The organism is Shewanella sp. FJAT-51649, assembly GCF_019457435.1.
Classification (GTDB): domain Bacteria; phylum Pseudomonadota; class Gammaproteobacteria; order Enterobacterales; family Shewanellaceae; genus Shewanella; species Shewanella mangrovisoli.
Genome location: NZ_CP080411.1, coordinates 3171936 through 3287278, shown reverse-complemented (window position 1 = coordinate 3287278; position 115343 = coordinate 3171936). Strand labels below are relative to the sequence as shown.

The window sequence follows — 115343 nt, the reverse complement described above, 5'->3', positions numbered from 1 at the left end:
CTAGCTTAACCCCACGTTCACGTTGCAACACATTGATATCGAAGCTCTGGTATTGCTCGAAAAGTGCTTTAGAGTTGTCGGTCTTAAGGCCTGCGGCGAGTACGGCGAGTGAGCAGTTACGATACAGTTGATATAGGGCGCTCTTGGCGCTTTTTTTGAGGCGATCAACTTCGAGTTGTGAAAGCTGATCCATGCTGCCCTTTGGGCTGACTTTTACTATCATTTATCACTCCTTCGTCTCGACAGGAGTGATAAGAGGCGACGTATAGGCTGACTTTGTTATACGTCAATCACAACCCTGTCTCTGCTTTCATGTTTTGCTTTGTAGAGTGCTGCATCGGCGCGCTCGAAGGTTTCATGTATGAGCTCATTCCCCATAACCTGCGCAGCCCCTATAGATACTGTAACTGTAATTCGCTGATTTTTAAATTTAAATGGAATATTTTTTACTTTTTCACGGACTCTGTTTAAAAGTTGAGCAATATCACCGCCGTCAATTTCAGGCAGGATGAGCACAAACTCTTCGCCGCCGTAACGAGCAACAAACTCGGTATCCCGTAGGGAATTCTTTAATGCCATGGCGATAACCTGCAGGGTTTTATCGCCCGTGCTGTGACCAAAGCTGTCGTTGATGCTCTTGAAATGGTCGATGTCTGCTACTGCAATCCACAGCGGTGTTCTGTGGCGTTGGTAATTGCGATACTCAAGCTCCATGCGCTCTTCGAGGGCGGCACGGTTAGGCAGTTGAGTTAAGCTATCCAATAGATTGAGTTTTTGTTGCTCGAATAACCGTTCTTTATAGGTATTCGCTTCGCTACTGAGCTCATTCAGTTCTTTGCGCATGGTCTCCATTGATTTGCGCAGCAGGGCCTGCTCACGCTGCTCTAATGCTTCTTTACGGGCGAGGGCGGAGCGAATCGAGCTAAGCTGTTCGGTTAATTGCGCTTTAAGGTCGACAATATCGTCGGTGTCGATAATGGCTTCACCTACGTTATCCACGCGCGAGTTAATTTCCCGATTTAACTGAGTCTTCAGTTGGAAGCTGCGCTGATTGTGATTGTAGGATTCACTCACCACTTCACGCACCGCGGCTAAGGCATCGTTTAGCGCGTATAAAAATTCTTGCGAGGCCGATTTTTCGCGGGCGATATTATCGAGCAGCAGGGATAAAATCGTTTGATAGGCTTCGAGCAGGGTGTCGATTTCGACTTCCGAAGCCAGTAGCTCTTTAATGACCAGCACTTGGTCGCGTTGATCTTTACGGAACTCAATCTCCGAGATCATCTGCGCCAATTCGTGGGCGAGCTGCCTGTGTTTAGGCAACACATCGAGTTTTTCGGCTTCTTCAAATTGCTGCTGCAAAATGGTGTCATAGAAACCAATGATTTGTTTTACTTTAGGAATATATTCCCACACCGTGTGGAAAGGTTTGGCGAGATCCTGCTTAAAGTAATTAACTTCTTTTTTGAGTTTATCTGGCGCTGAGTTTACCCGTTGGATTTGGCGAATGACTTGCGCAAGCCCAGTACGGCTCTCTTCAAGTTGTACCATCACATGGTGGTATTGACCCTTTAATAGGCGTTCAACATCGACTAATTCCGGCAACGCTTCATCGACTCGCTCAAAGGTATTCAAGTTATGGCGAAGTTTAGCGAGTTTATTATCCAGTTCTAAATTCTGACCTTTGCAGGCAAGACTTAAATGGCCAATAAATTGGAGTAAGGTTTGTAACTTAGCATTTCTATCTTCATTGACTTCATCGAGTGCCAACTTGGCAGAGTGAAGTTTCTGTTGGAGTAATGCCAGTTGTGAAACTGTCGTGTTGGAATCCTTCATCCGGAGTATTTTCCTAACTCAGCAGGGCTAAAAAGCATGACGTCCTCTGTCTAGATTAGCAGTTAACTCTTATGCTACTAATGTTATAACAACGGCAGTGGAGTGCAAATCGGTTTGCCCATGTCCTTGTGATTAATAGTCGATATTGATCAAATATTTTCCAATAAATGTCTATCTTGGTTGTTTTCCCAGCAGGGCCAGGCAATCTGCTCCTTCGGAGCATCGGTGTCGACTCGAATAAGGCCGCGCTCAATCCCTTTCTCCAAGTGTAAGAATAGCGGGTTTGCAAAGAGTGTTGGCGGTACAAAATCCAAGGCCCTTAGGCACACATAATGGCTGGCATCATTCGGTAAACTTCGGGCACCCGCCAATGCCATTTGCACTGTTTCGAACAGTAATTTGGGGGCGATTTTAATTTCTGCTTTGGCTAGCAGTGGCAAATTAATCAAGCCAAGGTTAAAGCTATGGCTTAAGCCTTTGCCATCAAGGTATCGACGCAGCGTGTGTAATACTTGCTGCGGTTCTACTGCCTCAGTAAATCTTACGGCAAATAGCCCTTGGCGGATCACATAGACGGGCATCAATAGACTATTGCCTATATGGTGAGTCAATTGTTGGGTAATAGCGTTAGCAAAGTATTGGCCGTGATTCAGATCGGTACAGACCTGTTCGCCAAATTCAATCAAGGCGAGGGCGGTAGTGGACGCATTCGCAGGAGGCTTAGCCAGATCCTTTAAGAGTGCGGCATAGCCTTGATGCTGAGTAAAAGGCTCCTGCAAACTTACTGCGAGTAAGGCTGCGTTTTGGCGCCTCGTTTTACGGCGCTGATTTAATAGGATAACTATCCCCACTAAGAGTAGCGTGGCGATAAGGCCACTCAAGGCGAGTAACTTGTTGGTATTTTTAGTGGTTTCAACCGCATCGTTCAGTTTGCCCTGTAGCATGCTGAGCTCAAGTTTGAGTTGCTGTTCGGCCAGTACCGAGGAAGATACTGACGAGTCCTGCGCGGTATTTTCGGATGCTTGGCTTAATTCGATAATACGTTTTTGTGTGCTTATCACCTTGGCTTGATCGTTAAGTTTTTCCGCCGACAGGGCGATTTGCGTCAAAGCTGATTTTTGTTCATCTTGCAATTTTAAATCGGTCGCTAGGGCCAGGGCGTTTTCGGCATGGCTCATCATCAGCGGCCAATCTTCCTTCGCTTGGGCTATCTCGCCAATTAGCAGCTCGTTATACACTAAATAGTGATGACTTTGTTTTTCAACAAAGATTTGGTTCGCCATCAGTAAATATTTGAGGGCGTTTGCCTCGTCATCTAAGTGCGAATAGGCTTGGCCGAGATTATGGAAGTTCAACCCTTGAGCGATGTAGTTACCGCGTTTAGCATCGAGCTGCTGGGCATTGAGATAGTAATCGATGGCGCGGTTCCAATCTCCTTGCTCGCCATACACCATGGCGATCACTGTCATGCAACTTGACAGATAAGTGTCGTTGCCCAGTTTTTTAAAGCCTGCGGCGGCCTCATGGGCATTCTTTAAGGCTTCATCCCATTGTTTTAAATCCCGATAGACCTTCGCCAGTTGTAGCTGCAGATGGGTCTTCATCGAAGGATAATTGGAGCGATTGGACAGGCGAATCGCTTCGCTATAGTGCTGTAATGACTTAGTGAGTTGCTGATTTTTATTGTAATAATGCCCGAGCTTTGACTCGGCCGCTGCGATCAAATAATCGTTCCTGAGTTTGTAGGCGATATCGCGATAGGTGTGAAAATGCATTAAGGCAGGCACATCCTGACGGATAACGAGGTGCAAACCGCCTAAGTGTTCATGAATGGTGTGCTTGAGCAGCATGGACTCGACATCGTAGCTGTCGTTAATCCGTGTCAGCGCCTCATTATAAAAGGCGATGGCTTCTTGGTATTTTTGTTCGGTACGGCCGATATAGCGGCCCTTTAACATGGCGACCGTGGCTTGCTCGAACGGCGTCTGCGCTATGCTTGCAAGCAATTCGATAAGGGTATTAGCGTCTTGAAACCCGACCTTAGACTTTACATTCGGCTCCATATTCAATCGCGCCAGTAGCTGCAAAATATGCTCGAATTCGTCGCTGCTGTAGCCCTGCTCTTGGGCGGCACGTTCAAACTGTTCGCGGGTCTTAAAGGCGATAGGAAAAGAAAGGGATTGATTGAGCCTGTCGTACATCTTCTGTGGCGTTTCACGCAATTCTATTTCTTCGGCTTCGAGATCGGCAGCCAGTGTTTGAAACGAAATAGACATCAACAAGGTCACGAAAATAACAATGAATTTACGCATGTGTAGGTGGCCCTATATTCCCTAAGTCAAGGAACTTATTTTGTTAGCTTTTGTTAGCGCCTAATGAGGATGCTACATCGACTTGTTATACTTGGAAAAAATATAAGAAGCATAATAACAGAAGACGGAAGGAAGTCAGAGTGAAACCCAGTAGATTATCTGTTTTGATATTAAGTGCATTAGGTTCGACAACTGTTTTAGCCGATGTAGATTATAAAATTGATTTAAGCCAACCAGAACATCACCTTGCGCAGGTGAGTGTGACTTTTCCCGAAGCTAAAGCGGGTGAGTTGACGGTTAATCTTCCCGTGTGGCGTACGGGTAAATATCAAGTGTTACCCCTATCCGATGGTGTGCGTTTATTTACTGCGAAAGACAGTCAAGGTAACAGTCTTCCATGGAAACGTAGCGCCAGTGGCGAATGGCAAATTGCCCTCGATAAATCCGCCAGTGTGACTGTAAGTTATCAACTCTACGCCAATGAATTAGGTCAACGAGTACGCCATATCGATGCGAGCCACGCTTATCTCGATGCCAGTGGCGTATTTATGTATAGCCCGCAATTTCGGACAGACCCAGTGGCCGTGCAGTTAACGGTTCCCGAGAACTGGCAAAGTTATTCCGGCATGTCGTCAGGTAATGCGTCGCATTCCTTCGTTGCCCCCAATTATGATGTGCTGATTGATTCCCCCATCGAAACGGGAGTGAGTCTCCACAAGCAATTCAGCGCCAACGACAAAGACTATGAACTCGTGTTTTGGGGCGAAGGTAACTACGATGCCGATAAAGTGGTGAAAGACTTAACCGCATTGAGTGGCCAAGCCAAGGCGATTTGGGATGGTTATCCCTTTGAGCGTTATGTGTATATGGTGCACGCCACCAGTGGTGCGGGCGGCGCGACCGAGCACTTAAACTCAACGGTTATTCAACTGCCGCGCTTTAGTTTTCGTGAGCGTAAGGATTATCTACGCTTTATTAGCACGGCGTCCCATGAGTTTATTCATACCTGGAACGTTAAAGCCTATCGTCCGGCTGGTCTGGTCCCCTACGATTATCAGCATGAAAACATGACCGAACTGTTGTGGATTGCCGAGGGCTCGACCAGTTATTTCCAAGGTCAGTTATTGCTGCGTGCAGGTGTGATGACACCTAAGGAATTTTTAGAAGATCTCGCCAAACGCATCGAGAAGAGTGAGCTAACACCGGGGCGTGAAATTCAATCCGTTGCCGAGGCCAGTTTAGGCGAGTGGAGTAGCACGGGCGGCGATTATGCCATTAACCACAGTGTGAATATTTACTCCGAAGGTTATTTAGCCTCACTGGCGCTGGATTTCTCCCTGCTGACGGATTCGAAGCTCGCCTACTCGTACCGCGACGTGCACCGTAAACTCTATCAGGATTACCGCGTGCCCAAGGGCTACACTGTGAGTGATGTAAAGCAGATCCTGAAGGACTTATCGGGTAAGGATTATGGCCCGTGGTGGCAGAGCCATGTGAATAGTCCGCTGAGCCTTGAGTTTTCAAGCCTGTTGTCTCAGGCAGGATTAGTGATGTCCTACGGTAAAGACTCCAAAGCTGAGCCTTTTACGGGCATGACCTTAAGCAGCGAACATGGCTCTTTAGTGCTTTCTCAAGTCTTGCGTAATGGCCCTGCTTGGCAGGCTGGTATCGTCGCAGGGGATGAGATCCTCGCGATTAATGGCTTAAAGGTCACGGCACAAGGTTTTGATAAACGCATTAAAGACTTTAAAGTGGGTGATAAAGTTGAAATCACTTTATTTAACAACGATAAAATCAAGCAAGTGGCGTTAACCTTAGGTGAGAAACAAAGCGGTAAGCTAGTGCTAAAAGGCGATGCAAAGGCGACTAAGCAGCAAAAAGCCTTCTTCAAAGCTTGGCTGGGCATTGATTGGCCGTTCGATAATAAGGGTGAACTGCTGACGAAAAGCTAATTCGTTTGCGTTTTGAGTGGTAGCCATAGAGGTTGGCGCACTCGAATCGCTGCCAATGTGTTATTTCTGTCATAGAGACTAAAAAGGCGCCGCAGTGAACTGAGTCCACATCGGCGCCTTTTTACATTATTTCGCTTAGTTTCACTTAAGCTCGTTTGGAGCCTTAGCTAAATGTAGCTGCGCTTGATGAGCTTGCCTAAGACTTAAGCTTGAGTCTCTTCAAGGCCGCCTAATGCCGAAACCAGTGCGTGCATCAGCGCTACTAACTCACTGCCCATTAAGGCAAAGTCGGCATCGAGACGCGCCATTGGATCTTCATTCCCTAGCTCATCATTACCCGCTCTAAATTCTTCGGAGAATTTTAAGCGTTTTACGCTGGCATCGGATTGCAGCAGTAGCGCAATTGATTGGCCAAAGTGCAGGGCGAGCTTATGTACTTCTTTACCGGTTTCAAGGTGGGCAAGTACTTCATCTTCTTTTAGATCTTGCTGCTTAAAGCGTACGATACCGCCTTCATCGGCGGCCGATTTCAACTCGGCTTCATCTTGCATTTCAAAGGGTAAGGGCGCGCTGCCGTCCTTTAACCATTGAGTGAGGTTGGATTCAACTGGCGCTTTAAAGCTTAATGGGATCACAGGCAAGCTGCCTAAGGCTTTACGTAATAAAGCTAATAATTCTTCGGCCTTAGTGGCGCTAGAGCTGTCGACGAGGATCATTTCCAACTCAGGTAAAATCAGCGCGCGAGTTTGGCTACGACGTGAAAAGGCGCGTGGCAATAGGCTAGTGATGATTTCATCTTTCAGCGCATCTTTTTCTTTTTTGGCGAGCTTACGATTTTCTTCGTCTTCAATTTGCGCCACTTTTTCTTCTAATGACTCTTTAATCACTTGGCCTGGCAGAATTTTTTCTTCTTTGGTCACACAGATAAGGTGACGATTGTTGGCGCTGTGCACTAAGGTGCTGCCCTGTTTACCTAAGGCATTGGAAAAACCAAATTTGCTGACGTCTTGGCTGCCGCACGGAGAGAATGTGAAATCGGCGAGTGCGGTTTCAAGTGCTTCTGTTTCGATGGAAAAAGGTTTATTGAAACGGTAAAGAGTAAGATTTTTAAACCACATAAGATGCGCTCATTGGAAAAATAAAGTCGCAGTTTACGGCATAGTTGCAACGGGGTAAACCTACCATAAATCGTTAAATTTTGCCTCGGTTGCAGAATTCATTAAAATGTAACATTGAAAAAAGTCCGGCCGTAACCCTTGGTATATCTCGGTTTTATCTTTGAGGAGGAAGGCGGTTTCGTGGCGACTGACCCAAGTTGTCACAATTGAAATAAAACTGAAACAGATTCATTGCAAACTTTCGGTCGTTCCAAACCAATAACCAAGACGAACATAACGTCGAAAGGATTAAATGATGAACGTTTTTTGTAAAACTCTACTTGCTTCTGCGCTAGCTTCTGCAACTCTGGCTTCTGCTTATGCCGCTGAGCCACTGACTGTTTATGGTAAGTTGAACGTTACCGCTCAATCAAATGATGAGAAAGGTGATTCTACAACAACTATTCAAAGTAATGCTTCTCGTTTTGGTGTGAAGGGTGATTTCGAACTGTCTAGCTCGCTGGAAGCGTTCTACACAGTTGAATACGAAGTTGATACTGGCGCTGCAACAAGCGACAACTTCAAAGCCCGTAACCAATTCGTTGGTTTAAAAGGTGCATTTGGTTCTTTCTCTGTTGGTCGTAACGACACTCTGTTAAAGATCTCTCAAGGTAACGTTGACCAGTTCAACGATTTATCAGGTGACTTAAAGAGCCTGTTCAAAGGTGAAAACCGTTTAGGCCAAACTGCAACTTACCTGTCACCTTCAATCGGTGGTTTCGTATTCGGTGCAACTTATGCTGCTGAAGGCGATGCTGACCAACAAGCTCAAGACGGTTTCAGCTTAGCCGCTATGTACGGTGACGCTAAACTGAAAAAATCACCTTTCTACGCCGCTATCGCTTACGATTCTGACGTAAAAGGTTACGAAATCCTGCGTGCATCGGTACAAGGTAAAATCGCTGATTTAACCTTAGGTGGTATGTACCAACAACAGGAACAAACTTACAAAAACGCTTTACCTGTTAACACTGACAGCGTGAACGGTTACCTGTTAAGCGCCGCTTACGATATCAACGCAGTGACCTTAAAAGCTCAATACCAAGACATGGAAGACTTAGGTGATTCATGGTCAGTGGGTGCGGACTACAGCTTAGGTAAGCCAACGAAAGTGTTTGCTTTCTATACTAACCGCTCTATGGAAGCGTCTAACGATGATGACAAATACATCGGTGTTGGTTTAGAACACAAGTTCTAATCTCAGCATTAAGGTTGAATTAAGGAGGCTTAGGCCTCCTTTTTTATTGCGATAAACAAACAGTTATATAAACTTAATATGACAATTATCGCGACAATATCGCTTTTGCGGCATGCTTATTCATAAATCTGTAATAAAAATGACTAATAATAGCCGTGTTGACATTCACTGACAGAAAATCACTTATGACTGCAAGGATATTGATAGTAGAAGACGAGTTAGCCATCCGCGAGATGCTGACTTTTGTAATGGAACAGCATGGGTTTACAACCTCTGCGGCGGAAGATTTTGATTCGGCCATTGCGCTGCTAAAGGAGCCTTACCCCGATCTGATTTTGTTGGATTGGATGTTTCCTGGTGGAAGTGGTATTCAATTGGCCAAACGCCTCAAGCAGGATGAGTTTACCCGTCAGATCCCCATTATTATGTTAACCGCTCGCGGTGAAGAAGAAGATAAGGTTAAGGGCCTTGAAGTGGGCGCCGATGACTATATCACTAAACCTTTTTCACCCAAGGAGCTGGTGGCGCGTATTAAGGCTGTGTTGCGCCGTAGCGCGCCGACCCGCCTTGAAGAAACCATCGATGTACAAGGATTGTTACTCGACCCCGTGAGCCACAGGGTGAGTGTTGGCGATACCGTACTCGATATGGGACCAACGGAATTCCGTTTATTACACTTCTTTATGACACACCCTGAACGTGTTTACAGCCGCGAACAGCTGCTCGATAACGTTTGGGGAACCAATGTGTATGTAGAAGACAGAACCGTGGATGTGCACATCCGTCGCCTGCGTAAAGCGGTTGAAGAATCGGGCCATGATCGCCTCATTCAAACGGTTCGTGGTGCAGGTTATCGTTTCTCTACACGCATTTAGTGCCAAATAAGAGATAGGCACAGGTTAGCTTTTAAGCTATCTTGTGCTCCTCCTATTTAGCCTGATGTCTGGGTTTATTTATGTTCGACTCTTATTCAGGGTACCGGCTGTTTTCGCGCTTAGCGGTGTTTTTACTGCTTTGTTTGCTGATTGGTTTATTGGTAGGGAAACCCCTCTGGATACTTATCATTGGATTGCTAGGACTGGTGTTCTGGCACTACCGTCAGTTAGCGCGTCTCAATTTTTGGTTATGGCGAGATAGAAAATTAACGCCTCCCCAGGGCAGTGGCAGTTGGGAAGGGGTGTTTAACGGCATATACCGTCTACAGGGGAAAAATCGTCGTCGAGTGGGTCAATTAGCCGCCTTGCTAGGACGTTTTCGCCAAGGGGCCGAGGCCTTGCCCGATGCGGCAGTCGTGCTCGACTCTGAGCACAATATCTTATGGTGTAACAAGTTAGCTCAGCTGATATTAGGCTTTGTCTGGCCACAGGATAATGGTCAACGCATCGATAACTTGATCCGCCATCCTGATTTTTCGGCCTATATCAAAGCCGGAAAATATAAAGATCCCTTAGAGCTGGCCTCGCCCGTGTCCGATAGACGGTTGCTCGAAATCCGTATTATGGCCTATGGCGATAGGCAGTTATTGCTCATTGCCCGCGATATTACACGGATAAGACAACTCGAAGGCATGCGTAAAGAATTTGTCGCCAATGTGTCACACGAACTAAAAACCCCGCTCACAGTATTGCAGGGTTATTTAGAGATGATGCAAAGCATGGCGGAACCCGGTTCGATGAACGCTAAGCCCTTAGCCTTAATGCAGCAGCAGACGCGGCGCATGCAGTCGATGGTGGAGCAATTATTGGTATTATCACGCATCGAAGATGCGGCGGATATTAACCTTGAGAACACCGTAAACATGGCGCAGTTGATGGAAGTCTTAAAGGAAGAGGCCAAGGCGCTGGCGCAGGACAAGTACGAGCTAAGCTTCCACTGTGAGGCGGGACTTAATTCCCATGGCAATGAGCTACAGCTTAGAAGTGCTTGTTCTAATTTGATTTCGAATGCGATTCGCTACACAGAGCCCGGCGGCAAAATTACCGTGCAATGGCGTAGTGTGGCAACCGGTGGCCTCTTTAGTGTGACGGATACCGGTGAGGGGATCGCGCCGCAGCATATTAGTCGCTTGACCGAGCGTTTTTATCGCGTCGACAGTGCGCGCTCAAGGCAAACCGGTGGCAGTGGCCTTGGCTTAGCCATTGTGAAACACGCTTTGAGTCATCACCACAGCGAGCTCAATATCAGCAGCGAATTGGGTAAAGGCAGTACCTTTAGTTTTGTGATCCCATCCCATTTGATTGAACGCAAAAAATAATTGCCAAAGAAACGCATATTATTTTTACATATAAAACAGGCCATTATGGCCTGTTTTGCTTTTGACACTTTAACAATGCGAGGTTTTTTTCAAAAAAATGCGAAAAATGTGTTTTGTCATCTAAGTGTCACATCTTGGACATAGAATTGTCATTGTAGCGATTGATACTGGCTGCGTCTGAAGAAACTTAAGTTAGAAATTAGTTAGCTTATTACTGGAGCACATAATGAAACTGAAAAAGCTTGTCGGCGCGATGACCCTCACAGCCGCTGGTGTATTCTCTGCCACTGCAATGGCATCTGTTGATCAATCTCTGCCAACTTACGAGAAAGCAAGTGGTGTATCAGGCAACCTTTCGTCTGTAGGTTCAGATACTTTAGCCAACATGATGACTCTGTGGGCTGAAGAATTTAAACAGATGTACCCTAACGTAAACATCCAAATTCAAGCTGCTGGTTCTTCTACTGCGCCACCAGCCTTAACCGAAGGTACTTCACAATTCGGCCCTATGAGCCGCAAAATGAAGCCTAACGAAGAAGAAGCCTTCGAAAAACACTATGGTTACAAGCCAACTGCAGTTCGTGTTGCGATTGACGCTTTAGCGGTATTCGTACACAAAGATAACCCAATCAAAGGCTTAACTGTTGAACAAGTTGACGGTATTTTCTCTTCTACTCACAAGTGTGGTAGCAGCGATATCCAACGTTGGGGCGACTTAGGTCTTGACGGTAACTGGTCAGCAAAAGACGTACAATTGTACGGTCGTAACTCAGTATCAGGCACTTACGGTTACTTCAAAGAGCACGCTCTGTGTAAAGGTGACTTCAAGGCCAACGTAAACGAGCAACCAGGTTCTGCTTCTGTGGTTCAGTCAGTGTCTCAATCACTGAACGCTATCGGTTACTCAGGTATCGGTTATAAAACTGCTGGCGTGAAAGCTGTTGCCATCGCGAAGAAAGGTAACGAGTTTATCGAAGCGACTGCAGAAAACGCAGCGAATGGTACTTACCCATTATCACGTTACTTATATGTATACGTGAACAAGCAACCAAACAAAGACTTAGCACCAATGGAAAAAGAATTCATCCGTTACGTGCTGTCTAAGCAAGGTCAGCAAGTGGTAGAAAAAGACGGTTATGTGACTCTACCTAAGAGCGTAGTTGCTAAAGATTTAGAACAGTTAGGTATCCGCCTGTAATTCTAAATCGCTAAACCTTAAGGGTCTCTTCGGAGGCCCTTTTTGTTTTTGGGCCCTAAATCACGAACTTGAGTAGGGGGTTATCATTTTGGGGTGATTGGTATAAATGGACATAAAAAAAGCAACCTAATAAGGTTGCTGTAAATTCCAATTCGGAATCCGGGGACGGTCGCGCTAGAAACCATCTAAAGGAGAATGATGATGAACGAAGAAACTCTTGCAAAGATTCGGTTCATAATATCTGACTCAAGGGCGTGAAATTAGTTCAGCAAAAATAGAAAATATTTGAAAATATTTTTTATGTTTTTCTTTATGCATTGAAAAGTATGTGAATTTTAATCTTGCAGCTTAACTCAAATAGATTATGACAAGAGTTGAACTCAAGCATTGTTACAAAATGCGGATGCGGGGAAGGTTTATTCGATTGCGCGTTGGTAAATCAGCGGCTGATAATATGGTCAGATAATTTTCCGTCCATAGGTTAGCTAAGTGATGCCGTTAGAAAATCAGCAAATGCCAATCGCACCTGCAGCATGGGATTTAACCCGAGATTACCATTCCTTTGCCAACAGTGACCAAGTGCAGGTCACGCACTTGTCCCTCGCGCTAAAAGTCGATTTTGCGACTCGTACTCTGCTCGGGGAAGCAACGCTGTCACTGTTCTATCTTGAGCCAGAGGTTGGTGAGCTATGGCTCGATAGTCGCGATTTAAGCATTTTATCGGTCACGACTGATAAAGCCGCGCTGGCATTTCATCTAGAAGCGGCCGATGAGATTCTCGGGCAGAAATTAGTCATCCAGTTACCCCAAGCGCAGTGCGAACGAATCTATATTCGTTACCAAACCTCACCGGAGGCTGAAGGGTTACAGTGGCTTACGCCTGAACAAACGGCGGGCAAAGCATTATCTTATCTCTTTAGCCAGTCTCAGCCCATTAATGCCCGCAGTTGGATTCCCTTGCAGGATTCGCCAAAGGTGCGGATCACCTTCGATGCGAACGTCGACGTGCCAAAGGGCATGCGCGCCGTGATGAGTGCAATGAACGACCCTGATACGCCGCTCGAGGGGCAATTCCTATTCGAGATGGAAAAGCCCATTCCGACCCATTTGCTGGCCTTAGCTGTGGGCGACTTAGCCTTTCAAGCCATAGGTCCGCGTAGCGGCGTGTATACCGAGCCTTGCATGTTGGCAGCCGCAGCGACTGAGTTTGCCGATACCGAACATATGCTGGACGTGGCGCAATCCCTCTTAGGCCCCTATGCTTGGGGACGTTATGACATGATCATCTTGCCACCGAGTTTTCCTTTCGGTGGCATGGAAAACCCGCGTTTAGCCTTTTTAACCCCAACTCTGATAGCGGGGGATAAAAGTCTAGTGTCGACGGTCGCACACGAGTTGGCACATTCGTGGACGGGCAATCTGGTCAGTAACGCGACTTGGCGCGATCTCTGGCTAAATGAAGGTTTTACGACCTACTTTACCAATCGGATTGTCGAAGAAGTCTATGGCAAGGAGCAGGCCGAGCTGGAATGGGTCATTGAATTTGGCCGACTACAAGAAGAAATGGCGGCTTTACCGCTTCACAGGCAAACGCTGCCCGCCAATGTGCAGCAGGCCGATCCAAATCTTGCTTTTAACCGTTTTACCTACGATAAGGCATCGATGTTCGTCCATGAGTTAGAGCATCGCCTCGGCCGCGTCGAATTCGATAAGTTTCTGTTTGCCTATGTGCAGCACTTTGCCTTTGAGGCGATCACCACCGAAGTGTTTGTCGAATACACGAAAGTGGCTTTAGTCGAAACCTATCCCGATAAAATCAGCGAAGCCGAGCTGTTGGAGTGGATTTATGGCGAAGGTTTGCCTCAAGGTTATGTGGGGCCCACATCGCGAAGTTTGGATAAGGTTGATTGCGCCTTGGATGATTTCTTACAGGGCAAAGCGGCCTGCGAGCTAAAGGCAAAAGGTTGGCGAGTTCACCATTGGCAGTACTTTTTGACCCAATTGCCCGAAGTGTTGTCTCAGGTGCAATTAATGGATTTGGACGATACCTTTAAGTTGACCGAGTCTAGCAATGCTGAAATTGCCTGCGATTGGTTTAGGGTCGCTATCCGTAATCATTATGATCCTGTGTTACCCGCCTTAAGTGCTTATTTGCAGCGCATTGGCCGCGGCAAGTTTGTTCGTCCACTTTATGCGGAATTGCAAGTTGCTGGCTATCACACTGAGTTACAACAAATCTATGCCAGTGCGAGGGCGGGTTACCATCCTTCGATTCAAGTGCAACTGGATAGAATGCTGAAGGGGTAAAATACAGATAAAAAAATGGCAACCTAAGGTTGCCATAAAAGAATCAAAGTAGGAGACAAAGGAATGCAGTGCGCTAGCGTGTATTCGATTGCTTCCCAAAAGGGAGATGATGAACGACCAACCAATTCGACTCTATGCAATAACTTGAAACTGTTTCATTGAATTAAACGGCGCGTTTTATCCATTTAATCCTTTGCTAAAGTTTTCATTTAGCAATCTATTCTGCATTAAAGCGGATTTGTTAATCCTTACATATAGTCAGACTAAGACCTTTTGATAAAGTTCAGTTGGCGGCTAAAAATTTTTAAATTTATTTTTGGCCTTGCTAGCATCAGCATATTGAGCTGTTGGTGCGCAGCTACATTTATTTTACATATAAAACATAGGCATAAAAAAAGGCAACCAATCGGTTGCCTAGTGACCTATTCCTAGGTCAAGGGGGCTGCGCTAGAAGCCCCAGGGAGAATGATGAACATGAAAAAGACATTCGCTGTTCAATATGTTTGAGGGGCTTATAGAATTAAAGTTCCATCGAAAATAAAAAATAACTTAAATTTTTTATTTAATAATAAAATTTCAATAGGATAGCGTGCGGATTATTTTAAAAGCGCTTCTATCTTGTCACTAATGGCCTCTGGTTTTGTGGTTGGCGCAAAGCGAGCGACCACTTCGCCCTGACGATTAATTAAGAATTTAGTGAAATTCCACTTAATGCGTTCTGTGCCTAATACGCCCGGCGCGGCTTTTTTGAGGTACTGATATAAAGGGTGAGTGTGCTCACCGTTTACTTCTATTTTCGAAAACAGCGGAAAACTCACGCCAAAGTTGAGTTCACAAAAACTTTGGATGCCTTTCTCATCGGCTTTTTCTTGGGCACCAAACTGATTGCATGGGAAGCCTAAAACCACCAATCCCTGTGATTTATATTTTTGATAGAGCGCTTCTAAGCCCTTGTACTGTGGTGTAAAACCGCACTCACTGGCGGTATTCACAATTAAGATCACTTTGCCTTGATATTGTGCTAGTGCAGTTGGATTGCCTTGAATGTCGTTTGCGCTATGGCTATAGATAGTCGATGTCATCATTACCTCCTAAGGTGTGGTGATTAGCATAAATAATAGTTTGGTTGCTATCAATTGATTTGTGTGCAATTTATTTTGCAGATTTGCTAATCTTCTTCAATATCAATATAGTTACGCTAATTTTTATCTCAGCAGAAGGGCGTTTATGTGACTGAACATGAAGCCGAATACGAAACAAACACACAGGCCGATGTTGGGCAGGTTGTTCAGCAACTCACTGAAGTTGAAGGTGAAGAACAGGCAGAAGTGTTCAGTGAAATCTTAAATGAAGCTGAGCCTGGCACGGTTGCCTTAGTGCTAGAGTCTTTACCCTTAGACGAGCGTTACGAACGTTGGCAACAGGTTGAGTTTAGTGACCGTGTGACAGTGCTGAGTTTAATGCGCGCCGATCCGCGTATGGGGATCCTAAAGCAGATGCCCGACAATGAGGTGGATCTGCTATTCGCGCAGCTTAGTCCTGAGGATTTGATTGAGTGGAGTGATTATCTCCCCGAAAGTTTTACCGACCGCGCCTTGGCGCAAATGGGCGAACGTCAGCGGCAGCGCTTCGAGCTGTACGACCAATACTCTGAAAATGAGATTGGTCGTTATACCGATCATCAAATGTTAGTGCTCAGCGATAAGGCGACTGTGGCTCAGGCGCAGCGTTTTTTCAGAAGAATCGAACTCGACTGTAACGACAACTTATTTATCGTCGATGAGGCGGATAAATACCTAGGTACGGTAAGACGTTATGATATTTTCAAGCATGATCCCTCTGAGCCGCTGATTTCACTGTTATCGGAAGACAGTCGCGCCTTAACCGCGGATACCACGCTACTCGATGCCGCCGAGGCGATAGAACATAGCCGCGAAATTGAGTTACCCGTTATCGATGAGGCTGGGGAGCTGATTGGCCGTGTCACCCTAAGGGCCGCCACCGCCTTAGTGCGTGAGCATTACGAAGCGCAATTAATGGCGACCGCGGGTATGGATGAGTCTGACGACTTATTCGCCCCGATCATCAAAGGTGCGCAGCGCCGCGCCGTATGGTTAGGGATTAACTTACTCACGGCATTTTTGGCCTCGGCAACCATTGGACTATTTGAGAACGTCTTATCTCAAGTGGTGGCACTTGCGGTGCTGATGCCGATAGTGGCATCCATGGGCGGGATTGCGGGGAGTCAGTCGCTCACCTTGATGATCCGCGGTATGGCGATGGGGCAGATTTCTGCGGGTAACTTATTCTCTTTAATGAAGAACGAGTTAGGCATTGGCTTAGTCAATGGCACCCTGTGGGCGATTGTGATTGGACTGGTGGCGGGCTGGTGGTTTGCCGACAGCACCATAGGCATAGTGATAGGTTGCGCGATTTTGATCAATATGGCGGTCGCGGCGTTGGCCGGGGTGTTTGTCCCAATGGTCTTGCAGCGATTTAACCAAGATGCAGCGCTCTCTGGCTCGGTGATTTTAACCACAGTGACCGATGTAGTGGGCTTTTTCACTTTCCTCGGTATGGCGACGATACTGTATCTCTAAGTGGCTTTTGGTTGTTTAACTCATTTGTATGAATCAAAAAGATATTCAATTTGTCCTTTGCCAAAGCGCAGCCGAATTAGCGGCTGCGGCGGCATTAATCGATCGGCGGGATGACAATGCGCATCCCCTCGACCATCAGTCCTTTACTCAGTCCCGCGCTGTCATATTGGCGAAAACCCTCGAGGGTGAGATGGTTGGCTGCGCGGCGATTAAGGCAGGTTCTGGCCCCGTGGGGGAACTCGGTTATTTGGTGGTCTCGCCTTTGTACCGTCGCCGTGGCATAGCCCAAGGGCTTACTCTTAAGCGGATTGAAGTGGCTAAAGCACAGGGGATTGCCCTGTTATTTGCCACCATTCGAGATGAGAACAATGCCAGTCGAGTGAATTTACTCAAAGCTGGATTTCACTTTTGGCGGAACTATTTAAGTATTAGAGGCACGGGGAATACCGTAGGTTGGTATTACTTAGCTTTGCAGGAAAGTGTCGATATCGACGGCATAATGCAATCTTTAGTTGGAGATCGGGTGCCAGCACCCTAAATGTTTTCGAGTTGTTTAATTTAGGTTTTATTGGTGTTTTTTACCGGTTTTCGTTTGGTTTCAAATTCAAAAATCTTCGCGACTCTCGACTAAATATGCAGATTTTCTTTTTTTATTCGGTATGATCCGCGCCATTACCCACAGTCATTATTGAGGTGTTTTTATGGCTAAGTTCAGAGTAGCAAGTGTCTTATTATTGAGTGCAGCCGCACTGCAGGTGAATGCGTCAGAATTTAATCTTGGGTTAAACAACGATGTGGTTTCTACCGAGTTAGAGCTGCAAGTGAATAAAGATGTCAATGCAGTATTAGGATATATTTATTCAGACGACAGTGGTCATATTGCCCAAGGTGCAATGCACATGACCCATGATGTTGGCGTACACCACTTCGAAGTCGGTGCTAAGTTAAGCCAATTATGGGCAGATGATGCGCCGAACGGTAGTGCCGTATCAGTGGGCGGTCGTTATGCCTTAGCGTTAGGGCCAAATATCTCTTTGCATGCCGCCGCTTACTATGCGCCATCGGTATTGTCTTTCGGTAATGTCGATGGTCAATACGAGTTAGATTCAAAGGTGCAGTACCGCGTGAACCCTAATATGGCGTTCTATGTGGGTTACCGTAAGATTGCCTTCGAATATGATCACGCCCGTGATTTTACCTTCGAAGATGGCGTTTACATCGGCGGTAAATTCCGCTTCTAATCTCGCCTTTATTGAGTGGCCAACACTACGGCCACTTCGATGTCAAAGCCGACCAAGGTTAACTTCGCCGGCTTTTCCATTTGGCTTTGAGCTCGCTGTAGCTTGGCAGGATGGAGGAAAAAATCACCAGTCCTATGCCAATATACACCACAATGCTTAAGTGCTCATCCAAGAACCACCAACCAAACAATGCGGCAAAAATAAGGCCTGTGTATTCCACTGGGGCCATTTGACTGGCATCGGCGCGCCGATAGGCGTGGATGATGAGGTAGGTCATACCAATATAAAACAGCCCTAAGGTTAAGCCAACTTGGGCGACGGGCAGGCTAAAGTCGGCACCCTCGTACCAAGTTGCCGGTATCAGAAAAACCATCGCAAAGGCATTAGACCAAAAGAGTGTTGAAAAGGGATGCTCATGGGTTGAATATGCCTTCAAAATCAGGCTGTTGGTTGCCGAAGTCATGGCACCAAAAAAGGCTAGACCGATATAGAGGTTAAATTCTGTCGGTTGGCTTATCAGCAAAATGCCCGTAAAACCAATAATCCCCGCAACGGTGCGACGATAACCAATACGCTCATTTAAAAAGAAGGCGGACATCAGCAACAGTAACAATGGGGAGGTATAAATCACTGCCGTCACGGTTGCGAGAGGCAAGTGTAATACGGCCAGCATAAAGATGGCATTGCCTAGCCCAATCAACAGCGCTCGGCTTAAGTGCACCTTGTAGAAGGGGCTTAACTTAAGGTTCCCCTGTAGGCGCCAGACAAAGGGAAGCACCAAAAGCGTGGCAAATAATTGGCGATAAAGCACAAGTTGAAATACGGGCGCATTGGTTTCAAGCAACTTAACCAATAGGTTGCCGCTGGCAATCAATAATTGTGCAGCTAAAATCATCAATAATGGTGCCATAGGTATCCAAGTGAACGTCTGATATTGAGGCTAAGGTGTTGTCCCTTAAGTTAACGACTAAAATATCATCATAAGGCACCCAATTGCCGACTAATTTAGTCTAATCAATTGTAAAAAATAAAATGTAGTCATAAAGTTAACACTTTAAATTGATTTTCTGCGTGGAACGAGACGCTGGTATATAAACTTAGATACCTATGAGTAAACCTAACTTGCAACATTTTTGGTGCTTTTTGCTGCTTCTTTGGACATTTAGTCCGTTTGCCCATAGCGCTGAAATTGCGTTGGATTCCCCCTATTTATTCCATGCCGATGCGAAACAGCTCCCTCCCGAGCATTTTAATGACGTGACCCAGTGGATGGGGCAACTTGAGGAGGCTCGGTCAGTCAGCCTTGCGGGCGGTGACTATTGGATGGTATCACCCGTGATGGTCAATAGTCGTCAAAGCCATTGGGTGGTGGATGCCAGTAATTCGATTGTGGAATCCGTTGATTATTGGTTACTTGGCAGTGATGGCTCAGTGCAAACGGCCCATAGTGGTTACTATGCGCCCTATGAATTTTTATTCGATTACGGCCGTAAAGTGCGGCTGAATATGGGGACCGATTATTGGTTAGTGACTCGGCTCAGTAGCCGCTATTATTCCTCCGCGCCTGAATTGGCGATAGAGTCGGAAGAAGTGCACCAGTTAACCAACGACCGTGTGGCCATGGCGATACTGATTTGTTTAGGGGGATTGCTCTTTATCGCTCTATACAATCTACTGATTTACATCTCTATTTTTGATAAAGCCTTCTTATACTATGGTCTTTATGTATTGACCTATTTTGGTGGCTGGGCACTGACCTTCCATTTACCGGCGCATCTATTTAACTTCCATCAGCTTGAATTACATCATCTGTTTTTTATCAGCTTGCCGATATTTAACATCATGTTCTACAAGCACTTCTTACAGTTACCTAGCTATTCGCCTAGATTATGGCGGCTTAGCCAATATTTATTAGTCGCGTGTATTTTAGCCTTGCCGACCAGTATTTGGTTATTGCCCTATACCGCGATTATTGCCTCTGTCTTAATCATGCTGTGGATTGCGTTAGCGATCACCTGTGGCAATGTGTGCTTGATGAAAGGCTTTGCCCCCGCGCGCTATTTCATCATGGCCTTTAGTTGTTTGCTGTTGCCTGCGGTGATTATCTTACCGGGCAATATGGGGATCACCCCTGATTTTATTGAACATGCCGAGTTTGCGACACTACTGGGTGGCACTGTGGATGCTTTGCTGTTATCTCTTGCGTTAGCGAATAAGCTCAAACTGTTGGCCGAAGAGCGCAAGGCCCACATTGAAGAACTCGGTATCGCTTGGGAGAAGGCCAGACTCGATGGTTTAACTCGAGTCGGTAATCGTTATGCCTTTGATGAATATATGAATTCGCAATTAACCTTTGCCGATAAGGTTGTACAACCAACGGCCTTGGTGCTGCTTAATGTCGACAGCCTTAAAATGGTGAACGATACCTTAGGGCATCAGGAAGGAGACCGTTTACTGCAAAATCTAGTGCAGTTTTTGCAGGCGACCAATATTGCTCACCTTAAGATTTACCGGATCAGCGGCGATGAGTTTGTGCTTATTCTGCCTGCAAATGGCATGGGGACCTTAACCAGCAGCTTAAAAGGATTAACGGCGCAATTTGCCGCCGAAGGCTTAAAGGATTGTCAGTTTAGTTTTGGCTTTGCCATCAATAGCGATGTGGCCGAACCCCACGAGTGGCTACGCTGCGCCGACAGCAATTTGTATCAGTCGCGAATGGAAAAGCGCCGCCAGGAATATGCCGATACCCGCGCGGGTGAGATAGTCTCCATTTAAAAGAGTGTCTATTTAAAAAAGAGTCTCGATTTAAAAGACGGCCTATTTAAATTTGAATACACAATATCTAGATAAAAAAGGGGCTGCATAACGCAGCCCCTTATCATTTAGGCGAAGTCTTTTTCGCCTTTGATAATCGCCGGATGGCCGCTGATGGCTTTAGCGGTATGCATACCCGCCATAGTCGCAGCCTCCACACAACCGGCGTTGAGCCCGGTTTTAATCCAATCTCCCGTCATATACAGATTGTCGATACCCGTACCATCCGTGGTGATCCGATATTGAGAGCTGCCTTTCACAGACAGGACGTAACGCTCGGAAGGATCCACATTGGCGCGCCAATATTGGCTATCGAATCGCGCCTCGCCTTGGCGCTGCTGTTCATCGTGCAACCATTCCCAAGGGAAGCTGTCGCCAACCTGTTGCCACAGCTTATGAATTTCTGTATTGAGTTGATTGATGGCGCCGGCCTTGGCTTCGGCGGTTTTGCGCTGCTGGAAACCGATATCGGTGCGTGGTGGATACGCATCCACAGGCAACGCCGAGCAGAAATAACTGGCATTTTTTGGCTCTAGGCCGCGCCAGTCTTCTTTATCGAGCAATTGATCCATTGATGCCCACGTATCGAAGGGTTCGGTAAAGCCTGATAGGACAGGCTGCTCGCCATCCTCAGAATAGTTTGGCCAACCAATACCATTAAGATCTTGATTCATCCACAGTTGATAGGCTTGGGTCGCGACTGTTTGTACTTTGTCGACACAGGTTTTGAACGCCGGACTCTGCGCCATCACCTCGCTCGCCACATGGGGGACTGATCCTAATGACAGACCAAAAATCACTTTGTCGAAGTCCACGCCTTTTTGCAGACGTTTTTTCGGTAGCGCTTGACCAAATTGCGCCTCGTACAGGTTGTCCCAATCGCTCCAGAAGTGCTCCAGATTAATATCATGGGCTTTTAGCAATGCGGCTTGCTCAGGCTCGAGCTGATCGTAATTTGGGGTACTGGGCCAGCAGGCTAAGCCTTTAACATCCACGAGTGGATTGTAGTCTTTAACCGAAGGTGCCAGTGCGACTTGCTCCGTGATTTCAATCGCTTGAATGCTGTTGTTGCGACATTCTAAATTATCGACCCGATTGAAGAAGTGGAAATTAACCCCGCGCCGTTTCAGCACTTCATAGTAGGGGGTAAAGACCACATCGCCCATACCCGCCTGCATTTTCCACATGACGCCGCCTTGATAACACAGGGCGATACGCAGCATGGAGCGAATAATGGTCCCCGCTTCGACATTCGGTTTGTCGAAGTTGCCTTTTTCGTAGGCAAACACCAGATCATAAAAACCGCGTACTGGCGCGCTGTCGACCGTGTATTTTTGGCTGGCGCCATGTTTGGTTAACCATTCGCGGTAATCATAATCGTTGATGGCATCGAAACCCTTTTCAAACACATCATCGGCAAACATCCCTTTTAAGATGGTTAAGCCTAAGTCGACGGCGATATACAGATGGCGTAACTCGTCGTTAGTGTCTAAATGGTCGCTAAAGCGTTTAACTAGCCTTTGGTGCAGGGCATCGACGGCAGACTCGACCAAACCATCGTCACTCTCGCTGTGGACATGCTCATCGCATTCACGGCCAATCATTTGATTAAAATGACATTCGAGCTTGTCACCTAGGGCGTCGAGGGATTCCATCGCATCTTCAACCGAATCCTCTAACTTATCCTTCAGTCGTTCAAACCAGCTGATATCGAGCCAGTTTTTCGGTGTCGCCATGGCTTTTTCATCGGCTTCCAACAGGGAGTCCATGTCCTTTAGCCATTCTTTTATCCAAGCAAAGGCGGCCTTAACTACCTTCCAGAAGGTTAAGGTTTCGGTACCATCTCCAGGGATCCCTGGGAGTGTTGGAAAGGTGATTGGCCAGCTAACGGAGCGGCCATTAATTTCTTCCTGCAGCACAATAAAATTATGGGGTTTGAAGGCATCGAAGAAGGTGGCCAGCGGCGCTTCGGGCGGGCGGTCTAGTTCTTCATAGGCTTTACGCATCAAGGCGCAGGCATTTTGGTAAAAACCAAACCAAATATGCAGGCCATGCTCTTCAATCCGTTGCCCCATCGCGGCATTACGGCCACTTGCGCCCTTGCCGCCGATACGCCAGCCTAATTGATAGACATCAATCTCATATTGATTCTGCCAGCCGGGCCTGTCGGTGAGATAACAGGCGGCGGTCATGGCGGCGACGCCACCGCCAAGAATGGCAATTTTTTGTTTTTTGATTTCCGAGTTATCGACCAGCACTTCGCCCGGTGGCACTTCAAAGTCAAAGTTCACATGGTAGGGCAGTAATACATGCTGCTCGCCGACCTCGACGCCTAGGGTCTCTTTGAGTGGGAAGCTGGCGTTATCAAAAATGGTGGCGACAAAGTCATTTTCCAATAGGGCGACACTGTGCACTTTATTGACTTGTGCGGGCGCCGCGATAATCGCCTGATAAACCGCTTTTTGCCCTGAAGCATCCGGAAACTGTTTTAAAAATACTTGGTCGATGGCAGGCTTAAACAACAAATGAAACAGTTGTTCCTCACCGAGCTTATCCAGCTCTGGAATAAAATCCGTTTGTTCTTTAAAGAGTTGCCAAGTTTGGGCTATGGCTTCTAACGTGGTGAGCTGCGCCTCGGGCTTAGCATTGCAATTCACCTCAATCAGTGGGTGCATGGCAAGTTCAGTGTCAGGGCTAAAGTGTAAGAAGCTCTTTGTTGCCAAGGAGAGGCGAGTTAATGGCTCACCGACCGCGGGCATAGTGTATTCACACAAATACTTGGGATAACCGAATAACTCGCGGCCATTGATCAGGGCCATCGAATCATTTACCCAAATATGCAGCGGCTGAAAATACACATGGCTGATGGCTGTGCTGTTGCTATTGTCTTGGCGACCGACCATGACCCAAGTGATGATGTCGGTTTCTTGGATCCAACCCTTGGCCCTGTCAGTTGGGTCTTCTGAATAGGCTTTCTCGATTTGAGTAAAGGTTGTCAGTACGTAGGGCGACAGTACTTTAAAGTACATGGCGCTTCCGGCCACTTGGTTGAGGGTTTTATCGATGGATCGCTGCAGGTTGGCGAGTTTTCCCTTGAGAAAAAAGCCGTACATATCGGCTTTATTCAACACTAAGGGCGAGTGCATTAACATACTGCCAGGGGGATAGATAAAATCGGGGCGTTGTTTTTCCATGGGATCATCCTTTAAACCCGTTAAGATGTGTCAGGTGGTTTGGTAAACAAAAGGCGTTAATAAACCCTAAAGAGCATAGGGTAAATCAACTCATTAGCCTATTGATTTTACAATTGAATCAAAACGGGAAGGATGAAGGAGAACTTGGACTAACTAGCAAGTTGGAGGTTATCCAACTTGCTGGGATTTGACTGGCTTATTAAAGCTCGAATTTGCTAAGGCAAACGGGTGTTTATCGGTTACTTCGATTTATGCTGATAGAAATCCACCTCTGCATCATCTGAATAACGGCGCTTAGTATCCCTGCGACGTTGTTTTACGCGTTTGTTTTTTTGCTTACCTTTGACGTTATCGCCCCATGGCGCATCATCGTCGTCAAATTCATAGGAGTGTGACATGGTCAAAATTCCAAAAATACCTGTGCCATTCTCAGCACTCGATCTTTTTACCCAAAGGCGAGATTAAGCTAAAGCGAAATATTTAATCACTGATGGTGAAAAGTTTTGTCCAAGAAGGGGCGATACGACTCGATGGAGTTGCGTTAGCGATTTTACCCCGCGGCATAGGGTTTATCTTGATGATTATTAAATGAATAAGTGAAAAAGCACATTCATATAGTATGGAAGCAAAAAGAATGGCACTCAGGGGATGAGTGCCAAGTTCTGATAAAAAATAAGGAGTTAGTGCTAGTGATTACGCTGCATGCGAGCCACAAACATTCCATCTGTGTTGGCCTCGAAGGGCCACACGGTCAACATTTCTGTTTGTTCGCCGGTAAAGGGGTGGCGGATCGGCACTAGGCTGAACTCGGGATGTTGTTGTAAAAAGGCGCAAACCACTTGCTCATTTTCTACAGGCGACAATGAGCAAGTGGCATAGACTAAGCTTCCGCCCTGCTTTACCGCCTTGCTGCTGCGGCTTAAAATATCCAGCTGGAGAGTGGCTTTATCAGTTACGGCATCGAGGCTATCGAGCCAGCGCATATCGGGATTGCGGCGCCATGTGCCCGTGCAGCTACAGGGGGCGTCGACTAATACCCCATCAAAATGGTTGGCGTCGACCGGCAGTGCATCACTGCGCCAGCGTGCAATACTGATACCATCAAACTTTGCCCGCTGGGCACGTTTGCTGAGTTCTTCTAAGGCGTGGGCGCGAATATCCGATGAGACTATGCTGCCCACGAATGGATTGTGCTTAGCCGCGGCCGTTTGCATCAGTGATCGCAATTGCAGGGTTTTTCCGCCTGCGCCACTGCAGGTATCCCACCAGTGTTGCCAAGGCTCTGGTGCACAAATTTGACCTATCACTTGCGAGGCTAAATCCTGGATCTCAATTTTGCCCTCTTTATAGAGTGATATTTCATTGAGATTCATACTCTTAGTGCCAAGGTTTATGGCATCTTCAAAATAGAGGCTGAGGCTCGCATCTATCTCTAGCGCTTGCAGTTGTTTAACAGCCGATTGGCTGTCTATTCCCTGCGCACGTCCCCAAATCGGTGGGCGGCTAGACATGGCTTCGATGAGATGTGGGCGCAGCTCTGCGGCAATCGGGCAGACCTGCCAAAACCATTCGGGTAATAAATCTGTGAGTTCGAAGGACACTTCGGGAAATTGCTGCCGAACCAGTGCTAACTTATCCGTTAAGCTGTTAACGCTAAGGGATTGAAGTTGCTGATAATCAACCGACGATTGGGCGAGCTCATGCCAGGCTTGGGCGATATCCTGCCATGGATGCGCTTCGATTAAGGCGCTCGTACTGAGCATGGCAAACAATTGTGGCGCCTGTTGATGATCGCCCGTGGCTTTAAACCAGCCCCACCAACGGAACAGGCTAAATAAGGATTCGCGGATGACTTTGCGGTCCTTAGAACCGTGCTTTTTATGTTCCCTAAAGTAGTTCGCGAGCACTCGGTCGGCGGGTTGCTTGGTATTTAAAATCTCATCGAACAATAACTTAATGGTATTGGCATAACTTAATCCGCGTTTTTGCGCGAGGGTTTGCGGTTCGATATTCACTGTTGATGCCATGATTGCTGATGATAAGCCGTTTGGATTGCCCATAAAGTTAGCCTGAAAAGGGGCCCGGCCAAGTGACATTCATCCGATGGGATGAATATGGCCAAGCAAATCAATAAGTGGCGCAGAGTGTAGCAGTTTTACGCATCACTAGCAGTAAAAAAGCCCCAATGCTAAGTTGGGGCTTGATGGGAAAAAACGAATGCGGGCGTGAGGAGATGATGACCTACTTAGTCACCATTTTCTGGATTTGCTTAGCACGCTCTTCATCACTCAAAACCGAAGGCGGAGGTGTCACTATGCCTTTTTGGCAAGCGGGACGCAGGGCTAGCTCGTCTAACCAACGTTGTAAGTGAGTGAGTCCTTCCATATTGATGCCGCTCCATTCATGGATGCGCACCCAAGGCCAAGTCGCGATATCGGCAATGGTGTATTCATCACCGGCCAGATACTGATGCTTGGCTAACTGGGTATTCATTACCTCAAACAAACGTCGACCTTCTTTTTGATAACGTTCAATGGCCGCGGGGATTTTTTCGGGGAAGTAACGGTAAAACACGTTAGCTTGACCCATCATAGGGCCGACACCGCTCATTTGGAACATGAGCCATTGAATGACCTGTGAGCGTTTTTTAGGATCGGCAGGCAAAAACTTACCGGTTTTTTCCGCCAGATACAGAAGAATTGCGCCGGACTCGAACACCACAAAGTCCTGGTTATCTCGGTCGATAATGGCTGGAATACGACCATTGGGGTTAATGGCGAGAAACTCAGGTTGTTTCTGTTCGTTAGTGTTGAAATCTAGCTTATGCACTCGATAGTCGAGACCCATTTCTTCGAGCGCGATGGAAATTTTAAAACCGTTCGGGGTCGCGGCGGTATATAAATCAATCATAATTATCCCTTAAGTCTTAACTGGTTAATGCTTAACTTAGGTACCCAATAGGGCATAGCTGCTAGTTTTTTGGGGTGAGCGACACTATCGCAGGGCGCTGGGCCACTGTCGCAAACCATGCCTGAATGTGGGGCAAGGTGTCATCCACTAGAATATCTAAGTTTTTAATAAAGCTAATAAAAACGTATGCAGAAATATCGGCAATCGTAAAGTTATCGCTCGCCACATAGCTTGATTTGGCTAATTGTTGGTCTAAGGTCGGCAGGAAGTCAATGACCCGTTGGCGTGATTCTGCGCCCCAGGCTTCGACACAATTTTCCCTGTCTTTGTAAATACCTGTCAGGTTTCTAAAGGCTTGAAAGCCGACCATCAACCCTTGTAGCTCGATGATGCGCTGCCACATTTCGACTCTGGCACGCTCTAGTGGACTGTTGCCAAAGAGTGATGTTTCACTCGGATGGATTTCTTCTAAGTAGCGGCAAATAGCCACGGATTCACATAGATAGCTACCATCGTCGAGTTCAAGCAGGGGAATACGGCCGTTTAAGCTTTTGGCTTTAAATTCAGGGCTGAGGTTTTCACCGCCGCGAATGTCCACACTCACACGTGGAATGTCGATGCCTTTCTCGGCGAGGAAAATACTCACGCGTCTTGCGCTTGGCGTAGGGGCTAATTCATAAAGCTTCATGCTCTTTCCTTCTGTGAATCTGTAAGTTTGGCCAAACAGGGCTTTAACGGAACGATCGGTTAGTATAGAATTTACGCCATATCTAAACGGTCAGTCAAGAATGTTTTTACCCCGTGATATTCCGTTTAATGCAGGCATCAATCTAGGTTTGGACCATGGCACGCAGTTGTAATTTTGATAGACAAGAAAAGCTTATTCAGGCGATGGAGCTGTTTTGGCGAAAGGGATTTGCCGAGACCTCGATTGCCGATCTGGTCGAACACTTAGGGATTAATCGCTTCAGCTTGTATAACAGTTTTGGCGATAAACAGAGTTTGTATCGCGAATCCCTGCGCTTTTATCTCGACCATTATTCCTTCGGCGCGAAGGAGCAAATTCTGCACGCACAGGCTGGGCTGAGTGAAATCTTGACCTATTTAGCGCGATTTGTGGCCTTGCAGCGTGAGCAAGAGTACGGCTGCTTTATGCAGAATGCGGTGATGGAAAAATGCCTCGACGATGACTGCGTGCAGCAGGAGTGCCAGCGTTTATTCACCCAGTTGCAGACTAATTTCACCGATGTTTTACGCTACAGTCAGCTGCAGGGCGAGTTGCCTCAATCGGTTCAACCTGAGTCGCTCGCGGCTTTTTTAGTGCTTCAATTACAAGGGATTAGAGTGCTAGGCAAGGCGAAGGAGTACGCCCTGTTGGATAATGCATTTAAGGTTTTAAGCGAATACCTTAAGAGTCTCGCATTAACGCCACTTAAGCCCGTCGATGGGAAATAGCGCTTAAGCAAAACCGATAAGCATGAGACCAAGTGAATGCTTGGCCTCGTCAACTGCAAAAACTTACGCAACCACTTATACAGAAACCTAAAAGTCCAACTCGAGGGCGAAGCACAAGTAGGCCATCAATTGACTACAGTGGGCGAATTGTTCGGCGCAGTAGTGGGCGGCATCGGCTTGGCAGAGTCGCTCGAAGGGGATTGGTTTTAGCGCGATAAAGTCCTTACGTTTGAGCTCGTCTAGCATTGGGTGATGCTTATCGAATCCCTTAGGCGGGCGCGTCAAACTATCACCATCCATTACAAATCCATGACTGGTTAATGTCTGTAGCGCCTTTTTATAGCCGTTGGGGTTTTCATCGATACAAGTCCGAATGGCATTCAGCACCTTGGATTCGGGATGCCAAATACCGGCGGCAATAAAACATCCATCCTCGGCAATGTGTAAATACAGCCCAGGTGCATGCACATCCTTACCCTGAAAATGCCGAAACTGGATCCCCACATTGGTCTTGTAGGGCGTTTTGTCGTTGCTAAAACGGCTATCGCGCTGTGGGCGCATTAAGCTGCCACCGACTTTTTTGGCAACCGCCGTTAATCTTGGGGAAATAGCCACAATATCAGGCTGAATTTGCTCGATAAAACGCAGCGCAGGGGTTCTGACCTTACTTTCATATTCTTCCTGATGGGCTTTAAACCAGTCGCGGGAGTTGTTGAGCGCCAGCAGTTTGAGAAAATCTAAGCTGGCGGCCGTAAATGCCAACTCGGTTTGGGGTTGTGCGGTTAGCTTAGTCATGTCCATAAAACCTTTGAGGTGCTTGAGACTGGGATTCCGACCGTTAATCAAAACAGGCTAGTGCGAGTTGAACAAATGCGCGTGGATATTGCAAATTCTTCGAGCATTTCTCAGCAGTTACCATCAGTATGTGATTTACATGTAAAGCTAGGTGAGAATTATTCTCATCTTTGGCTTTGATGCCTATAATGCCGCCCTATTTTTTACACTATGTAACAGGGGATGGGGAGATGGGATATCAACCTAAGAGCAGGATATCAAAAGCAATCATGGGCTGTTTGGGCTTAAGCGTATTACCTGCGTTGCCACTCAATGCCAAGGAAGTATTGGGAGCGCCTAAGGTCGAGCCAATCGAGATATTACAAGTACATGGCCAGCAATACCGCCGAGCGACCACTATGACTAAGCCGGGTGAGGCGATCATCTCGATGGAGCAAATTGAAGAGATGCAAGCGACCACATTTGCTGAGGTCATCGATGATATGGCTGGTGCCCATATTGATGGCGGGACTCGCAGTGGCGGTGAGCGCATCAACCTGTGGGGATTTGGTGAAACCGAAGATTTTAATATTTATGTCGATAACGCCCCCGTGGGATTTGAGCAGTATCGCTATGGGTCGTTCTTCTTAGATCCCGATTTAATCAAGCGAGTCGAAGTGATTAAAGGGGCTCACGATGTCCGTTCGGGTAATGGCGGCTTTGGCGGCTCCATGTATGTTGTGACTAAATCTGCCGATGATTTTTTAACTTACAATCAAAACGTTGGTGCCCGAGTCAAAGCCAGTTACGCCAGTAATAACGACGCCCAAAGCTACACGGGAACGGTTTATGGACGAGCGAATAAACAACTTTCAGGTTTATTGCATGTCACCCGTCGTGATGCGGGGGATGTGACGCTTGCCAATGGTGATGAATTTGAATACTCAGGTTATGAGCAAAATAATTACCTCGGCAAACTGGATTACGAGCAGGGCGACCATCAACTCATGTTGAGCCTGACCCATTATCTTGACGAAGGCCGTAAGCCATGGGCCAATCGTCGCGGACCTATGCCCGCAATTTCTGACTACAACATCCGTAAATATGGCTCCTATGAACAGGCGCTCTATGCCACCACGGCCTACAACACCTATGAAGACAATACTTGGTCGGCGAATTATCGCTATTCACCGAGTAATCCTTTAATTGATACCCAGATAGTGATTTCTCATTCGGCGAATGCGCGTCACTGGATCAGGCCGCCAATCGCGTGGGAAAAGATGACAGTCTCCGTCGGCAATTTCGGTCATGAATCTTGGTTAGATTACAAGCGTGACTACATTGACATCAACAACTTAAGTATTGTTGGGGATCATGAGATCACAACCGGGTTGCAGTTCCGCAGTCTCGATAGGGATTCAATAGTCTTTAACAAAAGTTATGAGAAAAATCCTGAGAAAAACTACGGTTGGTACACCCCTTACTATCAGCCAGAAGGGCGTCAGGATACCTATGCAGTGTATTTGCGCGATGCGATTAGTGTGACAGATGAGCTGACCATCACCCCTTCGCTACGCTATGACTTTATCTACAGCATTGGCCGCCCCAACATTGCCCCCGATTACAACGATATCGAGGCTGGGCACGACTACAGTTCGACCCACCATTCGGGCTTTTCACCGCGATTGGGAATCGACTACCAGTTAACAGCGAATACTCGAGTGAATTTCGATTACGCCTACAGCTTACAAGCGCCAGTGGTCGATGAAATCTATGCGGTGCAATACGCCAAGGCGAGTATTACCGGTACGAGTCGAGATATCGATGTGGAGCGTCTACACGCCTTTAAACTGGGCTTGATGACGCAGCAAACCAGTCTTTTTGCCGCCCAAGATACGCTTTCAACCCAAGTGACTCTATTTGCCAACTTGGGTCGGGACGATATTGCCCAGCGCCGCGGGGCAAAGTCCGACCCAAATCAAGCGATTCAAAGCGGTTACACCAATCTTGACGGCTATGATATCTACGGCGCCGATCTCGAGTCCCAATATCGTTATCAGGATTTCTTCAGTGACTTAGCCGTTTCTTGGTTACAGGGCGAGCACAGGGGAGCGCTCAGAGACAGCCAAGGCGAGGACGAATACCTTGCCAACATTGCGCCGCTGGATATTCGCCTGCGTGTGGGCATGTACATTACGGATGACATCTCAGTCGCTTGGCAGGGTACTTGGTACGATGCGCAGGATAATGTGCCTCAGGGTGATATCTTCAATGCTGAGTCCCCAAGTGAGAATTACTTCTTACAAAATATATATTTAGCCTACGAGCCCCAAGAAACACTGAAAGGGCTCAGCGTGCGGTTAATGGCAAAAAACCTGACTAACCAGCAAGTGACGCCGTTTCTGTCGGATGGTATCCCCGCGCCGGGACGAGATATTAGACTCAGTTTAGCTTATGAATTTTAAGGATTAAATGGCGATTTAAAGGATGGGAAAACAGATAACTCATATTAAAAATAGGGTTATCTTGCCTTCCCCCCTGCCGTGAAAAGCCAATTTATGGCATAATCCGCGTTTTATTACGCATGTAGACAGAAAAAATGACTGAAAATGAATTGCTAACTCGCTGTGGCGGCAAATGTGAACTCTGCGGAAGTGACGTCGAACTCTCTATTTATGACTTACCAGCTTCCGATGGTCATGAAAACGAGATCATGATTTGTGAAAATTGCAGCAGCCAAATCGCCGCACCGGATACCATGGACATGAACCACTGGCGTTGTCTGAACGACAGCATGTGGAGCCAAGTCCCGGCGGTTCAAGTGATGTCATATCGCATGCTGAAGCGCCTAAGCAGCGAAAGCTGGGCGCAGGATTTACTGGATATGCTGTATCTGGAAGAGGATTTACGCGCTTGGGGTGATGCCGAAGCGGCTGCCGCGAGCGATGATACACCTCCGACCTTAGACAGCAACGGTGCGGTACTGAACGCTGGCGATACCGTTGTTATCATTAAAGATCTCAACGTTAAAGGCACCAGCTTTGTGGCAAAACGCGGCACCGCGGTTCGCAATATCTCGTTGACCAACAATCCAGAGCATATCGAAGGCCGTGTGAATGGCACTCGCATCGTGATCCTGACCTGCTTTGTGAAGAAGTCTTAATCGACTCGAGTTGAAGCTGTTAGCTTGATACCTGAGCCGCCCAATTTGTATTAATTGGGCGGTTTTTTTATGTGCTTAAATCCTAGGCCATCACTTGTCGATAGTGCTGGGCATAGCCGCTCGGATTAAATTGCCGCGACAGCAGATAAGCGATGACACTCAGCGCCGCAAGTAATAACCAAGCCATATTAAAGCTTTGGAAATTATCGCGAATAAGTCCCGCTATCCAAGGTGAGATAGCGGCAATACTGTAGCCAATACCCTGCACAAAGGCGGTTAACTTACCCGCTAAAAGCGGATTATGTTGATGATCCATAGTCACAATCAAACTCAGCGGGAAAATACCACCAATCCCGAGTCCCGCCAGTGCGGCCCAGAGGAATATCGGTACCTGTGGTGCGAGGGCGAACCCCATAAAACCAATGAGTTGCAACAGACACAGCAAGGCAATAATCGCCCGTCTATCCGTCGATTTGCTGGCAAGCCAAGGAAAGACTAAGCCTGCGATCACTTCCATACTGGTGAGGAAGCCTAAGGCTAATCCTGCCTGGGTTTGGCTATAACCTAACTCGATGGCATAAGGCGCTAACCAGGCGAGCACGCAGACATAACAACTTGTCCCTAAAGCAAAAAACAGCGCCAATAACCAACTGCGGCGATAGCGCCAAAATGAGTATTCCGCCTGTTTGTCGGTGTGACTCGGCAGGGCAAGATGTTTTCGGCTGACAATCCATAGCAAGATGGCAGCGAGGGCTAACCAAGTCCAATGGCCTAAGCCTGCTCGCCAGCCTAAATCGGCCGCTATAAAAGGTGCGCTGCTGGCGGCCATTGCCGCCCCGCCCATAATTGCGGTGACATATAAGCCCATCATCAACGGTGTTTTGTCGGCAAAGTTTTGTTTAATCAGAGTAGGCATTAAGGTTTGGATGAGGGCGATACCCATGCCCGCTAAAAGCGCAGAACAGATTAGCGCATTCGCCGTCTCGACCCAAAAACGCATCGCAGTTGCAATCAGCAGAAATAGCAGCGATACCGTCACTGTGTTTGCAAACCCCAAGCCTTTAGCAATCTTAAAACCAACGAAACATCCCATTCCCATGGCGAGGACTGGCAGCAGGGTGAGCATTGAGGCGAGGGCAAAACTTAAGGAAATATCCTGTTGAATACTCGGCAGCAAAGGGCCGACAGAGGCAAGGATGGGGCGCAGATTAAGCCCGATAAGTAACAGACTGACACCTATCATCAGTTGATTGCCCCTAGGGGATAAAATATGAGACATCGCATACTCCTATGCAGGGTCGAATAAAAATGGCTAACACAATTCGTTGAACAGTTTGCACTGTGAAACTGACTTAAACTTTATTGAAAGTATCTTTATATAAAGATATGTAAATTCTGCGGTAAAATGGTTAGCATGTAAAGAATCTTTATGTAGAGATAAAACCATGGCAGAAAATCAACCAGCACTCGATACTCAGCAGGCACTCGTAACGTCTGAAGACGGATTGGATATCATCCTTGGGCAGTGGCAGGCTCAAGGGGTGACAGAGGATTTGGTCCCGATGGCGGTGTTAGGGCGCATCGCGCGCCTGACCAAATATATGGAAAACGCCATCGCCCTGTGTCACGGCGAATTTGGCCTAGGTCAGGGGGAATTTGATGTGCTCGCGACGCTCAGACGTTCGGGCGAGCCTTATATGCTATCGCCTTCGCAGCTGTATCAGAGCATGATGTTAAGCTCGGGCGCCATGACCAGTCGCTTAGACCGGCTTGAAAATAAAGGGCTGATTGCCCGTGAGCACAGTAAGGAAGACCGCCGCGCCGTGCATGTGTCGCTCACCGCAGAAGGCAAGTCATTGATTGACGCGGCGCTGCCCAAACATATTCAATGCCAGAGCGCGTTATTGGCAGGGGTGCCTAGCGCCGAGCGCGAAATATTGCAGCAGATTTTAAAGACTTGGCTTGCTCACTTTGAACGGTAATCGGCCCAGTTTTTGGGGCGAGAGACTAAGTGCCGTATGGCGTTTTAGGGATAACATCAGGGAGTGACTATGGTAAAAAAACGCGAAGCGTTTGAAATTGAAGGCAAGCGAGTCGTTGCGGGCACGCAGATGGGGATAAAACTTCCCGCCGCTAAGCTTTATACTGATACCCAACTCGATATTCACGTGGAAGTGTTTCATGGCCTCAAACCTGGCCCGACACTGTTAGTCTGCGCCGCCATCCATGGCGATGAGCTCAATGGCATTGAGATCTGCCGGCGCTTGCTTGGGCGCGTCAATCCTAAAAATCTAGCAGGCACTTTGATAGTGGTGCCTATAGTCAATGTGTTTGGTTTTATTCAACAATCCCGTTATCTCCCCGATAGGCGCGATCTCAATCGTTGTTTCCCCGGCTCGAGTAAAGGTGCGCTGGCGAGCCGTTTAGCCAACCTTTTTGCGACCCAATTACTGGTGCATGCAACCCATGTGATTGATTTACATACGGGTGCAATTCATAGGGACAACTTGCCGCAGATCCGTTGTGATACTGGTGATGAAACCATGTTAGCCATGGCGAATGCCTTCGGCGCGCCACTTATCATGCACTCCAAGGCGCGCAGCGTGTCGATGCGTGGCTATGCGAACCAGCAAGGCATTCCCTGTATTTTGTATGAGGCAGGCGAGGCGCTGCGCTTTAGTGAATTGGCGATTAAGTCGGGACTTAAGGGCGTACTCAATGTGATGCGAAGCCTTGGTATGCTCAAGGGGCGAGTCAGCAACAAGGTTGCCAGTGTCAGCGCAATACGCAGTTATTGGGTTCGCAGTGAGTCCGATGGTTTAGTGAATATGAAGCTTAAACTCGGGCAGCGGGTCAACAAGGGGTATATCATCGCTCATATTGTGAGTCCGCATGGGGGCGATAGTGTGGCCATTCGCGCGCCCACCGATGGCATTATCATAGGGATCAGTAATATACCTGTGACCAATGAAGGTGAGGGCATGTTTCATATTGCGCAGTTCGAAGGGGATGAAATTGAAATCGCCAACGAACAACTCGATGAATTTTTAATGGAATACGCCTGATATTTACTGTGCATTAGCTTTAAAGCCAATAGCGTACTGAGGAGTCAAATGAAGACTGTTAACGTCGGTGATAAACAGATTTGCCCGAGTAAGATTCTGTGTATTGGGCGAAATTATGTCGACCATATCCACGAGCTGGGTAATGATATTCCCGAAGACATGGTGGTGTTTTTCAAGCCAAACTCGGCGATTAGCACAGTGCTACATGCTGAGCATTTAGGCGAAGCGCTGCACTATGAAACTGAGCTGTGTTTTATCTATCAGCAGGGGCATTTTAGCCATGTTGGGGTAGGGCTGGATCTCACTAAGCGAGAGCTGCAAAGCAAACTGAAAACCAAGGGATTACCCTGGGAAAAGGCTAAAGCCTTCGATGGCGCGGCGCTCTTTAGCCCTTTTGTTGCTATCGATGATGCCAGCGCGGCATTTGAATTTAGCTTAACTATCGACGGGGCGTTAACCCAAGCGGGCCATATTGAGTTAATGATCTATAACCCGCAGACGATTCTAGAAGAATTACAAAGCTTTACCACCTTAGAAGACGGCGACATTGTGATGACAGGTACCCCAAAAGGCGTCGGCATCATTCCACCGAATCGGGTATTTAAGGTGGCCTTAGGCCTTAAGGATGCGCCACACCAAGCGCCCTTGGTCGAATGTGAATGGCAAAGCCGGTAATGCAATGACGGCGCACTCTGCATCGGCTCATCAGGCGGCAACTGAGCAGGCAATCCAACCCCTTTGGCAATATCTGCTCGCCTTAGGAGCCGAGCCTGAGCATTTAGCGCCGCTACTCACACAAGCAAGGGCGCTTTCATATCAGTCCGGCGAGTGCTTGTTACCCCAAGGCGAGCGTCAAATCTTTGCCTATTTTGTGGTGGATGGCATAGTGCGCGCTTGCCACTATACCCAAGAGGGCAGTGAACGCTGTAAGGAATTTTACTTCGAAGGTGAGCTTTGTTTCTTATATAGCAGTTGGTTAAAGCAGGATATTGCGCCCTATCAGTTAGAAACAGTCACTGCTTGCAGGCTAGTGCAAATGCCACTTGCCGTGCTAAACGAGCCATCGATGCAGCGAGTGCAACTTGCGCTACTCAAACAGCAATTATTGTATAAAGAACAAAAAGAAGCCTTTTTGCTGCTTAATACACCAGAGCAACGTTACTTACATTCACTCGAGCATTTTCCCCTCTGGGTTGAGCGTTTAACTCATGCCCAACTGGCTAATTATATTGGCATTACCGCGATTAGCCTGTCGCGGATCCGTAGACGTTTGCAAGATTCAGTATAAACAGCCATCCAATTAACTTAAGTTAATGCGCTTTTAGGTCATCCCCTGCATGCTACTCGGCTATCAGTCTGAGTCACAGTGGAATGTATTGGCTTATTTCATAGGCCGATATCGAACCCTAAAGGAGCCTATATTGAGTGCTTTTACCCTGTCGCAACTATTGGTGGCAATCGCCATCGTTTTCGATTTGATCTCGTTTCAATTTAAGGCGCGTGAGCGCATCGTCGCCTGCTTATTCGTCTCGGGCATCCTAATCTCCATCCATTTTTGTTTATTGGCACAATGGACGGCCGCAGGCCTGATGGGGATTGCCACTGTGCGTTACCTCACCAGCATTTTTACTACGTCTAAAAAGGCCATGTGGGGTTTTAGCGGGGCGGCGGTGCTGATGAGCGGCTTGACCTACAGCGGGCTTGTGAGCGTGATAAGTTGTATTGGAACGCTGTTTCAAACCCGCGCCGCCTTTTGTCAGGCGGATAAAAATCTGCGCTTATTGATGATAGTCGGCACCAGTTTTTGGTTGTGCCACAATATCTTAGTTGGCTCGCCCGTGGCGGTGTTGATGGAGGTGCTGTTTATTGGCAGTAATCTGGTGGGATATTACCGCTATTATTTTCGAGGACAATTACGCTAATCCTAATAGAGGCTTAGATACCTGCCACGGCTTCCATATCCAGCTCGATATCGGTACAGCCCTTAGGGCAGAAAATGCCTGCGGCTTGGTCGGCTTTAGCCGTCTCCGGCAAGATGACTTTGAGGGTTTGATTGCAGCTTGGACATTGCACTGGCTTGCCTTTAAAGACCCGTTTAATCAGGTTTTTCTGTTCATTAAACGAGTTTGCAGTGCTTTGGTTTAACACCGCAAAAGGGCTAGTCGATGCATTGGTCATAGGCAATCAGATCCTTAAAGGTACGGTTATATGTTGGCTATGTATTTAGCGGAAAGAATTATAGCCTGATTGGGAACGGGAATGAAAAGTCTAAATCATATATATCAGCATGTGTCCACTTGCTGAACTTAGGCTGACTAAAAGCAAAAATAAGCGGTTTTGACCTTGTCGGAAGGGGGATTTTTTGATGCTATCAGCAAGGCGGATTTTATCATAAGAGTGAAATATGCCGCGACTAGGATATTGGGGGAGATAATGAGTATGTTTGTTAAATTAACGATAGCGGCGACTGTCCTTGTGCTCAGTATTCTTGCCGCGGGCATTTATCGTTTTAACATGACCAATGATGATATTTACATGGTCATGGAAGATGGCCAAGTGCTGCAATACGATGAGGCCATGGCACAGGCCGATGCTAAGGCAAAAGCCAAAGAGGCGGCATTATCTTCCAGTGAAGATGCCATCGAATCTGTGGTGCCAAGCGAGGTCCAACCGGTGGCGAACGCCTCCGAGGTGATGCTGAAACTCTTCAGCTTAAATACGGCCAATCACTTTGAAGTGAAGCTGCCCGATAGCCAACTACCCGTGGTATTGACGCACTTTATTAAAATCAAGCAAACGGAATTTGCGTTGGGGGATTATCAACAAGGTGATGAAAAGGGCAGGGTATTGCTAGATTATATGCGGATCACACCGCTTAATTTTGACCCCGCATTAGAGCCTGATACCCAAAGCGATGCACCATTGCAGGACGATCCTAAGCAGCAAACCATGCCCTTTGTGGCGCCTTATATCGTCACGAACCAAGGTTCGGGGGTATTTTGGTACCTTGGCTTGTTTAGCTTAGATTATGCTCAAAATCGATTAGTGCACTTAGGCAGTGTGTTTATTGGTGATCGCATCGAAGTCGATAGTATTGAACCCGTGTATCCCTTTGAAGCGCCGTTTAAAGTCGCCATTACCTACCGCGATAGGGTGGCTGACCAACCTATGGTCGAGGAGCCTAACGTGGCTAAAACCCTTGAGGTCGGTGTGAGTGAAACGGAAATTAAAGCACTGAATTAGGTTTATATCTGGGCTTATGCTAAGTTAATTTTACCTCAGCTACGGCTGAGGTATTTATTTCACCTAGCGGCTGGGAAAGCTAAGGTTTTGACATAAAGCATAAAATTAAAACAAGGAGCGTGTCATGGAAATGACCAAAGTCACGGGCAAATTTGATGTTAAGCTCAATCCCGAGAGTGCCTATGCCACAGGTGTGGGGGGCGTGAACTTGGGCAGAATGACCTTAGATAAAAGCTTTTATGGTGAGCTAGAAGCTCGCAGCCAAGGCGAAATGCTCAGTGCCATGACAGCGGTAAAAGGCTCGGCAGGTTACGTGGCGATAGAGCAAGTCGTGGGAAAACTGTGCGGCAGACAGGGCAGTTTTGTGCTGCAACATTTTGGCATTATGACCGATGGGCAAAATCGCTTGCACCTTGAGGTTGTCCCCCATTCTGGCGCGGGTGAGCTCACAGGGCTATATGGCACTATGGCGATAAGCATCGAAAATGGTCAACATTTTTATGAATTTAGCTTCTGCATCGAACAGGAAGCCGAAGCCTAAGGCATGATTAACATGACATCGTGCCGATAAAACAAAACCAGCCGAAGCTGGTTTTGTGGTTTTTGCCCGAGTGACTAATACCAACCGCTGAGTTATCAAGCGCTGAATTAGCAAGGGCTGCATGTCAGGACCATTATGAGGTTTTGACTTTGATTTTATCGACGACCTTTTTCACATCATCGGTATTTTTAGCAATGGTCAGGGCTAATTGACGTTCGGCATCGCTAGCCACTTCACCCTGTAAGGTCACAACGCCATCGGCAACGTCGACGTTAATTTGGGTGCCCGATACGTCGGTCGAGAACAACAGACGGGTTTTCACGACCGTTGCGACCTTAGAGTCGGTTAGGGTCTTCACCATCTCACTGGTGCCTTCGTCTTCATTCATCACGGTTAATTTGTTATCGACCCCTTTTACCCCATCTAAGCTTTTGATGAGTTCAGCGGCGAGCGCCTTATCGACACTGCTCTCCACTTGACCCGTTAAAGTGACATGGCCGTTTTTCACGTCGGTCATAATGTCAAAGGAGTTGAGATTAGTATTGAGCAACAAAGTCGTTTCGGCCTTGCCATCGATCCAAGCATCTTTGGCATCGTCTTTCCAATCCTGTGCGGCGGCCACATTTAAACTGATAGAACCGACAAGTAAGGTGGTTAAAGCTAAAGTTGTCGTGTTTTTCATAATGATATCCTCCGTTGTTATCTCGAAGATACTAAAGCGTGAATCGTGCCAATGTTTTTATATTGCTGATTTTAAATGGAATAAATTTGATTTGTGACGTATTTTAGGAGTTTAGCTTAATCGCCAAATCGGCGCTTTTTACCGACAAAATGTAAATATTACCGAGGGTGATTCAGCGATTGGGCTTAAGTGGGATAAGCACTAAAAACAGCCAGATCACAAGCAACAAAAACGCGGCTCAGTTGGCCGCGTTATTTGGAGGTGTAGGCGCATTTACAGGGCTTGGCAGCGCAGGTGCAAAGTATCCAAATGGATTTGTAGCCAGGCAATATCCTCGGCCAATTGGCTGATTAACCTCGGGTGATTGGCTTTTTTAATTAACTGTTTGAGGTGGCTAAGGCGCTGACGCTCAAGCTCACAGAGCACGACGAGGGCATCGGCAAGTTGTTGTTTGATAAGTAAAGCATCGACATCGGCATAGGGCCGAGTCTGCGATGGCGGCACTGAGTGCGGGCCTAGGTGCGGGCCCATTTGTTGCAATGTTTGGGCGAGCAGTTGCCTAAATCGTGCCTGCATTCCTTGGTACGTCTTGATTTGGGCGATAAAAATGCGTTTTAGGCTGTAGTCATCGACTGAAGTATTGGCCCGAGTATAAAAATCCACGCCGGTTTGCGTCAGCTCGATTAACTCATTAACCAGCTTAATATCGGCGCTCAGCTCGGTCTGATGTTGCGCAACATTAGACGTCATAACGACCTCCTGTGGTAGTTTGGGCTGCTCCGCCGACACGGATTGCCCAAGTTTTTTATGGAAATATCAACTTCATTCAGCTTCTATGCATATTTCGTTCACTTTTTAATGATAAGTTAATGACTTGATTTAACTGATGATATTTATCCATTGTCGCCAGTGGGCTGCTTATTATCGGCAACTCTTACCGTTGAGATTGTTAAAATTTCACGGCTGGCATACAGTGGTGCTTCATTCACAGGGAGTGGCACAAGATGATCCGACCAACGCTTTTCTATCATCTACAGGACTTCGAAACTGAGCAGGCATTAGTGCAGCTCGAGGGCGCGCAGACCTACAACAAGCTACGCAGTACCGATGATTTATCTTGGATTAGTCAGCTGGAGGCCAATCGTATCGATGTGGCGATCATTGAGCTGCCCCTTCTAAGTCGTGAAGATTACTTAGCCTTACTCGAGTCCAGCGCCATTGCGGATGTGGAGTTTATTTTCCTCTCCGACGGCCTGCCGAATCCTCACCTCGATAAACTCTTGTCCAAATACGCGGGCTACCATTTCCGTAAGCCCATCGATATGTCATTGCTGTGCGAAACCTTAGCGGATTTTGCCCAGCATCTGGTTGCCAACACTTCGACGCGCATTCGCCCCTTTGCCAGCGAATTAGACCAATATGGTCTGCTGGTGGGCTCCTCGTTACCTATGCACCGCTTGTATCGCACTATCCGCCGCGTGTCGGCCGCCGAGAGCAATGTGTTGATTATCGGTGAGAGTGGCGCGGGTAAAGAACTGGTCGCCAATACCATTCACTTAGCCAGCCCACGGGTGAATAAGCCCTATATTGCGATTAACTGCGGCGCCTTGAGCCCAGAATTGGTCGATAGTGAACTCTTCGGTCATGTAAAAGGCTCTTTCACTGGCGCGAATCGTGATCATCAAGGGGTATTTGAGCAGGCCGAAGGCGGCACCTTATTCCTCGATGAAGTCACCGAGATGCCGCTCGAGCATCAAGTTAAGCTATTAAGGGTGCTCGAAAATAATGAATATCGCCCCGTCGGTAGCCCTAAGGTGCTCAAGGCGAATGTGCGTATTGTGGCGGCGACAAACCGCGATCCTCTAGTGGCGATTGAGCAAGGGCAGCTGCGGGAAGATTTGTACTTTCGTTTAGCGCATTTTCCCATTCAAGTGCCGCCATTGCGGGAACGCGGGGAAGATATAGTGGGTCTTGCAAAGCATTTTCTGGCCTATCGCAATGCGGCGGAAAAACAGAGCAAAGTGTTCTCGAACACAAGTTTAGAGGCGATTGCAGCCCACACTTGGCCGGGGAATGTGCGCGAGTTAAAGCATGCTATCGAGCGCGCTTATATTCTGGCGGACCATGAGATTACTCCTGAGCATTTACAGCTTACGCCCAGTTTGGAAAAAGAGGCGTCTGCGGAGGAAAATGTGGTGATCCCCCAAGGTATGCGCCTTGAGGATCTGGAAAAAATCGCCATTTACCAAGCGCTTGAAACGAGTCAGGGCAATAAAACCGACACCGCCGAGCAGCTTGGGATCAGCGTTAAAACCCTCTATAACAAGCTCAGTAAATATGAGCAGGAGTCAGACGTTCAAACCGCTGATGCAGATTCCGTTAGCGAAGATCCCGTTAGCAATAGTGTCGCCAAGTAGCCATCTACCTTTAAATGCCTAAAATAAGCTAATGCATTGATTCCGCATTTGATTCAGCTTTGATTCAGAGTTGATTCTAAAAGTGTTAGCTTATTTGGGACTCTGACTGCGGTTCATCATTTTGCGCTTGATAGGGCACAAACACCTTCAAAGAGGCGGGCAGGATATCGATATTGAGTTCCTCCGGCTCACAAATTTCGCCATCAATCACATACTTGCATGGGGGCTGACTGCTGATCTTCACCTTTTTTGCGTGGGCGTGTTTTACTTTGCCAGTGTTGCTCGAGGGCGCAGAGTCGCTATTGGCGGCCTCTTTAATCCAGCCGGTAAAAGCCAGTTCAGCCAGGCTGATAAGCTGTTCATTCGGCTCATTATTTGAATCCAACCAAGTGATATCCAACAAGCCGTCAGTCATATTGGGTTCGCCCTTACCTTGGGCGAGTAAGCTGGTAAAAGGCGCGGCATTGGCAACCACTAGGCTGTGGGTTTGCACTGTCATTGGGGCTTGGTCATCTAAAGTCAGCTGCAACTCGAGGTTGGTGTCGGTGTTCACCGCGCGCCACAAACCATCGAGATAGGCGAGTTGGCCGAGGGCATTTTTACGCTCGCGGCTTGCCGACTCAATCATTTGTTGCTCAAACCCAATGCCGACCAGCAGTAACACCAGTCGCTCATTGCAACGCGCTGTGTCTATGGTCTGTGTCTGGCCTTGGATAATATTATCAAGGGCTTGGGAGACAGCATTGAGCTTACTGCTTAAACCAAAGAGGGCGTGTGACAGGGCATTGGTGGTGCCTAGAGGGATAATGCCTAAGGTGATATCGGTGTCGATAATCTCCGCTGCGACCTCTGTGACTGTGCCATCGCCACCGCAAGCGATAATGATATCGGCGCCCTGAAGCCGTGCTTTTTTCGCTTGGGTTTGGGCGCTAATCTCTGGCGTGGTGAGCGCTAACTGCACCTCAAAATAGTGTTTCAGTTCAGTGCAAATTTGTTCGCCATGGCTTTGCCATTTACCCGCGCCAGAGACGGGATTGGCGATAATCCAGGCGCGTTTATGCAGTTTGATTTCCCCTTTAGTGTACATCTGCTCCAGCGCTTTAAGTTGCCAGCGATTTAACCCTGCGGTTTTACGAATGCTTTTAATCTGTTGCAGCACCTCGGCGAAGCTGAGTTCGGGGCGGCGGCATACAAGATAAGCGGCCAGCACCATTACGGAACGCCCGCGGCCGAGCGCACAGTGGATTAATACCCGCTTTTGGGCACGTACTTGGCGATGTAACCAGTTAATCGCCTGATTTAATTGGGCGCTAGTCGGTACACTGTGGTCAAGAATAGGGATATTCAGATAGTCGATATGCTCTTCATACAGGGACACATCGAGGCCGTCGAATTCGGCGGTGACATCTAAAATAGCGGTAATGCCATAACGATTCAGTTTAGGTAAATCGGCAGCGCTTAAGCGGCTACCCAAGTACAGATATTTATCAATGGCTTGCATTGAGGGCACGCTATCGCGGCGCCGTGCCCAGAGATTATAGAGTCGGCACCCTAATAAAAATGGAATAAAGCCCCAGCGAATATACCAAGGGATGGATCCATCCTGACGTTTTCTAAAAATACTGGCGAGATTAAACCAATAGGCCGAGCCGACAAGGGCGAGGGATAGGCTGCTCCATGCCCAAATAAAGGTGAGGATGGGAGAGTGTCCTGCTACGGCGAAATAGCCAAATAACAGCGCTCCGAACAGGTAGAAATACTTAATGTGGATCCTACTCAGCATTGGCATCTCCTCCATCAATAAACGGCGAGCCTCAGGGAAACCCACTTTATCGTGACCAATGACTGTCGCGATAAAGTGGTTCGGTGGTACTCAATTGAACTGTGGTTCCCCTGATAGGCTCGTTTGCGGGACTCTCTACTCGCCGTCATCCGTCCTAGCAGCGGGTATCTTTCGCTTTAACGCCTTCTTTCAGTTCTTCACAGGCATCTTCAATCGCATTGCCTGTATCTGTGATGGCTTCATCGATTTTTTCGCCTGCGTCCTCGGCGTGATTGTCGCTACAGGCTGACAGCCCAAAGGTTAATAATAAGGCTAAAAATGCAGTGGTAATCATGGTGATAGGTTTCATATCGATTCTCCTTTTATCCAATTTAAGCGCGTGGTGCCTTGCCCTTAAGGGCGTTGACCAGCAGGGAAATCACAAGTAATACAATAAATAGGAAGAAAATAATCTTTGCGATCCCCGCTGCGGCGCCAGCGATCCCCGTAAATCCAAACAGTCCGGCGATAATGGCCACAACCAGAAACATTAAGGTCCAACCTAACATAGCCACCTCCTTTGTCTTATTTCGGTTTTTCTGTCTTCTTTCACTCTGTACTATTATGTCGAGCGAGCTAGTTGAGTTCGTTGTTGAGAGCTAGTTGAGTAAGCTAGGTTACGTCTTACATCCCGTTATCACTCAATCCCGCAATAAACTCACAAAGGAGATATTGCGAGCTTAATGCCAACTTTGAAATTGTTGATTAATTTACTGATTATTAATGTTATTTTTAAATTCTGTATTGGCGAGAGTATTGGCTGATATAAGCGAGATAGGCAATTTTTACCTGCGATTCGGTAAGAGTTGCAGTGGGGAAATCGAGGGGGAATCTCGTCCATCAAAGTTCGTTTCTGTAATCCATTTTAAAATCAGGCCGTATGTATTTGATAGTTTGCAGGCGAGCATTGTCACGGCAGTGGACATCGGAAAAAGGGATTTTTCCGTTGAGCCCCCAAGGATGGGTTTACGGCGTGCCACTGAAGTGACAATGCAGAGCGGAAACGGAACTCCAATCGGCTTTTGGCATTATGTATTCGATTGATTGCACCATGCCGAGCGGAAGTTGACCCATAAATGAATCAAAAATTGAAGTCAAAAAAAGCGGGTTAAGTTTTCACTTAACCCGCTCAATAAAGTTTACCAAAGCGAATTAGCAGCGTTGCAGTGGTTTCCAGCGTTGCAAGCTGACCGGAATACTTACCCCTTGGGATAACAACAGGTTAATCCGTGCTTGGTAGGCTGCGCCTTGCATTAAATGTTTAGCTAAATCGACCGCATTGCGCTCGCGGTAATCATCTAAATAACTGCCTTTAGCCCAGGCATTAAAGGCGCCGAGGGCTGGGCCTGCCCAAATCTGATAATCCATTTCGCGGCCAACTTCACCCGTGTTTGACCAGCGGCTCGAAAGACCTAAATACCAACGGAAAATCAGTGCCATTTTGCGTTTAGGATTGTCCAGTGCGCGCTCAATTTGCTTAGGATCGCGCTCATTAAAGTGCGCCACAGTGCCTGCCCAAATCTCATCTAACGAGGCGCGAAACACTTGCTCTTCCAGCTTTTGTCTTTCCTCTGTCGGGATCGCCTCAATCGAGTCATAGCGGGTGTAAATCTCATAGAGTTTATTGGCACGCATCGGGAATAGGGTACCGCGCTTAACCACTTGTAACTTAACGCCCATTTCGAACATATCGGCGGCGGGCGCCATAGTCACATCGGCCATTTCGGTGGTGGCGAGTAACTTACGGGTATGTTCGCTGGCTCCCGCCTCAACACAGGCTTGGTTGATTGAGCCGGTGACAATATAGGCCGCGCCCATATTGAAGGTCGCCAGCGCCGCATCTGGCGTGCCGATACCCCCACCTGCGCCCACACGGATCGGCGTCTTGTACTGGTACTTGGCTTGAATGGTATCTTTGAGCGCCAAAATGGTCGGCAATAACGTGACCAGAGGACGATTGTCGGTGTGACCGCCTGAGTCGGCTTCGGCGGTAATGTCATCGGCCATAGGGACAGATTGCGCCATTAGCATTTGGTCTTCGCTGATAAGCCCTTCGTTCACTAATTGCTGCAGCATCTTAGTGGGGGCTGGCTCCATAAACTTGGTTGCCACCTCGGTACGGCTGATTTTAGCAATCACTTTATTGCCAATCACAATCTCGCCGTTGGCGTCGCGACTCAGGCCTGCGGCGCGGTAATAGACGATTTGCGGCGTTAAGCCCAAGAAAGCCGAGGCCTCAACCGTACGCACTTGATGCTTGAGGAAGAGTTCGACACTGCCACGCTCAAGCGCTGGCTCGCTCGGGCTGTGGATCAAGTTAAAGGCGTAGGGGCCATTGGGCAATGCCGTTTGAATGCGTTTAATCGCGGCTTCAACGCGAGATGGAATTAACCCTGCCGCGCCAAAGGAGCACAAAATGCCCGCCTGACCTAAGGCGATAACTAACTCTTCCGAGGCAATGCCGTTGGCCATGGCGCCCGCGTAATAGGCGTATTTCACCCCATGCACGCGGCGAAAATTACTGTCGCCCAAGCTTTGGGTGCCAAGGGCGGGGGCGAAGGCACTCACAGGATGCAAACCATTGCTTTTGTGTAAGCTATTGCTGGGTTCTACAAGACCCACCACCTCGGCGCTTTGGGCTATGCCTAGGCCTTTCTCGGCATGATTGACTAAGTAACAGGCTTGATTGAGATCTTTAAGTTTTTTGCCAAGGGAATCGATATCGAAACTGATGGCGGCTTCATCAACCTGCCATGGCCAAGGACTGAGCTTATTATTATCGAGTGTGGTATTCGTCATTTGGGCTGTTCACTTTTAGGTGTTTGGGGCCTGAATTTGTTTGCCGCAGTGGGGTTATTCCCTTGCACTGCGGCTGTTGTGTACTGTTTAAGCTAACTGTTGTTAATGCCGCAAGTTAGGCGCTAGCGCTATGCCTCTTCGATGCAGATTGCGATATCGGTTACCTCATAAATGCGCAGGCCATCCTTACTCAGGTTGGCATCGCCCTTGATGATGCGTTTACCGTCTTTATCTTCAATGCTGGTGATATGCACATCCAGCGACATCTGTTTGTTTAATGGATTAATTTGACCGCGATACTTCCATTTAATTTCTGACAGAATTTGGCCAAATTTCGGATTATTGAAACCTGCACCTAGGTCTTGGTTTATGGCATAGGTTTGCAGTAATTCGATAATCGCCTCGACACCTAGGGAGCCTGGCATTACAGGATCCTGATGGAAATGGAACTGGAAGAACCAATCGCTCGGGTCAATAGTGCGCTCGGCGTACAAGTATCCCAGACCCTTCTTACCGCCAGTTTTGACAATCTCGGCCTTATCGATAAAGTTCAGCTGACCACCCGCGAGGCGGTAGTGTGGCTTGCCCTGAGGCGCCACAAAACTGCGGCCATTTTTATCTAACAGATTGATTTGGCTGTCGGCTTTAATACCGCGCTCAATATGCCAGGCTTGGGTAATTTTACCATTGTCGATACCCAACTGGTTTTTAAGCGCATTGGCCTTAAAGTAACCGAAAACCGCATTACCACGGTAGAAAGGCTCGCCATCGCAGCTCAGTTCGAAACTAAAGTTTTGAATGATATTGCTGCCAGCAATCACGGTGGATAGCAGGCGCGAATCGTTGACTATGGTCTTACCGCGTAAATCCACTTCGCGCAGTAACTTGCCACTGCCGTCGAGGTTGCGGAAGAATAATTCCTGCCCCGGGAAGCCTAAGGTCGTGCCCATATAACCCGAGATAAAGCCATTGGGCTGCAATGAGATTTCCATCAGCACAGAGTAAGGCATCACACTTGGGTGGCTGTTTTTAGCGTAATACCACGCGTTGCAGGGCACTTCATACTCGGCAATACAGGAGGATGGCTTTTTCAGCTCGCCACGTTTGCCCTCAATGGCCACCACTCGGGTGGTGAGTTGCAGATCGCCGCAGGGCGTGCGCGGCGGGATTAAACCACGGTAAATACTAAAATCGGGGCCGAAGCAGTTTTCAATATCGCCGGTGGCAAACTCAAACAAATGGTAAGGCGTAAACGGCAGGGTGTCGGGCACGCGGTTGGCGTACTTAGAGCCTGCTGGCGCAATCGGCGCGCTCACATGCTTAAGCGGCACAACGCCTTTATTCTCGGGAGCTGAAACATCTGGGATTTGCGCCATCAGTGGCGCTTGTTCCGCTTGGTTGTCGATATTTGCTGCTTGGGCATCATTACTCTGTAAAGAACTGCTTTGCGAAGAGCAGCCCTGTGAAGAATGGCTTTGCGAATAGCGGGTGCAATCTGCTTCTTCTTTAATCATCACCCCGAGGTTTTGGAAATCCACCACCACTTTGCCATTGAGCAGGATATCGATATTCGCCTTGGCATAGGGGCGAGGGCTCATGCCAATTTCGGTGACTTCCATGCGATAGGTGAGCGTGCCAGATTGTGGCAATACCTGACCGCGGCAGCGTACTTTTTGCGATGCGTTTTCAAGGGGTTGGAAACGACCGTTCGTGACGCCACCTGCTTGTGTATTTGCGTGCATACCAATATGCAACATAAAGAATTGCAGTAACTGGCCACAACCTTCGGCCATGAGGGAGCCGGCCATCACTTGGTCGCCCTTGAAATGGCAAGGGAAATACCAATGGTCGGGGGCTAATTGCTTGTGACCTTCAATCACGCCTAAGCCCCAGGCGCCGCCATGCACTTCGAGCTTGCTGACTTGCTCGATCATCAGGAATTTTTCCGAGGCGAAGCACAGTGATGGCTGGAGGCCAAACTTCGCCTGATGGGCCGCATGTTCACCACCAAAACAGCCGCCAATGTCGGCGCTCAGCAGGCGATGGATTTGGCCGTAGCTAAAGGCCGTTTGCGCGCAGTTAAGTAGCGGCGTGAAGCGTGGCTGATTGCCGTTTCGGGCATATTCATTGGCCAGTGCAATTTGTGCCTGCTCGCGCAGCTTAATTTCGGCCTCGGTGCGGATCACCCCTTTGCCATCGGCCAGTTCTTTATCGGTAAAGAATCCCGCGCAGCCACCGTCCATCTTGAGGATCAGCTTATCGCCCACGAAACATTCGTAGGAGAAGAAAAACAGCAAGGTATCGCCATTGCGGGCAAAGTGGTTGATGGAGATATCGTAGCGCAGGGTATCACCGCCGCGGGGCAGATCCCCAAGGAAGGTCAGGGTGCAGTCGAGCAAGCGATAGACGCGCTCGCCTTTGTTTTCAAAATCGATACCTAAGTAGCTGATCAGCATTAAGTCGCACTGACCCGATTCGACCGCCACCGCCCAAGGAATTTGGCCATCGACCAAGAAGGGCGCATCCACGGGAATGTCGTACTCTGTGGTCATAGTGCTCGGCTGATAGCGGTTCATTTGCGCGTTGAGCTTAGTCACCCGCGAGACCAGCAGATAATCCGAGGTCGGCAGACGTACGCGGCGTGTGTAGCTGTCGATAATGGCGTAATCGGCGCCAAAGACCTTGGCAATGTCGCCCTCGGCGTATTCCACCAGATCCTGATAGTTCCAAATGCAGGGCTTAGCCGCAGGAATGGGGGGCGTATAGGGAGCGACATTCGCGTGATCAGGTTTTAACTCTGGTTTTAATTCTGATTTTAGTTCTGGGACTGATACTGCTTGCTGCGCCGCAGCGGGAGCGACATTGGCGCTGGGGGCAACATGGGGTGTAACAGCCCCCATTTGTGTCGTCTGGGATAATTGCGCTTTTAACAGCGCATCGGCCAATTTGAGCCCTTGCTCACGGCTCTGTAAAAAGGCTAAGTGCGCCTCGCGGGCCAATTGCTGGTTTTGCAACAGTTGCTGGTTTTGTAACAGTGCCGCGCTATCCTGCGACGCCCTATCCTGCGCCAAGGGAGCCGCCGGATATTGGTGTGGTGCGTTAGATGACATACCGCTCTCTACTGCTAATGGTGTGGCAAATGGGGTGAAGTTTTCTGCCCTGATATCAAGTGCTGCTTGTTCTGCGGGCTTAGTTTGTGTCGCATGCGGTGCGACAGGCTGCAACTGGCGCATCTTGCCTTGGATGGCGGCAAGTGCGGGCAGTGGCGTATCCACAATATGTTGATAGATATCGCGGCCACCGAGCGTCACTGGTTTGATTAAATGCTTTTGCTCACTTAGGGTTAAGTCCTGCTCAAGGCGCTGTTCTAGCTGTGCCGCCTGCGCTGCAGTTTGGCTTAACAGCAGCAGCGAGTTCACGCCTTGGCTTTGGGTAGAGACTAATGCCTGTTTATCGGCGTTTTTATCCGTACCCGCCGACCCGTTTTTTAGGTTTAACAGGGCACTCAAAAGACTGGCCATACCCGCAGCGGCAAAGTTATGTCCAAGGGTATAGGCGACTCGGCTGCATGGCGTCCCCATAAGATTAAGCTGCGCTAATAGCTGCTCTGCGGGCAGTCGCTCTTCTGGGGCAATACATTGCTCAACCATATGAATGGCAGAGGGCTCTGAAGGATTGGCGATAGCCGTTTCGGTTATCAGCGAATCAAGCAGCTTGGGTAGCTGATGATTGGTGCCAAATGCTTGACTTAGAATGTGGCCGTAACCCGCTTGAGTACTCTTGCTCGCTTGTTGACTATTGCTCGCTTGCTGGCTGGTCAGCACGATAGCGCCCGCACCTTCACCTACCTTCCACTGTGGATTCGCGGAGTTTGCATCGAGATCAACGGCGACTTGAGCATTTTTCAATATGACCTGTTCAACACTGCCGCTTAAATCCACGGCGGCAATCACTACGCCATCGAGGGCCTCTTGGGACAGTAGATTTTGCGCCACATCAATACAGCGGGCGACCGATTGCTCGGCGGCTGAAATGGTAAACGCCGGGCCGTTAAAGTCCCACAGTGAGGCGATGCGCGACGCCATAATATTGCCAATAAAGCTGGTGTATTGATTGAGCTTGGCGGCATCGAGCACGCTGTCCATGGCGATGGCTTCGAGGGCGAGGTATTCATCATTGGAGAGGTGAATGCCTAGTTTCTTTAAGCTATCCGCAAGTTGGGTATGCAAATTCACGCGGCCACGGAATTGGTGCAGCTCAAGCTCGGTTTCCATCGCCACTAACACGGCGACCTTGCTGCCAGCGGTTAACTTAGCATCGCGAATGGCTTCATCGGCGACTTTGATCAGCAAAAGCTGCTGGGAGATAAGCCTGTCATCCTCATTGGGCGGCACTTTAAAGCGCAAAAAGTCGAAGTCAAACTGCTCGATATAGGCGCCTTTGGGCGCGCGATTTAGGCCAAATTGGTTAAGGATATCGGGATGTTTATCTAAGCCTTTCCAGCGGTTAGGTGGCAGCGGGATAAAGGCGTCCGTTTGCGCTAATAGCGCCTTATCCAGCGCATTGATGGAGGCCAAAGGCCCAAAGTGCGACGCCATACCGATAACGGTTAATGCTTGCTGCTGATAAACAGGTTTGTTGGCTTGCTTCTCGGCGCTGTGCGCTGTTGGTTGATAGGATTCCAACAACAGATGGGCGTTACAGCCGCCAAAACCAAATACAGACACCCCCGCATAGCGACGATCGTTGCCTGTTTTATCGGGCCAAGTCTGTAGCTGAGTGGGGATATTATTACCACTAAACAATCCCTTAGGCGATGAAATCGGCGCCTTGAGGTTGATACTCGCCGGCAGCAGCCCTGAGCGCATAGCGAAGATCATTTTCATGATCCCAGGCATACCCGCTGCGGTCAGTAAGTGGCCAAGGTTGGATTTAGCCGAACCAATCAGCGGCGCCTGAGTGCCTTGGAGTTTGTCCTCGAAAAAACGCTCCATCGAGGTGAGCTCAACCTTATCCCCCAGCGGCGTGCCAGTGGCGTGGCATTCAATCACTTCGATATTGCTCGGATGCGTATTGGCAGCGGCATAGGCACGCTCGAAGGCTTGCACTTGGCCCTTACTGTTGGGGCTTAAGACAAATTGGCCTTTGCCATCGTTCGATAAGCCAATACCACTGACCACGGCATAGATATTATCGCCATCGCGCTCGGCATCCTCTAAACGCTTAAGCACTAATACGCCAGCGCCTTCGCCCGCGAATAAGCCTTTGCTATTGCTATCGAAAGGTGCCGAAATCCCATGGTCTGGATAGGCGTGGAAAATCGAGAATCCCATATTGATAAAGAAGGGATCGGCGCCCGATACGGCGCCCGCGAGCATCATATCGGCCTTGCCCGTGGTTAAATAATCGCAGGCTAATTTGAGGGCATACACTGAGCTGGCGCAGGCGGCATCGAGGCTGAGCTGCGCGCCGCCAAGGCCGAGGGCATCGCTTAACAACTTAGACGCTGTGTGGGCGATGGCGCCATTGGCGGCCTGTTGCGTGCCCGCAATAGAACCAGTGGCGAAGGGCGCGAGGGCAAATTCGGGTTGATTAAGCTTGGTTTTTAATGCCTTTTCAACCGCTTGATGGTAAATCGGTAAAAACAGCTCATTGGAGCTTGCGGTCGGGAACGACAGCGTGCCCATCACTATCCCTGTGCGCTCAAGCAATGGCGCCGTTAAATCCACACCCGCATCCAGCAGGGCCTTTTTACTGCAATCTAATGCCCATAAAAAGCTTTCATCGAGTCCCTCAAAGGCCGTCGGCGGCAACTGATAACCCTGTGAGTCAAAACGAAAATTGCGGATATAGCCGCCCTTATCGCAATAAAAACGGTCGGCTTGGCCTTGAACACCTTGGTAATCTGCTGGATTGGCCTTGAGTTTGGCCGCATCGATTTGGCTGCGGGAATCTTTTTTATCCAGCAGATTTTGCCAAAACTGTTCCGGTGTGTCGGCATCGGGATACTGAACGGCAAGGCCGACGATGGCAATCTTTGGCATTGCCTGTGAGTTTTGGCTCTGGTCATTTGGCACAGCAGTGCTGTTCTGCAGAGTCGGGTGAGCATGCATTTGAGAACTCAAAGGGGTTCTCCTTCTTGGAATACGTTTGAATAATGGCCTAATGCGCTGGGGCTGGCAGAATGTGGCGCTATCGTTTTCGCTGTAGCCTTATCTGCCGATTGAGGCATAAGTGGCGCAAGGGAGAGTGGCACTCTATGGCTGATAAGTTGAGCTAAGCATTTGAGTAAGCTAGTGATCGTATCGCTGCCCTTGGCATTACATGCCATGGCAAATATCGGTTGCCCCTGTGTTTGAGTGCCATCGGCGCCCAACTCAAGTTGGCGGCCGATTTTATCGATAAGGGTGCTGGTTTGACGATCGGCGCCCACCTCAACAAATAAACGCGCACCTTGGTGATATGCGGTGTTAATCTGCGCGGTAAAATTAAGCGGCGCGCAAAAAGTATCGGCGATACTCTTGGCAATGCTTTGGCTATCAATATTGACGGCGCTTTGCTGCGCCGCGCTAATAAAACGCACCTGAGTCTCGCAGGCATTCGTCTTTAAGCCTAAGGTATAAAACCCTTGGATTGCACTGTGCTGTGACTGCGAGGGCGCGGTATGCATGGCGGTGACTTTATTGCTGGCAATGCCACGCTTACCCAGCCTTGCAAGGAGTTGTAAGCAGCTTGCTTCGCAGCCCGCCAGAATACAGGTATCGCCCTGTTCGATAGCCAGATAAACCCGCGGAAAATCAGGGAGCATGGCATTAATTTCGGCGCGAGAGGCGCGCACTAAAAAGCTATTCCACACTAGCGGAGCATCTTCACTCAACTGCCAATCGCGGCGCACCGCAAGCAGTGGGCCTGAAATCTCCTGATTGAAGATAGCGCTGTTTTGGGTGGCGTTAATCAGGGCATGTGGCGTTTGCCAGATATCCAAACTTGCCCACATGGCCGCTTCACCCATGGAATAGCCCAGAGCCAGTTGTGGTTGGATATTAAAGACTCGAGTCAACAGCCGACTAAAAAGGTAACTGGCGCCAACGCCGCTAATCGCAAGCTGGCTTAAGCTCGTGTCTGCCGCGTCTTTTACATCAACAGCACTTTTTACATCAACGGCACTTTTGGCATAAGCAGCGCTTTGGTAAATCGCCTCGGCCTGCAACATGGCGGCTAAATCCCCTTCACGTTCAAGCTCGCGATAAAGCTCAGGGAAATAGCCATGCAAGTCACTGAACATATTTGGGTAAACCGTGCCTACGCCGGGGTAGACAAAGGTTAAGCCCGTATCGCCGAGGGGCGTTGGCGTAAAATAACTGCCCGAAGGAGTTTTAAAGGCTAGATTGGCCGATGGCGTTGACGCAGGCGTTTGGGTTGGCGCTGGAGCTGGAGACTGTTGCGTCTTTTCAATATAAACGCGCATCGCCTTGGCTTCTTGCATAAGCTCTTCAAGGGAGCCTGCCATCAGCACTAAGGCCAATTCATCCCTTGCTTGATAGTGCACAAACCAATCATAGCCTTGGCTGCTCAGCCAATCCGTATCGGGAAAGCTTGCTGATAAATCTAATGAATCAATGAGTTGCGATAGTTTTGCCGTTAACGACTCAAGCGTATTGCCGCTAATGGGAATAAAAAGCCTATTGGCATTGAGCAATGACTGAGCGATAAGCTGAGTGCCTTGGGTCAAGATAAGGCTTTGGGCTGTGCTCGCTTGAGGGGGCTTACCCAAGAGATTTAGGCTTAATACCCTTGCCTGATGGGGCTTGGTAAACCAATAGCCTAGCTCGGTTTTTTCTGTATTGAGGTGGGCAAGCATTGGTGTAATACCTGCTAGCGTTCGATGACTTAACGCCTCAACCGCTTGAGATAATACATTCAACTGACGGGCAAGATTACTTGCCTGCGCGTAGCAATTAACCGCCTGAGTACAATCGCGTTTCGCCAAGGTAAAAGCGCTGTTTAAGCAGCGCTCGATTGTATTGGTATTGATAGTAATTGTATTTTTTTCTGCAGCTGTTTCAGCTTGGATTTGCGCTAATGCTGAAATATAAGCCTCGGCATGCAGATGTAACTGCGCGGCAAGCAGCCCATCGAGCAGATACAGGCTACGGACTTGCTGCTGATATTCAAAGCGAATTTCAACAAGTTGTTTTTGCGCAATATGGGCGAGTTGCTCTGTGACCAATGCGACCAGTGTTGGCTCATCATATGGCTCATCAATTAGTGGCTTATCTTCAACATTGAGCTGAATTCGACAAGCCATCAACTGCTGCAGCTTACTGATATCGGTTTGTGCATGGCTAGGCGCGCTCTGCATCCACCCATCACCAAGCCATACGGCTATTCGCAGTGGCTTGGCATTGGGATGCGGACTGTTTAATGCCGCATGTGCGCTTGGGTCGAGTGTCACTTAACACTTACCTCGGCCGTGCTTTGGGCTGTTGCCTGCACTTGCATTGGTTGCTGAGGTTTATTGGCCATAAACGCTTGGTTGAGCGTCTTACTGACCGTGACCTTGGCCCGTTTCATCTCGCAGCTTAATCGGCCATCTTGATGATAAAGCGCAATATTGGCTTCAAGTGTTCGGGACGAATGCTTGATAACATCCAGCACTAATACCGCCTTCTCGCCAAAACCTAAGGGCGAATAGGATACGAACTCACCAATGGCACTGGGTAAGCTTGCCGCTTGATATTTAAGGCGCGCCCACACGAGCATGGCCTGCAATAACAGATCTTCGGCAAAGGGTTGTGTGCCTTTATCCTCAAGATTTGGCGCAAACTCACCGCAGTCATCTAAGGCCACCGCTGGCAGTGCTACCTTAGCGATAAGCTGCTGATCATCAAAGGCGAGCACTTCGCTTATGCCTTGCAGTCTTGGGCCATGGAACAGTGTGCCATCGTTGTAGAGCGACTCGCGGTTCGCGATAGCGGGTTGCTGCGTTATCTCCTCCATCAGAGAATGCAACTCGCCAACCTCGAAACGCTGTGCGTCTGGCGTGTTATCCGTCTGCGCAACTAATACCGCCTGATACTGCGGGCGACCTTCAAAGCTAATCAGCGCGGCTAACGCCTCAGTCGATTGTTGTGTAGCGTCAGCAAGCGGCGTCAGCATCAATTCGAGCTCAATAGGCGCATTGCGTGCAAGCAGCGCCTCATCGAAGATAATTCCCTTGAGCAGTCGATAATCGCTGACACTCACCGCCTTACCTAAATGCGTCTTGGCGGCCTCACGCATCCAATCGATGGCGCACACCGTCGGCAATACCGCATGACCATTAATGCAATGGTCCTCAATAAAGCTCATGCGTTTAGGGTCGAGGCTGCGCATGACACGAATACTCTGTGGCACAGTTTGGGCCATAGGCTGCGGATCTAACGCCGTGGTTAGATCCGCTTCAGGCTTTTTTGCTGATGCAGCTTCAACGGCATTGGCGGTATTGCCCTGCATATCGGTTCCGACCAACAGCTGCGCCCCTGTATCACTCAATAATTGGCTAGCAAATAACTCGGCACCCGCTTTGAGCGGAATGACATAAACCCCGCGGTCGATAAACATTTTTTTCAGCGCAGGATTGACCATGCCGCCATCCCAAGGCCCCCAGTCGAAGCTCATCACCTTGGCTTGTGGCAATTGCTGCGCGAGTTGTAGCGCGGCCTTATTGAGAATGTCGTTAGACATGGCGTAGTCGCTCTGGCCGGTATTACCGTAAAAACCCGCCGCCGAAGAGAACAGGGCGATGAGCGTTAACTGGCTAAGATCCAGTGCCGACAGCAGATTGTTAAGTCCGGTCACCTTAGTGCCATAAACGCGCTCAAGTTCGCTTAAGGTTTTGTCTTGAATATGTTTATCGGCAAGTACACCCGCGCCGTGGATAATCCCCGTGATGGGCGATAGGGCGCTGATAGGTGCAATCGTGCTGGCAATAGCTGCCGGGTCATTCACATCCAAGCTTAAGTATTCGGCGCTGGCGCCAACAGCTTCAAAGGCCTGCAAGGCATGGCTGATTTCAAGGCTGCTTTGTACTGGCCAAACTAAGGCATCCACTTGTTTTGGCGTGGGTTTATCACCCAGGCTTTGCAGATGTGCAATGGCAGCGGCTTTCAGCTCGTTGCGATTTTTACCCTGAGCCCAAGCGGGGATCCCCTGATGGGCGCTGCGACCAGCTAGGATAAAATGTGCCTTGCAGCGTTTCGCTAAACTTAAGGCGCACTCGAAGGTGACGCCCTTAGCGCCGCCTGTGACGAGGATTTTGTCCGCAGACGAGAGAGACGCGCTACTGCGGCGAAGTACTGCATTACCCGCGACTAAGGTCGCGCGCTCAAGCTCGCTATCAATACCGACTTCGACCGGTGCATCTTGGAGGTAGTATTCCTGCACCACCGCATTGGCGACCGTTTTAGCGTCCAAGTTTGGCGCGATATCCAGTGCGCGGCAGACCACTCCCGGCCACTCGTGATTTAAGGTTTTAGTGAGTCCAGAGAGCGCCGCTTGGTTGAGTTCACTCTGGCTAATAACAGCGCCTGCCGACTCGTTCATACCAATATAGCCAAAGCCGCCGTCGATACGGCTGACGGTGACAAAGCGGCAGTGGTCGCGCTCAGTTAACAGCGGTTGTAAGTGTTTGGCGAACAAGAAGGCTTGCTCGACCGAGGCTTTGGCGTCGTCTGCCAGCACTAAGCCAGCACCTTTATCGGCAACGGACTTATGCTGTGGCTGCAGATGAACAAAACCGGCGATTTGCCCAAGCGCTTCAATCTGATTGATGACTTCACAGATGCTTTCATCATCAATCGCCTCCAGCGTGAAGCTGGCAATATGGCTATCGAGTGGCGATGCACTGGTCACAACTGTTTTGGGTGAGCGTACAACCGCGACCTTTACCCCTTGGGCGTGAAGCTTTTCGGCAATCACCCCCGCGTTGTGGCCATCGTCGCCGATAAGGACGTAACTGTTTGCCGTCAGTTGAACATCGCTAGTTGCTATGATGCGCGCTAACTCAGCCGCCGCTGGCAACTTTTTTAGCATCACCTCACTATGGGGCGGCAGGTCGATGGTTTCCTCGGTTTCTACAACAGTTTCTTGAATTGGCACAGCATGGTTTGGCTGTAGCGCCTCACTTGACGATTGCGAACCAGCATAGAGGGCGACAATTTCACCCAAGGTGCGGCACTCGGCTAAATCCTCAGGGCTCAGTTCTGGCAGGTTTGGCAGTTGGTCTTGTACTGTACCTAAAATTTCCACGCGCTTAATGGAGTCGATACCAAGGTCGGCCTCCATATCCATGCTCAGTTCCAGCATTTCCACGGGATAGCCAGTTTTGTCGGCCACCACTGCCATCATAGTGCGCTCAATTTCATCATTGGAAATCGCTGCGTTTGCGGCTACTGCAGTTTGTGCCGCATGGCTAACAGTTGATGCTGGTGTTACAGGAGTCACTTGGCTAAATAGCGCCACAATTTCCCCTAGGGTGCGGCACTCGGCGAGATCCTCTGGGCTCAGTTCTGGTAGCTTGGGTAATTCGTCTTGTACTGTGCCTAGAATTTCCACGCGCTTAATAGAATCGATACCAAGGTCGGCCTCCATATCCATGCTCAGTTCCAGCATTTCCACGGGATAACCAGTCTTGTCGGCGACGACCGCCATCATAGTGCGCTCAATTTCATCATTAGAAACCGCCGCATTGGTGGCTACTGCGGTTTGTGTTATTGACTGCGGGCTTGCTGTAACGGCTGTTACAGGAGTCGCTTGGCTAAACAGCGCCACAATTTCCCCTAGGGTGCGACACTCGGCTAAATCCTCTGGGCTCAGTTCTGGCAGGTTCGGTAACTCGTCTTGCACTGTGCCTAGAATTTCCACGCGTTTAATCGAATCGATCCCAAGGTCGGCTTCCATATCCATGCTCAGTTCCAGCATTTCAACCGGATAACCTGTTTTATCGGCGACCACTGCCAGCATGGCGGTCTCAATTTGCTGCACGACTGGCTTCTCGGAAAGCGCGCGAGTTGCTGCAGCCACAGTTTGCACTTGCGGCTGTGCTACTTGAGGTTGAACTGATTGCAGCTGTACTGATTGAGGTTGGCTCACAGGTACAACAGTCGCCTTTGGCTCTGCAACTAACGCTTGAACCACGGGAGCCTGAGTTGGAGCGACTGGCGTTGCCACCGCTACCGCCACTGGTGCAGCCGCTTGAATGGGGGCTTGAACCTGAGGCGCTGGCATTTGGCCTAGCAGGGCTAATGCCGCTTGGCTGCTGCTGGTCTGCAATTGCATAAATTCAGCATGGCTCTTTAGGGTTTGTGCCTGATGCTGGTGGAACAGCTCCATCGAGCGTTGCAGACTCTCTGGAATGGCGATGCCAAGACTTGCCATTTTGGCTTGCTCTGCCATCAGGGCACTGACGGTATGGCCGTATTGCTGCGGGATCGCTAAAAACTGTTGATGTAATTGCGCGGCCTGGGTTTGGGCGGCAAAAAAGGCGCTCAGGGCATCTTGATTCGCCTGTCCAGCGGTAAAGCAGGCTGGTTGTGCAGGCGTTTGCTGTTGAATAGTATTGCTATTTTGTGCCACTGGCTTTTCCACTTCGACAACCTTTTCTAGAATTTTTTCGACAATCACGGGTTTTTCAACGACTTTTTCAACCACTTTTTCAACGAGGCGATCCACATACTGCACTTGGCTGGTAATTTTGCCCGATTGCAGCGAATCGACCATTTTGTTGCGGGTCGCTGGGCTGATGTAGTTGGTCGCGTTGAGCTTGATATTCATCGCCGAAGGCGTTGCGGGCGCAATCAATTCGGCTTGATAAGGGTCGATTTCACCCAGTTTTACCCCAGCAACCGCTAGTTGCACTGCAGCGCTGCGCAGTTGGCTGTCGGAATCGGCTTTAGGATTCGGGTTAATGCTGATAAGGCAAAGCTCGTTTAACTGCGCGGCTAGGGTATTTTCTGCCAACTTTTGCAGAATGTTTTTCGGGCCGAACTCGACAAACACCCGTGCGCCAGCGGCATACATGGCCTCTAGCTGCTCGCTAAAGTGCACCGATTGCAGCATATGATCTTTAAAGGCCGTTTTGATGGCATTAGCATCGGTGGGATGTAGCTCGCCTGTGCCATTGGCATACAGGGCGATCTTTGGCGTGTTGAACTGAGCCTTGTCGATGGCTTCGCTAAAGGGCTTTTGCGCATGGGCAACCAATGGCGTGTGGAAGGCGCCAGAAACGGGCAGGGCAATCGCCTTAAAGCCTAACTCGCCAATGGCCTTAGCGGCCTGTTGTGTCGCTGTGGTAGCACCTGCAATCACCAACTGAGTGGGTGAGTTGTAGTTGGCAATCTTGACGTTGTCATACTGCGCAAGGCAATCGTTGATAGCCTCAATATCCTGTTTTTGCTTAAGAATAACGGCATACATGACGCCAGCATCACGACTGGAGTCAGCATCCAGCGGTGACTGCGCCATCGCCTGTCCACGTTCAAAGGCAAGCTTGATGTAGTCGTCTACTGAAATCACCCCTGCGGCGCACAGGGCCGAGAGTTCACCAAAGCTATGACCTGCGAGCATATCCGGGGCGAAACCCGCCTGAGTAAATAGGGCATACTGCGCCATTGAGAGCGCGCCGATGGCGCTTTGGGCATAAAGGGTATTGGTTAACGCACTTTCCTGCGCTTTTCTCGATTCATCATCGAAGGCGGGGATAGGGTATAGCACGCTTGAAAGCGCAACCTCACCACGGTCGCTAAACACTTTATCACTGGCGTGGATATGACGGCGAAGCTCGGGGAAGTTGTTGGCAATTTCCAGTCCCATATTCAGGTACTGTGAGCCTTGGCCTGCAAATAAGGCCGCAACCTTGTTGTTATCCTTGACCAGTGCCTGGGCGCGGAAACTTATCCCTGAGGGTAACTGCCAGCTCTCGGCGCTATTGGATTCTAGCTGCGCTATCGCTTGGGTTAACAGAGTCTGTAACTGGGCATAATCCTTGGCGATAAAACCAAGGCGTGCCGATTGCGGGGGGAGTTCACGCAGGGCGTAGGATTTTGCAAAGGCAACAAAGTGCGCCTCAGACAGATCTGCCTTAGTCGCAGTTGCTTGCCGCAGCGCGGCCTTTAACTCGCCAAGCAGCGCGGTTTTGTCGGCGGCGGCAAACAGCCAGCTTTGTGCCACGCTGCGTTGGCGATAAGCGTCATCGCGCGCGTGTTCGGGGTGATATTCTTCGAGCACTAAATGGAAGTTAGTGCCACCAAAACCGAAGGAGCTGATCCCTGCGCGGCGCGGCGTATCGTCACTGCGTTGGATCCAAGGGCGCGCCTCGGTATTGAGATAAAAAGGCGAGTGGGCAATGTTTAATTTAGGGTTAGGCTGACTCACGTTGATCGTAGGCGGCAAGACTTTATGGTGCAGCGCCAATGCGGCTTTAATCACGCCCGCCGTGCCCGCGGTGGACTTAGTGTGACCGACCTGAGATTTAACTGAGCCTAAGGCGATATGCTGTAACTGCTCATTATCCTTAGAGAATACTGAGGTTAAGCCATTGAATTCGGCCACATCGCCTGCGGCTGTGCCTGTGCCGTGGGCTTCAATCAAGCCAACGGTGTGCGGCGCAAAGCCAGCGTCATCATAGGCGCGCTCTAATGCCTTGGCTTGGCCTTCGGGACGCGGCGCATAAATGCTCTTAAATTTACCGTCCGATGAGGCGCCAACGCCTTTGATTACCGCATAGATACGGTCGCCATCGCGCTCGGCATCGTCGAGGCGTTTTAAGGCGACCATGCCGATCCCTTCGCCAATCATCATGCCCTTAGAGTCGATATCGAAGGGTTGAATCTGTTCGTTGGTGGTAAAAGCCGGCGTCTTTGAGAAACTCATATACATATAGGGCGAGTTGTCGGTACAGACACCGCCGGTGATCATCATGTCGCTGCGACCTTCGGTCAGTTCGGTCAGCGCCATACGCATGGCGGCAAGCGAGCCGGCGCAGGCGGCATCGACGACGCAGTTCATCCCGCCTAAATCGAAACGGTTGGCGATGCGTCCGGCAATCACGTTACCGAGGGAGCCGGGGAAGGAGTTTTCTTCCCAGTGGACATATTGATCTTGGAATTTTTTGAGCAGCAGCTCGCTATCATCATCGCTCAGGCCACTGCTTTTAAATACTTTTTTCAGTACTGGATATTGCAGGCGCGCGTTGAGGCTATGGCTTAACTTTTGACCGCCGCCAATCCCTAGGGTGATGCCGATGCGGTCACGGTCATAATCGTCTGGCAGGTTTGCATCCTGTAGAACTTCCTTGGCGACGACCAGTGAGAGTAACTGCGAGCTGTCGGTGAGTTCCAAAATATTGGGCGGCAGACCAAACTCCATCGGATTGAAGTCGACCTCTGGCATAAACCCGCCGCGTTTGCAGTAGCTCTTATCGGCCTTGGATTTATCCGCATCGTAATAGTCATCAATCGACCAGTGGGATTCGGGTACGTCGGTAATGGCATCAATCTTGTCGCAAATTAAATCCCAAAACTTATTTAAATAGCGGGAGTTAGCAAAGATACTCGCCATGCCAACGATGGCAATCGGCATATCTTTTAAGCGTTTATTCAGTCTCTTATCGGCTTTTTCATCGGTTGATAATTGAGGCTGTGATGGGGTATGGCTCATAACGAGTCTCCACTGGCAAAGCGTTTGGCCGTTGCCTTATTAAGGGATTTAGCGATGGCTTTTGGGGTTTGTACGCCAGGAAAGCGGGCTAAAAAAGTGTGGTAGTTGCGTACCAGCAATTTACGCAGATGAAACGGCCCATCCTTCAGTACATAGGCAATGTAGCGATTGGCCGCTTGGGTGTTACTGTCTTGATAAATATCGATATAAATCCAATCCGCCTTGCTATCTATGCCAAGGAGTACCGATTTAGGTTCGGCCTCGGTTAATTGCGGCGGCAGGGTGAGGGACACCACTTGTACTACGGTATCGCCATCTGTGCTTGGCAGGGCAAGCGCCTTGGCCAAGGTTTCGGAGTTAACCGTGTAGGTTTGTACATCGCTGCCTTGGCTGATCGGTAATTGATTAAAATACTGTTTAGGCACTAGCTCTTGATCAAACTCATCGAGGCGCGAAACGCCATAACGCTTAAGGCAGCGTGCCAACCCCGAGCGGGACACATTGGGGTTAATAAAGGTTTGAGTGGCCTTGAGCAGTCTATCTAACGGCAGTTTAAGTTGATATCTCAGTCCCACCACCACGTATTCTTCCATCGGCGTGAGGGTGGTATTGAGGTGATGCGGGGTATTCGGGCTGTCGTTCACTGACTCGCGCTTGCGCCATTTACGCACTGTGGCTTCGGTAATATTTAAAATTTTGGCGAGCTGACTCACACTCAATTCAGATTGCTGAATAAAGTGTCGCATCTCCGGCGTGGTGGTGGCATTGCGATGCCTTGCCGTTTTGGGGGCGGATTTGTGCTCCGAGTTTGGCTTGTCAGCCTGAGCATGATCCGCGGCTTGAGTACCCACTTTTCGAGAACTCATCTTGTTAGTGCTGTCCCATCTTTATTATTTTCATCCAACATAATCTATCGGGACTGCTTAAACTTGCCTGTCAAAGCGGAGTGTGGACTCATGCTTAATCTAGGCTTAAAACCCGTGAGCTATGTGTTTTGTTACGCACAATGGTGATGCAGATTACCTGAGGTTTCGGCTCGATACAATCATATGGGACTTGAAATGATTTTTTAATGATCAAATGATCATGTTCAAGGAAGTAAAACTCTGGTTTAGCACAAGGCTTAAATTTAAATAATCATTTAAATTCATAAGATTAGAAGCAAAATTAAGATACTACTCGTCAGGCGAGTAGAACTGAGTAGAATAGGGCTGCCGTTAAACTCAAGGATTGTTGGGATAAACGAATGAATATTGAGCTTTTTTTTATTCCATTAACCGAAATGGATGCAGCCAGCACGAGTGCGTGTATGGCGCTCTTGAGTGAGGACGAGCGCGCAAAAGTGGCGCGTTACCGGGCGCCCAAGGCGCAAATGAACGGCTTATTGGTGCGAGCGGCGCTGCGCTGCGTCTTATCTCAAGGATTACAATCTCGCGGTGGATCTTCAGCTTACTCCTCCCTGCGACAGATTGCCCCCCAAGATTGGTGTTTTGAGTATGGGGCAAAGGGCAAACCCAGTCTCAGTCATGAGCAGTTTCTGAGCACTGGCATTGAGTTTAACTTGAGCCACAGTGGCGACTGGTTATTAATTGCCTTGGCGGAAGCTGATGATACGGACGCAACCGCTAACACAGCACAGCCCCGTTTAGGCTTGGGGGTGGATATTGAGCGCTCCCGCGCCAGCACTCATATTTACCCGATCCTTAATCATTATTTCTCCCCCATCGAGGCCGAAGGCTTATTAGCCCTTGAGGGCGAAGATGCACAGCGGCAACGCTTTTTTGACCTTTGGGCACTTAAAGAGTCCTACATTAAGGCAACGGGTTTGGGCTTAGCGCAGTCGCTGAAATCCTTTGCCTTTGACTTAGCGCCAAACAGTTTGCTGGCGGTTGATGATGGCGCGCTGCAAACTGTCGAAACCCGTAACTGGGTTGAACTTAAGCAACAAGAGAACTTTGCTTCACCGAGCCAAGCTAAGCCCAGTTCTTATCTTCAACTCCCATCGCGTATTCCACTTTATTCCAATATTAGGCTGCTGATTGAGCCTGAAACTACACTCAATGCCACAAGCTCCCATGCCCAGCATTGGCAGAGTTACTTTGGCCGACTTGATGAGGAATATCGTTTTGGGCTCAGCTTAGTGCATGGTGACGGCTTGGTGCAGGATGACAGCTTGGCGAAGGTGGCTATTTCGATGCAACTGACCAGTATCACTGCATTACTGGCGGCGTGCTCGGCTATCTAGTACAGTCTTTGCACTAAGGCTTGGGTTGCCTTCGTTCTTGAATTACTGCTTTGAATTCAGTTTCTTGTCCCTCCAACTGACTTTGTTATTCCTCTGCTTATATTTCATTTTGTATTAAACCTAGCTCGCTATAGTCACGCCAGAGAACTCACTGACAAGGTTGTTAATCATGAAATTCAAATGCCTTTTATCGACCACCACTTTGCTACTGCTCGGTGGCTGTGGTTACTTTGGTGGCGATGAAAAACAGCAATTAGAGCAGGCATGGCTTGCTCAAGATCCCCAACTACAACAAGTGGTTGAGCAAATCCGCATCCGCGGTCTCGATGTGGTTGCTCAAAGTGCGGCGGCGGGCACAGTGTCTGCCTGTGTGGCCGAAAAACTCAGCCAAGATCCCCTCGGTAAATTAGTGAGTGTCGAAGGCGCCTTAGTGGAGTCGGCTAAGGTGGCGGAATTACTCGGCGATTTACAGCAGGTGATGGAACAAGAGGTGAGTTTCGATCAAGTCGCAAGCTTGTTACAAAAGGGCGCGGATGCGGCGGCCTATGCTAAAAGTTTGATCGAACAGCAGGGCGTCGAGCAAGCCATGCAAAGCCTTAAGCAAATGGCACTCGCCAGTGAACAATTTGCCCAGCAGGATTTAGGCGCGCATTTCCAGCAATTATTGCTCGAGTGCAAATCTGCGAATTAACTGAATAAACGCTGTATTAGGGCTGCTTATCGGTGCAGCATTAGCAACATAAGGAAATACCATGTTTAAAAAACTGCTGGCCTCCGTCGGTATCGGTGGTGCGACGGTCGATACCCAATTAATTGATAATCGACTGCTGCCAGGTCAAATCTTTCATGCCACTATCGTCGTTAAAGGCGGTAATGTGCCGCAGCAGATCTCCGGCCTCGACTTAGCCCTAATGACTAAGGTGAAAGTGAGCAGCGATAACGGCGACTATTTTAAGAACCATCGCTTGGCGAGCTGGCGCTTAACTGAGTCCTTTGAAATTCAAGCGGGTGAAATTCGCGAGATCCCGTTTTCAGGTAAATTGCACCCCGAAACCCCTTTTACTCAGCTCCCTGTGCGCAATAATCAATCCCAAGTATGGTTACAAACGGGAGTGGACATAGATACCGCGCTCGACCCAAGCGATATCGATGCGCTGGTCATTATGCCAACGGCGATTGCTGAGCATGTGTTAAAGGCGATGGATACCCTTGGTTTTGTGTTGGTGAAAGCCGATGTGGAACAAGGTTTCCTCAATACCCGCGCCTTTCGTTCCACTTCGGGTTGTTACCAAGAGCTAGAGTTTAAGCCGCGCAATATGGGCTTTAATCGTTTGCGTGAGATAGAGGTTTCTCTGGTGTGCGATGCCGAGCAAACCCATGTGTTGCTTGAGCTTGACCGCGCATTCCGTGGCGATGGTTACTTGTATTTCAGCCTGCCAAACAATGCCACGTTAAGCCAAGTACAAGAGATTTTTAAGGCGAATTTGAGTTAAGTGTGGGTGCAGTTTAAGTTGTGAGCTTGGTTCAAAAGCTTACAACCGACAATAAAAAAGCCCTGATGATTCAGGGCTTTTTACTGCAAGTCGATTACTGTCTTGCTAAGCGATGGCTGTCGCCTGGGTGCTCAAAATCACTGCGGTAAGGGTTAATGTCTAGTCCGCCGCGACGGGTATAGCGGGCGTAAACGGTTAACTTAGTGCAGTGGCAGTAATGTTTTAAATCGACAAAAATCCGCTCGACACATTGCTCATGGAACTCGTTATGTTGGCGGAACGAAATCAAATAGCGCAGTAACTTTTCGCGATCGATCTTAGGCCCTTGATAACGGATCATCACACTGCCCCAGTCTGGCTGAGAGGTGATTAAGCAGTTTGATTTCAACAGATTAGAATTAAGTGTTTCGGCAACAATCTGTTTGTCATCAGTGCTGTTTTCAAGATAATCCGGATTAAAGTCATAGTCGCTGACTTCGATATCCAGATCGTCAATGCAAGTGCCTGGCAGCTCGACGACGCGTTGAATACCAAAACTCTTAGGCTCAATAATCTTCACTGTGACTTGGCCTTGGGCGCATTCACCGAGATCCTGCACTAAGGTTTTTTGCACGGCGTCGATATTGTCGAACTTGGTTTGGTTAAAACTGTTTAAATACAGTTTGAAGGATTTTGACTCGATCAGATTTTGGCTTTCATGGCTTAGCTGAATGTCGGCAATAGCCACCATAGGTTTGCCCTTGGCGTTTAGCCATGACAACTCATAGGCCGTCCAGATATCGGCTCCGTGGAAAGGCAAACTTTCCGCCGTGAGGTTGATAGCGTTACGGTTAAGTGAGCGAGGAACCCCTTGCAGCAGCGACGCATCATACTCGGCTTGGTAATCCGTGGCTTTACCTAAGGTTAGGCCGGCAAGCTCTTTTGCATCACTATAGGGATCGTGATTGTGTGTCATCAATACTGTTTCCATGTCAAAATAGGCGCACATTATACCCGAAATTGGATTGTGCTTAAGTGTCTTGTCTGCCTGCTCTCGATAAATTTTTAGATAATTACCATCGATCCTACCTATCAACTTTAGGCGAATTACCACGATATTACCCGCAGGGCGAGCCATCTTTGTGTATTCAAGGTGAGTTTGATGAAGCGTCCGACGAGGCGGTGTCTTGGTTCCCGGTTAAGCGTGAACAGCTAGGCAGTTTTGCGAATGTTGAACATGCGCTTGAGCTAACATTATGGCCGGATATCAATCACTTTTATGGTGAGTATTTTGCGGCGCCCGTGCTGTTTGATTCACCCTGGGGCACGGGCGAATTGCTGCAGGTATGGAACGAGGCGGATTTTGATGCTCTGCAACAAAATATCATCGGCCACTTAATGATGAAGCAAAAGCTCAAGCAACCAGCAACTTGGTTTATTGGTTTGCTGGATGAGGGCGATAAGATGCTAACTGTCGATAATGCTAATGGTAGTGTGTGGATTGAAATCCCCGGCGAGCTTCCTTCCACCCAATTGGCGCCGAGTTTAGCTGAATTTATTGAGGCCTTATCGCCACGTATCGCGCCGCCTGTTAAACATGAAGAATTACCTATGCCGGCGCTCGAACATCCGGGGATTTTTGCCAGCTTTAAACGTATGTGGCACAACCTGATAGGTAAGCGTTAAGCGCGGGGTAAATGTTGCAAAGGTCTCTTGACAAAACCTCTTGAAAAAGCCTCTTGCAAACTTGTTTAGCAAACTCGACTAGGCTATTTTGCCTGCCGAGTTTGCGCTTTCACACGGGGCGTTATTGATGGTCCCAAGACAAGTTAGACACTATGCGGCAAGGTTCGCAGCGAAAGTGGAACATATCTAATAGCGGCTCGTCGAGTTTCCAGTCGTGACTGCCACAGCGTGGGCAGGGGCGAGCTAACTCGGATTGCAGATCCTGCCCCCCGACGCGATACAAATAATAGTAAGTGGGGATTTTGGTCAGATATTCGATTCGGCCGCGTAAATCCCAACCTCTCCTAAATAAATCACTGCTAGGGCTGGATAATTCTTCCAGCGCGGCAAATTCTGCCTTAGTAGCCGCCGCCATTTGTAACTCATCACAGGCTTGCCACTCGGTTTGCCAGCGGATCACCCGTTTATGATCGCCATTAAAGGTGGCGGGGATTTGGTACAACGGAATGGGCAATAGGTTATCGCCACTTCGCAGGGGCGAACACATATGCACATAGCTAGTGTACAGCAGTTGCCAGCTGGGTGGCTCAGTGTTACTCACCTCAGAATTAATATCCTGACCGATAAATTTTTCCCGTGGCGCCAGTAGTTTAGCCTCGGTTAATTCCGCCAGCGCTTTTTTCACCCAAGGGCTGTGATAGCGATGATTCAAACTGTTTTTTTCAGGCATGAGTAGGCGTACTCGAAATTCGCCCTCATTAAAGGCCACGGCAAATTCGCGGCCGAGGATTTGGCCATTAGCGCGGTAAGCTTCGAGTAATTGATTGATGGCACGTTCTGCCGCACTGATGGTGGTATCGGCAAAGCATTCAAAGCGCAATTCGGTGACAAACATTAAGCGGATTTTCCTTGGGATTCGAGTTGACTGACACGTTGTTTCAGCTCGATAAGTTCATTTTTGAGTTGCATGATCTCGTTGTTTTTTAACGTGAGGGCCTGCTCAATGCCCTGTTGCAATTGGGCTAACTGTTGCGCCAGTGTGGCGACTGTGAGTGGCGAAGCTTCGGCGGTGTGTGTCTCTTCAACCACGGGCTGTGATTGAGCCGCTAAACGCTCACGCTCGGCTTTGGGTATCGATTTAAACTGCTGTAATCCTTGGATTAACAGCGGCATAGGGATTTTGTTACCGACGCGGCTTTTTATCAGGGCAAGGCTTGGGGTTTTACCGCTGGCTTCGAGTGCGCATGCTGTTGCTAACACTTGGTCAATCGGACTCATAATAAGTGAAATTCCTTAATCTATATCATATTTTTCACTAACTTACTGTGGCGTGGTTATTTTAGTTCTTATAAATCAATGTATTGCTGTTTGGCATTGATTTTGCTTTTTAAGCATTTTTATAACAAGTACACAGGAAGTCATAATATGAACGCAAATATTAATCGCAAACTCATCGCGGTCACGTTTTTAGGGTTAGCAAGCTTAGGTCTTAGCGGTTGTGTGGTCAATGTCGGCGACAGTGAATCTAAGTGGGATAGCAACGAATCTTGGGAAAAAACACAGGACAAAAACCGCAATAATCTGACTAAGCTCAGCCTTGGCATGAGCAAAGACCAAGTGATGACCCTGATGGGCGCCTCGGACTTTAGCGAATCTTATCTGCAGCAGAAAGACGGCCAAGCCGATAAAGAAGTGTTGGTACTCTTCTATCGCACCCAGCATACCCACAGTGACGGTAAAACCACTAAGGATGAATGCACGCCAATCGTCTTAAGTAACAGTGTGCTGGTCGGCTGGGGCGACACCGCCTACAGCAAAATTTAACGACTCAACGCAACTCGCTATTAAGTGATTCAGTGTCAGCCCTAAACTATTAGGGCTTTCTTAATTGCACATCGAGCTGCTCGATAATTTCGGTCCACTGGGCATCGGCCTCTAATGCTTCGGTCAGAAAACTCTTTTGCGCCTGCGTCCAAAATGGCGCTTCGGTTAAGTGTGTCTCTGGGGGAAGTTGATGGTTCGCAATAAACTGGCTGATGGCTTGAGCTTGATTGGCTAATCCCAACTGTTCAAACAGATGACTCAAATCGACTGGCGTGGTATCCATGCTCGCATCCTCTCTGTGTGCCTTTATCTAGGGTATGCAACTCACTGAAAAATGCAATCTATGATTAAAATTTGCACTTTTTTGTTTCCTTGATACAGTGATAATTACTCCTAAGAGTGTGATCTAAATCAAGGAATTCTAATAATGGACAATAATACCTTGGATGAGTGCCGTGCAGTTTACCTCACCGCCGAAGATTTACGCCTCGCCGCTTCGGTTCTCTATAACGCCTATCATGACGATCCTTTCTTTGTGGATGCCTTATCCACTTCAGACAAATTCGCCTACGAACAAAAATTGCGTGCTGCAATCCGTGAAGAACTGAATGCGCTCTGGCAGGAGAAGCAAGCCTTAATCGGGCTGTTTGACCAAACGCGCTTAGTCGGTGTTGCCTGTGTGGTCACTCAGGAAGTGCCCCTCGGGGAGGGTCGCTATTGGCACTGGCGACTCAAGATGTTGCTCGGTACGGGCTGGCAATCGACTCAGGCGATGATGAAGAAAGAATCGAGCATCGTCGAGCTGCTGCCGAGCGAGCACTGCGGGATCCTACAATTTATCGCCCTTGCGCCCAATGAGCAGGGAAAGGGGTTAGGTCATCAACTCGTGCAAGCCGTAGTGAGTTGGTGCGATGAGCAGCCTGAGCTTGAGGGGATTGGTGTCTTTACCACCCAAGAAGCCCATAGCCAGTTATTTATGCAACATGATTTTGTCTCCCTCGGAGAATTGAGCATAGGCAATGTGGCCGGACAATTACTCTTTTACACGGGCCAACAAGATGAATGAACCTTACCGCTCCTTCACTGAGTTTTACCCTTTTTATCTCTCACAGCACCAAGACTTGAGCTGTAGGCGATTGCACTTTATTGGCAGTATTCTGGTGCTCTTGTTATTAGGGGCGGCGCTGCTTTTCGCAAATGGTTGGTTTTTACTGTTTATCCCCCTAGTGGGGTATGGTTTTGCTTGGGTGGGACACTTTGTGTTTGAGCATAATCGCCCTGCGACTTTCCAATATCCCTTGTACAGTTTGATGGGAGATTGGGTGATGTTTGCACAAATTCTCACCGGTAAGTTGAAGTGCTAAATGTCCCTCAACAGTGAGAAGCTGACACCCGTGTGAGAGATCGCTTACAAAGCCTGTAGGATAAAATGTTTTCTTACTGACTGTTTTGCAATCACAGTTTTTAAAGTGTATTTAAAATCATGGTGTTACGTTTGAATAAAGCTTGATTGTATGAAAAGTGCGCTAGTGTGTGTTCTTTAAGCGAAACAAAAATAGCGAGAACCACGTAGAATCAACTCATCGCCAAAGCAAATGGATAGCAGGGATAGCAATACAGGCGAGAGGGACGCAAGAAGCGACGAATTCAGGTTCTTGGATTTGAACCACTGACAGTAGGAAAACTGTCATCTGCCTAGGATAGGCTAAGGAAAAGCAAGGCTGCTTTCTCATGGATGATAGAGGATGTTGTATCTGCTGGGATAGCAGGTTTCAGGATGAAATAGGACAAGCTTAAGGATTAAGCGTTACTGGATACAGGAAGTATCGAGTAAAAGGATAAGTATAAGGGTGAACAGCTTGTACTGAGGTTAGGAAAGGATTCAGCAGGACGCGATTGGGATGAGTCACTGGATGTGACAGGAGCCGAGATAGGATATTCGGGTCAAAGGATTGAGTGTGGTGGCGGTTCTACTACACAGGGAAATAAAGGGATTGAAGGACGCTTGCAGGGAGCAAACGATCGCAAGGAAGGTGCAGGGAGCACAATCAAGCAGGATGGCTTGCAGAGGATAAATGGGGTGCACATAGTGCGCCCCTTTCTTTTTGCTATTCTCCAACGTTATTTTTTACGATACGTCATAATGTCCACTTTTGTGTGCCCTCTGTTTGAAAAACAAATTTAACGGACGATTTTTACTCTTTTATACAGTCGCTATTTCCTTTGCTGTGCTTGAACGTCTCGGGATTAATTAATGTTTGTGCATTCAAATGGCATAACTTGCCCGATTTCTTGTGAGATATATCTCACAAGGCTGTAAGCGATGTGTAAGTTTTTTGACTGACAATGACTACCTAGTTTTAGGTAAGTCGCATCTAATCAATATGTTAAGAATTTTTTTCCATTATGAACTTAATATGGCGGCTTACATTTTTATCTTTTGCGAAAGCCACCCTGCCATAGCTATCGTAGAATTCATTTGTAGACGGAACTACAGCGAACAGGAAGTTAGCAGTCAGGATGACTGGACAGTGTTTAAGGAACAAACACTGATGGAGTGGTAAGGAGAGACTTTCAGGATGAAAGCGATGCGAACCACGGAAGGAAAGACTATCAGGGATAGATAGCCTAATTGCACAGGATTGCAATGGCACATGGAGTGCAATAGAAAGGATGCTACTGAACCTATTTCACGGATGATGCTGGAACCGCTCAGGAAAGAGCAAGCTTGGTAAAAGGAACGCCAAGAGATAGGGAAGTACGTTAAGTACAGGGAAATATCACGGATTGAACAGGGATGATGCAGGACGCAAGTTGACGCATGGATGGTGCAGGGAGCACGAAAATAGCGGGATAGCTTAACAGAGAACAGAAGGGCGTGGTCTTATGACCACGCCCTTTCTTTTTGGTATTCGTGCAGACGTGCAGATAAAGCTGATTGAGTACGGATGTAGAGCCGAGCTATGGCTGAATGTTATCTATACGGCTCGGCGTTAGTTATTCAGTCCTGCTTTATCTAAAGGTTAACGGCAATCGCTTAATGGCACTTGCCTGAGCTACAGCTACTTTGGCTGCCGCAACCACCAAACTTTCCTTTGGCCATCGGTGCTTCTTGCCATTCTGGCTCTGGGAAAATAGGCCATTCAATCTTTTGCACTTTTTTCCCTAGCATCCAAATATGGCCGCGGTATTGATTGATGCCATCGGTGCTGAATTCGAATAGATACTTTGCTTTCCAACAGATCCCTGTGGTGCCACCAAGGCTGGGGCGAGCCGTTTCCATTGCGATGGCTAAGAGTTGTACTTTTTGTCGGCAACATTCTTTTTCGGCAAAAATACGGCTCAATTCTGCCATTTGACGTAATTGCCAAAAAAAGGCCGCAACCACAACGAGCGCAATAATTAACAGCAGATCTGACATCATTTACTTGTAGCCTTAAACAAGCCACCAATGGCCTGTGATAGTTGAACACTCCGATTGGGGTTTCTTAACTCACCCAATAAGTGGTTACGCAAACTGGGAATTGCCACAATATCAGCAAAGATCTGATTAAAAAAGGCTTGGGGTTGTCGCGCCAGTGCTTCGAGATAAATACTGCGACTCAGCTCTTGCTTTAATACCGTCCAGTTTCGGCCTGCGATGCTGATGAGTTCATTGGCCTCTAAGCGCTCGGTTTGCTGAAGATGGGCGAGGGCTTGCTGACTCAATTCGGTATGAGAAGCGAGTGCGCGCAAGTAATAGGCTTGGTACTCGGGAGGAGCCGTCACAAACTTAGCGTAAAGTTTATTGGCAAGCACCTCTGTTAAATGCAGATGTTCGAGACATTGGCACAGGGCAATTTGCACTTCAATCGCATTATTGTCAAAACTGGCAAGGAGTTGCTGCTCGTGATCTAATTCCCCAAGGCGAACACACACGTCGCTCAAACCTTGCAGGCCAATATGCTGCCATTCACTCGCTGCAATTTGCCCCGAGAGATATTGCACCGCAAACTCATATTGAATTGAAGCACTTAACCCTAACTGTTTACGCACTAAGGCGTTAAATACCGCCAGTTTTTCTTGGCTGGGCTTAAAGCTAAACGGATTGTTAGCGAGGCGATCCTGTTGTTCATCGGTTAATGGCTGAGTAGGATCTTGCCCCAGTGCTGTTAATACCATTTCAATAAACTGTGAGCGCGGCGCCGGCGAGAGCAGCCCTTGTTCGTCTAACGGTAGCTTTAGGAACCAAATGAAGTGTTGTTGGCTCTCGTTCCAAAACACGATGGCAAATTGGGCATGCCCTTGAATAGGGTAAGGGTAGGGCGTGACTAATGATTCGATTTGATGGAAGGCCAGCATATCGATGTGCTGTACTCTTCGTCCTAATTCATAGACTTGGAATTGGGTTTTGGCTGTCGTTAAAAATTGGCTAAGCGTGGTAATTTCAGTCATTTGGCTGTCATATCAATCAAAAAGGCTCAATAAATTGGCGACATTATAGGGGGAAGTTGTGCGCGATGGTATGATTGCCACACTTTTATCGCCTCAGTCGCAGCGCTTAATTGTCGAATGACTGTGGCTTAATGGACCTTATATCGATGCTTTACAGCCAAACTCAAACCAAGCTAGCCCAAATTGCCCATGAGCTACAAAGTGCCGGGCTTTGGGCTACTCGTGCGCCCAGTGATGAAGCTATGGCCAGTACGGCGCCTTTTGCCTGCGATCTGATGTCGTTAGCGCAATGGTTGCAGTTTATCTTTATTCCGCGCATGCAAGCCCTTATCGATGCGGGGCAACCTTTGCCAAGCAAAATTGCGATAGCCCCAATGGCGGAACATGTGTGGTCCGAACAAGCGGCGTTAACACCTTTAATCGCTGTCTTAAATGAATTGGATATGTTGTTAAATGAACCTAGATGATGATTGGCTGGATATGCCAGAGGATAAATACAATCCAACCGAGAACGACGAACAGTCAGAGCCTGCGCCAGAGCTGCGTATCTTGTATCAAGACGAGCACTTGGTGGCTATCCACAAGCCCGCGGGATTATTGGTTCATCGCAGCTACTTAGCGCGGCGTGAACGCTTTTTTGCGATGCAACTGACACGGGATCTTGTTGGTTGCCATGTGTTTCCGGTACACCGTTTAGATAGACCCACCTCGGGCGTGTTGTTATTTGCTAAAAGCAGTGAGGTGGCCAATGCCCTTTGTGAGCAATTTGCCAACCACAGTATTGAAAAACAATATTTGGCACTGGTGCGTGGCAATATGCACGAGAGTGGTGTGTTGGATTATGCGCTTAAAATCGAATTGGATGAGGTGGCTGACAAGTTTGCCAATCAAGATAAGGCCGCGCAGGACGCCGTGACTCAATATGAGCCGCTATTAAATACCGAAATTCCTTATCCGTCGGGGCGTTACGCTACTAGCCGTTTCGCGTTAGTGAAACTGAGTCCCAAAACGGGGCGTAAGCACCAACTCAGACGCCATATGGCGCATTTACGTCACCCGATTATTGGCGATACCACTCACGGCGATGGTAAGCAAAATGCGTTTTTCCGTACGCATTTCGATATCAATCGACTGTGGCTGATTGCGAAAAAGTTAACCTTCACTCACCCGGTGACACTTGAGCGCTTAAGTATCGAAACCGAGCTTGAGCCAGAATGGGAAACCGTGTTTTCAGGACTGGGTTGGGATGATGCCGTACTTTGTTGCGAGCCAAGTGTGTTGATTGCAGAGCAAACGACGACCGTTTAAGGCAATGCTTGTTTGGGCATTTAAGGCCTGTGGTCGCTTAAGGCGACTACTAACTTAAAGATACTTCTAGCCTAAGGCGAGTGCTCACTTCAGCTTGCATCTTGGCTATCTGTCTAGTTGCATGCAATTCATCGCAACAATCGGCGGTCTTAACTACTGGTTGGTTTGAGACTGGATATCAAGCTGGCTAAGGTCGAGTATTCCGCTGGGACGGTTAGCGGTAATTGCAGATTTTGCTGGGCGGCGTGAAAGTAATGTTTGCGTCTAATTTGGGTGGTTTTATGTTGGTGCTTGAGGTGTTTTTGCCTATTGCTCTGTCGCATCAGTGTGCTTCCTCATGCTCAATAACTTGATTTATAAAATTTTTACCTTGTTGCTTGCCCTAAAGCCTCACAATAAAGTAACTTCAGCTAAGTTGCGTTTACGCATGTGGCACGGAGTATATCATGAAAAAAGTTAATCTGGTGTTTGGCACTGTGTATGGTAGCGCACAATTTACCGCCGAAACCTTAGAAAAAGCGCTGACAGAACTCGGTTATGACGCCAGATTGTGGCAACCGAATGAAATTAGCCAATTTACGCCGCCACAGGATGAGTTGTTAGTGGTAGTGACTTCGACCACTGGGCAAGGGGATTTACCCGACGATATTCAGCCTTGGTATTATCATCTTAAGGAGACGGCGCCTTATCTGCCCGAGCTGAAATACAGCGTAATCGCACTTGGTGATTCGAGTTACGATACCTTTTGCGGTGCGGGTAAATCGGTAGATGAATTGCTCAGCGAATTAGGCGCTAAACCCGTTGTGGCGCGTCTAGAAATTGATGCCTGTGAAACCATGGAACCCGAGGTCGAAGCGATAAAATGGCTGGAAAGCTGGAATCAAATCGTCAAATCCGAACGCGCCGCTTAGGTCATTTCGTTACTCAGCAGTGGTTTAAATTTGCTCAGCGCTTAAGTCAGGCGCTGTTAATTCCGATCGCGATTTTACCCGCAGCGGGTGTGATGCTGGGCTTAACCGTGAGTCCAATCCCTTTTATGCCCGAGGTGCTAACCGTATTAATGCTGGCGGTTGGCAAGCTGATTTTCGCCATCATGCCCATTTTGTTCGCGGTAGCGGTAGCAATAGGGTTTTGCCGCGATCAAGGCATCGCCGCTTTTACTGCCGTATTTGGTTATGGGGTGATGACGGCCACCTTAGCCGCATTAGCGGATCTCTACCAACTGCCGACCCAATTACTACTCGGCATGGAAACCTTAGACACAGGGATTGCCGGCGGCATGTTGATTGGTGGCGTGACTTGCTTTGCCGTGCGTTGGAGCCAATATATTCGTCTGCCAGCGATTTTCTCCTTTTTCGAAGGGCGACGTAGCGCCTCTTTATTGATCATTCCGTTGGCTATGGGCTTAGGTTATATCCTTGCCCATGTGTGGCCGCCGTTATCTCTGCTCATCGAGCGGGTGTCCGACTGGGCGGTTTACCAAAAACCGGCCATTGCCTTTGGGGTCTATGGCGCGCTCGAACGTTTACTCATTCCCCTCGGTTTGCATCATATCTGGAATGCGCCTTTTTATTTAGAAGTCGGCCAATACCAGTTACAGAATTCGGAAGTGGTTCGGGGGGAAGTGGCGCGTTATTTAGCTGGCGATCCGCAGGCGGGGAATTTAGCGGGCGGTTATTTGATTAAAATGTGGGGACTTCCTGCTGCGGCGCTGGCTATTTGGCGCTGCGCCGATCCCTCGGAGCGTAATCGGGTCGCGGGTATTATGCTTTCCGCGGCGGCGGCCAGTTGGCTGACGGGAGTCACAGAGCCGATTGAGTTTGCCTTTATGTTTGTGGCGCCTTTTTTGTTTCTTATCCATGTGCTGCTGTCGGGGCTGGCATATTTTGTCTGCATCATGCTCGATATTCACCACAGTATTGTGTTCTCCCATGGGCTGGTGGATTTTACGTTGCTGTTTTCGCTGTCGCGCAATACGGGTTGGTTCGTATTCTTAGGGCCGCTGACGGCGGTGATTTATTATCTGCTGTTTAGGGGCAGTATTCTGGCATTTAATTTAAAGACGCCAGGACGACTCGAACCCGATGAACCCCATGGCGCCAAAGAGAGCTTAAGGGCCATCATTGCGGCATTGGGCGGTCGTGAGAATATTGTCGAACTCAATGCTTGTCTCACCCGTTTACGTTTAAGTGTTCACAGCCCTGAGCTTGTCAATAAAGTGCGACTCAGCCAGCTCGGTGCTAAGGGCGTGATTGTGATGGGCAAAGGTGTGCAAGTGGTATATGGCACCAAGGCCGAAACCCTACGCAAAGTCTTGCAGCGTTATTTAGATACTCGGCGCTGATATTGCATCTTGTTGAAATTAATCGCTGCTTTATTGTGTTTAATAAAGTTAACTCACAATAAATTCACTTTTTATCACAAAAAATAAGCTTTTCATGCTGTATGAGTGGATTGGCTATGGCACACTCGAATGAGGGACCATAGAGGAGATCAGATTTTGCAGTCACAGCATGAAGTAGTATCGAACGCGCAACCCGCCTTAGCACGTAAAATCCTGATGACAGATTGCGCCGATGCCCAAGGGCTTATCGCCAAAATCACCAGTGTTTGCTTCAATCATCAGCTTAACATCATTAAAAACAGTGAGTTTGTGGATAATGCTCAGGGGCGATTTTTTATGCGTACTGAGCTCGAAGGGCACTTTAATAGCGAGCAATTGCTGCAGGATCTGCGGGAGGTGTTACCCGCGCAAAATCATATGACCTTGGTCAGCGCGGGCAAGAAGCGCATCGTCGTGTTAGTCACCAAAGAGGCCCATTGTTTGGGCGATTTGCTGATGAAGGCCTACTATGGCGGCTTGAATGTTGAGATAGCAGCCGTGGTGGGCAACCATGATGTGTTAAGGGAATTGGTTGAAAAATTTGATATTCCTTTTCACCTCGTGAGTCACGAAGGGCTCGACAGAATTCAGCATGAGCAGGCGTTACTGGCCGCCGTGTCGCAATATGCGCCCGATTATCTGGTGCTCGCCAAGTATATGCGGGTGCTGACGCCGGATTTTGTCGCCGAATATCCAAACCGTATCATCAATATCCATCATTCGTTCTTACCAGCCTTTATCGGTGCCGCACCCTATCGCCAAGCCTGGGAGCGAGGGGTAAAGATCATCGGGGCGACTGCGCATTTTGTGAATAATTGCCTCGATGAAGGGCCGATCATTAAACAGGATGTGATCCCCGTCGATCACAGTTACAGCGCACTCGAAATGGCCAAAGCGGGGCGCGATGTTGAAAAAAGCGTCCTCAGTAAAGCGTTACAACTAGTTCTAAATGAGCAAGTGGTGGTTTACGGCAATAAAACCATAGTGTTTTAACGTCAGTTAAAAGTGACAGGCAAGTAGGCTTTAACTGCTTGTCTGTTAAGACTTTAGGATTAAGCCAAGGCCCTGCGCTTGCTATCAGTATGTTTAATTGCAATATTTAAGGCATGATCATCTAGTCACATGGCACTTTGAAATGTATGCCATTCAAAGTGTATCACTCATGGAAGGGGTGTTTGATGTCTATGAGCCGTAGTCTCATTATTGGAATTAAAGACCTGCCTGAGGATTTACCTCTTTCTTGGGCACGGCTTGACCGCCAGTTTCGAGTGCAGTGCATGAGCCGGGCATTTTACGAAAGGTGCCAACGTTCGGCAGCGCAAATCATCAATCAACCCATCTGCCAGTTATTCGATGAATTTAATGCCAAACTTTGCGGCGATATTCTTCAACGTACCGATAACTACATCGGGCTGGTGCTGAGGGATAATCAGGGCAGGCGAGTGCATTTTGCCCTATATGCCATTCCTGAGCAGGGATGGCAGCTTATCCTTGCCGATATTAACTATGAAGAATTGCCGATTGAGGGCCTGCATTCCGATTATCGTCGGGCTATCCAAGCGAGTGATGCTTGGCTACAACATATTGACGATGTGATCCAATCGCCGCAGGAAGAGGTGTTTAAAGTGGCGGTCGCCAAGGCAATTGCGTTGATGGACAGTCAGTATGGTTTTATCCTGCTGCATAATGATAAATCCAAGTCACTCACCTTAGCGGCCCGTTCGGACTATCCCGCGCCTAAGGTTAACCAAGCCGAGTTTGTGGAGGAAAACACCCAAGCCTCTGAGCTTGAAAGCCAGCTATGGCAAGAATGCGTTAAAGACTACAAACCCATTATTCAGAATAAGTTAGAGAGCAATCGCTCCGATAATCTCCTGTTTGACCGCTTACTGCTGGGCGAGCGCTATCTCGCTGTGCCTATGATTTTCCATAATCGCTTAGTAGGGATAGTGTGTGTGGTGGGACGCGATGAGCCCTATAGCCGTAACGATGCTCGCTCCTTACTGACCTTTGCCAGTATTTTGTGGCACTCGATTGAACTTCCACGAAGTTTAAGGGCGGTGTCTCGCCAGTCCAAAATCATCAAGGCGCAAAAAGAGCAGTTATCCCAATCTTTAACTCAGCTTATCAGCGCGATTTCTGAGGCGTTAGAACTTAAGGATGCCTATACCGCGGGGCACCAAAAGTCGGTGGCACAATTAAGCTATTTGATTGGTGAGAAACTCGGACTTGAGCCGCAGCGTTTAGAAGGGCTTAAAATCGGTGCGCTGGTGCACGATATTGGTAAGCTTGCAATACCGTCGCAGATTTTGACTAAGCCCTCCAAATTATCCAAAGAAGAGTACGCATTAATCCAAACCCATCCGTTGCATGGGGCAGAGATTGTTGAGGATGTGGAGTTTCCGTGGCCGATTAAGCAGATGATTTTGCAGCATCATGAGCGACTCGATGGCTCGGGTTACCCCTTAGGCTTGAAGGACAAAGCGATTCTTTATGAGGCTAAGATCATTGCCGTTGCCGATGTGGCCGACTCAATCCTATCTCACCGTCCTTATCGTCCCTCCTTGGGACTCGCTAAAATGACCGAGGTTTTAAAGGCGGGCAGAGGCACTTTATTCGACCCTGAAATCGTCGATACCTGCCTCGAGATTTTAATCAATCATGAACTGAGTATTAGTGACCATATTGGCTCAGCGGTATTGGATCCTGTGGTGTCTGTGACCCTAGATCATGAACTTGCCGATATTAAACGCTTATTAACCGCGGCCCATGCCAAAGTGGCCGTGGTGCTCGATGAGCATCATAAAATTATCGGTGTGATCACTCAGCGTTTACTCGATTATTGGCTTAGCCCTCTGATTGGTACGGCAGCTGAGCGGGAACACGACAGGGCATTCCTGCGTAAAAAAGCCCATCAAATTATGGAGCACTCGGTGCCTTTGATTAGCGATGTCGCCACTTCAGAAGATGCATTGCAGCTGCTGAATCAAATGGATACTGAGTTTTTGGTCGTGGTGAATAAAGCGCAGCATGCGATAGGGATTATTGGCTGGCGAACCATTGCTATGGCCAACAAGGAGCGCCAAGAGGTTGAGCGTTTAATTTAACATGCTTAATACTAAGTACTTATGGCAATAAAAAGGCGTCAGTTAGACGCCCTAATATTGGTAATAATATTGAGTTAAAAATTAACGGCATAAACCTCATCCACTGGATTTTGTGCAATATCTTTAATCGTCACGGTACCTTGTACATAGCGGCCTATGCGTTTAGCGGTTTTGTCGGCGCCTTGGCTAAGGGCGAACTGATGGAAGCTTTCGCCGTTACAGACTAAGCGGGGGAATATTCGGCCTTGGTTGATGCGATATTCCTTCATTGTGTTGCCAAACGAGATCAGGTTATTACTGGCTCCAGCCTTACAAACCGCCACTAAGGTATTTTCTAACTGAGGGTCCATGGCGGCAAAAGCGTTTGAGCCCATTCCTATGGTGCAGAGCAGGGCAGCTCCGCCCAATTTTACTAATGTTGATTTCATCTTTAGCTCCTTGTCGGGTGAGTAGACACTTTGAGTAAAGTCTGTTTTTGCGGGCCTTGCAGAGGGATTTGGCCACAGAAGTGTATCTAAATGTGGGGTTGGGAACAGAGTGTTTCTCTGTGTAACTTGATGTGTCTTTCAGCCCATAGGGCGAATGTTTATCATAAAAAATGCCAAGCACTAGCTTGGCACTTTTGCATTGTGTACAGCGCGAATTTCGCTTAATCGACGATACGTAACAGTTCGTTGATACCCACTTTGCCGCGGGTTTTCGCATCCACTTTTTTCACAATGATGGCAGCGTATAGGCTGTATTTACCGCAAGCCGATGGCAGGTTACCCGATACCACGACTGAGCCAGCTGGTACACGGCCGTAGTGGATTTCGCCTGTTTCACGGTCATAAATACGGGTGCTTTGGCCGATATAAACGCCCATTGAAATCACTGAGCCTTCTTCAACCACTACGCCTTCAACGATTTCTGAGCGTGCGCCGATAAAGCAGTTGTCTTCGATAATGGTAGGGCCTGCTTGCAGCGGCTCGAGTACGCCACCGATGCCAACACCGCCAGATAAGTGAACGTTCTTACCGATTTGCGCACATGAGCCAACGGTTGCCCAAGTGTCAACCATAGTGCCTTCGTCAACGTAAGCACCAAGGTTTACATAAGATGGCATTAATACGGTGTTTTTACCGATGAATGAACCTTTACGTACAGTTGCCGATGGCACCACACGGATGGCTTCGGCTTTAAAGCGGGCTTCGTCATACTCGGCGAACTTTAACGGTACTTTATCGAAATATTTGGTTTCGGCACCATCGATAACGGCGTTATCGAAAATACGGAATGACAGTAATACCGCCTTCTTCAACCATTGATGTACATGCCATTGGCCATCGATTTTCTCGGCGACGCGCAGTTCACCTTTATCGAGCATATTGATGACATTTTGCACATCGTTACGCACGCTTGCGTCAACAGTGCTTGGTGTGATGTCGGCACGCGCTTCAAATGCGGCCTCAATACGTTGGCGTAAAGCCTCCATTTACTTCTCCCGTTTTGGTTAATTGGTTGACTCTGTGTTGATGGCGCTCAGCGCGCTAATCAAGGCTTCCTTGAGCGTATTCTCTTGGGTTTCATTGAGTTGCAAGCCATCATTGGTTTGCAAAATAAAAAAGTCTTCTGCTCGCTCACCAATAGTGGTGATCTTGGCGGCCAGCAAGGTGGTGTTGCAGCGATAAAAAATATCGCCCACTTTAGCTAATAATCCCGGCGTATCCAAGGCGATGAGTTCCATCATACTTGTACCATGACGGTTACTCTCAAGGAAACTCACCTGAGTGGGAACATTAAAAGGTTTCATCTTGCGTGACAGCTTTCTAAAGCGCGGCAGCTTAGGGTTATCGCTCGCGAGCGCCTTTTCAAGGGCTTTACGGATACTCTGAATACGCGAGAGTTGACTCACGGGGGCGCCGTCTTGCTCGAGGATAACGAAGGTGTCGAGGGCGTAATTATCCTTCGATGTCATAATGTTAGCGTCGTGGACGTTGATGTTTTTATTATCGAGCACCGCCATCACAGTGGCAAACAGCTTAGGTCTATCCTGACAGTAGACAAAGAGTTCGGTGCCGCCGCGCGTCGTGTGTTTAGACACCAGCACTAGCGGCTCGTCCAACTGTTTATGCTTAAGGATGGCTTCGGCATGCCAAGCAACCTGATTCGGCTGGTGGCGCAAAAAGTAGTCTGCCTTAAAGCGTTGCCAGAGAGTGTCTAACTCTTTTTCTTTTACGCCACGGCGCAGCAACTCTTTCTTGGCCTTGGCTTGATATTCCCGCACCCGCGCGCGGATATCGACGGGTTTTTCTTTCCCCCGCGCCAGTACCCTTTGGGTGGAAAAATATAAGTCGCGTAGCAGTGAGCCTTTCCAGTTGTTCCAGGTCTTCTCGTTGGTGGCGCAGATATCGGCGACGGTTAAGCAATATAAATAACTTAAATGCACCGCATCGCGCACCTTGCTGGCAAAGTCGGCCACCACATCGGGATCGGAAATATCGCGGCGCTGAGCGGTTACCGACATCACTAAGTGATTTTCGACCAGCCAAGCGACTAAGCGGCCATCGTGGTCGTTCAAGCCGTGGAGCTTACAGAAGGCGAGGGCATCACTTGAGCCAAGCTTGCTATGATCGCCGCCGCGTCCCTTCGCGATATCATGGAAAATTGCGCCGAGTACCAACAAACCTTTTTTCGGTAACTGATTGATCAGCACCGAGCCTAAAGGAAACTCTTCCTTCTGCTCCGGCTGTGAGAAGCGCTCGATATTGAGCAGCAATCTGTGGGTGTGTTCATCCACAGTATAGGCATGGAACAGGTCAAACTGCATTTGGCCTTCGATATTGCGCCATGCGGGCAAATAGGCCGACAGCACCCCGTGTTTATGCATTAGCGATAAGGCCGAGATGCCACGAGGATGCTTTAAGATTTCCATAAAGGCTTGGCGGCACTGCGGATTTTCCTGCAAGGGTTGCAGCTGCGCCCGGCGTGCGCGTCTTAGCGATCTCAGTGTTGGCGCATAAATGCCTTTAATATTGGAGTTTTTAGCGACATGGACAAAGAGGCGTACAATTTCTTCGCCGCTATCGAATAAATCGTCCCTTAGGGCCTCTATAAACGCACCGCGGCGTTGATAGTTATTGTCAATCGCTTGAATTTCTAAGGCCTTGGTTTGGCCAAGTGTCGCCCGCTTAAACAGTTGCAGCAGCATTTCGTTCAGCTCCATCACTCGGCGCACCGTGCGATAGTAGCGTTTCATCATCTGCTCAACGGCAAGTTGAGTGGCATCTTCATAGCCCATTAGCTCGGCCACTTGGCGTTGGACATCGAACAGCAGGCGATTTTCATCGCGCCCGACTGCCATGTGCAGGGCAAAGCGCAGCTTCCACAGAAAATGCTGACACTCGAGCAGCTCTTCCAATTCGGCGGGTTCTAAAAATTCGTATTGAACCAGTTCTTCTAGGCGTGAGGCACCAAAGTGACGCATGGCAACCCAGGCGATGGTTTGAATGTCCCTCAGGCCGCCGGGGCAACTTTTGATGTTTGGCTCAAGATCAAAGGCGCTCGCCTTGGCATGGCGGGCCGTTTGTTCATCACGTTTGGCGATAAAGAACTGGCTGGACGTCCAAAAGTCGCTCTGGCGGATGGCGTCATAGAGTTGATCGAACAGGGTTTCTGGGCCAGAGAGCAACCTTGCTTCAAGCAGATTAGTGGCGATGGTAATGTCTTCTCGACCCAGATTTAGAGTATCGCTGAGGGTGCGAACACTGTGGCCAATCTCAAGGCTGGCGTCCCATAAAAAGGCGATAAACTCGCTGAGCGCGGTTTCGGCCGCCTTTGATAACTCACCTTCGAACAGGAATAACAAATCGACATCCGAGTGTGGATGTAACTCGCCGCGACCATAGCCGCCAACGGCGATCAGGGCGATGGGATATTGGTCCAGACCGTGCTGTTGCCAGGCCTGTTTGACGAGGGAATCGACGAACTGACAGCGCTGCGTCACTAGCTCTTCAATCGGGGTTTTGGCCTTGAATCTTGCTAAAAGCGTTTGATTCTGTTCGATTAATGATTGTTTAGCTAGCAGAGCTGTATTCATCGAGTCCCTTGTTTGGATGAGTTAGGTGTTCAGTAATCCTCTGAGTCCTAACGTACTAAGTATGTCGCTTAGTGATTAATGATACGCGGGAAGTCTTCCTCATCACGCAGAGTCAGGACTTCTACACCGGTTTCGGTCACTAATAATGTATGTTCCCATTGGGCAGAGTTTTTACCATCGGAGGTGGTGACAGTCCACTTATCGTCACGGTCTAACACTGTGGTGTGGCGACCGGCGTTGATCATCGGCTCAATGGTAAAACACATGCCTGGGCGTAAAATGGTGTTATCGCCATTACGGTAGTGCATGACTTGCGGCTCTTCATGGAAACCGGCACCAATACCGTGACCACAATAATCTTGCACGATGGAATATTTCTCAAGACCTGTTTTGCTGGCTTTGATGAATTTTTCGATAGTATTGCCGATTTCTCCCAGTTTTAACCCCGGGCGAACCTTACGAATGGCGAGGTATAAACTCTCTTGCGCGATACGGCACAGGCGTTTGTCCTTAGGGCTGACTTCACCGATTAAGAACATTTTAGAGGTATCGCCGTGGTAACCGTCTTTAATGACTGTGATATCGATATTGAGAATATCACCATCCTTGAGAACGCGGTCACTTGGAATACCATGGCAAATCACGTTGTTTAGCGAAGTACAAATCGACTTAGGAAAACCATGGTAGTTGAGCGGGGCAGAAATCGCGCCTTGCTCTTCGGTATATTTGGCGCAGATATCGTTGAGTTCATTAGTGCTCACGCCGGCCTTAACATAGGGGGCGATCATTTCTAATACTTGTGCGGCCAGCTTACCCGCTGCGCGCATTTTCTCGATTTCTTCTGCTGTCTTAATGACTATACTCATTGCGTTTTCTCTTGTGTCTTCGATGTCTATTGGCGCCATCCACCCGATGCAAAAATTTGTGCTTTAGGGCTATTTATGGTATAAAGCGCGCCGTTATGTTTAAGTCTTGCAGGTTGTTTAAGGTTAGCTTTTGCTTATCTTAACCCAAGGCAAGACTAAAGATGGCGGCCATTATACATGGCAATTTATCTAAATACTAAATCACACACGTGTCGACACATTCTTCGGGGTGCCCTCAGCTGTTAACTGCGGGGTCGAAGACATGGGATACGTGGAGGTCTAACCCCCTAAATTTTAAGGTAATAGAAATGACTACAGTTTCAATGCGCGATATGCTCCAGGCCGGTGTCCACTTCGGTCACCAAACCCGTTACTGGAACCCAAAAATGAAGCCATTCATTTTCGGTGCTCGCAACGGCGTTCACATCATCAACCTAGAGCATACTGTGCCAATGTTCAATGAAGCACTGGCTTTCATCAGCAACGTTGCTTCAAAGAAAGGTAAAGTATTATTCGTTGGTACTAAACGTGCTGCTGGCGAAGCGATCAAAGAAGCTGCTATTTCTTGCGATCAGTACTACGTTGATCACCGCTGGTTAGGCGGTATGCTGACTAACTGGAAAACCGTTCGTCAGTCAATCAAGCGTCTGAAAGAACTGGAAAGCCAATCAGTAGACGGTACTTTCGACAAGCTGACCAAGAAAGAAGCGCTGATGCGTACTCGTGAGCTTGAAAAGCTGGAAAAATCTTTAGGCGGTATTAAGAACATGGGCGGCCTGCCAGACGTATTATTCGTTATCGGCGCTGACCACGAGCATATCGCTATTAAAGAAGCTAACAACCTGGGTATCCCTGTTGTTGCAGTTGTTGATACTAACTCTGCTCCAGACGGTGTTAACTACATCGTTCCTGGTAACGACGACGCAATGCGCGCTATTCGCCTGTACACTACTTCTGTTGCTGCAGCTGCTAACGCTGGCCGTGGTCAAGATTTAGCTGTTCAAGCTGAGCAAGACGGTTTCGTAGAAGCCGAATAATAATAAGGCGGGATGAGTTTCATCACCCTTATTAACCAAGATTTTGATTGGTTAACAGGGGCCATTCGGCCCCTGTTTTATATCTGCAAATTAGTCGAATTTTTAGAGAGGATTTAACAATGGCAATTTCTGCTGCCCAAGTTAAAGAACTGCGCGAGCGTACTGGCGCAGGCATGATGGATTGTAAAAAAGCGTTAGAAGAAACCAACGGCGACATGGAGTTAGCAATTGACAACATGCGTAAGTCTGGTGCTGCTAAAGCTGCTAAGAAAGCAGGTAACATCGCTGCTGACGGTACTATCCTGATCAAAAACGGTGAAGGTTTCGCAGTACTGTTAGAAGTAAACTGCCAAACTGACTTCGTTGCTAAAGATGCGAACTTCTTAGGTTTTGCTAACGCTGTTTTAGACGTTGCTGCAGCGTCTAAAGTGTCTTTAGAAGACTTAAAAGCCCAATTCGAAGAAGCCCGTGTTGCTCTGGTTGCTAAAATCGGTGAAAACATCAACGTTCGTCGCGTTGAGTACATCGACGGCACTCAATTAGCTTCTTACCGTCACGGTGAGCGTATTGGTGTTGTAGTTACTGGTGAAGCGGATGAGGAAACTCTGAAGCACCTAGCAATGCACGTTGCTGCTTCTAAGCCAGAATACGTAAATCCAGAAGACGTTCCAGCTGACGTAGTCGCTCGTGAACAAGCTCTGCAAATCGAAATCTCTATGAATGAAGGCAAGCCTGCTGAAATCGCAGAGAAAATGGTTGTTGGTCGTATGAAGAAGTTCACCGGTGAGATCTCTCTGACTGGTCAAGCTTACATCATGGAACCAAAGAAAACTGTTGGCGAATTCTTGAAAGAGAAAGGCGCTAAAGTCACTAACTTCATTCGTTTAGAAGTGGGTGAAGGTATTGAGAAGAAAGAAGAAGATTTCGCAGCTGAAGTTGCTGCTCAAATCGCCGCTTCTAAAAAGGCTTAATCGCCAACGCTAAATACCCCCAAGACCGCAGCAATGGCTGCGGTCTTGTTATGACCAGGATATAAAAATTATGAGCACCAATCCAAAACCTGCATTTAGACGCATTCTTCTAAAATTAAGTGGCGAGGCACTGATGGGCGACGAAGGCTTCGGCATCGACCCTAAAGTGTTAGATCGCATGGCTCAAGAAGTGAAAGAGCTGGTAGAGTTAGGCATTCAGGTGGGTGTGGTCATTGGTGGTGGTAATCTATTTCGCGGTGAAGGCTTAGCAAAAGCTGGCATGAACCGTGTGGTGGGCGATCACATGGGTATGCTGGCAACGGTTATGAACGGCTTGGCCATGCGTGATGCCCTGCACCGTGCCTATGTTAATGCTCGTCTGATGTCGGCAATCCCGTTAAAAGGGGTGTGTGACGACTACAATTGGGCTGAGGCTATCAGCTTATTAAAATCAGGCCGTGTAGTGATTTTTGCTGCGGGTACTGGTAACCCATTCTGCACTACCGATTCTGCGGCTTGCTTACGCGGCATTGAAATCGAAGCAGAAGTCGTGCTAAAAGGCACTAAAGTTGACGGCGTTTATTCTGACGACCCGATGAAAAATCCAGAAGCAGTGAAGTACGATGAATTATCGTACACTGAAGTACTGGACAAAGAATTAAAAGTAATGGACTTAGCAGCCTTTACGATGGCGCGTGATCATGACATGCCAATCCTAGTATTCAACATGAACAAGCCAGGAGCCCTGCGCCGCGTGGTCATGGGTGAAGAAGAAGGCACATTGATCAAAGCGAAATAAGTTATTTAATGACCAAGAAGGACATTTAACGTGATTGCAGATATTAAAAAAGATGCTCAAGAGCGCATGGGTAAATGCGTTGAAGCGACTAAGAACCAAATGGCGAAAGTACGTACTGGTCGTGCACACCCAAGCTTACTGGACTCTATCCAAGTGTCTTACTACGGCACTATGACCCCGCTGAACCAAGTGGCTAACGTGGGTATTGAAGATGCGCGCACCCTGTCTGTGACTGTGTTCGACCGTAGTGCAATCCAAGCGGTTGAGAAAGCAATTATGAGCTCAGACCTTGGCTTAAACCCAATGTCAGCGGGTGCAACCTTACGTATTCCATTACCCGCACTGACTGAAGAACGTCGTAAAGACTTCATCAAAGTGGTTCGTGCAGAAGCCGAAGGTGGCCGTGTGGCGATTCGTAACGTACGCCGTGACGCGATTTCTGAAGTGAAGAAGCTCGAAAAAGCCAAAGAATGTACTGAAGATGATGTTCGCCGCTTTGAAGACGAAGTGCAAAAGTTCACCGATGCTCACATTAAGAAGGTCGATGAGATTTTAGCGGCCAAAGAAATTGAGTTGATGGAAGTCTAATCTCAGGCGCTATAAGCTAGAGTTGCTACGCCGTGTAGGGGTATACTACACGGCGTTTGTCTATTTTAAAGGGTTGTAATAGATGTCATCCACAGTGGAATTTGATCCGCAATCTAGGTCGACTGAGCAGGATGCTTGTGCTCAGACAAGCTTACCGGAGGTATTACCCGAACTCGTTAAACAGTCATTGCCTAAACATGTTGCGATTATTATGGATGGTAATGGACGTTGGGCCCAAACCCAGGGCAAACCACGAGTGATGGGGCATAAAGCCGGCGTAAAGGCGGTGAGACGTGCGGTGAGTGCGGCCAGTCAGTTAGGGATACAATCGCTGACGCTATTTGCGTTTTCCAGCGAGAATTGGCGTAGACCCGATAAAGAAGTCAGCTTGCTGATGGAATTGTTTTTTACCGTGTTACAACGGGAAATTAAGTTACTCGATAAGAACCAAGTCAGATTGAATATCATCGGCGATATCAGCCGTTTTTCTGCGCGTTTACAAAAACAAATTCGTGCCGCAGAAGAAAAAACCGCAGGCAACAGTGGATTGATATTGAATGTAGCGGCCAATTACGGTGGCCGTTGGGACATACTACAAGCTGCGCAAAAGTTAGCTGAAAAGGTGGAAAATGGCGAAATGACCAGCAGTCAGTTCACCGAAGAAGCCTTGAGTGAACATTTGTGCATGCAAAATCAGAGTGAAGTTGATTTAATGATCCGTACGGGTGGGGATTACCGGATCAGCAATTTTGTGCTCTGGCAGGCTGCCTATGCTGAATTGGTGTTTATGGACACCCTTTGGCCTGATTTCGATGAACAGGCTTTTCATGAAGCGATTGCTACTTTTGCCAGTCGCCAGCGCCGTTTTGGTTTGACCGGAAGTCAAATTGATGAGATGCGCGCATTGTAAAACGTCATGAGGGATTTTTTTTGCTAAAACAACGTATAATAACAGCAATTTGGTTAATTCCATTAGTTTTGGGAGCGATCTTTTTACTCCCCGTAGAGTACTTTGCTTGGGCCTTAGTGGCCGTGTTTCTGATCGCCGCTAAGGAGTGGGGCAGGATCATCGATAGTCAATGTGATGTCACTCAATGGAGTTTTACTTGCACCGTCGGTATTTTACTTATCGCGTTGAATTTAATTGTTCCCGCCGACACCATTTGGCTTAGGGGACAAATTCATCCTATCTATCTTGCCGTGATGGCCATCGGTGCGCTGTGGTGGATAGTGTCGCTGCTGTTGGTGGTGACTTACCCTAAGAGCGCCAAACTCTGGCAAAAGAACCCGATGCTAAAGTCCATGTTTGGACAACTCACTCTAGTGCCTTGTTTCGTGGCGCTGATTGCACTCAAATCCATTAGTTCGCAAATATCACCTTACTATGGCGCATCATTGGTATTACTGGTGATGCTGATTGTTTGGGCGGCGGATTCGGGCGCGTATTTTGTCGGTAAAGCCGTCGGCAAGACTAAGCTGATGCCTGCGGTGAGCCCTGCTAAAACTCTAGAGGGTTTATTGGGTGGCCTGATGACGACACTGATTGTTGTCGCTGGCGTGATGTATATTTCGCCTGAGCAGGAATTAGGTTTAGTGGTCGCGGTCACTATTTTCGTGGCGCTGATTTCGGCGCTTGGCGATTTATCCGAGAGTATGTTTAAGCGTGCCGCCTGCATCAAAGACTCGGGCACGATTCTGCCTGGGCATGGTGGCGTGCTCGATCGCATCGACAGCCTCACTGCGGCCCTGCCGGTGTTTACCTTAATCTACATTGCATTTTGGATGTAACGCTATGCAAAATATGGTGATTTTGGGCGCAACTGGGTCGATTGGTGCCAGCACTTTAAGTGTGATTTCGGCTAATCCCGATGCCTATCGTGTTTACGCTTTAGTGGCGAATGCGAGTGTCGATAAGATGCTCGCCCTGTGTTTGACCCATCGCCCCCAAGTCGCCCATATGGTCGATAGTCAGGCCGCATTAGCGCTACAAGCTAAGCTTCCCCCTGAGCTTAATATCCAAGTGAGCAGCGGTGAGGATGAACTCATCGCCTTAGTCACAGCCACCGAAGTGGATACTGTGATGGCCGCTATCGTCGGCGCGGCGGGGCTAGTGCCCACCTTAGCTGCCGTCAAGGCGGGTAAGCGGGTATTGCTTGCCAATAAAGAAGCCTTGGTGATGTCAGGTGAACTCTTTATTGAGGCCACGAAAGCATCGGGCGCCACACTGTTGCCGGTCGATAGTGAGCACAATGCTATTTTTCAATGCTTACCCGAAGAGGTGCAGGCCAATTTAGGCCGCTGTGACTTAGCCGCATCGGGTATTTCCCATATTTTATTGACAGGCTCTGGCGGCCCATTTTTGACCACTGAGCTTGCCAGTCTTGCGTCGATGACGCCTGCACAGGCCTGTAAACATCCAAACTGGTCGATGGGCCCGAAAATTTCAGTCGACTCCGCCACTATGATGAATAAGGGCTTGGAGTTTATTGAAGCGCGTTGGTTGTTTAATACTCAGAAAGACCAATTAAAGGTGGTTATCCATCCGCAGAGCGTTATCCATTCGATGGTGCAATACCGGGATGGCAGCGTGATCGCGCAAATGGGTAACCCGGATATGCGTACACCGATTGCACATTGTATGTCCTATCCACAAAGAATTCGCTCTGGCGTTGAACCTTTGGATTTTTTCAAAGTCGGACAGTTAAGCTTTTGTGAGCCAGACTTTAACCGCTTCCCCTGTTTGGCGTTAGCGATCGCCGCGTGTGCCCAAGGTCAAGAAGCGACTACGGTACTCAATGCCGCTAATGAAATCGCCGTTGAGGCATTTTTACAGGGGCAGATTGGTTTTACACATATCGCCAAGGTGAATGAAGCCTGTTTATCTTCTGTGCCTAAACGGGCGATGACCAGCATCGATGATATTATCGCCCTCGATGCACAAACGCGGATTTATGCCCGCGAACAGTTAGCGAAATTTGCTTAATCCCCATTTGATGAGGGATAAGCGGATTTGACGATGACATAAGGAGTGGAATGTTAGATTTTTTGTGGAACTTAGGTTCTTTTATCGTTGCGCTTGGGCTGCTTATTACCGCCCACGAATACGGCCATTTCTATGTTGCACGCCGCTGTGGCGTGAAGGTTGAACGTTTCTCTATTGGTTTTGGTAAGGCGATTTGGCGCAAAGTGGGTCAAGATGGCACTGAATACGTCATCGCCATGATCCCGTTAGGCGGCTATGTCAAAATGCTCGATGAGCGAGTAGAAGACGTACCCGATGAGTTAAAGGACCAAGCCTTTAACCGTAAAACGGTATGGCAACGGATTGCGATTGTGGCCGCAGGGCCGATTGCAAACTTTATCTTTGCGATTATCGCGCTGTATTTTATGTACTTAATTGGCGTGCCATCGCTTAAGCCTGTGATTACCTCAACCACACCTGGCACGGCAGCGGCGCAAATCCAAGTGAGTGAGCCGATGCAAGTGACGGCGATTTCAGGCCAGCCAGTACGCAATTGGGAAGAAGTGAATTTAGCGCTTGTGGGCCATATTGGCGATGACAGCTTAACCGTCTCCCTCGCGCCGCTAAATGGCTTGCAGGGTTTAGACACTACGGCTCGCACCTACACCCTTGATACCCGCGAGTGGCGTTTCGACCCAGAAAAAGAGTCGCCGATTACGGCGCTGGGGCTGGGCGTGTATCGCCCTGCGATTGAGCCACAAATTGCGCTCATCAGTGAAGGCAGTGCGGCGGCTAAGAGTGAATTGAAAGTCGGTGATACCTTGGTTGCCATCAATGGCCAAAATTACACCGATTGGCAAGCTTTTGTTGACATTATTCAACATTCTGCCAATGTGCCAGTGGAGTTAACTGTGCGCCGTAATGGCGAGCAGTTTGCCATCTCAGTGACACCTGCAAGTGTTAAAAATAGTGATGGCAAAGAGGTTGGTGTACTTGGGGTGAGCCCCGCTCAGGCACAGTGGCCTGAGAATATGCGCCTGCAACTTGAATATGGCCCAATCGAATCTTTTGCTATCGCAGCCGATAAAACATGGCAACTTGTTGCTGTGAGCTTTAAGATGATTGGCAAATTATTTACTGGCGATGTGTCAGTGAAAAACTTAAGTGGACCTATCTCAATCGCACAGGGTGCGGGCAATAGTGCAAACTATGGCTTGGTTTACTTTCTCGGTTTCCTCGCGCTTATCAGTGTCAATTTAGGCATCATTAACCTGCTGCCATTGCCTGTGCTCGATGGGGGACACCTGCTGTATTACTTCGTTGAGGTAATCACTGGTAAACCTGTGTCTGAAAAGGTACAGGAAATAGGATTCAGATTTGGGGCAGCATTGCTGCTGATGTTGATGAGCATCGCGCTCTTCAATGACTTTGCCCGACTCTGAGCAAGGACAGACTAATAATTAGAAGTGCTCTATGAGATTGAATAAACTTTTTGCCTCGATGTTATTCGTCGGTGCGTCGTTTTCAGGGACTGTGTTGGCGGATACGTTCCAACCCTTTGAAGTGACCGACATCCAAGTTGAAGGTTTGCAGCGAGTCGCACTGGGTGCTGCCTTGTTAAGCTTACCAGTGAAAGTGGGTGACACTGTTGACCAGTTAAAAATTCAACAAGCCATTAAAAGCCTGTATGCATCGACTAACTTTGAGAACATCTCAGTTAGTCATGATGGCGGGGTGTTGATTGTCAAAGTCACTGAGCGACCAACGATCAGCGCCGTGACCTTTGAAGGCAACAAAGACATTAAAGATGAGCAGTTACAGGAAAGTCTGGACGGCTCAGGCGTGAAAGTCGGAGAGTCCTTAGACCGTACTATGCTGACGGGCATCGAGAAGGGATTACAAGACTTCTACTACGGTGTGGGTAAATACGGTGCGAAAGTCGAAGCGCAGGTGATTAACTTGCCCCGTAACCGTGTCGAACTCAAATTCAAGTTCACCGAAGGTTTAGCGGCTGAAATTCGCCAAATTAACGTGGTTGGTAACAAAGAGTTCACCGATGCTGAGCTTATCGGCATGTTAGAGCTTAAAGACTACGTGGCCTGGTGGGATCTGTTCGGTGAGCGTCGCTACCAGAAGCAAAAGCTGCAAGCTGACCTTGAAACCATTAAAACCTATTACCACAACAAGGGTTATATTCGCTTTGAAGTCACCTCGACTCAAGTGGCGATGACGCCTGACCGTAAAGGTTTGTATATCACCATCAACGTCAACGAAGGTGAGAAGTACAAGGTTAAAGACGTTAACCTCACTGGCGACTTAATGGGCCGTGAAGAGTTAATGAAATCGATTCTGCCAATTAAGGCGGGCGATATGTACAACGGCGGTGATGTGACCTTCACCGAAGAGATGTACAGCAAATACTTAGGTCGTTTTGGTTATGCGTATCCTGAAGTGAAAACCTACCCTGAAATTGATGATAAGACCAAGGAAGTGACCTTAAACATCAATATCAAACCGGGTAAACGTGTGTATGTCCGTTCGGTTAACTTCACCGGTAACACAGTGACTAAAGACGAAGTGATGCGCCGCGAGCTGCGTCAGATGGAAGGTGCTTGGTTAAACTCGGCGCAGGTTGAGCAATCAAAAGCCCGTCTAAACCGTTTAGGCTTCTTCGAGACCGTCGACACTGAAACCATTCAAGTGCCGGGTACCGACGATTTAGTCGATGTGGCTGTTAAGGTTAAAGAGCAACCATCGGGCTCATTTAACGCCGGTGTGGGTTATGGTACTGAATCGGGCTTAAGTCTGCAGTTTGGTGTGCAGCAAAATAACTTCCTCGGTACGGGTAACCAAGCGGGCGTGAGTTTAAGCACTAACAAGTATTCTAAGAACGTTAACTTATCTTACACCGATCCTTATTGGACCAAAGATGGTGTGAGCTTAGGCGGCAGCGTTTACTGGAACGAGTTTGATGCGAACGAGGCTAACCTTGAACGCTATAAAAACAGCTCCTACGGTGTGGCATTAAACTCAGGCTTCCCAATTAACGAATACAACCGTATCAACGGTGGTATTGGCTATCGTCATAACACGATTTCAGAAATCTCTGCCTACGAACAGGCACTGCGTTTCTACAATATCTACCGTGACGATGATCCTAATGCCGATTTAAGCTTCGACAACTTCGAGCTCAGCTTAGGCTGGTACCGCAGCACCTTAAACCGTGGCACCTTCCCAACGGACGGTTCGTCACAGCGTTTAAGCGGTAAGATGACTGTACCTGGCTCGGATCTGCAGTACTTTAAGACGGACTTCGACACTAACTATTATTTCCCTATCACTCGCAGCCACAGTTTTGTGCTGTTAGCGCGTGGTCGTTTAGGTTATGGCAACGGTTACGGTCAATTTAATGATAATGACCAAATCCTGCCATTCTGGGAAAACTATTACTCGGGCGGTAGTACCTCACTACGCGGCTTTAAGTCTAACTCGGTCGGTCCTCGTTCATTCTATCTCTTCCGTGGTAGTGAGCCTTGTGCGCCGGATCCATCGGGTGACGGTTGTAGCTTACCGGGCGATCCAAACAGTATTCAGGTCAGTTCTGGTCGTTCAATCGGTGGTAACGCGATTGCAACCGCCAGTATGGAGCTGATTGTACCAACACCATTCTTGGATGAGGCCTACACTAACTCTGTTCGTACCAGCTTCTTCGTCGATGCGGGTAACGTATGGGATACTGAGTTCGATTTCGCTAAGTATCAAACGCTGCCAGCGGAAGAGTTTGATAAGCTGCAGGACTACAGTGATCCAGGTCGTATCAGAGCCTCTTGGGGTCTAAGCTTACAGTGGCTGTCTCCTATGGGACCAATGGTATTCAGCTTGGCATGGCCGATTAAAGAATACGAAGGCGATCAAACAGAGATCTTCTCGTTCAATATTGGCAAAACTTTTTAAAAGGCATACACTCGGCAGGTTTTGCTGAATATAACAAAGGTAACAAGGAGTCTATTTTGAACAAGATGGTAAACCGTGCCCTGGTGACGTTGGCTTTATTAGGTGCACCTTTAGCGGCGCAGGCAGAAAATATTGCTGTTGTTGATATGGGCGCTGTGTTTGAGCAGTTACCTCAACGTGAGCAAATCTCCCAATCTCTAAAATCAGAGTTTGGTGATCGCATGGCTGAAGTTCAGAAAATGCAAGAAGAAATGCGCTCTCTGATGGAGAAGCAGCAACGTGACGGCGCGTTAATGAATGACACGCAAAAAACTGAGCTGGTTCGTAAAATGGAAGCGTTAAAATCTGAATATCAGCTAAAAGGTAAAGCGTTGGATGAAGACTTACGTCGTCGCCAAGGTGAAGAGCAAAACAAACTGTTAGTTAAGGTTCAAAAAGCCATTAACACTATCGCTGAAAAAGAAAAATACGATTTAGTTTTACAGCGCGGTGCTGTCATTTATGTTAAGCCAAATGCTGACATCAGTGGCAAAGTGGTTGAAGCCTTAAGCAAAGGCAAGTAATTAATGAAAAGTGTGACTTTAAAAGAGCTAAGCCTGTTATTAGATGGCGTTGTCCAAGGTGATGAAACGTTAGTGATCAACAGCGTTGCGACCCTTGAGCATGCCCAATCGGGTCAAATCTCTTTTTTAGCCAACAGCAAATACCGTGCTCAGCTTGAGTCAACTCAAGCGAGCGCGGTGTTATTGTCGGCTAAAGACGCGCAGGACTATTCAGGCACTGCGTTAGTCGTTAAAGACCCCTATGTGGGGTTTGCCCGTGTGGCACAGTTTTTAGATACCACGCCCAAGGCGGCCCTAGGTATCCATCCCTCGGCACAAATCGACTCTTCTGCCCAGTTAGGCGAAGGTGTAGCGATTGGTGCCAATGTGGTGATCGGCGCGAATGTGATCCTCGGCGAAAACGTGCAGATTGGTGCGGGCTCTGTGATTGGTCAAGACTCTATCGTAGGCTCTAATACGCGTCTGTGGGCCAATGTGACCCTCTATCATAACGTTCATTTAGGCCAAGATTGTATTATCCATTCCGGCGCCATTATTGGCTCCGACGGTTTCGGTTACGCCAACGAGCGTGGACAATGGATTAAAATTCCACAAACCGGTGGTGTACGCATTGGCGATCGCGTCGAAATCGGTGCGAACTCAACCATCGACCGTGGGGCTTTAGGTCATACCGAGATCCATAACGGTGTGATCATCGACAACCAAGTACAGGTTGCCCATAACGATATAATTGGTGAAAATACCGCGATCGCTGGCAGCACGACCATTGCTGGCAGTGTAACCATTGGTAAACATTGTATTATTGGTGGTAACTGCGCGATTGCAGGCCACTTGACCATTGCCGACGGTGTCCATCTTTCTGGCGCGACAAACGTTACAGGTAACATGCGTGAGCCTGGTTTGTATTCTTCTGCGACAGTGGCAATGGAAAACAAAGTGTGGCGTAAAAATACAGTTCGCTTCCGTCAATTGGATGAACTGTTTCAACGTGTGAAAACGTTGGAAAAGAATTCAAATACACCAGAGTAATTGCCCCAAGGCAATTTTGAGGAACTAGGTTCGTGTCTAATCAAATGAACACTATGGATATTACGGAGATCCTTAAGTATCTACCCCATAGATATCCATTTTTATTAATCGATCGCGTTTTGGATTACACCCCAGGTGAGAGTCTCCATGCGATTAAAAACGTGACGATTAATGAACCCTTTTTCCAGGGACATTTCCCTGTTCAGCCTGTGATGCCCGGCGTGCTGATTTTAGAAGCTATGGCACAGGCCACTGGTCTGCTCGCGTTTAAGACCATGAGTGACGATGTACCGCCTCCTGGTGTGTTGTACTATTTTGCTGGTATCGATAATGCACGTTTTAGACGTGTGGTTGAGCCTGGCGACCAAATCCATTTTGAAGTCAAAATGATTAAAGAGCGCCGCGGGATTGGCGTTTTCTATGGTGAGGCCAAAGTGGATGGTGAAGTGGTTTGTTCCGCTGAAATCATGTGTGCCCGCAGAGAGATTAATCAGTGATAGATACATTAGCGTTTGTGCATCCCGATGCAAAAATTGGTAAAAACGTCACCATAGGCCCATGGAGTTATGTGGGCGCGGGTGTCGAGATTGGCGACGATTGTTGGTTAAGCTCCCACGTAGTGGTGAAGGGGCCAACCATTATCGGTAAAGGCAACCGTATTTTCCAATTCGCCTCCGTGGGTGAAGAATGCCAAGATAAGAAATACGCTGGCGAGCCGACTCGACTCATTATTGGCGATAACAACGTTATCCGTGAACATGTGACCATTCACCGTGGTACGGTTCAAGATAATAGCGAAACTCGTATCGGCTCTAATAACCTGTTTATGAACTACGTGCATATCGCCCATGACTGTGTGGTCGGTAATAACGTGATTATGGCTAACAATGCCTCTATCGCAGGCCATGTGCATGTGGGTGACTGGGCGATTCTCGGTGGTATGACTGGGGTTCACCAGTTTGTGCATATCGGTGCCCACGCCTTTACCGCGGGTTGTTCGTTATTGCTACAGGATGTGCCACCCTTTGTGATGGCGGCGGGACAACCTGCCATTCCTCGAGGCTTAAACAGCGAAGGTATGAAGCGCCGTGGTTTCTCAAAGGAGAGCCAATTAGCGGTACGCCGTGCCTATAAAACCTTATATCGCAGCAGTTTAACTGTTGATGAAGCGATTGAAGCGCTTGCCGAAGATGCGCAGAACGATGAGCAAGTTAAGTCGTTCATTGAGTTTGTTAAATCATCGGGTCGCGGCATTATTCGTTAAGAGTCCTAGACTCTACACTATGCCATTCATAGGCACTGCTCGTAATATTCTGCTTTAGACAATGCCATGGCAGAGATACGCTGCGGTGCCATTCACTTGTCAGATATGATTGGTTTATGAGCAAAAAATCTCAATTAGTGTTTGCAATGGTCGCCGGAGAACTCTCCGGCGATATTTTAGGTGCAGGTTTAATGGCTGCACTGCAAAAAACACACCCCAACGCCCGTTTTGTCGGTATTGGTGGACCTCGAATGGAAGCCCTAGGCTTCGAATCTCTGTTCGCGATGGAAGAGTTAGCCGTGATGGGGATAGTCGAAGTGCTATCACGCTTGCCACGCTTACTCCACGTGCGCTCATCCCTAATTAAGTCCATCACCGAGCTTAAGCCCGATTGTTTTATTGGTATCGATGCACCGGATTTTAATATTGGTCTTGAGCTTAAGTTAAAGGCGCAGGGAATTAAAACCGTTCACTACGTGAGCCCTTCGGTATGGGCATGGCGCCCTAAGCGTATTTTTAAAATCGCTAAGGCCACCAATATGGTGCTGTCGTTATTGCCCTTTGAGAAGGCCTTTTACGATAAGCATCAGGTGCCTTGTACCTTTGTTGGCCATACCTTGGCTGACGATATTCCGTTAGAGAGTGATAAAGCGAGCGCCCGTCAACTGCTTGAGCTCGATCCTGATGCCGAATACCTCGCGATTTTACCCGGCTCACGCGGCGGTGAATTAAAGCAATTGGCCGAGCCTTTTGTGAAGGCTGCGCTACTTATCAAGCAGCAATTTCCCGATATTCGCTTTGTGACGCCTTTAGTGAACCAAAAGCGCCGTGAGCAGTTTGAGCAAGCATTAAAAGCGCATGCACCGGATCTGGAAATCCACATGGTGGAAGGCAAGTCCCGTGAGGTGATGGCCGCCGCCGATGGCATTTTACTGGCGTCGGGCACGGCAACACTTGAGGCCATGCTGATCAAACGTCCTATGGTGGTGGCGTATCGCGTGAGTCCGCTGACCTATCAGATAGCGAAAACTATGATGCAAGTGAACCGTTTCTCCCTGCCGAATCTGTTAGCGGGACGAGATGTAGTGCCAGAGCTTATCCAGCACGACTGCACCCCAGAAAAGATTGCCGCTGCGGTTGGCGTTGAGCTGAACCGCGACTTTGCGCCAATCAAAGCCGAGTTTGAGCGTTTACATCACATGCTGCGCTGTGATGCCAGTCAAAAAGCGGCAGAGGCGGTGCTTGCACTCGTCGATGCTAAGGATGTGAACTAATGGCGGTATTTAAGACGTTGACCGACGCCGATATTGCCACCTTCTTAACAGGTTTAGTGGCGGGGGTGGATGAAGTTGGCCGTGGCCCACTTGTTGGCGATGTGGTCACCGCTGCGGTGATCCTCGACCCCAATCGTCCCATTGCTGGCTTAAATGATTCTAAAAAGCTTACCGAGAAGCGCCGCGAGGCCTTGTTCGATGAGATTTGTGAAAAAGCCTTGAGTTATCATGTGGGGCGGGCCAGTCCTTTGGAAATCGATGAGCTGAATATCCTCCATGCCACAATGCTTGCGATGCAGCGTGCGGTAGCGGGGCTTACACGTGCGCCCGAGTTAGTTTTAGTCGATGGTAATCGCAGCCCGGCGTTTACGCATCAGGGGCTGACTCTGACCAGTCATAGCATAGTCAAAGGTGATGGCCTGATTGCGAGTATCAGTGCGGCGTCGATTATTGCCAAAGTCACCCGCGATCGGGAGATGGATGCCCTCGATGCCGCTTACCCCCAGTATGGATTTGCTAAGCATAAGGGGTATCCGACTAAGGCGCATTTTGACGCCATCGCCGAGCACGGCGTGTTCGACCAATATCGTAAAAGTTTCAAACCCGTCAAGGCATTACTGGAGCGTTAACACCGATTGAGTGTTTTCACTTCAGCTTGAGAGCAAAGTCACTAGCCCAAGGGCTGTGACTTTGTTAGTCTGCTTTTTTAGTGATTGTTAACCTGCTATTCAAAGATAATTCTAATTATGTCCGATCCTCGTTTTGTGCATCTTCGTGTCCACAGTGACTTTTCTATGTCCGATGGTGTGGCTAAGGTCAAACCCATCCTCGCCCAAGTTGAGGCGAAGGGCATGGCCGCTGTGGCCTTAACGGATCAAAACAACCTCTGTGGTCTGGTCAAGTTTTATGGTGGCTGCCACGGGGCGGGGATCAAGCCGATTATCGGCGCGGACTTTTGGATGCAAGTGCCGGGATTTGATGGTGAGTTTTGTGCCTTAACCATTATTGCGATGAATAATGATGGCTATCAAAACCTCACTCAAATCATCAGCCAAGCCTATTTACGTGGCCATGTTCAAGGGCGCGTGGTGATTGACCAAGAGTGGCTGGTCACCTACAACGAAGGCATTTTGCTGCTATCTGGCGGTCGGGAAGGAGACGTAGGTAAGGCGCTGCTTAAGGGCAACAATACCCAAGTTGAGTCCTTATGCGAGTTTTATCAGCAGCATTTTGAAGGGCGTTATTACCTCGAGTTATTGCGTACGGGGCGCACCGATGAGGAGCGTTACCTGCATATGGCGGTGGGACTGGCGCAGGAAAAGGGCATCCCAGTGGTGGCCACCAATCAGGTGGTGTTTTTAAAACCCGAAGACTTTGAATCCCATGAGATCCGTGTGGCGATTCACGATGGTTTTACGCTTGCCGATCCCCGCCGTCCTAAAAAATACAGTGAGCAGCAGTATCTTCGTAGCGAAGAGGAAATGTGCGAGCTGTTTGCCGACATTCCTGCCGCGCTTGAAAATACCGTTGAAATTGCCAAGCGCTGCAACGTTACCATCCGCTTATACGAATACTTCTTACCTAACTTCCCCACCGGCGATATGTCGATTGAGGATTATCTGGTTGATTGCTCTAAGAAGGGGCTTGAAGAGCGTTTAGAGTTCTTATTCCCCGATCCACAAGTGCGCGCCGAGCGCCGCGGTGAATATGACGAGCGTCTCGATGTGGAGCTTAAGGTTATCAACCAGATGGGCTTCCCCGGTTACTTCCTTATCGTGATGGAGTTTATCCAGTGGGGTAAGGATAACGGCATTCCCGTGGGGCCAGGCCGTGGCTCGGGTGCGGGCTCGCTTGTGGCCTATGCCCTTAAAATTACCGACTTAGACCCCCTCGAATTCGACCTACTGTTCGAACGATTCCTCAACCCAGAGCGGGTATCTATGCCTGACTTCGACGTCGACTTCTGTATGGATAGACGCGATGAGGTAATTGACCATGTGGCCGAACTCTACGGCCGTGAGGCGGTATCGCAGATCATTACCTTCGGTACCATGGCGGCCAAGGCGGTTATCCGCGACGTGGGTCGTGTGCTTGGCCATCCCTATGGCTTTGTGGACCGTATTTCTAAGTTGATTCCGCCAGAGCCAGGCATGACGCTCGCCAAGGCCTTTGAGGTCGAGCCTGCGCTGCAGGAATCCTACGATGCCGATGAGGATGTGAAAGATCTTATCGACATGTGCCGTAAGCTCGAGGGTGTGACCCGTAACGCCGGTAAGCACGCGGGGGGCGTGGTGATTGCGCCCACCAAGATCACCGACTTCTCGCCGCTTTACTGTGACGCCGAAGGTAAAAACCCGGTAACCCAGTTCGATAAGAACGACGTGGAAACCGCTGGCTTAGTCAAATTCGACTTCTTGGGATTAAGAACCCTCACCATCGTCGACTGGGCGCTGGAGATGATCAACAAGGTGGAGGTTAAAAACGGCCGTCCACCGGTGCGGATTGAGGCGATTCCCCTAGACGATCCGGCTTCGTTCCGCTTGCTGCAACGCTATGAAACCACTGCGGTATTCCAGCTGGAATCCCGTGGTATGAAGGATTTGATTAAGCGTCTTCAACCTGACTGCTTCGAAGATATGATCGCACTCGTGGCACTGTTCCGCCCAGGCCCTCTGCAATCGGGCATGGTGGATAACTTTATCGAGCGTAAGCATGGTCGTGAAGAAGTGTCCTACCCCGATTCTCAATATCAGCATGAATCCTTGAAGGAGCTGTTGTCGCCCACCTACGGCATTATTTTGTACCAAGAGCAGGTGATGCAGATTGCGCAGGTACTATCGGGTTATACCTTAGGCGGCGCGGACATGCTGCGCCGCGCTATGGGTAAGAAAAAGCCCGAGGAGATGGCCAAACAGCGCGGTACCTTTAAGGAAGGGGCGATTAAGAACGGCGTCGATGGCGAGTTGGCGATGAAAATCTTCGACTTAGTGGAAAAGTTTGCCGGCTACGGCTTTAACAAATCCCACTCCGCCGCGTACGCGCTCGTGTCCTATCAAACGCTGTGGCTCAAGACTCACTTCCCGTCGCAGTTTATGGCGGCAGTAATGTCCGCCGATATGGACAACACAGATAAAATCGTCACCCTAGTGGATGAATGTGAGCGCATGGGACTCACTATTATTCCGCCGGATGTGAACAAAGGTCTGTTTAAGTTTACCGTCGATGATGAGCTGCGTATCGTCTACGGCATTGGCGCGATCAAAGGTGTGGGTGAGGGGCCGGTTGAGTCGATTTTAGAGGCACGTAAAGATGGCCCCTTTAAAGATTTATTCGACTTTTGCGCCCGTATCGATCTTAAAAAGCTTAACAAGCGGGTGATTGAAAAGCTTATCTGCGCTGGCGCCTTAGATGCGCTTGGGCCGCACCGCGCCTCTATGATGGCCACTTTGCCCGAGGCGATAAGCGCCGCCGATCAGCACGCTAAGGCCGAGGCCATTGGCCAGCATGATATGTTTGGTCTGCTTAATAGCGACCCTGAAGACAGCAAGCAGCAGTTTGTCGAATGTACCCCGTGGCCCGATAAAATTTGGCTCGAAGGGGAGCGCGAGACCTTAGGTCTGTATTTAACCGGTCACCCGATTAATCAATATCTTAAAGAGCTTAAGCATTACACTTCTGGGCGCTTAAAGGACGTGCATCCAACCGATCGCGGCAAAACGGTGAAGGCGGCGGGTCTTGTGGTAGCAACCCGGGTGATGCTCACTAAGCGTGGCTCAAAAATGGGTCTGCTGACGCTAGATGACAAGAGTGCACGCCTCGAGGTGATGCTCTTTACCGAAGCCTTTGAGAAGTTTAACCATCTGCTCGAGAAGGACAGGATCCTGATCTGCGAAGGTGAAGTAAGCTTCGATGATTTTGCCGGTGGCAACCGCATGACGGCGCGTAATATTATCGATATCAGCGAGGCGCGTAGCCACTTTGCCAGCGCCTTAGAAATCGATTTAGACGCCTCGCAGCTAACGCCAAGCGTGCTCGAAAGTATCGAGCAGTCAATCAGCCCGTGGCGTAATGGTGCCGTGCCCGTGGTGATTAACTACAGTCAAGCCCAGGCCAAAGGCCAATTTAGGTTGGCGGAAAATTGGCGAGTCAACCCCAGTGATGAATTGGTGTTTGCCCTTGAGAACCTGCTTGGGCCAAATAAGGTGCGGATCCTGTTCCCCTAATCGATAACCTGACAAAGACTTGGGGGTGGCTGGGGGATAATTGAAAGTCAGCGAGTGATGGATTTTATAGGGTGAGTGCAATGGCGGCGATGGAACTTTGTGCCCATATAGCGCGATTTTTAGCGAGCTTACCGCTGCAAGCGGGGAGCAAGTTAGTCCTCGCTTACAGCGGCGGCGTCGATTCCGAAGTGCTCGCCTACGGTTTGAGTGAATTCGCTAAACATCACCCCGAGTTACATTATCAGCTAATTTATGTGCACCATGGCTTGAGCCCTAATGCCGACGCTTGGGCCGTGCACTGCCAAACTCGCGCCGCCAACTATGGTTTGCCAATCAGAGTCGAGCGAGTACAACTCACCTTAGGGCCGAGAGTGAGTGTTGAAGCCGAGGCGCGAAAAATGCGTTATCAGGCGATATTGCAGCACCTCAAGCCTCAGGATGTACTGCTGACCGCCCACCATGAAGATGACCAACTCGAGACGATTCTACTCGCCCTCAAACGCGGTCAGGGCCCCAAAGGATTAGCCGCCATGGGGCCAATCCAAATGCTCCCACTCGGCGAGAAGGGAGCTTGCCTGCAAGTGCGTCCCTTGCTCGATATTAGCCGTGAGCAGATTGAAGCTTTCGCCCAAACCCGGCAGCTAGTGCATATCGAAGATGAAAGTAATCAAGACGATAAATACGATCGTAACTTTTTACGCCTCGAGATTATCCCACGCCTAAAAGCACGTTGGCCCAGTATCGCCACCACTGCAAGTCGCAGCGCTCAGCTTTGCGCCGAGCAGCAGGCCATAGTGGATGCCGAGGTGAGTGAGCGTTTACCTAAGCTGTTAACCGAGGCGCACTTTACCCAGCAAACCGTGCTTAAGCTTGATGAACTGGCTGCACAAACCAGTGAATGGCAGGGATTACTGCTGCGGGGCTTTATCGAATCCCAAGGCTTTACATTGCCTTCCTATGTGCAGTTACTGCAAATCCTGCAGCAGTTTATGGGGGCAAAAGAGGATGCCAAAGTACAGATCCAGATTGGTGACTGTGTGCTGCGCCGCTTTGCCGGCATGCTTTATCTGGATACGGTAAACACTGCATCCGCCGCGCCGCGCATCACTGCGCGCAAACTGCATCAAGATATTCTGGCTTTACTCACTCAAGCATCAACAAGGCTTGAAGATAAGATTGCGCCATTTTCCTTAATTACCACGGGTCCTCGGCTGCGTTTACCCAAGGCGGATGAGGTGGTGAGCCTGCGTTATCAGTTACCGGGACAATTCCGCTGTCAGCCGCATTTTCGCGATAAGGGACGCGAGCTTAAAAAACTCTGGCAAGAATGCGCTGTGCCGCCATGGCTACGTGCTGATGTAGGGTTCTTGTTCTATAACGAGCGTTTAGTGATGGCGCTAGGACTCTGGGTCGAAAAGGCATTTTGTGCCCAAGGGAGTGATGTAGGGCTTAAGTTTGATGGGCAAGCAATCGGATAGCAAAGTCTATTTGCCATGCTTTATTGCTGTGAGCAGCATCCATGCTCGATTAAGACAGTTGAGTTGGGCTTAACTTGTAGCAATTACGGCCCGAGGCTTTGGCTTGATACAAGGTTTTATCAGCCTGCTCATAGAGTTGTTCGGCTTCCATGGTATCGCTCGCCTCAGCCGCACCTAGGCTACTGCTTACGCCAAATTGATGGAAACTCGCATGGGCATTGGTCGCTGTGACGATACGTTCGCACAGTAAACCCGCCGCATGAATATTGCCTTGCACTATCACCACAAACTCGTCGCCTCCGATACGGAAGGCCTGATCGGTACTGCGGATACTGCTGCGGATAATGTCTCCAAACTCCTTCAAAATATAATCACCACATTTGTGACCATACCTATCGTTAAGCTGCTTAAAATTATCCAAATCCAATACGATAAGTGATACCGCACCCTGTTTTCTGTGGGCTCTGGCCACCGCATTTTTCAAACTTTGAGTGTAATAATGACGATTGCCAAGGCCGGTGAGGGAATCGAACATCGCCTGCATCGACATCTCTTGATACTGCATGGCATTTAATAATGGTTGCAGCAGTAAGGGCTCAATCTCTTGCAGGATAATGGTTTGCGAAGGTGTGAGCGGCGTCAGCAGTTGATACTGCAGTGTAAGTGGGGTGCCGCCACAGATGATCTGTCGTTTCAGACTGATCCCATAACGTTTGCCCCAGCTTAATTTTTGTTGCTCGGCTTGCAGGCGAACACCTTGGACGGGCAAATGTTGTCCTAGCACTTTGCCGTAGCAGGCAAAGACGGTCCGCGGATCTAGGCTGGCATGCAGTTGCTGGATCACTTGAACTAAATCCAATGACGACGTTGTTGGGCTATACGCCTCTGTTTGATAGTTATAATCGTCTGGATACAAGGTTGTCGCTAAGCCAAAGTCCATTATGTTTACCCCAGCAAATGAAATGGCAATTGGAACTATTGTCCATATTAAGCAATATATGTGCCGTGTTGTTTGCTAATAAAATTTGTCTTTGTATGTCACTCAGTTAAGCTTAAAGCGCACTCCCTTATTTTTGACACGCCAGTTATTTGACAGGAGTTATCGAGCCTATGGAGCATGGTTTCTTGATCCAAGTTCTCCTTATGTTGCTGATCGCCATCGTCGCGATTGCCTTGCTGCGGCGTATCGGCTTGCCGGTGATTTTGGCGTATTTATTAACCGGAGTGGTAAGTGGGCCCAGTGGATTCCACTGGTTTACCCAGCAGCAAATGCAGTCCGTCGCCGAACTTGGGGTTGTGCTCTTGATGTTTACGCTGGGACTCGAGTTTTCGGTGCCAAGATTGTGGGCCATGCGCAGAACCGTATTTGGATTAGGTAGCGCGCAGGTAATTGTCACCACAGTACTCACTATGTTGGTTGCCTTAGCCTGTGGCTTGAATGGCATAGAATCTTTAGTCATAGGCGCGGCAATTGCACTTTCTTCCACCGCAATTGTGCTCAAACTGCTCAACGAGCAGGGCTGGCTTAGGCGCCGCCATGGCGAGCTGTCGGTCAGTGTGTTGTTATTTCAGGATTTAGCCGTCGTTCCTCTGCTTATTTTGCTGCCATTACTCGGGCAGAATGATGAGCCCTTGATGTTAGCGGCAATCGTCTTGGCGCTACTAAAGGGGATTCTTGCTTTCTTCTTGCTAATGGCCTTAGGTAAATGGGCTTTGCCTCGACTGTTTGATGAGGTGGCTCGTTCCCGCTCTAATGAACTCTTTGTACTCTCGACGCTCGTGGTGGCTTTAGTTACGGGGGCCTTTACCCAGTGGTTAGGCTTGTCGATGGCGCTCGGCGCCTTTATGGCGGGAATGTTGCTCGGTGAGAGTCAGTACCGCCGCCAGCTAGAGGCGGATATTCGGCCGTTTCGCGATTTACTCATGGGGCTGTTTTTTATCTCCATCGGCATGATGCTCGATTTCGCACTGGTGATGCAATTCTGGTGGCAGATTTTACTGATCTTGCTCGCCGTTGTGGTTGGCAAAGCGCTGATTGTCCATAGTTTATTGCGACTGGTCGGCGAGCCGTTTCGGATTGCTATCAGCACGGCTTTGAGTCTGGCTCAGGTCGGCGAATTCAGTTTTGTGGTATTAGCCCTGGCGGTCAGTTATGGGTTATTGAGCAATCAGCTCAGCACTATGCTGGTGATGGTTGCGGTATTGTCGATGAGCATTGCCCCTTGGTTGGTGCGCCATAGCGTGGATATTGCCAAGTGGCTGTTAGGGATCCGCCAGTCGGGGCATGTGGATGAAGTGGTGCCGATTATTACCGAGGATCACGATCTGGTGGTGATTTTAGGTTATGGCCGCGTTGGCCAAACCATAGCCCGGTTTTTAAAGACAGAAGCCGTGCCCTATTTAGTACTCGATCTTGACCCCACGCGGGTATCTGAGGCGCGCCGGGCAGGGGAGCCGATTTATTTTGGCGATGTGTGTAAGCGGGCGATCCTTAAGCAAGTAGGGATTAAACACGCCAAAATGATCGTTATTACCTTCTGCGAGACCCGCAGTTTAGAAGAAGCCTTACCCCTGTGTAAGCAATTGGCGCCAGACGCTAAAATCCTCGTCAGAACCCGCGATGACAGTGAGTTAGACATGCTGCAAAAGGCGGGGGCGAATCAGGTGATCCCCGAAACCTTAGAGGGCAGTTTGATGTTGGTCTCGCAGGTGCTGCATCAATGCGGTGTACCGTTGGCGCGGATCCTTAAGCGGTTGGAGTCGGAGCGGCGCAACCATTATCAATTTTTACACGGTTTCTTTTCCGGTACCGAAACCGACTTTACCTTAGAGTCGCTCCACGCCGTGCTGTTACACCGCGGCGCGGATGCCGTGGGTAAGCAAGTGGCGGATATTGACTGGGAGCTGCTACGGGTAGAGTTAAGAGCCATCCGCCGCAGTGGCGCCGAAGTTGAACATCCTGCGCAGGATTGGGTCTTTCGCGCGGGTGATATTTTACTGATTGTGGGTAAGCCCAGAAGGCTTGAAAAAGCCGAGGCTAAGCTATTGCATGGATAGCTGTATGGTTGCTTAGGTAGTGACATCACGACTGGCAAAAGCAGCCGCAATCTTAACTTATCAATTTGCTCGTCGAGCACATTGGGTTAACCGTTCGTTATCCGCTTATTCTTCTGAGAGTTTTTGCCGGGCTGAGGCGCTATGCTGGCAAACACCAATTGCAATGATTCGTTACGTTATAAAATTGTTGCTTAACTGTGGTGGTGATATTCTCGCTGCCAAATTATCTTGGGCGCATGGTCCCGACAATGGCAAGGAGCGTGAATATTGAAAACGGTATTAAAACGAATTGGACTGGGCACTCTCGCCTTAGTGTTATTGCTCGGGGCGCTCGCCGCCCATGAATGGTTTGCGAAAAAGCCTTTTTTCTTCCGCGCATTTTTAGATAGAAGCATGGTCAAAATGGCATTCGAAAGCCCCGAGACCTTAACCTCCTTGGGATTTTTAGAATCCGTTGGTATCACTGGCCACAATGCCTTGCTCGACGATGATAGCCCCGAGGCCATGGATAAAACCTTTACCCAAGTCCGTGCCCTAAGGGATACCTTACTCAGCTACCAAGATACCGATCTGGATGATAATCAGCGCATTTCGAAGGATATCGCACTGTATTTGGCGGATTTTGCCTTGGCATCTGAACCCTATCGTTACCACAATTATCCTGTCAATCAGCTGTTTGGTGTGCAAAATGGTTATCCGAGCTTTATGCAGGCGCAGCACCAAGTGCACTCGGTTGAAGATGCCGAAAACTACCTATCACGCTTAATTGCGGTGAAGACCAAATTTGGCCAAACCTTAGAAGGATTAAAGCTTCGAGAAGCTAAGGGCATTATTCCGCCTAAGTTTGTGATTGAGCGGGTGCTAACCGAGATGAATGACTTCATCAATGCGCCCGTCGAAGACAATATTCTCTACAGCTCCTTTAAAACTAAGCTCGCCGACACGCAAATCAATGCCGATGAACAGGCGCGTTTGCTTGCTCAGGCAAAAGCCAATATCGAGTCCGATGTTAAACCGGCATATCGACTCTTTATCGATTACTTCACGGCGTTACAGGCCAAAGCGGGCACGGATGATGGTTATTGGGCCTTGCCGAATGGCGATGTGGCCTACGAGCAGTTGCTGAAGTTTTTTACCACCACAAATTACAGTGCTGATGAAATCCATGCCAAGGGATTAGCCGAGGTGAGCCGTATTCAGGACGAAATCATGACGATTTTGGCCGCGCAGGGATACGACACCAGCCAAGGATTCTCGGTGGCAATCGAAGCGCTGGCCGCCGATCCTAAGTTCTATTATGAAGACTCAGATGCGGGCCGGGCGCAGATCTTAGTGGATTACCAAAAAATCCTCGATGAAGTGAATGCGGGCTTAGATAACGCCTTCCGTATTCGTCCTAAAGCGGGGATGGAAGTGGTGCGCATTCCTGAATTTAAAGAGAAAACTGCACCGGGCGCTTATTACCAGCAGCCGGCGATTGATGGTAGTCGTCCGGGGCGTTTCTACGCCAACCTGTTCGATATCAAAGCGACCCCTAAATATGGCATGCGTACCTTGGCTTACCATGAGGGCATCCCAGGGCATCACTTCCAAATCGCGGTGGCTATGGAGCTTGAAGGGCAACCGCTGATCCGCAAGATGGCACCTTTTACGGCCTATATCGAAGGTTGGGCGCTCTATTCTGAGCGTTTAGCCTGGGAACTCGGTTTTCAGCAAGATCCCTTCGACAATATTGGTCGATTACAGGCGGAGCTGTTTAGGGCCGTGCGTCTGGTTGTCGATACGGGTATCCACCATAGCCGCTGGACCCGTGAGCAAGCCATTGACTATATGAAACAAAACACCGGTATGTCCGACCGCGACGTGACTGCAGAAATCGAGCGTTATATCGTTATGCCTGGCCAAGCGACGGCCTATAAGGTGGGCATGATGAAAATTCTCGAGCTGCGGGAAAAAGCCAAACAAGCCCTAGGTGATAAATTCGATTTACGGGATTTTCATGATGTAGTGCTGAAAAATGGTGCGGTTCCCTTAGATATTCTAGAAAAATTAGTTGACCGTTATATCGCCGAAAAACGCAGCCAAGCCTAAGCTTGCGTGAGCTAACGACCCGCAGGCTAGCCCTGCGGGTATGTTATCCGGCTCTCGTATGTGAGTCCTATTCTGGCTTTCCCCATTCGGTTTCAATACAATTCTCCCTTACACGTTGATAAATGCCTTAGACAATCATGGGGTATTGTTCGTCGAGGTATTTTTGAGTTTCAAGGTTTTGCAGATGAATCGCTTGTCCCCCCAAGAGCCAATCCAATTGACTCAAACGGCTATTGAGTCCTTATTCACGCCGCCGACACTGATGCGCGCCCGTGATTATGTGATGCAGGGGAGGGTGTTAAGCGCGAAAGCCAATGCCGATTTTCGCCATATCGAAGGCACAGTCACTGGCACGGAAACCACGCCTTATCGTCAGGATATTCGTCTGGTCAGTGTCAATCATAAACTCGTGATGAATGGCTTCTGCTCCTGCCCCGCCAGCGGCAACTGTAAACATATGGCCGCGGTACTCTACAGTCTGCTCACGGATAAAACCGTTGAAGATCAACGTATCGCCCAGTGGTTACACCTACTCGATGAAGCCGATGATCCTAATGTGAATGATGTCGAATCCCTCTACGATGACAGGGTGTTGTATATCCTTTCAAAGGACGATAACGGGGTGTTTATTGAGCTGAGACGCGGCAAGCTTGGCAAAAAGGGCGGTTACAACAAGGGCACTAAGATTGCGCTCTCGGACGTGCAGTATTATATGCCCGCTTGGATTGGCGCCGAGGATGTGCTGATCTTAAATCTTATTATGTCGACCAGACGCCACGGTGCATCACGCCTGTATCTTAAGGCGCAGCTAGGGGCGGTAGCCATTGAGAAAATGCTCGCTACCGAACGCTGCTTCTGGGAGGAGAGCCGCCTCGCATTAACCGCGGGCGAGGCCATTACACCGCAATTTCTCTGGCAGGATATCGACTGCGAACACAAGCAAATGCGCCTAGTCTTGCCCGAGCGGGATAACTGGGAACTAGTGCCGACAGAGCCGCCTTACTATATCGAGCTGGATTATTTTCACATCGGCCTTATCGATACCGATATCAGCGTCGATAAGCTGCGGCTACTCAGCCAAATGCCGCCGGTGCCGAGCACTCAGGTTGAACTGGTGAGCCATCGACTGATCAAGCATTTTTCGGCGCGCACTGTGCCGCCACCAAGCGCCATCGATTTTGTCGAGCTGAGAGATAAGTTACAGCTTCGTTTGACGCTTAAAGTGGTTCCCGCAGGCACAATGCCTAGCAGCAATCAGTCGTCTGTGCTGGAGACAGGCATCGCCCAGCCGTATCTCGTGCTGGAGTTTGTATACGGGGATCTCGTCTTAAGTGGCAATGCCGCCAAAGAAGCATTAACTCTGGTGACTCAGGGCGGCACCACCTATCAAATTAACCGCGCGCTTGAAGAAGAGCAACAAGCCGTATCAAAGCTGCAAACCCTTGGCTTTAGCCGCTTTAGCTTGGAGGGCGTAACAAATGCGGCTTCCCTCTGGAGCTTAGGTCACTTGCCCGATGCGATTCGGGAATGGCTAGCGTTTATCGATGAAGAAGTCCCAAGATTACAAACTCAAGGCTTAGAGGTGCGATTTGCCCCAGAGTTTAGCCTTAAGGTGGTCGATACGCCGTTAACGGTTGAGCTGGATGACAGTCAAGAAGGCTGGTTTTCCCTATCGTTACATGCCTATATCAATGGCCAACGCTTGCCTATGTTGCCGTTGGTGGCCACTTGGTTAAAACAACATGGCGAGCCGGCTGATGATGCCGAGTTATTGCTACCCAGCCCCTCTGGCGAATGGCTTAAAATTAAGGCCAGTGTTATCAAGCCTTTAATGAGCATTATTCAAGAGTTGTTTGAGCAGCATCGCGGCCAGAGTATCGCCTTACCTAAGTACCGTGCGCATTTACTCAATGAGTTAGCCGAAAGCGAGCTTAGCCTGCTCAATGGTGAGAGGGTGCGTCAGCTCGCGACAAAGTTAGCCGAATTTAATGGTGTGGTTGCTGTCAGCGCGCCGACAGGACTGAATGCACAGCTACGGGCTTATCAGCAGCAGGGCTTAAATTGGCTTTGTTTTTTAAAGGAATATCAACTCGGCGGCATCTTAGCTGACGATATGGGGCTTGGGAAAACCATTCAAACCTTGGCATTTCTGTTAAAACAGCAGGAGGCAAAATCCGTTGGGCAGCCAAGATTGCCGAGTCTGATTATTTGCCCAACCAGTTTAGTGGGAAGCTGGGCGAAGGAGGCGGCTAAGTTTGCGCCATCGTTAACCTTGGCGGTGATCCATGGCGCGCAGCGTGGCCCCCTGTTATCGCGATTAAGCGAGTTTGATGTCGTCGTCACTACCTATCCCCTTATGGTGCGGGATTACGATTATTACCAGGCTCAGCCGTTTGAGCATATAGTGCTCGATGAGGCGCAGCAGATTAAAAACGCTCAAGCCAAAGTCAGCCAGCAAATTAAGGCGTTGCAAGCGCCGTTTAGACTCTGCCTCACCGGCACGCCCCTTGAGAATCATTTAGGTGAACTCAAGTCATTGATGGATTTTTGTTTACCGGGACTCTTGGGTACAACTGCCTATTTCAATAAGGCGTTTCGCTATCGGATTGAGCGTTATGGCGATGGCGAGCAGGCTAAGGTGCTGAGTCAACGTATCGCTCCCTTTGTATTAAGGCGAACCAAGGCCGAGGTGGTGACTGAACTGCCACCTAAAACCGAGATCTACCAAACCCTAGAGCTTGAGAAAGATCAGCGTAATCTATACGAAAGTATTCGCTTGAGTATGGAGAAAAAAATTCGAGAATTGTTTGCGACCCAAGGTGTGGCGGGCAGCCATATCGAGTTTTTAGATGCCTTGCTCAAATTGCGCCAAGCCTGCTGCGATCCGCGATTAGTCAAACTCGAGCAGGCGCAAAAGGTTAAAAATAATGCCAAGCTAAACTGGCTGAGCCAAAACCTACCGGAAATGGTGCAGGAAGGTCGCAAGATTTTAATCTTCAGCCAATTTACCAGTATGTTGCTGTTAATTGAGGAATTGCTGCAATCCCTTGACATCGACTACAGCAAACTGACGGGGCAAACTCGGCTACGTCAGGGGCAAATTGATAAGTTCCAAGAAGGCGATACGCCGGTATTTTTAATCAGCTTAAAGGCTGGTGGCACTGGGCTTAATCTTACTGCGGCGGATACGGTTATCCATTACGATCCTTGGTGGAATCCGGCGGCAGAAAAGCAAGCGACGGACAGGGCGCACCGCATTGGTCAAGAAAACCCAGTGTTCGTTTACAAGCTGATTGCCGAAGGCACAGTTGAAGAGAAAATCCAAGAAATGCAGCAGCATAAGCAAGGTTTAGCGGATAGTATTCTCGAAGGAAAGGGCAAAGGCGCGTGGCAAGGCAGTGCCGATGAATTGCTCTCGCTATTCCACTAGTTGAGCCGAAGGGACGTTAACCGACTAATGGTTAACACCATACTGAACACAATAGTACAAGACAGAGGTGGCCCATGCAGTACCCAGTCGATACCCATACACATACCGTGGCATCTACCCATGCCTATAGCACTATCCACGATTATTTAGCGGTGGCGAAGCAAAAGGGGATCCGTCTGTTTGCCACCACTGACCATGGCCCGGCGATGGCGGATGCACCGCATTTTTGGCATTTTGTGAATTTACGCGTGCTCCCGCGTATGGTTGATGGCGTGGGGATTTTACGCGGCATCGAGGCCAATATTAAAAACCGCGAAGGTGAAATCGATTACTTTGGCGATTATCTGTCGCAGCTCGATATTGTGTTGGCAGGATTCCATGAACCAGTATTTCCGCCTTCGGATAAGGCCACCCATACCGAGGCGATGATTAACGCCATTAAAAGCGGCAAGGTCGATATTATTACCCATCCGGGTAATCCTGCTTATCCCATTGATATTGAGGCTGTAGCCGCAGCTGCCGCCGAATATGGAGTGGCGCTTGAAATCAATAATTCCTCCTTTGAAGTCTCTCGCAAGGGCAGCGAAGCT

The 115343-nt window shown here is 48.7% G+C and carries 91 protein-coding genes (2 of these 91 cut by a window edge); 55 read left to right on the top strand and 36 right to left on the bottom strand.

The genetic code is table 11. The features are described 5' to 3' along the window. The 3 genes from ppnN to K0H59_RS14545 form a co-directional block, all read right to left on the bottom strand. On the bottom strand, nt 1–223 hold the beginning of the coding sequence (gene ppnN / locus K0H59_RS14555) for a nucleotide 5'-monophosphate nucleosidase PpnN (protein ID WP_220053526.1). The gene continues 1133 nt to the left of window position 1, outside the view; only the first 223 of its 1356 coding nucleotides appear in the window; it begins with the start codon at nt 221–223; its stop codon lies off the left edge, out of view. A 56-nt stretch (nt 224–279) separates the two neighbouring features. Next, nucleotides 280–1836, bottom strand: a complete 1557-nt coding sequence (locus tag K0H59_RS14550; RefSeq protein WP_011717750.1) for a GGDEF domain-containing protein — start codon at nt 1834–1836, stop codon at nt 280–282. Between the two features lie 149 nt (nt 1837–1985). Then, nucleotides 1986–4148: a lipopolysaccharide assembly protein LapB gene (locus K0H59_RS14545; protein WP_220053525.1), complete on the bottom strand. Its 2163-nt coding sequence runs from the start codon at nt 4146–4148 to the stop codon at nt 1986–1988. Between the two features lie 140 nt (nt 4149–4288). Here K0H59_RS14545 and K0H59_RS14540 point away from each other — a divergent pair, with 140 nt between their 5' ends. Further along, nucleotides 4289–6100 carry a M61 family metallopeptidase gene (locus tag K0H59_RS14540; protein WP_220053524.1) on the top strand — a complete coding sequence of 604 codons (1812 nt, stop codon included), beginning with the start codon at nt 4289–4291 and terminating at the stop codon, nt 6098–6100. Between the two features lie 203 nt (nt 6101–6303). Here K0H59_RS14540 and rdgC read toward each other — a convergent pair whose 3' ends face one another. After that, a complete protein-coding gene (rdgC, locus tag K0H59_RS14535) occupies nt 6304–7218 on the bottom strand; it encodes a recombination-associated protein RdgC (protein ID WP_086902322.1) in 915 nt (304 codons plus the stop codon). Between the two features lie 292 nt (nt 7219–7510). Between rdgC and K0H59_RS14530 the strand changes: the two genes are divergently transcribed. The 5 genes from K0H59_RS14530 to K0H59_RS14510 all read left to right on the top strand — a co-directional run bounded on the left by K0H59_RS14530 (nt 7511) and on the right by K0H59_RS14510 (nt 14214). Next, entirely contained in the window at nt 7511–8455 is a 945-nt protein-coding gene (locus K0H59_RS14530) for a porin (protein WP_164717875.1), read from the top strand. 185 nt (nt 8456–8640) lie between these two features. Next, on the top strand, nt 8641–9330 hold the full coding sequence (phoB, locus tag K0H59_RS14525; RefSeq protein WP_011623460.1) for a phosphate regulon transcriptional regulator PhoB: 690 nt from the start codon (nt 8641–8643) through the stop codon (nt 9328–9330). 80 nt (nt 9331–9410) lie between these two features. Further along, on the top strand, nt 9411–10709 hold the full coding sequence (gene phoR, locus K0H59_RS14520; protein ID WP_011717745.1) for a phosphate regulon sensor histidine kinase PhoR: 1299 nt from the start codon (nt 9411–9413) through the stop codon (nt 10707–10709). 226 nt (nt 10710–10935) lie between these two features. Beyond that, a complete protein-coding gene (locus tag K0H59_RS14515; protein ID WP_011623458.1) occupies nt 10936–11907 on the top strand; it encodes a PstS family phosphate ABC transporter substrate-binding protein in 972 nt (323 codons plus the stop codon). Between the two features lie 492 nt (nt 11908–12399). Then, entirely contained in the window at nt 12400–14214 is a 1815-nt protein-coding gene (locus tag K0H59_RS14510; RefSeq protein WP_220055612.1) for a M1 family metallopeptidase, read from the top strand. 596 nt (nt 14215–14810) lie between these two features. Here the strand turns inward: K0H59_RS14510 and K0H59_RS14505 are convergent. Further along, nucleotides 14811–15296 carry a glutathione peroxidase gene (locus K0H59_RS14505; RefSeq protein ID WP_011717743.1) on the bottom strand — a complete coding sequence of 162 codons (486 nt, stop codon included), beginning with the start codon at nt 15294–15296 and terminating at the stop codon, nt 14811–14813. Between the two features lie 147 nt (nt 15297–15443). Between K0H59_RS14505 and K0H59_RS14500 the strand changes: the two genes are divergently transcribed. From K0H59_RS14500 to K0H59_RS14490, 3 genes are all read left to right on the top strand, one after another. Continuing rightward, nucleotides 15444–16814, top strand: a complete 1371-nt coding sequence (locus K0H59_RS14500) for a magnesium transporter (protein ID WP_011626763.1) — start codon at nt 15444–15446, stop codon at nt 16812–16814. A gap of 28 nt (nt 16815–16842) precedes the next feature. After that, nucleotides 16843–17352, top strand: a complete 510-nt coding sequence (locus K0H59_RS14495; protein ID WP_220053523.1) for a GNAT family N-acetyltransferase — start codon at nt 16843–16845, stop codon at nt 17350–17352. 163 nt (nt 17353–17515) lie between these two features. After that, a complete protein-coding gene (locus tag K0H59_RS14490; protein WP_011717740.1) occupies nt 17516–18055 on the top strand; it encodes a YfaZ family protein in 540 nt (179 codons plus the stop codon). 58 nt (nt 18056–18113) lie between these two features. Here K0H59_RS14490 and K0H59_RS14485 read toward each other — a convergent pair whose 3' ends face one another. Next, entirely contained in the window at nt 18114–18965 is an 852-nt protein-coding gene (locus K0H59_RS14485; RefSeq protein WP_220053522.1) for a DMT family transporter, read from the bottom strand. Nucleotides 18966–19162: 197 nt separating this feature from the next. On the opposite strand from K0H59_RS14485, the gene K0H59_RS14480 reads away from it, so the two are divergent. Next, nucleotides 19163–20830, top strand: a complete 1668-nt coding sequence (locus K0H59_RS14480; protein WP_088210604.1) for a diguanylate cyclase — start codon at nt 19163–19165, stop codon at nt 20828–20830. Nucleotides 20831–20937: 107 nt separating this feature from the next. Here the strand turns inward: K0H59_RS14480 and K0H59_RS14475 are convergent, their stop codons facing one another. From K0H59_RS14475 to K0H59_RS14455, 5 genes are all read right to left on the bottom strand, one after another. Continuing rightward, the gene (locus K0H59_RS14475) at nt 20938–24063 is read right to left on the bottom strand and encodes an NAD(P)-binding protein (protein WP_220053521.1); all 3126 of its coding nucleotides are present in this window, start codon (nt 24061–24063) and stop codon (nt 20938–20940) included. Nucleotides 24064–24302: 239 nt separating this feature from the next. Next, entirely contained in the window at nt 24303–24461 is a 159-nt protein-coding gene (locus K0H59_RS14470; RefSeq protein ID WP_011626757.1) for a hypothetical protein, read from the bottom strand. 288 nt (nt 24462–24749) lie between these two features. Beyond that, nucleotides 24750–26123, bottom strand: coding sequence for an RsmB/NOP family class I SAM-dependent RNA methyltransferase (locus K0H59_RS14465; RefSeq protein ID WP_220053520.1), 1374 nt, complete (start codon nt 26121–26123; stop codon nt 24750–24752). A gap of 181 nt (nt 26124–26304) precedes the next feature. After that, nucleotides 26305–26973 carry a glutathione S-transferase family protein gene (locus tag K0H59_RS14460; RefSeq protein ID WP_220053519.1) on the bottom strand — a complete coding sequence of 223 codons (669 nt, stop codon included), beginning with the start codon at nt 26971–26973 and terminating at the stop codon, nt 26305–26307. A 61-nt stretch (nt 26974–27034) separates the two neighbouring features. Beyond that, nucleotides 27035–27661 carry a glutathione S-transferase gene (locus tag K0H59_RS14455; RefSeq protein WP_220053518.1) on the bottom strand — a complete coding sequence of 209 codons (627 nt, stop codon included), beginning with the start codon at nt 27659–27661 and terminating at the stop codon, nt 27035–27037. A 155-nt stretch (nt 27662–27816) separates the two neighbouring features. Between K0H59_RS14455 and K0H59_RS14450 the strand changes: the two genes are divergently transcribed. Beyond that, nucleotides 27817–28428, top strand: a complete 612-nt coding sequence (locus tag K0H59_RS14450) for a TetR/AcrR family transcriptional regulator (RefSeq protein ID WP_220053517.1) — start codon at nt 27817–27819, stop codon at nt 28426–28428. Nucleotides 28429–28515: 87 nt separating this feature from the next. On the opposite strand, the gene K0H59_RS14445 is transcribed toward K0H59_RS14450, so the two are convergent. Next, on the bottom strand, nt 28516–29223 hold the full coding sequence (locus K0H59_RS14445; protein ID WP_220053516.1) for a DUF2461 domain-containing protein: 708 nt from the start codon (nt 29221–29223) through the stop codon (nt 28516–28518). A gap of 230 nt (nt 29224–29453) precedes the next feature. Here K0H59_RS14445 and K0H59_RS14440 point away from each other — a divergent pair, with 230 nt between their 5' ends. After that, nucleotides 29454–31667 carry a TonB-dependent receptor domain-containing protein gene (locus K0H59_RS14440; RefSeq protein ID WP_220053515.1) on the top strand — a complete coding sequence of 738 codons (2214 nt, stop codon included), beginning with the start codon at nt 29454–29456 and terminating at the stop codon, nt 31665–31667. 134 nt (nt 31668–31801) lie between these two features. Beyond that, the gene (locus tag K0H59_RS14435) at nt 31802–32365 is read left to right on the top strand and encodes an alkylphosphonate utilization protein (RefSeq protein WP_023265774.1); all 564 of its coding nucleotides are present in this window, start codon (nt 31802–31804) and stop codon (nt 32363–32365) included. Between the two features lie 82 nt (nt 32366–32447). Here K0H59_RS14435 and K0H59_RS14430 read toward each other — a convergent pair whose 3' ends face one another. After that, entirely contained in the window at nt 32448–33644 is a 1197-nt protein-coding gene (locus K0H59_RS14430; RefSeq protein ID WP_088210612.1) for a cyanate transporter, read from the bottom strand. A 166-nt stretch (nt 33645–33810) separates the two neighbouring features. Between K0H59_RS14430 and K0H59_RS14425 the strand changes: the two genes are divergently transcribed. The 5 genes from K0H59_RS14425 (at nt 33811) to K0H59_RS14405 (ending at nt 37352) form a co-directional block, all read left to right on the top strand. Then, nucleotides 33811–34347, top strand: a complete 537-nt coding sequence (locus K0H59_RS14425) for a MarR family winged helix-turn-helix transcriptional regulator (RefSeq protein ID WP_088210613.1) — start codon at nt 33811–33813, stop codon at nt 34345–34347. Nucleotides 34348–34416: 69 nt separating this feature from the next. Further along, complete coding sequence (locus K0H59_RS14420) at nt 34417–35430, top strand: succinylglutamate desuccinylase/aspartoacylase family protein (protein ID WP_088210614.1); 1014 nt, start codon at nt 34417–34419, stop codon at nt 35428–35430. A gap of 48 nt (nt 35431–35478) precedes the next feature. Next, entirely contained in the window at nt 35479–36105 is a 627-nt protein-coding gene (locus tag K0H59_RS14415; protein ID WP_088210615.1) for a fumarylacetoacetate hydrolase family protein, read from the top strand. A 4-nt stretch (nt 36106–36109) separates the two neighbouring features. Beyond that, nucleotides 36110–36718, top strand: a complete 609-nt coding sequence (locus tag K0H59_RS14410) for a Crp/Fnr family transcriptional regulator (protein WP_088210776.1) — start codon at nt 36110–36112, stop codon at nt 36716–36718. A gap of 133 nt (nt 36719–36851) precedes the next feature. Continuing rightward, nucleotides 36852–37352, top strand: coding sequence for a YgjV family protein (locus K0H59_RS14405; protein ID WP_220053514.1), 501 nt, complete (start codon nt 36852–36854; stop codon nt 37350–37352). Nucleotides 37353–37365: 13 nt separating this feature from the next. Here the strand turns inward: K0H59_RS14405 and K0H59_RS14400 are convergent, their stop codons facing one another. Further along, nucleotides 37366–37608, bottom strand: a complete 243-nt coding sequence (locus K0H59_RS14400) for a hypothetical protein (protein WP_011626746.1) — start codon at nt 37606–37608, stop codon at nt 37366–37368. Between the two features lie 255 nt (nt 37609–37863). Here K0H59_RS14400 and K0H59_RS14395 point away from each other — a divergent pair, with 255 nt between their 5' ends. Both K0H59_RS14395 and K0H59_RS14390 read left to right on the top strand, forming a co-directional pair. Beyond that, a complete protein-coding gene (locus K0H59_RS14395; protein ID WP_176399860.1) occupies nt 37864–38673 on the top strand; it encodes a hypothetical protein in 810 nt (269 codons plus the stop codon). Nucleotides 38674–38797: 124 nt separating this feature from the next. After that, nucleotides 38798–39214: a DUF3224 domain-containing protein gene (locus K0H59_RS14390; RefSeq protein WP_220053513.1), complete on the top strand. Its 417-nt coding sequence runs from the start codon at nt 38798–38800 to the stop codon at nt 39212–39214. A gap of 133 nt (nt 39215–39347) precedes the next feature. Here K0H59_RS14390 and K0H59_RS14385 read toward each other — a convergent pair whose 3' ends face one another. Both K0H59_RS14385 and K0H59_RS14380 read right to left on the bottom strand, forming a co-directional pair. Beyond that, nucleotides 39348–39896, bottom strand: a complete 549-nt coding sequence (locus K0H59_RS14385) for a BON domain-containing protein (RefSeq protein ID WP_220053512.1) — start codon at nt 39894–39896, stop codon at nt 39348–39350. A gap of 273 nt (nt 39897–40169) precedes the next feature. Continuing rightward, complete coding sequence (locus K0H59_RS14380; RefSeq protein WP_220053511.1) at nt 40170–40646, bottom strand: hypothetical protein; 477 nt, start codon at nt 40644–40646, stop codon at nt 40170–40172. Between the two features lie 254 nt (nt 40647–40900). Here K0H59_RS14380 and K0H59_RS14375 point away from each other — a divergent pair, with 254 nt between their 5' ends. Next, the gene (locus K0H59_RS14375; RefSeq protein ID WP_220053510.1) at nt 40901–42313 is read left to right on the top strand and encodes a sigma-54-dependent Fis family transcriptional regulator; all 1413 of its coding nucleotides are present in this window, start codon (nt 40901–40903) and stop codon (nt 42311–42313) included. Nucleotides 42314–42398: 85 nt separating this feature from the next. On the opposite strand, the gene K0H59_RS14370 is transcribed toward K0H59_RS14375, so the two are convergent. The 8 genes from K0H59_RS14370 to K0H59_RS14335 all read right to left on the bottom strand — a co-directional run bounded on the left by K0H59_RS14370 (nt 42399) and on the right by K0H59_RS14335 (nt 63496). Further along, the gene (locus tag K0H59_RS14370) at nt 42399–44096 is read right to left on the bottom strand and encodes a diacylglycerol kinase family protein (protein ID WP_220053509.1); all 1698 of its coding nucleotides are present in this window, start codon (nt 44094–44096) and stop codon (nt 42399–42401) included. 154 nt (nt 44097–44250) lie between these two features. Continuing rightward, the gene (locus tag K0H59_RS14365) at nt 44251–44445 is read right to left on the bottom strand and encodes a hypothetical protein (RefSeq protein WP_220053508.1); all 195 of its coding nucleotides are present in this window, start codon (nt 44443–44445) and stop codon (nt 44251–44253) included. A 22-nt stretch (nt 44446–44467) separates the two neighbouring features. Next, nucleotides 44468–44644, bottom strand: a complete 177-nt coding sequence (locus tag K0H59_RS14360) for a DUF1328 domain-containing protein (RefSeq protein ID WP_011626732.1) — start codon at nt 44642–44644, stop codon at nt 44468–44470. Between the two features lie 643 nt (nt 44645–45287). Further along, a complete protein-coding gene (pfaD, locus tag K0H59_RS14355) occupies nt 45288–46934 on the bottom strand; it encodes an eicosapentaenoate synthase subunit PfaD (protein WP_088210624.1) in 1647 nt (548 codons plus the stop codon). A gap of 128 nt (nt 46935–47062) precedes the next feature. Continuing rightward, a complete protein-coding gene (locus K0H59_RS14350; RefSeq protein ID WP_220055611.1) occupies nt 47063–53047 on the bottom strand; it encodes a beta-ketoacyl synthase N-terminal-like domain-containing protein in 5985 nt (1994 codons plus the stop codon). A gap of 8 nt (nt 53048–53055) precedes the next feature. Then, complete coding sequence (locus K0H59_RS14345) at nt 53056–55389, bottom strand: PfaB family protein (RefSeq protein ID WP_258405847.1); 2334 nt, start codon at nt 55387–55389, stop codon at nt 53056–53058. After that, nucleotides 55386–62630, bottom strand: a complete 7245-nt coding sequence (locus K0H59_RS14340) for a type I polyketide synthase (protein WP_220053507.1) — start codon at nt 62628–62630, stop codon at nt 55386–55388. The genes K0H59_RS14345 and K0H59_RS14340 overlap by 4 nt, the downstream gene beginning before the upstream one ends. Further along, on the bottom strand, nt 62627–63496 hold the full coding sequence (locus tag K0H59_RS14335; RefSeq protein WP_011717711.1) for a transcriptional regulator: 870 nt from the start codon (nt 63494–63496) through the stop codon (nt 62627–62629). The genes K0H59_RS14340 and K0H59_RS14335 overlap by 4 nt, the downstream gene beginning before the upstream one ends. Before the next feature lie 380 nt (nt 63497–63876). Between K0H59_RS14335 and K0H59_RS14330 the strand changes: the two genes are divergently transcribed. From K0H59_RS14330 to K0H59_RS14320, 3 genes are all read left to right on the top strand, one after another. Further along, complete coding sequence (locus K0H59_RS14330) at nt 63877–64875, top strand: 4'-phosphopantetheinyl transferase superfamily protein (protein ID WP_220053506.1); 999 nt, start codon at nt 63877–63879, stop codon at nt 64873–64875. Nucleotides 64876–65044: 169 nt separating this feature from the next. Continuing rightward, nucleotides 65045–65566 carry a hypothetical protein gene (locus K0H59_RS14325; protein WP_220053505.1) on the top strand — a complete coding sequence of 174 codons (522 nt, stop codon included), beginning with the start codon at nt 65045–65047 and terminating at the stop codon, nt 65564–65566. A gap of 61 nt (nt 65567–65627) precedes the next feature. Beyond that, nucleotides 65628–66368 (top strand): sporulation protein, encoded by a 741-nt coding sequence (locus K0H59_RS14320; protein WP_220053504.1) that lies wholly within the window; start codon nt 65628–65630, stop codon nt 66366–66368. Nucleotides 66369–66462: 94 nt separating this feature from the next. Here the strand turns inward: K0H59_RS14320 and queF are convergent, their stop codons facing one another. Beyond that, on the bottom strand, nt 66463–67323 hold the full coding sequence (gene queF / locus K0H59_RS14315; RefSeq protein WP_220053503.1) for an NADPH-dependent 7-cyano-7-deazaguanine reductase QueF: 861 nt from the start codon (nt 67321–67323) through the stop codon (nt 66463–66465). Nucleotides 67324–67382: 59 nt separating this feature from the next. On the opposite strand from queF, the gene syd reads away from it, so the two are divergent. Beyond that, nucleotides 67383–68033, top strand: coding sequence for a SecY-interacting protein (gene syd, locus K0H59_RS14310; RefSeq protein ID WP_220053502.1), 651 nt, complete (start codon nt 67383–67385; stop codon nt 68031–68033). Nucleotides 68034–68154: 121 nt separating this feature from the next. Here the strand turns inward: syd and K0H59_RS14305 are convergent, their stop codons facing one another. Both K0H59_RS14305 and K0H59_RS14300 read right to left on the bottom strand, forming a co-directional pair. Next, a complete protein-coding gene (locus tag K0H59_RS14305) occupies nt 68155–68928 on the bottom strand; it encodes a Zn-ribbon-containing protein (protein ID WP_220053501.1) in 774 nt (257 codons plus the stop codon). Beyond that, nucleotides 68928–69311, bottom strand: a complete 384-nt coding sequence (locus tag K0H59_RS14300; RefSeq protein ID WP_220053500.1) for a hypothetical protein — start codon at nt 69309–69311, stop codon at nt 68928–68930. The genes K0H59_RS14305 and K0H59_RS14300 overlap by 1 nt, the downstream gene beginning before the upstream one ends. Before the next feature lie 147 nt (nt 69312–69458). On the opposite strand from K0H59_RS14300, the gene K0H59_RS14295 reads away from it, so the two are divergent. Then, nucleotides 69459–69857 (top strand): DUF3192 domain-containing protein, encoded by a 399-nt coding sequence (locus K0H59_RS14295; RefSeq protein ID WP_011623408.1) that lies wholly within the window; start codon nt 69459–69461, stop codon nt 69855–69857. Between the two features lie 49 nt (nt 69858–69906). Here K0H59_RS14295 and K0H59_RS14290 read toward each other — a convergent pair whose 3' ends face one another. Next, nucleotides 69907–70140, bottom strand: a complete 234-nt coding sequence (locus K0H59_RS14290) for a DUF2789 domain-containing protein (RefSeq protein WP_220053499.1) — start codon at nt 70138–70140, stop codon at nt 69907–69909. A gap of 144 nt (nt 70141–70284) precedes the next feature. Here K0H59_RS14290 and K0H59_RS14285 point away from each other — a divergent pair, with 144 nt between their 5' ends. Both K0H59_RS14285 and K0H59_RS14280 read left to right on the top strand, forming a co-directional pair. Beyond that, a complete protein-coding gene (locus K0H59_RS14285; RefSeq protein WP_220053498.1) occupies nt 70285–70923 on the top strand; it encodes a GNAT family N-acetyltransferase in 639 nt (212 codons plus the stop codon). After that, nucleotides 70916–71221 carry a DUF962 domain-containing protein gene (locus tag K0H59_RS14280; protein ID WP_220053497.1) on the top strand — a complete coding sequence of 102 codons (306 nt, stop codon included), beginning with the start codon at nt 70916–70918 and terminating at the stop codon, nt 71219–71221. Before K0H59_RS14285 ends, K0H59_RS14280 begins: the two co-directional genes overlap by 8 nt. 1673 nt (nt 71222–72894) lie before the next feature. Here K0H59_RS14280 and K0H59_RS14275 read toward each other — a convergent pair. Both K0H59_RS14275 and K0H59_RS14270 read right to left on the bottom strand, forming a co-directional pair. Then, the gene (locus K0H59_RS14275) at nt 72895–73281 is read right to left on the bottom strand and encodes a DUF3301 domain-containing protein (protein ID WP_011623404.1); all 387 of its coding nucleotides are present in this window, start codon (nt 73279–73281) and stop codon (nt 72895–72897) included. Next, complete coding sequence (locus K0H59_RS14270; protein WP_220053496.1) at nt 73278–74291, bottom strand: DUF3549 family protein; 1014 nt, start codon at nt 74289–74291, stop codon at nt 73278–73280. The genes K0H59_RS14275 and K0H59_RS14270 overlap by 4 nt, the downstream gene beginning before the upstream one ends. Nucleotides 74292–74437: 146 nt before the next feature. Between K0H59_RS14270 and K0H59_RS14265 the strand changes: the two genes are divergently transcribed. Continuing rightward, nucleotides 74438–74758, top strand: coding sequence for a YqcC family protein (locus K0H59_RS14265; protein WP_220053495.1), 321 nt, complete (start codon nt 74438–74440; stop codon nt 74756–74758). Continuing rightward, nucleotides 74745–75599, top strand: coding sequence for a tRNA pseudouridine(65) synthase TruC (truC, locus tag K0H59_RS14260; protein WP_220053494.1), 855 nt, complete (start codon nt 74745–74747; stop codon nt 75597–75599). The genes K0H59_RS14265 and truC overlap by 14 nt, the downstream gene beginning before the upstream one ends. A 149-nt stretch (nt 75600–75748) precedes the next feature. Here the strand turns inward: truC and K0H59_RS14255 are convergent, their stop codons facing one another. Beyond that, entirely contained in the window at nt 75749–75922 is a 174-nt protein-coding gene (locus K0H59_RS14255; protein WP_220053493.1) for a hypothetical protein, read from the bottom strand. A 123-nt stretch (nt 75923–76045) separates the two neighbouring features. Between K0H59_RS14255 and K0H59_RS14250 the strand changes: the two genes are divergently transcribed. The 4 genes from K0H59_RS14250 (at nt 76046) to K0H59_RS14235 (ending at nt 81089) form a co-directional block, all read left to right on the top strand. Then, nucleotides 76046–76510 (top strand): flavodoxin, encoded by a 465-nt coding sequence (locus tag K0H59_RS14250; protein ID WP_011717697.1) that lies wholly within the window; start codon nt 76046–76048, stop codon nt 76508–76510. Next, nucleotides 76462–77943 (top strand): PTS transporter subunit EIIC, encoded by a 1482-nt coding sequence (locus tag K0H59_RS14245; protein WP_220053492.1) that lies wholly within the window; start codon nt 76462–76464, stop codon nt 77941–77943. Before K0H59_RS14250 ends, K0H59_RS14245 begins: the two co-directional genes overlap by 49 nt. Before the next feature lie 216 nt (nt 77944–78159). Next, the gene (purU, locus tag K0H59_RS14240) at nt 78160–78975 is read left to right on the top strand and encodes a formyltetrahydrofolate deformylase (RefSeq protein WP_023267379.1); all 816 of its coding nucleotides are present in this window, start codon (nt 78160–78162) and stop codon (nt 78973–78975) included. 185 nt (nt 78976–79160) lie between these two features. Continuing rightward, nucleotides 79161–81089: an HD domain-containing phosphohydrolase gene (locus K0H59_RS14235; RefSeq protein ID WP_220053491.1), complete on the top strand. Its 1929-nt coding sequence runs from the start codon at nt 79161–79163 to the stop codon at nt 81087–81089. A gap of 74 nt (nt 81090–81163) precedes the next feature. Here K0H59_RS14235 and K0H59_RS14230 read toward each other — a convergent pair whose 3' ends face one another. The 4 genes from K0H59_RS14230 to map all read right to left on the bottom strand — a co-directional run bounded on the left by K0H59_RS14230 (nt 81164) and on the right by map (nt 86033). Further along, nucleotides 81164–81517 (bottom strand): DUF3718 domain-containing protein, encoded by a 354-nt coding sequence (locus K0H59_RS14230; protein WP_220053490.1) that lies wholly within the window; start codon nt 81515–81517, stop codon nt 81164–81166. A gap of 221 nt (nt 81518–81738) precedes the next feature. Beyond that, complete coding sequence (gene dapD, locus K0H59_RS14225) at nt 81739–82563, bottom strand: 2,3,4,5-tetrahydropyridine-2,6-dicarboxylate N-succinyltransferase (RefSeq protein ID WP_011623395.1); 825 nt, start codon at nt 82561–82563, stop codon at nt 81739–81741. Nucleotides 82564–82581: 18 nt separating this feature from the next. Next, entirely contained in the window at nt 82582–85167 is a 2586-nt protein-coding gene (glnD, locus tag K0H59_RS14220; RefSeq protein ID WP_220053489.1) for a bifunctional uridylyltransferase/uridylyl-removing protein GlnD, read from the bottom strand. A 68-nt stretch (nt 85168–85235) separates the two neighbouring features. Then, nucleotides 85236–86033, bottom strand: a complete 798-nt coding sequence (map, locus tag K0H59_RS14215) for a type I methionyl aminopeptidase (protein WP_041408815.1) — start codon at nt 86031–86033, stop codon at nt 85236–85238. A 308-nt stretch (nt 86034–86341) separates the two neighbouring features. Between map and rpsB the strand changes: the two genes are divergently transcribed. The 17 genes from rpsB to tilS all read left to right on the top strand — a co-directional run bounded on the left by rpsB (nt 86342) and on the right by tilS (nt 106175). Further along, nucleotides 86342–87070 carry a 30S ribosomal protein S2 gene (gene rpsB, locus K0H59_RS14210; protein ID WP_011071784.1) on the top strand — a complete coding sequence of 243 codons (729 nt, stop codon included), beginning with the start codon at nt 86342–86344 and terminating at the stop codon, nt 87068–87070. Between the two features lie 119 nt (nt 87071–87189). Then, a complete protein-coding gene (tsf, locus tag K0H59_RS14205) occupies nt 87190–88041 on the top strand; it encodes a translation elongation factor Ts (protein ID WP_011623392.1) in 852 nt (283 codons plus the stop codon). Between the two features lie 70 nt (nt 88042–88111). After that, nucleotides 88112–88840 (top strand): UMP kinase, encoded by a 729-nt coding sequence (gene pyrH, locus K0H59_RS14200; protein WP_011717690.1) that lies wholly within the window; start codon nt 88112–88114, stop codon nt 88838–88840. Nucleotides 88841–88870: 30 nt separating this feature from the next. Then, nucleotides 88871–89428 carry a ribosome recycling factor gene (gene frr / locus K0H59_RS14195; protein WP_011717689.1) on the top strand — a complete coding sequence of 186 codons (558 nt, stop codon included), beginning with the start codon at nt 88871–88873 and terminating at the stop codon, nt 89426–89428. An 82-nt stretch (nt 89429–89510) separates the two neighbouring features. Further along, nucleotides 89511–90338 carry a polyprenyl diphosphate synthase gene (gene uppS / locus K0H59_RS14190; RefSeq protein WP_011623389.1) on the top strand — a complete coding sequence of 276 codons (828 nt, stop codon included), beginning with the start codon at nt 89511–89513 and terminating at the stop codon, nt 90336–90338. Nucleotides 90339–90358: 20 nt separating this feature from the next. Further along, nucleotides 90359–91216, top strand: a complete 858-nt coding sequence (locus K0H59_RS14185) for a phosphatidate cytidylyltransferase (protein WP_220053488.1) — start codon at nt 90359–90361, stop codon at nt 91214–91216. A gap of 4 nt (nt 91217–91220) precedes the next feature. Further along, nucleotides 91221–92411, top strand: coding sequence for a 1-deoxy-D-xylulose-5-phosphate reductoisomerase (ispC, locus tag K0H59_RS14180; protein WP_220053487.1), 1191 nt, complete (start codon nt 91221–91223; stop codon nt 92409–92411). 50 nt (nt 92412–92461) lie between these two features. Beyond that, the gene (gene rseP / locus K0H59_RS14175; RefSeq protein WP_220053486.1) at nt 92462–93832 is read left to right on the top strand and encodes a sigma E protease regulator RseP; all 1371 of its coding nucleotides are present in this window, start codon (nt 92462–92464) and stop codon (nt 93830–93832) included. A gap of 31 nt (nt 93833–93863) precedes the next feature. Then, entirely contained in the window at nt 93864–96344 is a 2481-nt protein-coding gene (gene bamA, locus K0H59_RS14170; protein WP_220053485.1) for an outer membrane protein assembly factor BamA, read from the top strand. A 65-nt stretch (nt 96345–96409) separates the two neighbouring features. Beyond that, entirely contained in the window at nt 96410–96907 is a 498-nt protein-coding gene (locus K0H59_RS14165) for an OmpH family outer membrane protein (RefSeq protein WP_011623384.1), read from the top strand. 3 nt (nt 96908–96910) lie between these two features. Continuing rightward, on the top strand, nt 96911–97936 hold the full coding sequence (gene lpxD, locus K0H59_RS14160) for a UDP-3-O-(3-hydroxymyristoyl)glucosamine N-acyltransferase (protein ID WP_220053484.1): 1026 nt from the start codon (nt 96911–96913) through the stop codon (nt 97934–97936). Between the two features lie 32 nt (nt 97937–97968). After that, entirely contained in the window at nt 97969–98433 is a 465-nt protein-coding gene (gene fabZ, locus K0H59_RS14155) for a 3-hydroxyacyl-ACP dehydratase FabZ (RefSeq protein ID WP_041412686.1), read from the top strand. Beyond that, complete coding sequence (gene lpxA / locus K0H59_RS14150) at nt 98430–99200, top strand: acyl-ACP--UDP-N-acetylglucosamine O-acyltransferase (protein ID WP_011717682.1); 771 nt, start codon at nt 98430–98432, stop codon at nt 99198–99200. The genes fabZ and lpxA overlap by 4 nt, the downstream gene beginning before the upstream one ends. Before the next feature lie 116 nt (nt 99201–99316). Next, the gene (lpxB, locus tag K0H59_RS14145; RefSeq protein ID WP_088210649.1) at nt 99317–100474 is read left to right on the top strand and encodes a lipid-A-disaccharide synthase; all 1158 of its coding nucleotides are present in this window, start codon (nt 99317–99319) and stop codon (nt 100472–100474) included. Further along, on the top strand, nt 100474–101103 hold the full coding sequence (gene rnhB, locus K0H59_RS14140) for a ribonuclease HII (protein WP_220053483.1): 630 nt from the start codon (nt 100474–100476) through the stop codon (nt 101101–101103). The genes lpxB and rnhB overlap by 1 nt, the downstream gene beginning before the upstream one ends. Before the next feature lie 117 nt (nt 101104–101220). Further along, complete coding sequence (gene dnaE, locus K0H59_RS14135) at nt 101221–104697, top strand: DNA polymerase III subunit alpha (RefSeq protein ID WP_220053482.1); 3477 nt, start codon at nt 101221–101223, stop codon at nt 104695–104697. An 80-nt stretch (nt 104698–104777) separates the two neighbouring features. Beyond that, nucleotides 104778–106175: a tRNA lysidine(34) synthetase TilS gene (gene tilS / locus K0H59_RS14130; RefSeq protein ID WP_220053481.1), complete on the top strand. Its 1398-nt coding sequence runs from the start codon at nt 104778–104780 to the stop codon at nt 106173–106175. A 49-nt stretch (nt 106176–106224) separates the two neighbouring features. Here the strand turns inward: tilS and K0H59_RS14125 are convergent, their stop codons facing one another. After that, nucleotides 106225–107115, bottom strand: coding sequence for a GGDEF domain-containing protein (locus tag K0H59_RS14125; RefSeq protein WP_220053480.1), 891 nt, complete (start codon nt 107113–107115; stop codon nt 106225–106227). 170 nt (nt 107116–107285) lie between these two features. Here K0H59_RS14125 and K0H59_RS14120 point away from each other — a divergent pair, with 170 nt between their 5' ends. The 4 genes from K0H59_RS14120 to K0H59_RS14105 form a co-directional block, all read left to right on the top strand. Beyond that, on the top strand, nt 107286–109232 hold the full coding sequence (locus K0H59_RS14120; protein WP_088210654.1) for a monovalent cation:proton antiporter family protein: 1947 nt from the start codon (nt 107286–107288) through the stop codon (nt 109230–109232). A 267-nt stretch (nt 109233–109499) separates the two neighbouring features. Next, nucleotides 109500–111323 (top strand): DUF885 family protein, encoded by a 1824-nt coding sequence (locus K0H59_RS14115; protein WP_088210655.1) that lies wholly within the window; start codon nt 109500–109502, stop codon nt 111321–111323. A 184-nt stretch (nt 111324–111507) separates the two neighbouring features. Continuing rightward, the gene (locus K0H59_RS14110; RefSeq protein ID WP_220053479.1) at nt 111508–114753 is read left to right on the top strand and encodes a DEAD/DEAH box helicase; all 3246 of its coding nucleotides are present in this window, start codon (nt 111508–111510) and stop codon (nt 114751–114753) included. 74 nt (nt 114754–114827) lie between these two features. Continuing rightward, nucleotides 114828–115343 carry the 5' portion of a phosphatase gene (locus K0H59_RS14105; protein WP_220053478.1) on the top strand. Its footprint extends 243 nt past the window's final position, so 516 of the gene's 759 nt are visible here — the first part of the coding sequence; it begins with the start codon at nt 114828–114830; the stop codon falls past the right edge of the window.

Excerpts from the sequence above, each read along its gene's own strand:
- K0H59_RS14550 (WP_011717750.1), bottom strand. The coding sequence starts at position 1,836 with ATGAAGGATTCCAACACGACAGTTTCACAACTGGCATTACTCCAACAG.
- K0H59_RS14545 (WP_220053525.1), bottom strand. The coding sequence starts at position 4,148 with ATGCGTAAATTCATTGTTATTTTCGTGACCTTGTTGATGTCTATTTCG.
- rdgC (WP_086902322.1), bottom strand. The coding sequence starts at position 7,218 with ATGTGGTTTAAAAATCTTACTCTTTACCGTTTCAATAAACCTTTTTCC.
- K0H59_RS14530 (WP_164717875.1), top strand. The coding sequence starts at position 7,511 with ATGATGAACGTTTTTTGTAAAACTCTACTTGCTTCTGCGCTAGCTTCT.
- phoB (WP_011623460.1), top strand. The coding sequence starts at position 8,641 with ATGACTGCAAGGATATTGATAGTAGAAGACGAGTTAGCCATCCGCGAG.
- phoR (WP_011717745.1), top strand. The coding sequence starts at position 9,411 with ATGTTCGACTCTTATTCAGGGTACCGGCTGTTTTCGCGCTTAGCGGTG.
- K0H59_RS14515 (WP_011623458.1), top strand. The coding sequence starts at position 10,936 with ATGAAACTGAAAAAGCTTGTCGGCGCGATGACCCTCACAGCCGCTGGT.
- K0H59_RS14510 (WP_220055612.1), top strand. The coding sequence starts at position 12,400 with ATGCCGTTAGAAAATCAGCAAATGCCAATCGCACCTGCAGCATGGGAT.
- K0H59_RS14505 (WP_011717743.1), bottom strand. The coding sequence starts at position 15,296 with ATGACATCGACTATCTATAGCCATAGCGCAAACGACATTCAAGGCAAT.
- K0H59_RS14495 (WP_220053523.1), top strand. The coding sequence starts at position 16,843 with ATGAATCAAAAAGATATTCAATTTGTCCTTTGCCAAAGCGCAGCCGAA.
- K0H59_RS14490 (WP_011717740.1), top strand. The coding sequence starts at position 17,516 with ATGGCTAAGTTCAGAGTAGCAAGTGTCTTATTATTGAGTGCAGCCGCA.
- K0H59_RS14485 (WP_220053522.1), bottom strand. The coding sequence starts at position 18,965 with ATGGCACCATTATTGATGATTTTAGCTGCACAATTATTGATTGCCAGC.
- K0H59_RS14480 (WP_088210604.1), top strand. The coding sequence starts at position 19,163 with ATGAGTAAACCTAACTTGCAACATTTTTGGTGCTTTTTGCTGCTTCTT.
- K0H59_RS14475 (WP_220053521.1), bottom strand. The coding sequence starts at position 24,063 with ATGGAAAAACAACGCCCCGATTTTATCTATCCCCCTGGCAGTATGTTA.
- K0H59_RS14470 (WP_011626757.1), bottom strand. The coding sequence starts at position 24,461 with ATGTCACACTCCTATGAATTTGACGACGATGATGCGCCATGGGGCGAT.
- K0H59_RS14465 (WP_220053520.1), bottom strand. The coding sequence starts at position 26,123 with ATGGGCAATCCAAACGGCTTATCATCAGCAATCATGGCATCAACAGTG.
- K0H59_RS14460 (WP_220053519.1), bottom strand. The coding sequence starts at position 26,973 with ATGATTGATTTATATACCGCCGCGACCCCGAACGGTTTTAAAATTTCC.
- K0H59_RS14455 (WP_220053518.1), bottom strand. The coding sequence starts at position 27,661 with ATGAAGCTTTATGAATTAGCCCCTACGCCAAGCGCAAGACGCGTGAGT.
- K0H59_RS14450 (WP_220053517.1), top strand. The coding sequence starts at position 27,817 with ATGGCACGCAGTTGTAATTTTGATAGACAAGAAAAGCTTATTCAGGCG.
- K0H59_RS14445 (WP_220053516.1), bottom strand. The coding sequence starts at position 29,223 with ATGACTAAGCTAACCGCACAACCCCAAACCGAGTTGGCATTTACGGCC.
- K0H59_RS14440 (WP_220053515.1), top strand. The coding sequence starts at position 29,454 with ATGGGATATCAACCTAAGAGCAGGATATCAAAAGCAATCATGGGCTGT.
- K0H59_RS14435 (WP_023265774.1), top strand. The coding sequence starts at position 31,802 with ATGACTGAAAATGAATTGCTAACTCGCTGTGGCGGCAAATGTGAACTC.
- K0H59_RS14430 (WP_088210612.1), bottom strand. The coding sequence starts at position 33,644 with ATGTCTCATATTTTATCCCCTAGGGGCAATCAACTGATGATAGGTGTC.
- K0H59_RS14425 (WP_088210613.1), top strand. The coding sequence starts at position 33,811 with ATGGCAGAAAATCAACCAGCACTCGATACTCAGCAGGCACTCGTAACG.
- K0H59_RS14420 (WP_088210614.1), top strand. The coding sequence starts at position 34,417 with ATGGTAAAAAAACGCGAAGCGTTTGAAATTGAAGGCAAGCGAGTCGTT.
- K0H59_RS14415 (WP_088210615.1), top strand. The coding sequence starts at position 35,479 with ATGAAGACTGTTAACGTCGGTGATAAACAGATTTGCCCGAGTAAGATT.
- K0H59_RS14410 (WP_088210776.1), top strand. The coding sequence starts at position 36,110 with ATGACGGCGCACTCTGCATCGGCTCATCAGGCGGCAACTGAGCAGGCA.
- K0H59_RS14400 (WP_011626746.1), bottom strand. The coding sequence starts at position 37,608 with ATGACCAATGCATCGACTAGCCCTTTTGCGGTGTTAAACCAAAGCACT.
- K0H59_RS14395 (WP_176399860.1), top strand. The coding sequence starts at position 37,864 with ATGAGTATGTTTGTTAAATTAACGATAGCGGCGACTGTCCTTGTGCTC.
- K0H59_RS14390 (WP_220053513.1), top strand. The coding sequence starts at position 38,798 with ATGGAAATGACCAAAGTCACGGGCAAATTTGATGTTAAGCTCAATCCC.
- K0H59_RS14385 (WP_220053512.1), bottom strand. The coding sequence starts at position 39,896 with ATGAAAAACACGACAACTTTAGCTTTAACCACCTTACTTGTCGGTTCT.
- K0H59_RS14380 (WP_220053511.1), bottom strand. The coding sequence starts at position 40,646 with ATGACGTCTAATGTTGCGCAACATCAGACCGAGCTGAGCGCCGATATT.
- K0H59_RS14375 (WP_220053510.1), top strand. The coding sequence starts at position 40,901 with ATGATCCGACCAACGCTTTTCTATCATCTACAGGACTTCGAAACTGAG.
- K0H59_RS14370 (WP_220053509.1), bottom strand. The coding sequence starts at position 44,096 with ATGCTGAGTAGGATCCACATTAAGTATTTCTACCTGTTCGGAGCGCTG.
- K0H59_RS14365 (WP_220053508.1), bottom strand. The coding sequence starts at position 44,445 with ATGAAACCTATCACCATGATTACCACTGCATTTTTAGCCTTATTATTA.
- K0H59_RS14360 (WP_011626732.1), bottom strand. The coding sequence starts at position 44,644 with ATGTTAGGTTGGACCTTAATGTTTCTGGTTGTGGCCATTATCGCCGGA.
- pfaD (WP_088210624.1), bottom strand. The coding sequence starts at position 46,934 with ATGACGAATACCACACTCGATAATAATAAGCTCAGTCCTTGGCCATGG.
- K0H59_RS14350 (WP_220055611.1), bottom strand. The coding sequence starts at position 53,047 with ATGCATGCTCACCCGACTCTGCAGAACAGCACTGCTGTGCCAAATGAC.
- K0H59_RS14340 (WP_220053507.1), bottom strand. The coding sequence starts at position 62,630 with ATGAGCCATACCCCATCACAGCCTCAATTATCAACCGATGAAAAAGCC.
- K0H59_RS14335 (WP_011717711.1), bottom strand. The coding sequence starts at position 63,496 with ATGAGTTCTCGAAAAGTGGGTACTCAAGCCGCGGATCATGCTCAGGCT.
- K0H59_RS14330 (WP_220053506.1), top strand. The coding sequence starts at position 63,877 with ATGAATATTGAGCTTTTTTTTATTCCATTAACCGAAATGGATGCAGCC.
- K0H59_RS14325 (WP_220053505.1), top strand. The coding sequence starts at position 65,045 with ATGAAATTCAAATGCCTTTTATCGACCACCACTTTGCTACTGCTCGGT.
- K0H59_RS14320 (WP_220053504.1), top strand. The coding sequence starts at position 65,628 with ATGTTTAAAAAACTGCTGGCCTCCGTCGGTATCGGTGGTGCGACGGTC.
- queF (WP_220053503.1), bottom strand. The coding sequence starts at position 67,323 with ATGACACACAATCACGATCCCTATAGTGATGCAAAAGAGCTTGCCGGC.
- K0H59_RS14305 (WP_220053501.1), bottom strand. The coding sequence starts at position 68,928 with ATGTTTGTCACCGAATTGCGCTTTGAATGCTTTGCCGATACCACCATC.
- K0H59_RS14300 (WP_220053500.1), bottom strand. The coding sequence starts at position 69,311 with ATGAGTCCGATTGACCAAGTGTTAGCAACAGCATGCGCACTCGAAGCC.
- K0H59_RS14295 (WP_011623408.1), top strand. The coding sequence starts at position 69,459 with ATGAACGCAAATATTAATCGCAAACTCATCGCGGTCACGTTTTTAGGG.
- K0H59_RS14290 (WP_220053499.1), bottom strand. The coding sequence starts at position 70,140 with ATGGATACCACGCCAGTCGATTTGAGTCATCTGTTTGAACAGTTGGGA.
- K0H59_RS14285 (WP_220053498.1), top strand. The coding sequence starts at position 70,285 with ATGGACAATAATACCTTGGATGAGTGCCGTGCAGTTTACCTCACCGCC.
- K0H59_RS14280 (WP_220053497.1), top strand. The coding sequence starts at position 70,916 with ATGAATGAACCTTACCGCTCCTTCACTGAGTTTTACCCTTTTTATCTC.
- K0H59_RS14275 (WP_011623404.1), bottom strand. The coding sequence starts at position 73,281 with ATGATGTCAGATCTGCTGTTAATTATTGCGCTCGTTGTGGTTGCGGCC.
- K0H59_RS14270 (WP_220053496.1), bottom strand. The coding sequence starts at position 74,291 with ATGACTGAAATTACCACGCTTAGCCAATTTTTAACGACAGCCAAAACC.
- K0H59_RS14265 (WP_220053495.1), top strand. The coding sequence starts at position 74,438 with ATGCTTTACAGCCAAACTCAAACCAAGCTAGCCCAAATTGCCCATGAG.
- truC (WP_220053494.1), top strand. The coding sequence starts at position 74,745 with ATGAACCTAGATGATGATTGGCTGGATATGCCAGAGGATAAATACAAT.
- K0H59_RS14255 (WP_220053493.1), bottom strand. The coding sequence starts at position 75,922 with ATGCGACAGAGCAATAGGCAAAAACACCTCAAGCACCAACATAAAACC.
- K0H59_RS14250 (WP_011717697.1), top strand. The coding sequence starts at position 76,046 with ATGAAAAAAGTTAATCTGGTGTTTGGCACTGTGTATGGTAGCGCACAA.
- K0H59_RS14245 (WP_220053492.1), top strand. The coding sequence starts at position 76,462 with ATGGCTGGAAAGCTGGAATCAAATCGTCAAATCCGAACGCGCCGCTTA.
- purU (WP_023267379.1), top strand. The coding sequence starts at position 78,160 with ATGACAGATTGCGCCGATGCCCAAGGGCTTATCGCCAAAATCACCAGT.
- K0H59_RS14235 (WP_220053491.1), top strand. The coding sequence starts at position 79,161 with ATGTCTATGAGCCGTAGTCTCATTATTGGAATTAAAGACCTGCCTGAG.
- K0H59_RS14230 (WP_220053490.1), bottom strand. The coding sequence starts at position 81,517 with ATGAAATCAACATTAGTAAAATTGGGCGGAGCTGCCCTGCTCTGCACC.
- dapD (WP_011623395.1), bottom strand. The coding sequence starts at position 82,563 with ATGGAGGCTTTACGCCAACGTATTGAGGCCGCATTTGAAGCGCGTGCC.
- glnD (WP_220053489.1), bottom strand. The coding sequence starts at position 85,167 with ATGAATACAGCTCTGCTAGCTAAACAATCATTAATCGAACAGAATCAA.
- map (WP_041408815.1), bottom strand. The coding sequence starts at position 86,033 with ATGAGTATAGTCATTAAGACAGCAGAAGAAATCGAGAAAATGCGCGCA.
- rpsB (WP_011071784.1), top strand. The coding sequence starts at position 86,342 with ATGACTACAGTTTCAATGCGCGATATGCTCCAGGCCGGTGTCCACTTC.
- tsf (WP_011623392.1), top strand. The coding sequence starts at position 87,190 with ATGGCAATTTCTGCTGCCCAAGTTAAAGAACTGCGCGAGCGTACTGGC.
- pyrH (WP_011717690.1), top strand. The coding sequence starts at position 88,112 with ATGAGCACCAATCCAAAACCTGCATTTAGACGCATTCTTCTAAAATTA.
- uppS (WP_011623389.1), top strand. The coding sequence starts at position 89,511 with ATGTCATCCACAGTGGAATTTGATCCGCAATCTAGGTCGACTGAGCAG.
- ispC (WP_220053487.1), top strand. The coding sequence starts at position 91,221 with ATGCAAAATATGGTGATTTTGGGCGCAACTGGGTCGATTGGTGCCAGC.
- rseP (WP_220053486.1), top strand. The coding sequence starts at position 92,462 with ATGTTAGATTTTTTGTGGAACTTAGGTTCTTTTATCGTTGCGCTTGGG.
- bamA (WP_220053485.1), top strand. The coding sequence starts at position 93,864 with ATGAGATTGAATAAACTTTTTGCCTCGATGTTATTCGTCGGTGCGTCG.
- K0H59_RS14165 (WP_011623384.1), top strand. The coding sequence starts at position 96,410 with ATGGTAAACCGTGCCCTGGTGACGTTGGCTTTATTAGGTGCACCTTTA.
- lpxD (WP_220053484.1), top strand. The coding sequence starts at position 96,911 with ATGAAAAGTGTGACTTTAAAAGAGCTAAGCCTGTTATTAGATGGCGTT.
- lpxB (WP_088210649.1), top strand. The coding sequence starts at position 99,317 with ATGAGCAAAAAATCTCAATTAGTGTTTGCAATGGTCGCCGGAGAACTC.
- rnhB (WP_220053483.1), top strand. The coding sequence starts at position 100,474 with ATGGCGGTATTTAAGACGTTGACCGACGCCGATATTGCCACCTTCTTA.
- dnaE (WP_220053482.1), top strand. The coding sequence starts at position 101,221 with ATGTCCGATCCTCGTTTTGTGCATCTTCGTGTCCACAGTGACTTTTCT.
- tilS (WP_220053481.1), top strand. The coding sequence starts at position 104,778 with ATGGCGGCGATGGAACTTTGTGCCCATATAGCGCGATTTTTAGCGAGC.
- K0H59_RS14125 (WP_220053480.1), bottom strand. The coding sequence starts at position 107,115 with ATGGACTTTGGCTTAGCGACAACCTTGTATCCAGACGATTATAACTAT.
- K0H59_RS14120 (WP_088210654.1), top strand. The coding sequence starts at position 107,286 with ATGGAGCATGGTTTCTTGATCCAAGTTCTCCTTATGTTGCTGATCGCC.
- K0H59_RS14110 (WP_220053479.1), top strand. The coding sequence starts at position 111,508 with ATGAATCGCTTGTCCCCCCAAGAGCCAATCCAATTGACTCAAACGGCT.